The sequence below is a fragment of the Rhizobium sp. ZPR4 genome (assembly GCF_040215725.1).
Taxonomy (GTDB): Bacteria; Pseudomonadota; Alphaproteobacteria; order Rhizobiales; family Rhizobiaceae; genus Rhizobium; species Rhizobium rhizogenes_D.
This window is the reverse complement of sequence record NZ_CP157967.1, coordinates 1,238,350-1,352,823: the sequence shown is the minus strand read 5'-3', so window position 1 is coordinate 1,352,823 and position 114,474 is coordinate 1,238,350. Positions and strand designations below refer to the sequence as shown.

The following is a 114,474-nucleotide window of genomic DNA, read 5'->3' as shown; positions in this document are numbered from 1 at the left end:
GATGCCGTGCTCGGCGGGGCGGGTGACGAGATTTCCGTCGTGATCGACGATCCAGACATTGGTGGCGGCCCCTTCCTTCACCATGCCGTTATGGTCGATATAGATCGCTTCCTGCGCGCCGGCTTCCTTGGCCTGCTGCCGGGCCATCGCGTTTGGAAGCAGGCCGACCGACTTGATATCCACCCGGTCCCAGCGATTGTCGCGGACGGTGATTGCCTTGATGCCGTTGGCATTCTTCTTGGCAATCACGGATTGATCGGTGCTCTTGGCGGTCACGACGATCGAGGACGGCGTGCCATCAGGCGGAAAGACGTGATCGCGCCGGGCGACGCCGCGCGTCACCTGCAGGTAGAACAGGCCGTTACGGACGTGGTTGCGACGCAAGGTCTCGCGAATCACCAGCACCAACGCCTGGCGCGTCATCGGCCAGGCGATCCGCAGCTCACTCAGCGAGCGGTTGAGGCGATCGAGGTGGCGCGTCATGTCGACAATCACGCCATGACGAACCTCGCACACCTCATAGACGCCGTCGGCAAACTGATAGCCGCGATCCTCGATATGCACCATGGCATCGCTGTGCCTGACGTAGCGGCCGTTGACATAAGCTATTCTCGGCATGGAAGCCCCTGATCCGAATTCTGTGATGTTTGAAATGTCGGGCGGCTGATCAGACGCCCAACGACTTCAGCTTGCGATGCAACGCGGAACGCTCCATGCCGACAAATTCCGCCGTGCGCGAGATATTGCCGCCGAAGCGGTTGATCTGGGCGATGAGATAATCGCGCTCGAACATTTCACGCGCTTCGCGCAGCGGCAGCGTCATGATGTGATAGTCGTTCTTCGCGGAGACCTTCGGCAGCATGTCGCCGAGGTCTGTCGGCAGCATTTCGGCCGTGATCGGCGTATCGGCTCCGTCCGAACGCGCGAGAATCATCAGACGCTCGATATTGTTGCGCAGCTGGCGGATGTTGCCAGGCCAGTCATGCGCCTGCAGCACGGCCATGGCGTCATCGCCGATCCGGCGGGGACGAATGCCGGCCTGTTCGGAAATCTGGCGCATCAGCTGGTCGACGAGGAAGGGAATGTCCTCGCGGCGCTCGGCAAGGGCCGGCACGCGTACGGGCACGACGGCGAGACGGTGGTAGAGATCCTCGCGGAAAAGGCTCTCGGCAATGCGGCTTTCCAGATTATACGCGGTAGACGAGATGATACGGACATCGACCTTGACGCGCTTGGAACCGCCGACACGTTCGAACTGCTGGTCGACGAGCACGCGCAGGATCTTGTTCTGCGTCTCGCGCGGCATTTCGCCAACTTCGTCGAGATAGAGGATGCCGCGATGGGCTTCTTCCAGAGCGCCGATCTTGCGCGCCTGCCCCGGCGAACCCTCGGTGCCGAACAAGGCGATTTCCATGCGCTCAGGCGTGATGGTCGCAGCGTTCAGTGCCACGAAGGGACCGTTGGCCCGGGTCGACTTCTTGTGGATCATGCGGGCTACCAGTTCCTTTCCGGAACCGGAGGGGCCGAAGATCATCACACGGCTGTTGGTGGGCGAAACCTTGTCGATCGTCTGGCGCAGCTGCGAAACGGCAACCGACGTGCCGATCAGTTCCACAGCATCACCGGTGCGGCGCTTGAGCTCCGAGACTTCACGCTTCAGCTTGGAATTTTCCAGCGCGCGCTCGGCGATCAGGATCAGACGATCGGCCTTGAACGGCTTCTCGATGAAATCGAAAGCGCCGCGCTTGATAGCAGACACGGCCGTCTCGATGTTGCCGTGACCCGAAATCATGACCACGGGCAACTCCGGATGACGCGCCTTGATCTCGTCAAGCAGCGCAAGGCCGTCGAGCTTGCTACCCTGCATCCAGATATCGAGGAAGATCAGCCGCGGCGCTCGGTCGGAAATCGCGGCCAGCGCGCTGTCGCTATCATACGCGGTGCGGGTTTCGTGACCTTCATCCGAAAGAATTCCCGAAACAATTTCGCGAATGTCTTCCTCGTCGTCCACTACGAGAATGTCAGATGCCATAGACGCTTTCCTTGTCACTTTCTGTCTGGGCGACGGCGGCCTGCTCACGGCGCGGCAGATGCACGCGGATCATGGCTCCCCTGCCCTGGTCGAATTCGGCAGGCGCGTCGTGGAGTTCGATCTGCCCGCCATGGTCTTCAATGATCTTCTTGACGATGGCGAGGCCGAGGCCGGTGCCCTTCTCGCGCATCGTCATGTAGGGTTCTAAAATGCTGTGCCGGTTTTCGACCGGCAGACCGCGGCCGTTGTCGATGACATCGACCGTGAAGCGATCGCGATCCGGGTCCAGAGACGAACGCACCAGGATCTTCGGCTGCTCGGGCGCCTGATCGCTCGGCACGCCCTCGATCGCCTCGACGGCGTTCTTGATGAGATTGCCGAAGGCCTGTCCGAGCATTCGCGCATCGAACATGCCCTCCAGCCGTTCGTCGCCCAGCTCACGCTCGAACTGGACGTGATTGTTGCCCATTTCGCGCAGGAAGACGGCATCGCGCAGAATATCGCGCAGATCGGTCGGCTCCATGGTCGGCTTCGGCATGCGGGCGAAGGAGGAAAACTCGTCGACCATGCGGCCGATATCGCCCACCTGCCGGATGATCGTATCGGTGCACTGGTCGAAGACCGGGCGGTCGGCATCGGCGATATTCTTGCCGAAACGACGGCGGATGCGCTCGGCCGACAGCTGGATCGGCGTCAACGGGTTCTTGATCTCATGCGCGATACGGCGCGCGACATCGGCCCAGGCGGTCGAACGCTGCGCTATGACCAGATCGGTGATGTCGTCGAGGGTAATGACGTAGGATTCGTTGGCGTCGCGCGATTCCTCGCGCGTCACCTGGACGCTGAGCGTGCGCACCGTTCCGCCGCGAACAAGGCTGATCTGCTTGCGGAAATCGCTGCGATGGCGCGTCGTCGCTTCCGTCACGACCTGATCGACCTCTGGTGAGATATCAGACAGATTCTTGCCGATGAGCTCATCACTCTTGAGCGTCAGCAGGTCTTCGGCCGAGGTGTTGACGATGGTGATGCGCCGATCATGCTCGACACCGATCACGGCTGCCGTAACACCCGAGAGCACGGCTTCGATGAAGCGACGGCGATCATCGACCTCATCCTTCGCTTCCAGGATTTCGTCACGCTGGGTGCGGATTTCCGAGATCATCTTGTTGAAGGTACGCGAAAGGCTGCCGACATCGCCATCAGCAGAGCGTACCGGCACCAGCACGTTCATATTGCCCGAGGCGACATTGTCTGCGGCGCTGATGAGAAGACGGATCGGCCGCACGATACGGTCCGCAATCGCGATCGCGGTCCAGATCGCAGCCAGAAGCACGATCAGAGCGAAGCCGATGTAGAGGACGGCGAAGGCGATCTGCAGCGACATGCGCCCCGCTTCCATCGCCTTGTATTCGACGGTGTTGTCTTCCACCATCCGCATGGCGTTCATGACGCGCGGATCGACCGCACGCACGGTATAGAGAAACGAACCTGGAAGCTCGTCCAACTTGATGACAGCGCCGACGAGATTGGTCACACCGGGCGGGATGAGCGTCGGCTGGCCATTGGCCGAGGAATCGAGCGCATCCTTCGGAATGGCTGGCAGCGGGCGTTCGGTCTTGATATCGGCCTGGACGATGGCGGTGCCGTCGCGGCGCACGAGGAAGGCGCCCAGCAGGCCGCGGCCGCGCGCCTGACGGGTCATCAGATCGGCAAACCCGGTGCGGTCGAGGTTGAAGAGAGAGCGATTGCGCTCCAGATCGTTCGCCATCGAGACGGTCTGGCCCTGCAGATAGCTCGCATTCTCCATCAGATAGGCTTGGGCGACGTTCTGCGAGGAGCTGATGATCTGCTGGGTTCGCACGCCAAACCAGCGGTCGAGACCGACATTGAGCGTCAGGCTGGCGACGATGGCGACGAGAATGGCCGGCGTGATCGCGACGATCGAGAAAAGAACGACGATGCGGATATGCAGGCGGGCTGCCGCGCGGCCACGGCTGCGCGCCTTCATCAGCCGCGCCACTTCGCGAGCAATCAGAGCAATCAGCCCCAGCACGAACAGGCCGTTGATGACGACCGAGGTGAAGACGACTGAGGATGTCGGGGCAATCGGCGTCAGCCCGAGAAGCATCAGCAAGGTCGCGATGGCGCACAGAAGAGCGCCGCCGGCCAGGATCAAACCAGGTAGGGCAAAGGAAGCACGACGGTCCGTCACCTTGACAACCGCCTCGTCGCTCGCCGCCGGCGACACCGCGTCCTGCATCATTCCCATCAATCTCCACGCCCGAGCGACGGTCGGCGCCCTGGTCAAATCGCACGGCCACTATTGGGCACGGGTGCGAGCGACAGGCAGAGGCGGGAACTGTCGTCCGGTTTCGCACAGAAGCGAAACCTTTACTTCATGTCACTTTTGCAACAAGTTGAAAAATCAGACAAACTCTCGTTCTGACGAGAGTGGGCCAGATGAATCGCCACCGCAAAAACGACGAATCTGCTGCGTGACCTTTAAGCAACGCATTGTGGCGAAAATGCAACGCATCGGATTGCGTTGTCAAGCCGTACGGGAGCTTCTGTAAACCGAAACACCCAGTTCTCTGATCTTTTTGCGCAGCGTATTGCGATTCAAGCCCAAAAGATCGGCCGCCTTGATCTGATTTCCGCGCGTGGCCGTCAGGGCGGCGAGAATCAGCGGGTATTCCATTTCGGTCAACACGCGGTCATAGAGACCCGGGGGCGGCAGATTTTCGCCGAAACCAGCGAAATAGGTCCGCATGTTCTCTTCCACCGCCTGGGCTATGGTCATCGTGCCGGTGCGGACCGGACCTTTTTCGATCGGGCTGTCGGGCACGTCGGCGCGCAGTTCCGCGTCGATGATCTCCTTGGTGATGACATCCTGCGGATAGAGCGCCATCAGCCGGCGAATGAGGTTTTCCAGCTCGCGGACGTTACCGGGCCAGGGATAGGCCTTCATCAGCTCGAGCGCCTCCTGATCGAAACGCTTGGAACCCAAGCCCTCCTTCTCAGCCTGCTGGATGAAATGGCGCACCAGATCCGGAATATCCTCGGCGCGATCGCGCAGCGGCGGCAAGCGCAACGGCACGACGTTGAGGCGGTAATAGAGATCCTCGCGGAACAAGCCCTGATTGATCGCCTGCTTCAGGTCCTTGTTGGTGGCAGCGACGATGCGGACATCGGTGCGGATCGGCGTGCGGCCGCCGACGGTCGTATATTCGCCCTGCTGCAGCACGCGCAGCAAACGGGTCTGCGCGTCCATCGGCATGTCGCCGATTTCGTCAAGGAACAGCGTGCCGCCCTCGGCTTGTTCGAAACGGCCCGTCGAGCGGGTTTGCGCGCCGGTAAAGGCGCCCTTCTCGTGGCCGAACAGTTCGGATTCGATCAGGTCACGCGGGATGGCGGCCATGTTGATCGCCACGAACGGACCATTGCGGCGCTTGCCGTAATCGTGCAGCGCGCGCGCCACCAGCTCCTTGCCGGTGCCGGATTCGCCGGTAATCATCAGGGTCAGATCGGTCTGCATCAGACGCGCGAGCACGCGGTAGATTTCCTGCATCGCGGCGGATCGGCCGACGAGCGGCATGCCGTCCTGCATGTCGTCGTCGATCTTTGCCGGCTTGCGCTTCGGCTCCGCCAGCGCCCGGCCGACGATCGCGATAAGCTCGGTCAGGTCGAAGGGCTTCGGGAGATAGTCGTAAGCGCCCTTCTCCGATGCCTTGATGGCCGTCATGAAGGTGTTCTGCGCACTCATGACCAGAACGGGCAGATCCGGTCTCGCCTTCTTGATGCGCGGCAGCAGGTCAAATGCGTTTTCGTCGGGCATGACGACGTCGGTTACGACGAGGTCGCCTTCGCCGGCCGAAACCCAACGCCAGAGCGTGGCGGCGTTCGACGTGATGCGGACATCGTAACCCGCGCGGCTCAAAGCTTGATTGAGCACAGTGCGGATGGCCGCATCGTCATCGGCGACAAGGATCGTGGCTGTCATCGAGTAGTCCCTGTAGAGTTCGGAAGGGGGGCATCTTCTGAGGTAATGCCCTTGGAAGCAGGCATCAAAACGCGGAAAGTGGTGCGATGGTTCTGGCTGTCGCATTCGACGATGCCGCCATGGTCGCCGATAATCTTGGCGACCAGCGCAAGGCCGAGGCCTGTTCCGTTCGTCTTCGTGGTTATGAACGGATCGAAGAGATGCGGCACGAGATCGGCCGGCACGCCTGGGCCATTGTCGATGACGCAGAATTCCAGCGGCAGCGAGATCTTTTCGCGCGTCCCGGCAACCGAGAGCCGGATGCCGGGACGATAGGCCGTCGTCAGCATGATCTCGCCATCCTGACGGTCGCCGACCGCTTCGGCGGCATTCTTCACCAGATTGAGGAAGACCTGAACAAGCTGATCCCGGTTCGCAAAAACAGCCGGCAGCGACGGGTCATAATTCTCGGAAATCTTGATGTTGCGGGCAAAGCCAGCCTTGGCGACTGCCTTCACGTGATCAAGCACGGAATGGATGTTGACGGGAACGCGGTCGACCGGCCGCTCGTCGGAGAAAACCTCCATGCGGTCGACCAGCGAGACGATACGGTCGGTCTCGTCGCAGATGAGGCGAGTCAGCGCACGATCATCATCCTCGACAGACTGTTCCAGCAGCTGCGCTGCACCGCGAATGCCCGAGAGTGGGTTCTTGATCTCATGCGCCAGCATCGAGGCAAGGCCTGTGACCGAACGGGCGGCGGCGCGATGCGTCAGTTGCCGGTCGATCTTGTCGGCCATGGAGCGCTCCTGGAACACCACCACGACCGAACCGGGCGTGCTGGAAACCGGCGCGACATAGATGTCCACCAGCTTGTCCTGTCCCAGGCGCGGCGAGCTGAGATCGACACGGTATTCGTTGACGGGCGCCCGGCGTTCGCGCACCTGGTCGATCAGCGCCAGCAAGGGGCTACCGAACGGTATGAAGGTGGAGATCTTGTAGCGCGACAGGTGCGATGCGCTGGCGCCGAAGAAGGCTTCCGCCTCCCAATTGGCGAAAGCGATAAGACCGGCCTCATCGACCATGACGACGGGGTTCTGGATGGCATTGAGAACGGCCATGGCCACGGAGTTGGCCGGGGTGTCACCGGCGCCGGAGCTGGATTTCGAAGTCATGCAGCCTCCTGGACGCAGTGGGCGAGATCGGCATCAGCCTGCAGCGCGGCATGGAAGGATGCAGCCACTTCGCCGCTCTCTCTCGACGTCATGATTTTCGCCTTGTCGGCACCCGTCGTCGCCGGCGCATAGCGATCGAGATACCAGGCGAGATGCTTGCGGGCGTGGCGAATGCCGACAGCCTCGCCATAGAATTCCAGCATCATGCGATAGTGCTCGAGGGCGATTTCGACGATCTCCTGACGGTTTGGCTCGCGATGGCCGGCGATCACGCCCGCATGCCACGGACGGCCCTGGCAACCGCGACCGATCATGACGGCGTCGGCGCCGGAGCGGCGCAGGATTTCCTCAGCGTCCTCAGCCGTTTCGACATCGCCATTGGCGACAAGCGGAATGGAGACGACATCGCGCACGGCGCGGATGGCATCCCAATCCGCCCTGCCCTCATAGAATTGCATGCGGGTGCGGCCGTGGATGGTGACGAGCTGGATGCCGGCCTCCTCGGCACGGCGGGCGATGTCAGGCGCGTTGATGGAATTCTCGTCCCAGCCAAGGCGCATCTTCAAGGTCACAGGAATATTCACTGCGCCGACGGTTGCTTCGATCAATGTCAGCGCATGATCGGGATCGCGCATCAGCGCCGAGCCGGAATAGCCGCCGATCACCTTCTTGGCCGGGCAACCCATGTTGATATCAATGATATCGGCACCATTATCGGCAGCGATCTTTGCCGCCTCGGCCATCCAATGGGCTTCACGCCCGGCAAGCTGCACCATATGCGGCTTTAACCCTGCACTTTTCAAGCGCGCCCAGGACTCGGCCGTATCCTGCACGAGCTCGCGACTGGCGACCATTTCCGTGACGACCAGGCCGGCGCCGTAGCGTAATGCGAGCTGCCGGAAAGGAAGATCGGTCACGCCCGACATCGGTGCAAGGATCACGCGATTTCGGATAGGCACGGAACCGATGGAAAATGGAGCTGCAAGCTTGGGAGAAAGCAAATGATTATCTTTCGGGCACACCATACATCTGCACTATTTTTAGACACGCTTTGAAAGTTTGCCAAGGGGTTTCGAAGAATCCCGATATTTTTTGGGCAGATGCTGGAAAATACTCAGTTGAGGCGATAGACCCTGCTGAAGCAGGATCCCGTTTTGGCGATCTATTTAGCATGTGCTTGTTCAAAGGAAAGCTCTACGCTTTTCAAAGCCATGCCGCAGACCGAGCCTTTCATATTTCGGGGGTTTATGACGCAAATGCATTCAAAGCAACCGCTGTCGGTGGGAATCGTCATCGTTGCCGCCGGGCGTGGCGAAAGGGCGGGCTCTCCCGAAGAAGGTCCCAAGCAGTATCGCCCGATCGGCGGCAGAGCGGTTATTGCGCATACGCTTGAAAGATTCGTGACATGGCCGCAGGCATCCAAGATCGTCGTCGTCATCCATCGCGATGACGAAAAACTGTTGCGGGTGGCGCTGGAGCAGGTTGACGGCCTGCCCGAGGTCGAGATCGCCTTCGGCGGAGCGACGCGCCAGCAATCCGTGCTTGCAGGGCTTCGGCACCTGAAGGCAAGCGGCGTGACGCATGTCATGATCCATGACGCGGTGCGCCCCTTCTTCGACCATGATCTGCTGGATCGTGTCGCCATAGCGCTGGCTGAAGGTGCGCCCGCCGTGTTGCCTGCCATGCCCGTCACCGACACGCTGAAGCGCGGCGACGCAAACGGTCTGGTTGTCGATACCGTATCCCGCACTGGCCTTCACGCCGCGCAGACGCCGCAATCCTTCCGCTTCGCCGATATTCTCGCCGCACATGAGAAAGCCGAAGCCGACGGCAAGATTGATTTCACCGACGATGCGGCGATTGCCGAATGGTGCGGCCTGCCGGTAACATTGGTGACCGGGAGCGCGGACAATGTAAAACTGACGATCAAGAGGGATATTGCCATGGCCGATGAAAAGCTCAGCGCCGCGCTGCTGCCCGACGTGCGCACCGGCAACGGCTATGACGTGCATCAGCTGGAGCCGGGCGATGGCGTTACCCTTTGTGGCGTCTTCATTCCGCACGACCAGAAGCTGAAGGGGCATTCGGACGCCGATGTCGCCCTGCATGCCCTGACGGATGCCCTGCTTGCCACCTGCGGCGCCGGCGATATCGGCGATCACTTCCCGCCCTCCGATCCGCAATGGAAGGGCGCCCCTTCCCGCATCTTCATCGAACACGCGGCAAAGATCGTGCGTGAGCGCGGCGGCACTATCATGAATGCGGATGTCTCCCTGGTCGCCGAAGCCCCGAAAGTCGGGCCGCATCGCGACGTCATGCGCGCCAGGCTATCGGAGTTTCTCGGCATCAGCATCGATCGCTGTTCGGTCAAGGCAACCACAAACGAGAAGATCGGCTTCGTCGGCCGCCGCGAAGGCATCGCAGCCATCGCGACCGCGACCGTCGTTTATCGTGGAGGCAAGACATGACGCATTTCCCGGAGGAGATTCTCGCGCTCGCGCAAAAGATCGTCACCGACTTCACGGCCAGGGGCTGGATGGTCGCGACGGCCGAATCCTGCACCGGCGGGCTGATTGCTGGCGCGCTGACGGAAATTCCCGGCTCCTCCGCCGTCGTCGATCGTGGTTTTGTCACCTACACCAATACGGCCAAGATGGAGATGCTCGGTGTGCAGGAGCAGACGCTGGCACAATTCGGTGCTGTCTCAAGGGAAACGGCGCTGCAGATGGTGCATGGCGCCCTCTTCCGCTCTCGGGCCGATTTCGCCGTGGCGGTAACGGGTATCGCCGGCCCTGGCGGCGGCTCCGCTGAAAAGCCGGTGGGCCTCGTCCACCTCGCCGCCAAGGCGCGCAGCGGCGCGCTTATCCATCATGAAATGCGCTATGGCGATATTGGCCGCGACAAGGTTCGGCTCGCCACCTTGAATACCGCGCTGGAAATGCTCGTCACGCTCGGTCAGTGACCGGGCGAGGCATCAGGCATAGATCTTATTGGCGCGCGTCTCGAAGGCATCCGTGAACATGCGGAAGGCTCGATCGAACATCGATCCCATCAGGGCGCCGAGAATGCGGCTCTTGAACTCGTAATCGATAAAGAAGTCGATGACGCTGCCGCCATTCTCCGACGGCTGAAAACGCCAGCGATTGTCGAGATACTTGAACGGACCGTCGATATATTTCACATCGATGGCGCGCTCGGCCTTGTTCAGCAGCACCTGCGTCGTAAAGGTCTCGCGGATCGCTTTGTAACCGACGGTCATGTCGGCAATCAGCAGGGTCTTGCCGTCACGATCCTTGCGGCTGCGAACCGTGAGCGCGTCGCAAAGCGGCAGGAATTCCGGATAACGCTCCACGTCGGCGACGAGGTCGAACATCTGATCGGGCGAATGCGGAACGGGGCGATGGGTTTCGAACTGAGGCATGAGCCGCAATTAAGCAGGACCGCCAAGAAGATCAAGAAGCTGACGCATTTCGCCGCGGGATTTCAGCTGTAAAACAGGCACATCAGGCCCATGCTGAGCAAGCCCAGCCAGAACTTTCGGCGCAAATTTCTGCTCCCAATCCCAGATGTAGCGTAGAAACTCCCAATCGACGCGTTCGGGGCACCCTGGGGCCATATCGGGGCGCGACCGCCCCAGCCATCGCAGTGCCCTCGACAAAGCGCCCCACATGCAAACCCAACGCGGCATGCGCACCCAAAGCACAAGCTCGGTGCGCGGCAATCTCAGATCAAAGCTGGATGGTCCCGTTCCATCGATCAGCCAGCGATCCTCGGCAACCTTCGCCGCAATAAGCGCGCGTTCCTCTACCTTGTCTCGCTTCACCCAGCCCGGCAGCCAGAAAAACTCCCGGTCCATGGAGACGTAGGGCAAATCCAGAAAAGCAACGATCTTCTGGGCCAATGTCGACTTGCCGCCGCCGGAACAGCCCATGATAAGGATACGATCGACCGCCCTAAGATGGGCCGCGCCCTCAGCTATGCTGCTTAATTCCCGCATGTGTCACCTCCGGCAACCGAATGAGCACAATAATTTGAATGTCTGGCCGCGCCTACGCCGGTTTTGTGAGCAAATCGAGCAATTCGTTCATTTGCCGGCGACTGGTCAATTGGAGGACAGGCACATCAGGCCCATGCTGCGCGAGGCCGGCCAGAACTCTCGGCGCAAACTTCTCCTCAAACGTCCAGATGAACCGCAGGAATTGCCAGTCGACCTTCTCGATGCAGCTTGGCGCCATTTCCGGGCGCGTGCGGCCCATCCATCTGATCCAGCGGGACACCACGCCCCATACGCATAACAGCCGCGGCATCCGCACCCAGATAACGAAATCCGTACGTGGCAGACGCACATCGAATGTCGAAGGGTTGGTGCCATCCAGGATCCATCGCTCTTCCTGAACCTTGGCGACAATGATGGCGCGCTGCTCGTCCTTTGCGCGCTCGACCCAGCCCGGCAGCCACAGGACGTCGCGATCGATCGAGACATAGGCAAGGCCGAAGCGGGTGGCAATCTTCTGCGACAGGGTCGACTTGCCGCCGCCGGAGCAGCCCATGACGAGGATTCGGTTCGCCCTGCGGATATGATCGGCCGCTTCGGCGAGATCGCGCACTTCGTTGCGCAACGACGGCATCACAAGCTGATCCATGACAACCCCTCAGATTTTGCTTCGCAGCCGCGACAGCAATTCCTCGCCATCGCGGTAGGATTTCAGTGTCACGACCGGCACATTGCTGCCGTACCGTGCCAGCATGTCCTGAAACTGCGGCGCCTCGTCACGCTCGAATGTCCAGATGTAACGCAGGAATTTCCAGTCCAGCCGCTCGGGGCATCCCGGCGCCATTTCGGGCCGCGACCGACCCCTGTAACGCAGCCAGCGCGAAATCACGCCGCGTAGCGCCACGTGCCGCGACGGCCGTCGCCATATGACGATATCGGTGCGCGGTAGCCGCAGGGGCAAGGTTCCGGGGCTGTTGCCGTCCATGATCCAGCGCGGTCCGGCGACCGCCTGCTCGATCAGCGCAATGGCTTCCGGACGCGGCCGTGACTTCCAGCCGGGCAACCAGAAGATATCGCGATCCATCGACACGTAGGTCAGGTCGCGCAACGACGCGATCGCCTGTGCGAGGGTGCTCTTGCCGGTGCCGGAACAGCCGATGACAAGAATACGTTCTGCCTTTTGCAGGATAGATGCCGCCTCTTCAGTATCGACGGCGCACGAAAGCGCCAGCGGCGCGATAGTCTGCTCCACGGTCCAGCTCCATGATCGAATCTAAAGCGCCGATACCGGTGACAAACGGCGGGGGTGTTCCCTAGGCCGCGTCGATGACAGATGAATGACAGAACGAAAAAACCGCGGCACACTCGCCGCGGTTCGTTCGAAAGTAGATGCGTCCGGCTGGGCTTATTCGGCGGCCAGCAGTAGCTTCTTTTCGCGGGCAGCACGAAGCCGCTCGAAATCATCGCCGGCGTGATGCGACGAGCGCGTCAGCGGGCTCGAGGCGACCATCAGGAAGCCCTTGGTGTAAGCCACGGTCTCATAGGACTTGAACTCTTCCGGCGTGACGAAGCTCATCACCTGGTGATGCTTGCGTGTCGGCTGCAGATACTGACCGATGGTGAGGAAGTCGACGTCGGCGGTGCGCAGGTCGTCCATCAGCTGCAGCACTTCATTGCGCTCCTCACCGAGGCCGACCATGATGCCCGACTTGGTGAACATGGTCGGGTCCAGTTCCTTGACCCGCTGCAGCAGGCGAACGGAATGGAAGTAGCGCGCGCCGGGGCGAACCTTCAGGTAATTGCCGGGCACGGTTTCCAGATTGTGATTGAAGACGTCGGGCTTTGCGGCGACGACGCGCTCCAGGGCGCCCGGCTTCTTCAGGAAGTCCGGCGTCAGGATCTCGATCGTCGTTGCCGGCGAAGCGGCGCGGATCGCCCAGATGACCTTCTCGAAATGTTCGGCGCCGCCGTCTTCCAGATCGTCGCGGTCGACCGAGGTGATGACGACATGGCTGAGGCCCATCTGCTTGACGGCCTTGGCAACGTTATCCGGCTCGGCCATGTCGAGAGCGTTCGGCTTACCGGTCGCGACGTTGCAGAAGGCACAGGCGCGGGTACAGATCTCGCCCATGATCATGAAGGTCGCGTGCTTCTTGTCCCAGCATTCGCCGATATTCGGGCAACCGGCCTCCTCGCAGACCGTGACGAGCTTGTGCTCCTTCACGATCGAGCGGGTTTCGGCATATCCCTTCGATGTCGGCGCCTTCACACGAATCCAGTCCGGCTTGCGCAAGACTTCCGTATCCGGCCGATGGGCCTTTTCCGGGTGTCGCACGCGCTTGGCGTCCGGGTTGATCGTGTCGAGAATGGTCACCATGAAACGTCTACTTTCCGCCGCTCAGATGCGGCCCTTCATCGCCGAGCGAATTTGGCGAGGAATATCAGAATGCATGCACCGATGAAACCGGTGATGAAAAAGCCAAGCCGGCCGCCGGGTACGCCGACATGCAAGGCTACCATCAACGCTGCAGCCACGACCGAGCCGGCGATGCCGAGGATGATGTTGAGGATGACCCCATAGCGCGCATCCATCAGCTTGCCCGCGAGCCAGCCCGCAAGACCGCCGATGATGATCAGACCCAGCCAACCGATACTTTCCATCAAACCCTCGTTTCAGGCTTATTGCTGAGGTGCTCTAGACGATCACTCTCGCCAACAGCACCACGATAATCGCGCCGACCGTGGCATGGATGATCTCCACGACAAGCGCATTTTGAATACCGAGCGATATCCCGAAATAATGGAACAGGAAACCGCCCACGAAAGCGCCGATCACACCGCTCACCAGGCAACTGATGAGCCCGCCTCCGCCAACGATCAGGCTGGCGAGAAACCCCGCGACCAGCCCGATGAGAAGAAAGACGATCCAACCTTCCGTCGTGATAGACATGTTGATTTCCTTTCCCGTTTTCCACCCCCTGGATAAAGGGCATGGCAGGAAATTATCAAGCGTTCAGCACTCGGCCATAGGCGTCCAGCACGGCTTCCTTCATCGTTTCCGAAACGGTCGGATGCGGGAAGATCGTGTGCATCAGTTCTTCTTCCGTCGTCTCCAGGTTCATGGCGACGACGAAGCCCTGGATGAGTTCGGTCACTTCGGCGCCGACCATGTGCGCACCCAGAAGCTCGCCGGTCTTCTTGTCGAATACGACCTTGCAGAGACCCTGGTCTTCACCGAGCGCGATCGCCTTGCCGTTGGCAACGAAGGAGAAACGGCCGACGCGGATGTCGTGGCCGAGTTCCTTGGCCTTGGCTTCCGTCAGGCCGACAGAGGCAACCTGCGGATGGCAATAGGTGCAGCCCGGCACCTTGCCCTTGTCGGTCGGATGAACATTCGGCTGGCCGGCGATCTTTTCGATGCAGACGACGCCTTCGTGCTCGGCCTTGTGTGCCAGCATCGGCGGGCCGGCGACATCGCCGATCGCGTAGATGCCGGGAACATTGGTCTTGCCGTAGCCGTCGATAACGACGCAACCACGGTCTGTCTTCACGCCAAGCGCCTCGAGGCCGAGGTTTTCGATATTGCCCTGCACGCCGACAGCCGAAATCATGCGATCGGCAACGATCTGCTGAACCTTGCCGTCTTCGGTTTCGACATGGGCGGTGATCGAGTTGGCAGCCTTGTCGACCTTGATGACCTTCGCCTTGGTGAAGATCTTCAGGCCGCGCTTTTCAAGCTGCTTGCGGGCAATACCGGAGATTTCGGCATCTTCGACCGGCATGATGGTCGGCATGACTTCGACGACGGTGACATCGACACCCATCGAGCGATAGAAGCTTGCGAATTCGATGCCGATCGCGCCCGAGCCCATGACGAGCAGCGACTTCGGTAGGAAGTCCGGCTTCAGCGCTTCGAAATAGGTCCAGATCAGCTTGCCATCCGGCTCGATGCCGGGCAGAGCGCGCGGACGGGCGCCGGTCGCGACGATGATGTGCTTGGCGGTGTAGGTGCCCTCGCCCTTGACGTTCTTCGGCACCGGATGCTGCGGTTCGACGATGGGCTTGGTCGACTTGCTGACGACGATTTCGCCCGGCTGAGCGCCAGTCGAAGCCTTGGTGATCTTGGCTTCGCCCCAGATCACGTCGACCTTGTTCTTCTTCATCAGGAAGCCGACGCCTTGGTTGAGGCGGGCGGAGACACCGCGCGAGCGGGCGACCACTGCCTTCACATCCGCGCTTACCTTGCCTTCGAGAACGAGGCCGTAATCCTTCAGATGGTTGGAATGATCGAGAATTTCGGCTGAACGGAGCAGCGCCTTCGTGGGAATGCAGCCCCAGTTGAGGCAGATGCCGCCCAGATGCTCGCGCTCGACGATCGCGGTCTTCAGGCCAAGCTGGCCGGCGCGCACGGCGGCGACATAACCGCCCGGACCGGAGCCGATGATAATGACGTCGTAATTCTCAGCCATGTGTTTCCTGCCTTATTGCTGGCGGCGGGTCAGAGCCGGCGCCTTGAATTTATCAGAGACCGAGCATCATCCGCACGATCGGCTCGAGGCCGCGACCGAGCGCCCGGGTGTTTTCCGCATCGAGATGAACGCCATCGAGCGGCGTGGTGACGGCGACCGTATTGGCATCGAAGAAGCCGCATCCGAGTTCATCCGCCAGATCACCATAGAGCGTCGGCAGCTTGCCCGATTCCTTGACTGCGCCGAGAAAGCTGGCCGCAAAGGCGGCATTGGCCGTCTCGGTGATTGCCGGCGGGGCAACGATGAGGATATCGGGCACCTCGTAGTCGAACCCCCAGGCATGATTGCGCACCAGCTGGACCAAGCGGCTGATACCCTGCAGAGCGGCAAAGGCCGAACCGGCGACAACGGGCTTCATGTCGTTGGTGCCAAGCATGATGATGACGAGATCGAGCGGATTGTGGCTCTGCAGGATCGTCGGCAGGATCCTCGCGCCGTTGCGATCGCAATCGGCGAGGTGATCGTCGAATGCAGTCGTGCGGCCGTTCAGCCCTTCCGGGATGATGCGTACCAGGTTGCCGAGCGCCTTTTGCAGCACGCTCGGCCACCGATCTTCATAGGCATGACGGCCGACCGTTTCGGCACTGTAGCCCCATGTCAGCGAGTCGCCGTAACACAGAACAGTCTTGGTCATTCATGCCTCCGTGTCAGAACAAGGCTCAGACGAGCATCCCCATCGGATTTTCGATGTAGCCCTTGAAGACTGCCAGAAGCTCGGCACCGAGCGCACCGTCGACGGCACGATGGTCGGTCGACAGCGTGACGGTCATCACGTTGGCAATCACCATTTCGCCCTTCTTGACGATGACACGCTGCTCGCCAGCGCCGACGGCCAGGATGGTCGCATGCGGCGGGTTGACGACGGCGGCGAAGTTCTTGACGCCCATCATGCCCATGTTCGACACTGCAGTCGTACCGCCCTGATACTCCTCAGGCTTCAGCTTGCGCTCCTTGGCGCGCTTGCCGTAGTCCTTCATCTCGTTGGAGATGGTCGAGAGCGTCTTTTGCTCGGCGCTGCGGATGATCGGGGTGATGAGACCGCCCGGAATGGAGACGGCAACGCCGACATCGGCATGCTTGTGCTTGACCATGGCGCTGTCGGTCCAGGAGACGTTGGCATCCGGAACGTCGCGCAGCGCCAGCGCCAGGGCCTTGATGACCATGTCGTTGACCGAGAGCTTGTAGGCCGGCACACCATCCTTCGACTTCGGCGCGGAATCGTTGAGCTGCGTGCGGAGAGCCAGCAGCGCGTCGAGTTCGCAATCGACCGAGACGTAGAAGTGCGGGATGGTCTGCTTGGATTCCTGCAGGCGCTTGGCGATGGTCTTGCGCATGCCGTCATGCGGCACGAGCTCGTAGGAGCCCTGCTCGAACAGCTTGAGGACGGCGTCGTCGGACATGCCCTTCGGCGCAGCCGGAGCGGCCGCAGCGATCGGCTGTGCAGCCGGTGCGGCAGCGGGAGCAGCCTTGACGGTGCCGCCGGAAACCGCAGCTTCGATGTCCTTCTTGACCACGCGGCCATGCGGGCCGGTGCCGGAAACCGCCGTCACATCGATACCGGCTTCCTTGGCAAGACGGCGCGCGAGCGGCGAAGCGAAGGTGCGATGACCGTCGTTTGCTGCCGGAGCCGATGCAACGGGTGCAGGTGCAGCCGCAGGAGCCGAAACGCTTGCCGGAGCCGCCGCAGGGGCTGCTTCCGCCTTCGGAGCTTCCTTGGCAGCCGGAGCAGCACCGGCGCCAGCGCCGGAAGCTGCAGCCGCGACATCTTCGCCATCGGCAGCGAGCACGGCGATCAGGGCATTGACCTTCACGCCTTCGGTGCCGGCAGGAACGACGATCTTGGCGACGGTGCCTTCATCGACAGCCTCGACTTCCATCGTTGCCTTGTCAGTCTCGATCTCGGCAATGACATCGCCGGACTTGATCTTGTCGCCTTCCTTGACCAGCCACTTGGCGAGGTTACCCTCTTCCATGGTCGGCGAGAGGGCAGGCATGGTGATGTTGATAGGCATCGATGAGCCCTCCCCTTACTTGTAGCAAACGGCCTTCACCGCATCGACCACTTCAGCGACGCTCGGGAGCGCCAGCTTTTCGAGGTTGGCGGCGTAGGGCATGGGTACGTCCTTGCCAGCGATCGTCAGGATCGGCGCATCGAGATAATCGAAGGCCTGCTGCATGACGCGGGTGGCGATTTCCGTGCCGACGGAGGACTGCGGATAGCCTTCCTCGACGGTGACCAGGCGGCCGGTCTTCTTGACCGACTCGATGATCGTCGGAAGATCCATCGGGCGGATGGTGCGCAGGTCGATGAGTTCGACATCGATGCCCTGGGCTTCCAGCTCGGCGACGGCCTTCGTGGCATAGGTCATGCCGATGCCGAAGGAAACGACCGTGACGTCCTTGCCTGGACGGTGAATACGGGCCTTGCCGATCGGCAGAACGAAATTATCGAGCTTCGGCACATCAAAATGCTGACCGTAGAGGATTTCGTTCTCAAGGAAGATGACCGGGTTCGGATCGCGGATAGCAGCCTTGAGCAAGCCCTTGGCGTCGGCTGCCGTGTAGGGCATGACGACCTTGAGGCCCGGAATGTGGCTGTACCAGGCCGCATAATCCTGACTGTGCTGAGCGCCGACGCGGGCAGCAGCGCCGTTCGGACCGCGGAAGACGATCGGAGCGCCCATCTGGCCGCCGGACATGTAGAGCGTCTTGGCAGCAGAGTTAATGATCTGGTCGATCGCCTGCATGGCGAAGTTGAAGGTCATGAACTCGACGATCGGGCGAAGGCCGGCCATCGCAGCGCCGACGCCGATACCGGCAAAGCCATGCTCGGTAATCGGAGTGTCGATGACACGGCGTGCGCCGAATTCCTGCAGCAGACCCTGGGTTACCTTGTAGGCGCCCTGGTATTCAGCGACTTCTTCACCCATGACGAAGACGTCCGGGTTGGCGCGCATTTCTTCGGCCATGGCATCGCGCAGCGCTTCACGCACCGTCATCGACACCATCTCGGTGCCGGCCGGAACTTCCGGATCGACAGGAGCAGCAGCCTTCGGCTGAGCCGGAACCGGTGCAGCGGCGGCCGGCGCCGGAGCGGCAGCAGGGGCTTCGGTCTTCGCCGGTTCGGCGGCAGGTGTTGCCTTGGCCGACGAGATGGCATCGGCGGATTCACCGTCCTGCAGCAGGATGGCGATCTTGGCGTTGACCTTGACGCCTTCGGTGCCGGCTTCGACCAGCAGCTTGCCGATCGTGCCTTCGTCGACGGCTTCCACTTCCATGGTGGCCTTATCGGTTTCGATTTCGGCAATGACGTCACCGGAGACGACCTTGTCGCCTTCCTTCTTGAGCCATTTCGAAAGGGTACCCTCTTCCATCGTCGGAGAAAGGGCGGGCATGAGAATGTCGATGGGCATAGTGTCCCTCCCCGATTAGAGCAGAATGTCGGTGTAGAGCTCGGATGCATCCGGCTCCGGATCGTTCTGGGCGAAATCGGCGCTGTCTGCGACGATATCGCGGACATCCTTGTCGATATCCTTCAGATCGTCCTCGGTCGCCCAGCCCTTTTCGATAAGGCGGGCACGAACCTGCTCGATCGGGTCATGCTCGGAGCGCATCTTCTGCACTTCGTCCTTGGAACGATACTTCGCCGGGTCGGACATGGAGTGACCGCGATAACGGTAGGTCAGCATTTCCAGGATGATCGGGCCTTTGCCGGAGCGGCAATGCGCAACGGCTTCGTCAGCCGCAGCCTTGACGGCGCGAACGTCCATGCCGTCGACCTGGATGCCGGGAATGCCGAAGGAGGCACCGCGCTTGGAGAAATCAGCCTGCGCAGTGGCGCGAGCGGTCGAGGTGCCCATGGCGTAGCGGTTGTTCTCGATCACGAAAATGACAGGCAGCTTCCAGAGCTGCGCCATGTTGAAGCTTTCGTAGACTTGGCCCTGGTTGGCAGCGCCGTCGCCGAAATAGGCAACACTGACATTGTCATTGCCGCGATACCAGTTGGCAAAGCCAAGACCCGTGCCGAGCGAAACCTGGGCACCAACAATGCCGTGGCCGCCGTAGAAGTTCTTTTCCTTGGAGAACATGTGCATGGAGCCGCCTTTCCCTCGGGAATAGCCGCCCTGACGTCCGGTGAGCTCAGCCATGACGCCGCGCGCGCTCATGCCGGTTGCCAGCATGTGGCCGTGATCTCGGTAGCCGGTAATGACCTGATCGCCATCCTTCAGGGCCAGCTGCATGCCGACGACGACAGCTTCCTGGCCGATGTAAAGGTGACAGAAACCGCCGATGAAGCCCATGCCGTAAAGCTGGCCGGCCTTTTCTTCGAAGCGGCGGATAAGCAGCATCTCACGATAAGCCTTGAGCTCCGCATCACGATCGAAATCTGCGATCGGGCCGCCATTGGTTTCCTTGGCAGGCCTTGATGCTGTCTTACGGCTGGAAACGGTCGCGTTTTTTCGCGGCGCCATACAACCCTCCCTGTGTGAGTAGCCTCGTTTTGTGGTGAGGCGTAACATAGGCAAGATTGTTCGCCACAGCAATGCTATAATTGCATGGCTCATATTCATTGCAAGCCATTGATATGACCCACAAAAATTCGATTAACCGGAATTCGGTTAATTATGGCTATTTGTTGAAAATGACGATCTCGTTCGCCTTTGAGTAGGTCAGCTGATAGCGCGCATATTGATCAAGCATATCCTTGTCCAGAGAGCCGTCGCTCAACAGGGCGACCTCCTTTTCAAGGTGCTCGCGCTTGGCGACGAGATCAGCCAGTTCCTTGGCGCGATCAATGCGGCGCTGCTCGAAAACTTCGGTCGCCTTCAGGCCGTAATCGCCATGAATGCAATGATAGCCGAAGTAGCTCACAAAAGCGATGGTGATGGCGGGAAGGATGAGACGGCCGAACCTTCTCTTCTTATGATACTTTGTCCACATACTCGCTCGAAACGCTCTGGCTTTATGCAATCCCACCTCAAAGCCAATGCCGCTTCGAACAAGATCGCATCAAATCAAACACCTAGAGCTAAATTAACCGGCAGAGATTAACCGTCCGTTGACTCTAACTGCACAGCCCAACAAAAAACCGCGCCCGAAGGCGCGGTTCGATCTAAGCGAATAATCTTGCTGCGGATCCGGATGGATCCGACGGATCAGATATCAGCCGCGGAGGATGGAGCGGCCGGCATACTTTGCCTGCGGGCCGAGCGCTTCCTCGATGCGGATGAGCTGGTTGTACTTGGCGAGACGGTCGGAGCGCGACAGCGAGCCGGTCTTGATCTGGCCGCAGTTGGTGGCGACTGCGAGATCGGCGATCGTGGAATCTTCCGTTTCGCCCGAGCGGTGCGACATGACGGCCGTGTAGTTGGCCTTGTGCGCGGTTTCGACGGCGTCGAGGGTCTCGGTCAGCGAGCCGATCTGGTTGACCTTGACGAGGATCGAGTTGGCAACGCCCATGCGGATACCGTCGCGCAGGCGAGCGGAGTTGGTGACGAACAGATCGTCGCCGACGAGCTGCGTCTTCTTGCCGATCAGGTCGGTCAGCGTCTTCCAGCCTTCCCAGTCGTCTTCAGCCATGCCGTCTTCGATCGAAACGATCGGATACTTGGCGGCGAGTTCGGCGAGGTATTCAGCCATGGCGCCAGATTCCAGCGTGCGGCCTTCGCCTTCGAGAACGTACTTGCCGTCCTTGAAGAATTCCGTCGAGGCGCAATCGAGGCCAAGAGCGATTTCTTCGCCCGGCTTGTAGCCGGCCTTTTCGATGGACTTCATGATGAAGTCGAGGGCTGCCGGAGCGCTGGAAAGGCCCGGCGCAAAGCCGCCTTCATCGCCGACGTTGGTGTTGTGGCCCTGCGATGCCAGTTCCTTCTTGAGGACGTGGAAGATTTCCGAGCCCATGCGAACGGCGTCGCGGATGGATTCGGCGCCAACCGGCAGGATCATGAATTCCTGGAAGTCGATCGGGTTGTCGGCATGGGCGCCACCGTTGATGATGTTCATCATCGGGACCGGCAGCAGGCGGGCATGAGCACCGCCGACATAGCGGTAGAGCGGCAGGTTGGCGCTCTGGGCGGCAGCCTTGGCGACGGCGAGCGAGACGCCGAGGATGGCGTTGGCGCCGAGGCGTGACTTGTTCGGCGTGCCGTCGAGTTCGATCATGATGTTGTCGAGCTGGATCTGGTTTTCAGCATCCATGCCGCCGATCGCGTCGAAGATTTCCGAGTTGACGGCTTCGACGGCCTTCTCGACGCCCTTGCCATGATAGCGCTTGCCGCCATCGCGAAGCTCGACGGCTTCATGCGCGCCGGTCGACGCGCCCGACGGAACCGCCGCGCGGCCCAAGCTGCCATCTTCGAGGTAGACATCGACTTCGACAGTCGGATTGCCACGGCTGTCGAGAATCTCGCGGGCGATAATGTCGGTGATTGCGGTCATGATAGCTTCCTGCTCGCTGGTTTATAAATCGATTTAAATCGTCTTAATCGAAGGCGCGGAAATTACAATGGCGATCCGCGCCGCGATTTGGCACTCCTTCAGGCCCGTAACGCAAATTCATGTCAGCCTGTTGAATGCCGGCTACATTTCAGGCCTTGGCGATTGCGTCGAAGGCCAGCAGCTTCTCCAGAAGCCGCGGCATATCCTTCAGATAGACCATATTCGGGCCATCAGACGGTGCATTATCCGGGTCTTCATGCGTCTCGACGAAAAGGCCGGCAACACCGACGGCGACAGCGGCACGCGCCAGTGTCTCGACAAATCGGCGATCGCCGCCGGTTGAGCCGCCCTGCCCGCCGGGCTGCTGCACCGAATGGGTCGCATCGAAAATCACCGGAGCGCCCATCGCCGCCATGATCGGCAGCGAGCGCATGTCGGAAACGAGCGTGTTGTAGCCGAAGGAGGCGCCGCGCTCGCACAGAAGGATGTTCGGATTGCCGCTTTCATTGAGCTTGGCAAGCACATTCTTCATGTCCCAGGGGGCCAAGAACTGACCCTTCTTGACGTTGACGACACGGCCGGTCTTGGCGGCGGCGACCAGCAGATCGGTCTGGCGCGACAGAAAAGCCGGGATCTGCAGGATATCGACCGTCTTGGAAACGATGGCGCACTGCTCTTCCGTATGGATGTCTGTCAGGACCGGAAAGCCGTATTCCTTTTTGAGGTCAGCAAAGACCTCCAGCGCCTTTTCCAGGCCGATGCCACGCTTGCCCGACAGCGAGGTGCGGTTGGCCTTGTCAAAGGAGGACTTGTAGACAAGGCCGATGCCGAGCTTGCCGCAGAGCTCCTTCAGGACGCCGGCAACCATAAATGCATGGTCGCGGCTCTCCATCTGGCAGGGGCCGGCAATCAGCGAGAGCTTGGAGGTGTTGGAGAACAGGACCTTGGAGGCTCCTTCGCCGACGGTCACTTCGGAATTCGTGCTCATGCTATCTCCTCGAAGGCGAACAGCGCGCCCTGACCGGGCGCCAGTCTTGCCAATATACGATTGTTCTTACGCGTATAGGTGACGCCGTTAGCAGTGAAATGCGACGATGTCACGGAAAGATCGCGCGTTTTAAAAAGGATTGCGCGCGCCCTGAGCCCCGGATCGTCTGTACGGACAGGCAGATCATAGAATGCCTCCATTCCTTCCGGCGTCAAAATCTCCAGATCGGCATTGGCGGCCCTGATCGTCAGGCCAAAGGAATGCTCCACAATGCGCGGGCCACCGATAACCTCCTCGAAGAAGCTGCGATAGACCGCCGGCTTCGGCGCGCAAAGCACTACCCGGGCAATGCCGGTCACGCCGTTCTCGTGCCGCTCAAGCATGCCGCGATCGGCTGGTAGCGGATTGATGCGCTGACAGCAGAATGCGAGAAAATCCGGCGCACGCAGATCAGCGGCAAAGCCAAGACGAAAGCCGGCCATGGTTTCCGTCCCATCCGGCATCTTCATCGGACGGGAGAAATCCAGCATCCGTCCCGCCGAGATTGCCGCCGCTCTGAAGCGCTCATCATCCGCAACGGCATCATCCGTGCCGAACACCACGGCTGAAAAACCATCCTCCCCGACCCGAAAGCGGTAAGCCTGGTCGCGTGCGACGAAAACATTACCATCCACGATGCTCTTCTCGCACTGCTCCGGAGATGCCACGCCCAGAGGCTCGAGATAGGTTTTATCGGCAAGGAAGACGCAGGCATTCTGCGTGCCAAAGGGATGGCGCGCATCTGGGGCCACCGTGAAGCCGAGCTTGCCGAGGCGTTCGCGTGCCAGAGCGATGTTGACGGTCGGCAGCACGAGATGATCCAGTGGATGCGGAGACGAAATCATAGTTCCTCCTGTTTGCCTGCGGCAGCAGATTTGCGCCGATCCCCCGCGCAATTCAAGATGGAAGCGTGAACGCCCGAAGCGCACGACATGGGCGGAATGCAATCTCGCAAAAGTGATTGCTGATTCTCTCCCAAAGCCGGCTTATGCGATGTCACATGGCATTGGTCGACATCTTCGATATTCCCGGCATGTCACAAAACCCTGCGAATGAACGAAACGACATTTTCCATATTTTTCGATAGGTTAGCGCGGATATATCGCTTTGCTGCTCTCAGCCGGTCCATTCGCAAGTCATAATTATTTAATTGACCGGACAAGGCTTTACCGAAATTTAAGTACTTGCGGAACACATATGGAACATATAGTGTCCGTTCTGGATTTGTTTCACCGTTTTTTCTTGATTCTGGGGTTCCAAGACGATGTTGACGCGCAAGCAGCAGGAACTGCTTCTCTTCATTCACGAACGCATGAAGGAATCCGGTGTACCACCATCTTTCGACGAGATGAAGGATGCGCTGGACCTGGCATCCAAATCCGGCATTCATCGCCTGATCACGGCGCTGGAGGAGCGAGGCTTCATCCGCCGGCTGCCGAACCGAGCCAGAGCGCTCGAAGTCATCAAGCTTCCCGATGCCTATAATCCCAGCCTGCAGCCGCGCCGCGGCTTCTCGCCCAGCGTCATCGAGGGCAGCCTCGGCAAGCCACAGCCTGTCGCCCCTCCGGCTCCACAAAAGGTGGCAAATGACGATCACAATGGCTCGGCATCCGTACCGGTGATGGGTCGCATTGCTGCCGGCGTTCCGATCTCGGCCATCCAGAACAATACGCACGATATTACCGTTCCCGCCGATATGCTCGGCTCCGGCGAGCATTATGCGCTGGAGGTTCGAGGGGATTCGATGATCGACGCCGGAATTTTCGACGGTGATACGGTGATCATCCGCAACTCAACGACAGCCAATCCCGGCGATATCGTCGTTGCGCTCGTCGACGATGAAGAGGCTACGTTGAAGCGCTTCCGTCGCAAGGGTGCCTCGATCGCGCTGGAAGCCGCAAACCCCGCCTATGAAACCCGCATCTTCGGGCCAGACCGCGTCAAGGTCCAGGGCAAGCTCGTCGGCCTTATTCGTCGCTATCACTGACCGGTGAATTGTCAACGATTGGTGATGCCTGCGCATTTGGTGCATCGAATTTGCCGGTGCGCCAATCATAAGTTCGGTGTCTGGTCCATGGCCGCTGCGGGTTTTCGAACGCGGCGGAGATAGTGGGTTTATCGGCGGTGAGCGCCATTTCGATGGACCCGGTTTTTCGTAATGTCGCACCGGTTATGAGCATCGCTCCGGAGCGGCAATGGTCTAGCCGTAATCGGATTGGCGTTACGACGATATTCGCCATGTCGCAGGCCGAGGGCAGATAGGCTGCGTTCTCGATCGTGACCAATATTGCGCCGTTTTCGAGGATGGCTGCACACCATGCTCCTTTCTGGCAGGCGAAACTGCCCTGCATGGTGCGATCCAGGGCTTCCTCCATTGCCGTCCGGACTGCCTTCTGTTCTTCACTGTTCAATCGTTTATAACGATCTGCCTTGCTGATCTGTGGCAGTCGGCTATCGGCAGGAAGCATAGTCGGCGGCTGATGCTCCGCCGCAACCAATGCCTTTTGCCATTGTTCGAAAATGAAGGCCTGCGGTCTCTCTCGGTTGGTCGCGAGTATATCATCCTGGCGCAACGCGACCAGGACGCCATCCTCGGAGATCATCAGGTCGGGTTTTGGTACGCCGGAGCCGAATGCTGCCAAGCCCACGGATGAAAGCAACAATAGCAGACCCAGATGGCGAAGCCGCGTCCGCAAGATGCTCATGATCAGGAAGCCGACAATGAACGTCGGCATCAACCAGGCCGGCTGGCGGCCGAAGGTAATGTCGCCTCCCCAACCGGCTACGGTTCTTGCAATCACGATGACGAGTTCCAGTCCCTCTCCGGTGACTTTCCAGAAAGGCCCGTCGAGTCCGAGCGGCATGAGCAACATCGCCGCCATGCCGAAAGGCATGACGATAAAAGAGACGATGGGCATGGCCGCGAGATTGGCGGCAAGGCCATATGTCGCCAATCGGTGAAAATGTTCGATCGAGAAAATGGCCGTCGACGCACCGCCGATGAACGAGGTCGACATCACGCCTCCAAAGAAGCGCGTGACGAATAATAGCGGACTTAACAGACGGATGCGCGATAGAATGCTTTCACGATGCCGCCGCCGCTTCCATAACGAATAGCCCGACACGAGCGCCAGCGTCGCCGCATAGGACATCTGGAAGCTCGGGCCAAGTACCTGAGATGGCGACAGTACAAGAATGATGATCGCTGAAAGTGCGACATTGCGCAGACTGATCGATGGCCGATCGAAAAGCACGGCCACGAGCATGATCGCCATCATGATGAAGGCACGCTCGGCGGACACACCGAAGCCGGAGATGAGGTAATAGGCCGTGACAGTGAGAAGCGCGCCGAAGGCGGCGAATTTCTTGGTCGGCCAAGCCTGCGCGACACCCGGAAACAGGCTGAACAAATAGCGTAGGCCAACGTAGAAAATACCGGCTGACAGCGCCATGTTCAGACCGGAGATTGCGACAATATGGGTCAGACCGGCAATTCTCAGCGCTTCGGTCGTGTCCTTGGAGATTGCGCGTCTCTCATCGGTGACAAGCGCTGCAGCAAAGGCGCCGGTATCTCCCGGCAGGGTTTGCCTGATCCTGTCACCTATGCTGTTGCGCAGGCCGGCAAGCCAAATATCGGCCGTATCCATCAGAGAGTCGGCGGTATTATCACTGGCTGGGGACAATAATTTCGGCGTTCCGTAGGCAAAACCATTCGCACCGATACCATTGAAATAGGAGCTGAAGGCGAAATCATTGAGGCCAAGCAAGGCTGGTCCGGCCGGAGGCGCCAGCCGCGCCCTGCCCTGAATACGGTCACCGAGATCGAATGGCTCCGCTTGCTTGCGCACGAAGATCGTAACCCGTTGCGGTGCGCGGCGAATGGAAGGCTTTTCCGTTGCCCCGACGCGGATGACATAGCGCCAGCGTCCATTGTCATAGGATTCCCGCCGTTCGACCTGACCGGTCACGGTCGTCGTCACGGCCGAATCGAGCATGACAGTGGAAACCCGCCAGCTTTCGCATTGCGCCAGCGCCATGCCCAGACAAAGGAGCATGCCGGCAAAAAGCAGATGGCGAAACAGCCTGCCCGCCTCCCGCATGAGCGCAAACCCGCTGGCGAAGACCAACAGGCCCGCAAGAACGGCCTGTGCAGGCGGATCGCTGCCAGCCTTGAACCAGAAAATTGCGCCAAGGCCCATGTAGATCGGCGCAAGCAGGATCGCGCGACCATAGGCCGCCTCCTCTTCGATCAGTCTCAAGGTGCCAAGCCGAATGCTGTCGAATATCCGCAGCAGCCGCGATGTCAGCCGCGTCTGATCTTGCGTCCGTTCCCGTCGCGGCACTTCGGCGCGGGAGGTAATCGTGGCGACAACTGGGCGAGGCTGCGAGAGCGCAGCAACGTCCCCACCCTTCTTCCGCTGCTCGGATGCCTCCAAATTAGGCACGCGCTACCGCCCCCACGCAAAACTACAGCTTTCGCGCGATTTTTGCCGTCAGCAGGCAGTGAATTCAACCAAAATCGGCGCAAGCATGGCGCAATTGAGCCGGTTTGCCCGCGTAGCATAATTAAAGACGCTTCCGCAGTGCCCAAAAGTTGATACTGCATTGCACAATTCAGCGTTAGGATAACTTGGCATTAGGCTCTGGATCATATAGCTAGTCGGTAGTCGCTTAACCTTTTGGCGCTTTTTATGGCGTCAATCCCGCCAAATCTTGGAGGATCAGCATGACGGAACAAAGCGCGAAACTAACTTGGGGTGAAAAGACGGTGGACCTGCCGGTCAAGACCGGAACCATCGGCCCGAGTGTCATTGATATTGGTGCCCTTTATAAGAACACCTCCACTTTCACTTACGATCCTGGCTTCACCTCCACCGCGTCGTGCGAGTCGAGCATCACCTATATCGATGGCGACGAAGGCGTTCTGCTGCATCGCGGCTATCCGATCGATCAGCTGGCCGAACACGGCGATTTCCTCGAAGTTTGCTACCTCCTTCTTTACGGCGAACTGCCGACGGCGGCACAGAAGAAAGACTTCGATTATCGCGTGACCCACCACACGATGGTTCATGAGCAGATGTCGCGCTTCTTCACCGGCTTCCGCCGCGACGCGCATCCGATGGCCGTCATGTGCGGCTGCGTCGGCGCGCTCTCTGCCTTCTATCACGACTCGACCGACATCACCGATCCGCACCAGCGCATGGTCGCAAGCCTGCGCATGATCGCCAAGATGCCGACGCTTGCCGCCATGGCCTACAAGTACCATATCGGTCAGCCTTTCGTTTATCCGAAGAACGACCTCGACTATGCGTCGAACTTCCTGCGCATGTGCTTTGCCGTTCCTTGCGAAGAATATGTCGTCAATCCGGTGCTCGCACGCGCCATGGACCGCATTTTCATCCTGCATGCCGATCACGAGCAGAATGCCTCGACTTCGACGGTTCGCCTGGCTGGCTCCTCCGGTGCCAATCCGTTTGCCTGTATCGCAGCAGGCATCGCCTGCCTTTGGGGACCGGCTCACGGCGGCGCCAACGAAGCTGCACTGAACATGCTGAACGAAATCGGCACGGTCGACCGCATTCCGGAATTCATCGCCCGCGCCAAGGACAAGAACGATCCGTTCCGCCTGATGGGTTTCGGCCACCGCGTCTACAAGAACTACGATCCGCGCGCCAAGATCATGCAGAAGACGGCGCACGAAGTTCTCGGCGAACTCGGCATCAAGGACGATCCGCTACTCGACATCGCGATCGAGCTCGAGCGCATCGCTTTGACGGACGAGTATTTCATCGAGAAGAAGCTGTATCCGAACGTCGACTTCTACTCCGGCATTACGCTGAAGGCTCTTGGCTTCCCCACGACCATGTTCACCGTTCTGTTCGCTCTTGCCCGCACCGTCGGCTGGATCGCTCAGTGGAACGAAATGATCGAGGATCCGCATCAGCGCATCGGCCGTCCGCGCCAGCTCTATACCGGCGCTCCGCTGCGCGAATATGTGCCTGTTTCCAAGCGCTAAGCTTCGGTAATGAAATAAAAAAACCGGTCAGAGATGACCGGTTTTTTTATGGGCTAGAACGTCCAGAACAATCTGCGCCGCCTTGTCGCCGGGCGGCTCCTCGGTCTGCATTCGCTCCCAGACGAGATCGTAGCCTGCCAGCATCGCGGCGCGCTCCGGCGTCTCGCTCGACAGGCGCTCCATATAGCGAGCCAACATGCCCGGTCGCAGAACATCGTTGATGAGCTCGGGCAGAACGGCGTAGTCGGCAATCAGGTTCGGCAGGGCTGCCGTCCATATCTTGATACGCGACAGCACGAACTTCGCGAGCCACTCCGTCTTGTAGGTCGAGACCACGGGAACACCGGCAAGCCCCAGCTCCAGGATTACGGTGCCAGAGGCCGCCATGGCAGCATCCGCCTGCGCGAAGGCAGTCCATTTGGCATCCTGGCCGACAAAGATATCCGGCTTGACCTGCCAATTAGCCGTCAAAGAACGAACCAACGCCTCCTGCCGCGGCACGGTCGGCAGCGAAAAACGAACATCATTATTTCGCCGGCTAAATTCTTCGGTAGCCCGCTCAAAAACCGGAAGCAACTGCCGGATCTCCGATGCGCGCGATCCGGGCAAAAGCAGGATCGTCTTCCGTGCGCCAGGGCCGCCGAGACCGCGCAAGGCACGCTGGCGGCGGGTCTCCAGAAGATTAGCGTCAACCGTCAGACGATGACCGACATAGGTGGTTGCCGGACCACCCAGGCGCTCCATGGCAGCAGGCTCAAAGGGCAAGACGGCCAGCACATGATCGACATAGGCGAGCATCTGCTGTGCGCGATATTCCTTCCACGCCCAGACGCTGGGGCAGACGTAATTGATAACAGGCAGATCCGGCAGCGCCTTGCGCACCCGCTTGGCAACGCGATGCGTGAAATCGGGGCTGTCGATGATCAAAAGCACGTCGGGCTTTGCAGCGATGATCGCCTCGGCCGTCTGGCGAATACGAGCCAGCAGCTTCGGTAGCCGCTTGATGACCTGGATGAAGCCCATAATCGAAAGTTCGGAATAGTCGAAAAGCGAATGCAGGCCTTGCGCCTCCAGCGCCTCGCCGCCGACGCCCACCAGTTCGACCGGGCCATCGTAGCGTCGCTTCAAGGCCGCGACCAGATCGCCGCCCAGCAGATCGCCCGAGACCTCTCCGGCAACGACAGCAAGCTTCAAAGGCGCGCCGCTCACATGAAGCCCTCCGCGCTCAGGCCTCGATCAATGCCGCAGACGAAAATGCCGGCCTCATCGGCAGCGGCGATCACCGCTTGCCGATCGAGGATCAGCGCTCTGCCGGCTTCGACGGCGACACCAGCAAGCCCTGCCTTCTTGGCATTTAGTACCGTGGAGACGCCGATCGACGGCAAATCGGCCCGGACATCCTGCTGCGGCTTGCAGAGTTTGACGAGCACGCCGCGCCGGCGGGTGGAAATGCGTCCAGCCGCGCGCAGTTCGGCAACCCGCTCGATCATCTTGTCCGTGCCCTCGGCGCCTTCGAGCGCCACGACGCGGCCGCCGACGCTGACCGCACCCTGCCCCACATCCAGAAGTCCCAGCGCATCCGCAGCCTTAGCACCCTGCGCAATATCGCGCAGATCTTCGTCCACTGGTGCGATTTTTCCCAAAGGACCTGTCGTCGCCAACAGATCCGGCGCAATCTCATGTGCGCCGACGACGCGAACGCCACCGGCTTCGATCAGGCGAATAACCATCTGCAGGACGGCATTGTCGCCGCCCGAAAGAAGAGTGCGGATGGTCGAGGGCAATTCCCTGATGACGCGCCAAGTCGGATGCACCTGACGCCAGGAAGGGCGCCGCGCCACGCCGCCCGACATGACGACGCGGTCGATGCCATGTCGGCGGAACATCGCTTCGAGACCGGCAAAATTGCCAACGCCAAGATTGGCATGATCGAAGGCGGACCAATCTCGGTCCGCCTCATCCGTCAACGCGATAATAACGGGGTTTTCACCAGCCTGCCGGGCGGCGTCAGCAACATAAACCGGCAAAAGGCCGCTGCCTGCGATGATCGCCAGCCTGCCCTTGCCGTTTTGGCCGGCCGAAACCACTTCAGGCCTTGCCGCGATTGGGCGACGACAGTGCGCGATCGCTATCGGCAGCGATGAAATCGAGAATTTCCATCGCTTCCTTGCAGTCGGCATATTCATCGCGGATGGCGGCTGCATTATCGCGAACCGAACCTTCGGTCTCGAAGATGCTCTTGTAAGCGCGGCGAACGCGATGAATGACAGCGCGGTCGATGCCCGCGCGCGTCATGCCGACGATATTCAGCCCGGAAAGCACGCCCGGATTGCCGTTCAGCATGCCATAGGGAATAACATCATAGCTCGCAGCCGTGAGACCACCGATAAAAGCCTGTCGACCAATGCGGGTAAACTGATGTACCGCGCAACCGCCGCCAAGAATGGCGCGATCCTCGATGGTGACATGTCCAGCCAGCATGACGTTGTTCGACATGATGACGTTGTTGCCGACGCGGCAGTCGTGAGCGACATGCGAGTTGGCAAGAAACAGGTTGTTGTTGCCAACGATCGTCTTGCCACCGTAATCGGCCGTGCCGGTGTTGATCGTCACGCCCTCGCGGATCGTGCAGTTCTCGCCGATATCAAGCGTCGTTTCCTCGCCGTGATGATGAACGCTCTGCGGATCACCGCCAACAACGGCCATCGGAAAGATCTTGGTTCCCTTGCCGATCGTCGTACGACCCGTCACGACGGCATTGTTGAGCAACTGAATATCGTCATGCAGCACAACTTTGGGACCGACATAGCAGAACGGACCGACAACAACATTCTCGCCGACGACCGCGCCGTCTTCGATAACCGCCAGCTTATGAATGCGGGCGCTCTTTGCGATGCTGCTCATGCCTGTTCCTGGTCCTTCCGTACGATCATCGCACCGATATCGGCCTCGGCGACCAAAGAACCGTCGACCTTGGCATCGCAATGGAATTTCCAGATGGTGCCGCGCTGCTTCTGCTTGACGACATGGAATTCGACGCGGTCGCCCGGAACGACCGGCTTGCGGAAGCGGGCATTATCGATCGTCATGAAGTAGACGAGGTTGCCGCCGATGCCGTCCTTGCGGGCGCAGATCGCGCCGGCGGTCTGCGCCATGCCTTCAATGAGCAGCACGCCCGGCATAATCGGAGAACTCGGAAAATGGCCAGTGAATTGCGGCTCGTTGGCCGTCACGTTCTTGATGCCGATCGCGGAATTATCGCTATCGATCTCGATGATCCGATCGACCATGAGCATGGGATAGCGATGCGGCAAAAGCTTCATAATTTCCAGAATGTCAGCCGACGACAACGACGCCTTGGCTTCTTCAGTCATGCTCCGCACTCCCGTCTTTCTTGTCTCTGGCTCCTGACCGCTTTGCGATCTCCGCCGATTCCCTTAGAAAATCCCAAAGCGGCCGCGCCGGAAGACCCGCATAGCGCTCGCCGGCCGGGATGCTGTTCATCACGCCGCTCTTGGCACCGATCTGCGCGCCGTCGCCGATGTGGATATGCCCATTGAGGCCCGCCTGACCACCGATCTGCACACCATCGCCGATCACCGTACTGCCGGCAATGCCGACCTGACTGACGATGGCACAGTGGCGACCGATGCGGACGTTATGTCCGATCTGGACCTGATTGTCGATCTTCGTGCCTTCGCCGATCACGGTATCATCCATGGTGCCGCGATCGATCGTCGTATTGGCGCCGATCTCGACATTGTCCTGGATGATGACGCGGCCGATCTGCACGATCTTGACCATACCGCGCGGCCCAGGCGCATAACCAAAACCGTCCTGCCCAATGCGCGTGCCATTGTGGATGATGACGCCATTGCCGAGATAGGCACAGAGCACGCTCGCACCGCCGCCGATGCTGCAATTGCGCCCGATCTTGACGCCCGGTCCGATAAGGGCGTTGGGGCCGATATAGGTCCCCTCGCCGATCTCCGCGCCCGGGCCGATGATCGCACCCGGCTCGACGCCGATATCGGCCTCCAGCTTCGCAGTCGCGTCGATCGTCGCAGCAGGGGAAATTACACGCGGATTCACGGTGAACGTAACCGGGCGCATGGCTTGCGGATGCAGCAACGCACCGGCAATGGCGAAATCCGTATGCGGCTTCTTCGACAGAAGTACCGGGATATGATCGGGAACGAAAGATTTCAGCGCCGGTAGGCAAATGATGGCTGAAGCCTTGCAGGTCTCCAGCTCAGCTCGATTCTTTCGGGAAAGGATATAACAAACATCACCTTCGCCCGCCCGATAGACGGGAGCGATAGATCTGATGACGACCTCCGAAGAAGTCGCATCAGCCAATTCCGCCCCAAGATGCTCAGCCAATTGTTTCAAGCTGACGCCACCATGGGGCGGGAAAAAACCAGTATGTTCCATAAGCACAGCTCCAGAACGGTGTTCAAGCCCGCAGTTCTGGACTGCCGATATCAGAACTGGTTGGCGATGCCAAACCGGAAATTCTCAACCTTGTCGTAGTCTTCCTTGAGAACCGGCACAGCATAGTCAACGCGGATGACACCGAACGGCGACGACCAGATCAGACCAGCACCGAGCGATGCACGGATCGAGTTGTCATTGTGAAGCGTATCGCCGAAGAGATTCGCCTTGTTGCCGTAGAGCGTGCCTGCGTCAGCGAAGGCTGCAATACGCAAGCCGATATCCTGGGGAACACCCGGCATCGGCATGCTGGCTTCAGCCGAAGCGGTGAAGTAGGTCGTACCACCGAGCGGATCGCCATGCGACGAACGCGGACCGATACCGGCATTTTCGAAGCCGCGGATTTCACGGCCGCCGAGCGTGAACTGATCAAAGACGTTCAGCTTGCCATTCGTCGGCATCACGTAGCCGGCACCCACCGTCAGCGAGCCGATGATATCGGCTTCGTCGCTGATCATCTGATAGTAACGAGCCTTGCCGCTCAACTTGTAGAAGTCAGAGTCGCCGCCGAGACCCGCAAATTCATGCGTGAACTTGGCGATGAGGCCTTCGCGCGGAAGATTCTGATCGTCCAGCGTGTTGTAGGTGAAGGTCTGCGAGACCGTCGACTGTACCCACGGACCGTTCTCGACGAGGTTGAGATACGGAGCCGAAAGATTGTTTTGCCAATCGTTCGTGCCATCGTAGGTCAGGCGCTTGTAGTTGTAGCGCAGGGTCGTCGCCAGATTCTCGGTGATCGGCGCGGTGACGCGCAGCGAGAAGCCTTCTTCCGAATAATCGTAGTAATCGTCGCTCGACGTCTGGTTCTTGAAGATATCGAAACCGGCAGCCAGACGATAACCGAGGAAATAAGGCTCGGTGAACGAGATGTTGTAGGTACGATTACCTTCCGTACCGGCACCTGCGGCGAGGCGAATGTACTGACCGCGGCCGAGGAAGTTCTTTTCTTCGACCGAAGCTTCCAGAAGCAGGCCGCCATTGTTGCCGACAGCGTAGCCGGCACCGATACCGAAGGAGCCGGTCGGCTGATCTTCGACATTGACGATGACGATGACGCGGTCCGGAGCGCTGCCCTGAGCCGTCGAGATATCGACCTTGGTGAAGTAGCCGAGCGCATCAAGGCGACGCTTGGCGCGCGTGATCATTTCCTGATTGAAGGCATCGCCTTCGTTAAGGTCGAACTCGCGGCGGATGACGTAATCGCGCGTGCGGGTGTTGCCGCGGATTTCGATGCGCTCGACATAGGCGCGCTCGCCCTGGTCGACGAGATATTCGATACCGATGGTGTGACCGGACAGATCGCGGTTACCACGCGGCGTGATGCGGGCGAATGGATAGCCAGCAGCCGCGACGCGCTTGGAAATGTTCTCGATCGAAGTCTGGATATCCTTGGCGCTGTAAACATCGCCCTTGTGGGTGATGACAAGGCCCTTCAGCTCGTCGGCATTGATGCCTTCGACGGTCGAGATGACGTTGATGTCGCCGTAGGTATAACGCGGACCTTCATCGACGTTGAAATTCAGCGTGTATTCGTTGTTCTGCTCGTTCAGCGTCGCATCGGCGCTGACGACGCGGAAATCGGCATAACCATGGTTGTAGTAGAACTGACGCAGCTGATCCTGATCGCCCTGCAGGCGCTCGGGGCTGTAAACGTCCTTACGCGTCAGGAACGACAGGAAGTTGCTCTTCTTCGTGCTGATGACCGAAGCAAGGCGACCGCTGCCATAGGCCTGGTTGCCGGAGAAATTGATCTTGTCGATCTTGGTGCGATCACCTTCGTTGATGACGAAGGCCACGTTCAGGCGGCCCGGCGCGACCTCGGCGGTCTGCGTCGTTACCTGCACATCGTTACGACCAATGGATGCATAGGCATCCTTGATGGTCTTGACGTCAGCCTGGACGGTCGCTTCGTTATACGGGCCTGCCGCATGGGTCTGGACGATCCCCTGCAGCTTGTCATCCTTGATCTTTCGGTTGCCGTTGAAGACCACGGCGTTGATGAGCTTGTTTTCGCTGACCGATACGACCAGCGTGCCGCCCGAAACGGTGATGTGGACATCCGAGAAATATCCGGTGGCATAAAGCTGCTTCACCGAAGCGTCGATGTCACTGGGGGAGAAGCTCTTACCGGGCTTAATGGTGATATTATCCCGGACAGCCGTCTCACCGACACGCCCAGCCCCGCGAACGTCAACCCGCTGAATAACAGCTGCTTCCGCGACTGAAACAGAGGCAAGGGTGATCACACCAGCGCCCGACGCAACAACACCTGCAGACAGCGCTACCGCCGACACTGCGTTCAAAAATTTTGAACCAGCCTTCATTTCACTTCTTACCTTTTTTCAATCGTCCCCAGCCCCGAGCGAACCCGATTCCGGCCACGTGTGTCGTTTTACCCGCTTTTGACATACAAGCAAGGGAGCACGTTAATTTCTGTTTACTTCATTTCAAAGCGTGGCCCATTCGCCACTACGGCTTTGAAACATCGTAAATAAATCGTAATTTTCCTCTCGTCGCCCCACTAGCCTATTCTGGAACTAATATCGTTCCAGGTCGCAAACACCATGAGCGAGAGCACCATCGCAAATCCAATCCGGAAAGCGATATCCTGCGCTCGTGCACCCAGAGGTTTTCCCCTTACAGCTTCAATCGCATAGAACATCAGATGCCCGCCATCAAGTACCGGGACCGGCATCAAATTTAATAACCCTATTGAAACAGAAAGTATGGCGGCGAATTGGAGCACCGCAGAAAAACCCAGGGTTGCCATTTGTCCGGAGAGTTGCGCAACCCGGATAGGCCCGCCAAGCTGATCGGCCTTCATGTATCCGCCGATGACGTTGCCGATATATTCGAAGGTGCCGGAAACGATGCTGCCGGTCTGCTTCACACCTTCGGTAAGCGCCTGCAGCGGCCCATAAGCCTCGTAACGCAGCCTGATAGGCTTCTGCCCATCGCTGATGCCGATCGTGGCAATCTCCGTTCTGGCGCCGAAGATATCGGTCTCTTCCGACTTTTTCGGTGTCACTGTCACGTCGCGTGTCTGGCCGTTGCGTTCGACCGACAGCGCCATGGGCTTGTCGGCGTGAGCTGCCGCATAACGCTGTACTTCGCCGATGGAGCTGATCTCTCGTCCATCCACAGAAAGAATGCGATCACCAAGTTCCAAGCCGGCCGTCTGAGCCGGGCTGTCGGAACCGATCGATGCAATCAGGGGATCGATCGGCGCGATGCCGATGCTGCCGACATCTTTCTTGTTGCCGGATGCATCCGTATCCACCAATGTCGCCGTCACGATCGGCAAATCGCGGATCGCGCCATTGCGCTGTATGGTCAGCACGATGCTCTTGCCGGGGCGCTCGGCGATATAGCGGCCGATATCGTAATAGGTGGCGGCGTTGTTGCCATCGACGGCAATCAGGCGATCTCCCGCCTGCACGCCGGCCTTTGCTGCCGGTCCAGCCGGCTCTATCGCGGTCACGACGGGATCGACGAGTGCGATACCGATGCGGCCCATCTCCATCTTGTTGCCGAACTGATCCGTGTCCTCGACGAGTTTCGGAACGATCCGGAAATCGCGATTCTGACCGTCGCGGTCGACAGTCAGCACAATCGTGCGGCCCGGACGCAGCCCGACATAGCGCTGCACTTCATCGAACGTCGTCACCTTGTTGCCGTCGACTGCGATCAGGCGGTCGCCCGGTTCGATGCCGGCTTCCGCGGCCGCGCCGTCGCGCGTCACCATGGCCACGACGGGATCGGCAACCGTGCGGCCGTAAACGCTGAAAAGGACTGCGAAGATCGCAATAGCGAGGAGGAAATTGGCGATCGGTCCCGCTGCAACGGTTGCAGCCCGCTTCCAAAGCTTGGCTCCGGCGAAGGATTGGGCGCGCTCCTCCTCCGTCATGGCCGAGAGCTGATCCACGTCGGTCTTGCTGGAGGCATCCTCGTCGCCGAAGAATCGTACATAACCGCCGAGCGGAATGAGGGAGAGCTTCCAGCGCGTGCCGTGTCTGTCGGTAAATCCGGCAATCTCCGGCCCGAAGCCGATCGAAAAGGCCATGATGCGGATGCCGGACCAGCGACCGACCAGATAGTGGCCCATCTCGTGCACAAAAACGAGCAACGACAACACAAAGACAAATGTGATGACATTGTTCGTCAAGAAACCGATGAAGCCAGCCGCGCTACCCATGCAACGATCCTGTTCGTGTTAATTCAGACCCCGAGCAGAACGCCGCCCAATGAAAAGGTCTCGCCGCTCATTGTCAGCGATATTACGATAGCCAACAAAAACGCTGCAAAACAAGCAAAAATTAGTCCATCGACCCGATCCATGACGCCGCCATGCCCGGGAATCAGATGGCTGGAGTCTTTCACGCCAAACTTGCGCTTGACGAACGACTCGAACAGATCGCCGATCTGACTGCAGACGGAAAGCACCAGGGCAAGGAGAGGAATCCACAGATCTTCGGCTGAAAAGAAGCTCCAGACCACCGCCGTTCCCGCGATGACGGCCGCGATAGCACCGCCGATGGCGCCCGACCAGGTCTTGCCCGGCGATATGCTCGGCGCGAGCTTCGGCCCGCCGATAGCCCGGCCGACGAAATAGGCAAAGATGTCGGTCGCCCATACCGTGGCAAAAATGAACAACATCAGCACGAAGCCACGAAAATCGTCATCGCGGATCTCGGCAAGGGCAATCGCCGTCAATCCGGAATAGAATATGCCGCCCGGTAGCCACCAGCTCTTGCCACGCACGGCGACCATGATCGCCGTGACGGCAACGAAGGCGGCCAGAACCTCGATGGAATAGACGGATTCGCTTAATGCCGTCGCACCCGCGATCAATACGAGCCCAAGCCAGCCGAGCGCGTTTCCCTGGGGATCACGGCCGTGCAGATCCGATATCGTCGACCATTCATAATAGACGAGCAGGCCGATCACGGCCGCCAGCAGCCGAAAACCCGAGCCGCCATACCAAGTAGCGGCAAGAACGATGACGGCGAGAATGAAGCCGGAGATGATACGCAGCCTGAGTTCGCGACTCATCAAGACCCCACGGCCGCCGCCTGCTTGGCGGAAAGCCCGCCAAAGCGCCGGTCGCGCGCAGCATATTTCTCCAGTGCGGCAAAGAAGAGATCGCGGCTGAAATCGGGCCAATAGTCCGGCACGAACATGAATTCGGAATAGGCGGCCTGCCAGAGCAGGAAATTCGAGAGCCGCTCTTCGCCGCTCGTGCGGATAATGAGATCCGGATCAGGAATGCCGGCAGTGTCCAGACGGGTATCGACCAGCTCCGGAGTGATATCCTGCGGGCGCAGCCGCCCCGCCTCGACATCCTTTGCAAGGCCGGCAAAGGCACGCGTGATTTCATCGCGCGAACCATAATTGAAGGCAATGACCAGCGTCAGGGCCGTATTGTTCCGGGTGGTCTCCTCCGCCTCGATCAGCAAGGGCAGGATATCGCCGCGCAGACCAGTGCGATCGCCGATGACGCGGATGCGCACGTTCTGGCGATGAAGTTCTGCAAGGTCCCGACGGATGAAAGCCTTGAGGAGGCCGAGGAGATCGCTCACCTCCGCCTCGGGACGGCGCCAGTTCTCCGAGGAGAAAGCGAAAAGAGTGAGATATTTTATGCCGATATCGCCGGCTGCCCGCACCGTCTCGCGAACCGCCTCCACGCCCTTGCGATGGCCCATGGTGCGCGGAAGGCCGCGCGCATTGGCCCAGCGACCGTTGCCATCCATGATGATGGCAACGTGTTCAGGTACGACAGAGAACGTAGGAGCTGACATAGGGGTCCGGTTTCGTTCGGCGGAAAGATGCTCTGGCCTCATAATCTAGGGCGCAGTCGCCGCTTTCAATATTGCGAAAATCGAAAGCGCGACACTCCCCAGCGTACGATCAGACCTGCATGATTTCCTTTTCTTTGTCGGCTAGCAAGCGGTCGACTTCCGAAATCGTCTCATCCGTCATCTTCTGCACACGTTCGGAGAGCGAGCGGCTCTCGTCCTGACCGATTACGCCGTCCTTTTCGGCCTTTTTGAGGCCGTCCATACCGTCGCGGCGGACATGGCGAATCGCCACCTTCGCCTTTTCGGCATATTCATGGGCAACCTTCACCAGCGAGCGGCGGCGCTCTTCATTGAGCTCCGGCAGCGGAATGCGCAGGTTCTGACCATCGACGATCGGATTGAGGCCGAGATTGGATTCGCGGATCGAGCGCTCGACGGCGCCAACCATCGACTTGTCCCATACGGACACGGTCAGCATACGCGGCTCCGGTACGGTGATATTGGCAACCTGGTTCAGCGGCATGCGCGAACCATAGGCTTCGATGGTGACCGGATCCAGAATGTTGGCGGATGCGCGCCCGGTGCGCAGTGAGGCAATGTCGCTCTTGAATGCCGCAATGGCACCATCCATACGGCGCTTCAGTTCCTTGAGATCGCTGGCTTCACTCATGTCTATGCTCCCCTGTAATGAGGCGACACCGGGCTGACCCGGCGTCACAGGAATGTCAATTGTCTGATACGATGGTCTTGCGGCCGCCGCCGGTCAAGATTTCCGCGAAGCCGCCCTTCTCGTGAATGGAGAAGACGACGATCGGAATTGAATTTTCGCGTGCAAGCGCCACGGCAGCCACGTCCATGACGGCCAGCCCCTTCTCGAGCACCTGACTATGGGTCAGATGGTCGAAGCGCTCGGCATCGGGGAACTTCTTCGGGTCGGCGGAATAGATGCCGTCGACCTGGGTGCCCTTGAAGATCGCCTCGGCACCCATCTCGGCGGCGCGCAGCGCGGCCGCAGAATCGGTGGTGAAGAACGGATTGCCGGTGCCGCCGGCAAAGATCACCACGCGACCGAGCGAGAGGTGATAGAGCGTGGCGCGCTGCGAGAAGCTTTCGCAGATTTCCGGCATGGAGATGGCCGAGAGTACGACGGTGTCGATATCGAGCTTGCGCAGCGAGGTCGCCAGCGCCAGCGCGTTGATAATCGTGCCGAGCATGCCCATATGGTCGCCGGTCACGCGGTCGCCACCCTTGGAGGCCACCGCAACGCCGCGGAAGATGTTACCGCCACCGACCACGACGCCGACTTCGACACCCATGGCGCGCGCTTCCGCGATATCGCCGGCAATCCGGTCGGCGACGGTGACGTCGATGCCGAATCCCTGGCTGCCCATCAGAGCTTCACCGGAGGCCTTGAGCAACACGCGCTTGTAGATCGGCTGGGACATCGTAGCTCCTTGAAGTGATCATCGGGGGAATGATTGTGAAAGCCGGATACACGAAGGGCACCGCGTTGTCACGCGATGCCCATACGTTTTCCCTGATATGGTTTCACCAAACCAGGATATGTCTCTTTTCGGCGATCAGCCCTTAGCGACGGCCGCGACTTCGGCAGCGAAGTCGGTTTCTTCCTTCTCGACGCCTTCGCCGAGCAGCAGGCGGGCCATGCCGGTGATTTCGATCGGGGCGCCGGCGGTCTTTTCAGCTTCCTTGATGGCAGCAGCAACCGTCAGGTCCGGGTTGATGACGAAAGCCTGCGAGAGAAGAGCGACTTCCTCGAAGAACTTGCGCATGCGGCCTTCGACCATCTTTTCGATGATGGCTTCCGGCTTGCCGGATTCGCGGGACTGCTCGATGAAGACGTTGCGTTCGCGCTCGGCGACTGCGGCATCAACTTCTTCGGCGCGGATAGCGAGCGGGTTGGTAGCAGCAATGTGCATGGCAACCTGGCGGCCGATCGACGTCAGCACGGCCTTGTCACCGACCGACTTCAGGGCAACCAGAACGCCGAGCTTGCCGATGCCGTCGCCGGCAGCGTTGTGGATGTAGGTCGCCACGACGCCGTGCTCGACTTCCAGCTTGGCGGCACGACGAAGCGTCATGTTTTCGCCGATGGTTGCGATCGCGTCCTTGATGGTGTCGGCGACCGGCTTGCCGGATGCGGGATAGGTCGCGGCAGAAATGGCTTCGACCGTGCCGTCGGTGGACAGCGCAACTTCGGCAACGCCGCGAGCGAGGTCCTGGAAGGCATCGTTGCGGGCAACGAAGTCGGTTTCGGAGTTGAGCTCGACGACAACGGCCTTGTGACCGGCGCCGGCAATGGCGATCAGGCCTTCAGCGGCGGTGCGGCCAGACTTCTTGTCGGCCTTGGAGATGCCCTTGGCGCGCAGCCAGTCGATCGCGGCTTCGATATCGCCGTTCGTTTCGGTCAGCGCCTTCTTGCAGTCCATCATGCCTGCGCCAGACTTTTCGCGCAGTTCTTTCACCAGTGCAGCCGTAATCTCGGTCATAAGCTTCCTCTTGTCGGTTCATACGGTGCGGCAAACGGCGTTGAGCCGAAGCGGCACCGATTTGAGGGACGAAATGTACCCGTAAGTATGACAGCGTTATGAAGCAGCGTCATACTGTGGAATTCTGTTTGGAACATGCCTGGATTTTCCGCCCAGGCAACACGTTACCTAAAATGCGATAAGGCCGCTCGAACTTCTTGAAGTCGCAAACGGCCTTATCCCGGATGTCAATGCGCTTGAGCGGGCAGTCTACTGCCCGCCTCGCGGCGCGATCAGGCTTCGGTGCCGTCCGCCAGGGTCGGCTCGACCGGAGCTTCTTCAGAAGCGCCGAGGTCACGGCCCGATGCGCTCTGCTGGCGAGCGATGCCATCGATGGCAGCGCGCGAGATCAGGTCGCAATAAAGAGCGATGGCGCGCGAAGCGTCGTCGTTGCCCGGGATCGGGTAGTCGATCAGGTCCGGGTCGCAGTTCGAGTCGATGATGGCGACAACCGGGATGCCAAGGCGCTTGGCTTCGTCGATCGCGATCTTTTCCTTGTTGGTGTCGATGATGAACATCAGGTCCGGCGTGCCGCCCATGTCCTTGATACCGCCGAGGGCCTTGTCGAGCTTTTCGCGCTCGCGCTCAAGGTTCAGACGCTCCTTCTTGGTGAAGCCCTGGGCTTCGCCGGAGAGGATTTCGTCGAGCTTGCGCAGACGCTGGATCGAGTTGGAGATCGTCTTCCAGTTGGTCATCATGCCGCCGAGCCAGCGGGCGTTGACGTAGTACTGGGCCGAGCGCTTGGCGCTGTCGGCGATCAGTTCGGACGCCTGACGCTTGGTGCCGACGAACAGAACGCGGCCGCCACGGGCAACGGTGTCGCTGACAACCTGCAGAGCGCGGCTCAGCATCGGAACCGTCTGGGCGAGGTCGATGATGTGGATGTTGTTACGATCGCCGAAAATGTACGGCTTCATCTTCGGGTTCCAGCGATGCGTCTGGTGGCCGAAGTGAACACCTGCTTCGAGAAGCTGGCGCATAGAAAAATCGGGCAATGCCATGCCTTTGTATCCTTTTCCGGTTGAACCTCCGCAAGGCGAACAGCATCCTCTTCGAGAATGCCACCGGGCGGAACAATCCGGATTTCTCCCGGACAATCCCATGCCTTACGTGTGGAATGCGGGTGCCCATACCTTCGATTCGCTTGGAATGCAAGGCTTTTGGACCAAAAATAAGCGTGCCCTGCCCTCAGCTGGCCAATTTATCGAGCAGAGCCAGCATGACATTGGCGTCCGGCATGGGCAATACGGCATCGATTTCGGCCGGCAGCAGGCCGGCAATCGCGCTGTCTGCATCACCGGTCGCAGTGCCGAGCGGGCCGCGGAAGCCGTGTTTGGTCCAGGCGAGCTCCTGCAATCGCGGACTGATGAGAGCCTCGATCATGCGATCGACCTGTTCGTCGATGGCGATCAGCGGATGCGCAGAATAGACGGTCGGGTGCGGATAGAGCACAACGGGCTTGGCGCTGTTGCTCGCCTGAACCCTCTTCCAGCGCTGAGGATCGGCGATGATCCACTCCACCAGCTGATTCTCGTAGCCGACGATCATCGGTTCACCACCGATGCCACCAGCGAGATACTGTTCGAACAGCTTGCCCGACGACGACGACTTGAAACCCATGTTGCGGAAGATGGCCTGCGCCCTGTCGCCGAACAGCGCGAGACCGTCAGCGCTCGCCACATTACCACTCAGGAGGCTCAGCACCAGACCGGAGAACATGAAGCCGGAGTTGGAGCGGTTCGGATCCGTCGACACGATCCTGGCCTGACCATAGAGCGAATTGACGCCGAGCTTCGACCAGTTCGTGCCGGCGAGCACAGCATCCAGCAGCGCCTTGAGATCAAGCTGGTGCTGCCCTTCCGGCGTCGTGGTGACGAGCCCCGCCTTGGTCAATCCATCCACCACGGGCTGCCAGGAATAGACGACGACGGGCGTGTTGAGGATAACGCGGTCATTGCGGATCTTGAGGCCGTTCTGCCGGGCGATATCGACCATGATCGACGAGGAGGGCCAGAGGAAGGCCGGGTTTTGCGACAGAAGCGCCTGCTCGCGCACCATCTCCACGGAGCCCGCGACACGGCTGTTGATTTCGAGCCCATGGCTGTGCAGCGCCGAGATCACGTCCGGATCGGCGAGGAATGCTTCCTTTTCACCGCCGATGAAGCCGAAGAGCTTGGTGCTGTTGCCGAGCAGCCCCTGCAGCTCCGGCCGGTCCTTGACGGCGAAATAGCCTCCGGTCCCTGCGACACCGGCGGCAAGAAGCCCTACTCCAAAAGCGCGGCGGGAAATGGCCATCAGCGTCCTATGTCCTCTTTGAGCGAGGCCTGTATCAGGCGCAGCTCCGTATCAAGCGTATCGAGCCTGTCTTCAACCAGGCTGTCGGAATAATGTACGAAAGCGTCTTCCAGCTTGGTCAGAACGAGGCCGACCTCCTGCAGGCGTGCGGCATCCGGCTGGCGCTTCGCCTCGATGACGGCAAATCCCTCCGCTACCTCCGCCGCGCGCGGCAAATAATAGCTGAGGAACCGCCGGACGGTGCCGGCGCTTTCCGGATTGGCCTCGACCTTGGCGAAGACGTCGGCGGCAATTTCCGCCAGATGCCGCACCCGTTTTGCCACATCCTTGCTGCCAATCTGTTTTGCCGATGCTTCGAGCCTCTCGGCTGCAGGTGCCGCCGTGCTCAACAGATCGCGAGCAAACTCCATACGTCCCCTGCCGATCGCCTTGGCATCCAGCCCCTCGAACATGCGTTTCGGCGCGAGGACGAAGATCAGACCGACAAAAACGAAAAGACCGATGATCGCTGCGATCCATATCGGCATGCCGGCGAAGAAGCTGAGCACGGGAACAACGATCGCGGCAGCGAGCCCCGCCACGATCCAATTCCAGTCATTGCCGAACCAATTGCGCATTATCGTCCTAGAGCAATTCCGGCAAAAGTGCGAAGCTGCTTTGCGTCCGGAATTGCGTGAAAACAAAGAGATAGGGCATTTCCGTTCCTCCGTTTAAACAGAAATACCCTAGTTGTAGCCGCGCACCGCCCGGAATGCGCTGACCAGATCGCCACGGCCGTCGAAGACGCGCGCTGAGGTCTCTTGCGCGAGGGCGTCGAGCTGCCGCTTGTCCGCATCGCCGAAAGTGATACCGAACACGGGCACATGCGGGCTCACAGATGCCCAGCGGCTCATGAAATAGCCGTTGGCATCGTCGGATTTCCCATCGGTCATGATGACGATCGCTGGCAGGTAGGACGACAGCTCTTGCGTCGACTTCATCCAGTCGAGCGCCTTGCTCGCACAGGCATACATATCGGTACCGCCGCCCGCATGCTGACGCGAGACCCTTTCCACTAAAGTCTTCTGCTGATCGGGCCTTCCCGTCGCCTCGATGGTGGTGCGCACAGTGGCGTCGAAGGGAATGACCATGATGCGATCGGCGGGCGTCCATTGTGCCAGAACCTTGCCGGTCTCGTCGGGGTTGAACAGGAACTGCATGGCAGCCTGCAGCTGCTCCTCGCCCTTACCCGCCATCGAGCCCGAAAAATCGAGGCAGAGAGCCGTCAGCGAAGGCTTGCGCAATGCGACCTGATAGAGATCCAGCGCTTGACGGATCATGGCCGGCTCCGGCATGCGGATGGCCGTCACGATCCGGGTCGGATCGAAATTCCATGTCGGGTCCGGCTTCGCGGCGATATCGGAGAGCGGGATGCGGCGGCCCGTATCGGCGATCCGCTTCTGCACCGGGGCGGAGCGCAAATAGTCGACGAGCTGATTGAAGAAAGTCTCGACCTCCTGCCCTCGCCCATGATCGACAAAGCCGATCGGCGAATCGGCAACGACGACGCCATCGGCCGGGTAGATGGCATAAAGCGGCTCCTTGCCCATGCCGGTAAGCTTGTCGTTGGTTTCCTTCAGGATCGCTTCGTAATTCCACATGGCGTCGTAAAGTACGCCCTTGCCGGCAGACTCCGTATAGAGATCCGCAAGCCAGCCCGACGAGCCCGAGGAACGCTCGACACCGCCAAGCAACGCGCGAACTGCGCTCTGGACATCGGGCTTGTCGAGATCGCCCGGCTCGATAACGGGCTTGTTGCCGAGCGCACTCGACAGCATGGCAAGATAAGCGCTGGCGCCGGAGTTGGATTGCGTGGCCGAGGTCATGAGGAACTTCAGCGAGCCGCTCTTCACCGCCGCCAATATGTCTTTCATATAGACCGGCTTGCCGACCCAGCCGAGCGCCTCGGCCTTGGATTTGCGCACACCGAGAACGACAGGCATCTGCGCGACCGATGTCAGCGACTTCACCCGGCGCTTGGTATCGAACATGTCGACCCAGACACCCGACGCCGGCCAGACGGCATCCTGCTCGACACCCTGCTCGCTCTGGAGTGCCAGGCCGATATCCAGCGTGCCCTCGTATGAGAAGCTGCAGGTCGTCTTCTTCTCCTTGCAGAACTCTTCGACGATCAGTTGCAGCACGGTGTTTTCCGAGCCGGAAATGATCGAGAACTTCGAGACCTGCCCGCCGACATTGCAGCCGCTCAACAGGAGCGCGGCCGCCAGGGTCAGCGCGGTAGCAAAAGTGCGGATTGCCATGGATTCACCGCGCCTCGATCATCGCCTTTTTGAGCTCAATGGTCATTTTCTGCATCCGCTGTTCGGCCTCGGCCCGCTTGGCGCGGCCGTCCTCCTGCACCTTCAGGACGCCACCGATCGTGTCGATCAGGTCGCGATTGGCGGCGGCGAGCGTGTCGATATCCACGATACCGCGCTGCGATTGCTGTTCTATGGCGATCGCCTGATCCTTCATCATTTTCGATGCCTGGCGGATCATGTCATTGGTGGCGTCGGTGACGGTCTTCTGCAGTTCGAGGGCCGACTTCTGCTGGGTGAGGCCGAGCAGAATCACCATCTTCTGCTTCCAGGCCGGCACAGTCAGCGCCGACGTCGCCTGCAGATTTTCGATCAGCGTTTCATCGCCCGACTGGACGATGCGGATCTGCGGCAATTGCTGGATACCAAGCTGGCGGGCCTGTTGCAGGTAGAAAACCCGCTTTTCCAGCCGGTCGAGTGCCTGAAGGCTGTCCTGATAGACCTGCGCCTCCAGCATGCCGCCACCGGGATTGGCCGAAGCCGCATCAGCGGCACTTTTCAGCCGGGGAAGTTCGTTCGCGCGAAAACGCTCGGCGAAATCCTTGCCAGCTTGGACATAGGCATCGAGCTGTACGATCGATTGCTTGGTCTCTTCATGCAGGTCGTCCAGAAGGGCGATGTCCCGGCGCAAAACATCCTTGTGACGGTCAAGCTCTAGCCCGATGCGGTCGATCTGGCCGGCCACGTCCTCGAACTGCTCCTTGAAACGCTCCAGCTTGGCCCGGAACGAGGAAAACATCCGCGACAGGAAACCTTCGTCCTTCAGCGAGGCCGGATCGAGCTTCTTCGATTTGACGATGATATCGGTCAACAGCTTGCCGACTTCGCCGAGATCGCGGTTGCGCACCTCGCGCAGGATACGGTCAGAATAGTCGGAAACGGCCTGCTGGGCACGGTCGCCATAAACGGAAATGCCGGCGCGGTCGGTCAGATCGATGCTGTCACCGATGCGGGCGATCTCAGCCGGATCGGCGACGGCGACCGGCAGAGTGTTGTTGGAACCGGTGGAGATATCGGTATTGCTCATAGGTCGTGCTTTCTCGTCCATAGACGCGGAGCCGACCGCAAAAATTGCCAATCGCCCCCAAGACGATGCCCCCGCGCGCCCCACTACAATTCCTGATCGGCGCAGAGAGAAGCTACACTTACCTCTGCGTGCCGATCATTTCACACAATAGTGAAACTTGGATCACAGTTTTATGACAAGGATTTCGCATCGAGGGAGCGCTACGAGAAAGCTATTGGCACGCCTTGTTGTCGAGAACCTCGAGCTTGGTGAGCTTGCCGGTCAGCACGAAGTCGCCATAGTCCATGGTGAGGTCGCGCGTAATTCCGTTCTCATAGAGCTTGAAAGACATGCGATAGACCGGCATGGCGTCGCCCGTGGACTTTTCATTGAAATAAGCCACGGTCACCGGCCAGAAAGGCGTCTTGGAGAAGGCGCCAGCCTTGTCGGCATCGGGATCATCCGTTGCTGGCGTCTGTTCCTTGCCGACGACAGTGGTCGCGATCAGCGGCTTGTCGCCGTCATCGGAACCGTCAAAGACCTGTGCCTCGAAGAAGTTCTTGCCGAGCTTCGCATTGTGGATGATGTCGAGCATATGCTCCGTCGGGAAGCGGCTCTCGATGATCTGGACCTGTTTGTTGTGCGGCTGCGTGAGATCGACCTTGATACCCTTCTGGTCGTCGCTTGCGGCGCCGCGCACATCCTTGTCGAGCTGATTGTCGGTAAAGGACTTGGTCTCGAAACGGAACAGGCGCTTGCCGAGATCCTCGAAGGTCGTCGTCTGCTGGTCGCTGACGCGGGTGGAATCGCCAGTGTCGATCTTCGTTACGAAGCGGAAATTGGTGGTGAATCCGGTACAATCGGAGCCTTCGAACTCATAGACCATGCGGCCGACCATGCCGGAAATTCCGGACCGATCGGAAGCATCCTTCAGTTCGAGATCATAGACGGCGCGATGCGCGATCAGTCCGCTCGGGCCGGCCGCATAGGCTGCCGAAGTACCCAGTGACAGAATGCTCAGGCCCGAAACGATGGAAGCAGCAAGACTCGAGCGGAACATTCATTATCTCCTGTTGGACTCGCACGCGATGTTATAAGAACGCTTTCGGCTGAAACGAGGCTGCCGATCCTAAGTGACGGAATTTAGTCTTGATGCCGGATTTTTGAAGTTTTTACAACAAAACGGGAGATGAAAATGTCCGACGCTATCGAGGGCCGCCTGAAGGAACTCGGCATCGCTCTGCCGCAAGCTGCAGCACCAGCTGCCAACTACGTTCCCTATGTCATCAGCGGCAATCTCCTCTATCTCTCCGGCCAGCTACCGATGGAAAATGGCAAGATCGGCGTGACAGGTCATCTCGGGAAGGATGTGGACGTTGCCGGCGGACAACGCGCAGCCGAACTCTGCGCCATCAACATTCTCGCCCAGGCGAAGGCTGCTCTTGGCGGCGATCTCGGCCGCATCAGGCGCCTGATCAAGCTGAACGGCTTCGTCGCCTCGACCCCTGATTTCGTCGAGCAGCACCTTGTCATCAACGGCGCTTCGAATCTTCTGGCAAACGTACTCGGCGAAGCCGGCAAGCATGCCCGTGCCGCCGTCGGCATGGCAGCCCTACCGCTCAATGCCGCCGTTGAAATCGATGCCATTCTGGAAATCGCCTGATGAGCAAGCTTGCCTGGTTGACCGAGCGTCCCGTCGCTCACCGCGGCTATCATGACATGAACAAGCAAGTCTGGGAGAACACGCTCTCGGCCTTCAGCCGCGCCATCGAGGCGGGCTTTGCCATCGAATGCGACCTGCACTATGCCTCGGACGGCGTTCCGGTCGTCTTCCATGACGACGATCTGCAGCGCGTCTGCAACCTGCCCGGCGAAGTGCGCGAGCGCACCTCGGCCGAACTCGGCATGCTTTCGATCGGCGGCACCAAGGACAAGATCCCGACGCTGAAGCAGCTCCTGCAGCTTTGCGACGGCAAGGTGCCGCTGGTGCTGGAGCTGAAGGGACGCGAGGGCGACGACGAGGGCTTTGCCGAATCCGTTCTTGAAGTACTCGAAGACTACAAGGGACATGTGGCCCTGATGAGCTTCGACCATTGGCTGCTCAAGGACCTCAAAAGCCTGGAAGCGCCCTACCCTGTGGGATTGACGGCCGAAGGAAACAAGCCTGAGACGTTTTTTCAGCATGACGAAGCCATGCATCTTGGGCTAGACTTCATTTCATACTTCTACGGCCACCTGCCGAACCCCTTTGTCACGGCGCAGCGCCAGCGCGGCATTCCGGTCATCACCTGGACCGTGCGCGACGAAGCGGCCCGCAAACATACATTTGCCAATGCAGATCAGATGACCTTCGAAGGTTTTGACCCGCGCATAGTCTCGTAAATCGGGATCGACTGAAGGAGAGGCTTTGCGCAAACCCAAATTATCGCTGCGCCTGTGGCGCGTCCCATCGAACGCATGGCGCAGCGGTGAGAGCCCTCCCTTCCTTCTTAGCGCAAGAGTTTGATGACAGACGAATTATCCATTCGAGTCGAACGATCCTTCAAGAATATCGCCCCGGAGAGCTGGTCCAAGCTGGCCGGAGCGTCCAGAACCGGCAGCGTGCTGCCGTACAATCCCTTTGTCTCGCACGCCTTCCTCTCATCGCTGGAGGAGTCCGGCTCCGCGACCGACAAGACCGGCTGGCTCGGCAATCACCTGCTGCTGGAAACCGATAGCGGTCAATTGCTCGGCGCCGTCGTGGGCTACCTGAAGAGCCATAGCCAGGGCGAATATGTCTTCGACCATGGCTGGGCCGACGCCTTCGAACGGGCCGGCGGCCGCTATTATCCGAAGCTGCAATGCTCCATTCCCTTCACGCCCGCCACCGGGCCGCGGCTGCTTGTTGCCGAGGGACAGGACCGCAGCGTACTGCAGCCGGCGTTGGCCGAAAGCCTCAAGGAAGTCACCCGGCAGCTCGGTGTTTCCTCGGCGCACATTACATTCCTGCCGGAAAACGAAGCCTCCGTCTTCGACGGCGATGGTTATCTGCATCGCACCGATCAGCAGTTTCACTTCATCAACGAAGGCTACCCCAATCACGACGCCTTCCTTGAGACGCTGGCCTCCCGTAAGCGCAAGGCCTTGAAGAAAGAACGGCGCGCGGCAGTCGAGCATGGCATTACCATCGACTGGCTGACCGGCAGCGATCTCACCGAAAACATCTGGGACCAGTTCTTCGCCTTCTACATGGATACTGGCAGCCGCAAATGGGGCCGCCCCTATCTCACCCGGAAATTCTATTCGTTGATCGGCGAGCGGATGCCAGAGGATATTTTGCTCGTCATGGCCAAGCGCGAGGGCCGCTACATCGCCGGCGCCATCAATTTCATCGGCGGCGAGACACTGTACGGCCGGCACTGGGGCTGCATCGAAGATCATCCCTTCCTGCATTTCGAGGTCTGCTATCATCAGGCGATCGATTTCGCGCTGAATAAAGGATTGAAGCGGGTAGAAGCCGGCGCGCAGGGTGAGCACAAGCTGGCGCGCGGCTATCTTCCGGTCATCACCCATTCGGCGCACTATATCGGCCATCAGGGCCTGCGGCGTGCCGTTGCCGATTACTTGAAACATGAGCGGGAACAGGTGGAGGAGATGAGCGAAATCCTCTCCGAACACAGCCCCTTCCGCAAAGGCGAGCGGCAGGATATCTAGGGTTTTTCCGCTTTTCTTCGAATCGCGAAAACGCTCTATCTTTTTGTTTTTACGCAATTCCGGACGGAAAACCGCTATACACTTTTCCTGGAATTGCTCCAGCTGTTCTGGACAACCGCAAACGCAAGACGAGGAGACACTGGATGACCAGCCCCGCCTATGACGACAACAATATCTTCGCGAAGATCCTGAAGGGCGAGATCCCGTCGTACCGCGTCTACGAGGATGAGCACACCGTTGCCTTCATGGATGTGATGCCGCAGTCGCCGGGCCATACGCTGGTGCTGCCGAAATCCCCCTCTCGCAACATTCTCGACGCCGACCCGGCTGCATTACAGCACGCGATCACCGTGGTTCAGAAGATCGCCGTTGCGGTTCAGGAAGCCTTCGAAGCTGACGGCGTCTATATCGCCCAGTTCAACGAGCCGTCTGCCGGCCAGACCGTCTTCCATCTGCATTTTCATGTCATTCCACGCCTGGAGGGTGTCGCGCTTAAGCCGCATTCCGGCAAGATGGAGGATGGCGCGGTGCTGGCGGAAAACGCCAGGAAGATCATCGAAGCGCTGGCCTGAGCGGGAGGCGCCTCATGATTCGCCATACCGTCGCCTTCCGCCTGAAGCACGAAGCCGGCTCGGCTGAAGAAGCCAGCTTCCTCAAGGACGCCCTTGTTCTGGAGAAGATACCGAGCGTCCGGAACTTCGAGCAGCTTCGGCAGACCAGTCCGAAGAACGACTTTACCTTCGGCTTCTCGATGGAGTTCGATGACCAGTCAGGTTACGACGCCTATAACGTCCACCCTGATCATGTCGCTTTCGTCAGGGATCGCTGGGCACCTGAAGTCGAGGCGTTTCTCGAAATCGACTATACGAACCTCTAGCGTAACATTAACACATTCAAATAAGCATATAAAAGGCTGCATTGTTTCCAATGCAGCCTTTTATTTTTCTTAGGTCACCAGAGGGCGATTACTTGCGCGGAACCTTCGGAACCGCGCCGCCGCCCTTGCGTGGCGACTTGCCTTCGGACTCGTCGCTGTCGCTCGACGTCGAGGCCTTGGCCGAGCGGCGGCTGTCGGCTGCCGTTGCAGCCTTGCCGACGCGGCTTCTGGCCTTGACGGTGGTGTCGCCGTCATCCTCTTCCACCTCGACATGCTGTTCACCGACTTCGGCCTCCGGCTTCGGCCGGATCGGAGCAGTGTCAGCAGTCGCATCGAGCAGGATGCCGGTCGAGCCGTCTTCCTTCTTGCCGACCGTAACGGTGACGACGCCACCCTTCTTCAGTTTGCCGAAGAGGATTTCGTTCGCCAGCGGCTTCTTGATGTTTTCCTGGATGACACGCGCCAGCGGACGGGCACCCATCTTGTCGTCGTAGCCCTTCTCGGACAGCCAGGCGATGGCGTCCTCGTGCAGGTCGAAGGTCACGTTGCGTTCGGAAAGCTGCGCTTCCAGCTGCATGATGAACTTCTGCACCACCTTGTGAATGACCGTCGTCGGCAGCGGCGCGAAGGGAATGACCGCATCCAGACGGTTGCGGAATTCCGGGGTGAATAGGCGGTTGAGAGCCTCTTCATCCTCGCCCGTACGCTTGGACGAACCGAAGCCAATAGCGGCCTTGGCCATTTCCGAAGCGCCCGCATTGGTCGTCATGATCAGGATGACGTTGCGGAAGTCGATCTTCTTGCCGTTGTGGTCGGTCAGCGCGCCGTGGTCCATGACCTGCAGCAGGATATTGAAGATATCCGGATGCGCCTTCTCGATTTCGTCGAGCAGAACCACGCTGTGCGGATGCTGATCGACGCCATCGGTCAGGAGGCCGCCCTGGTCGAAGCCGACATAGCCGGGAGGTGCACCGAGCAGACGGGAAACCGTATGACGCTCCATGTATTCCGACATGTCGAAGCGCAGCAGTTCGACGCCGAGCGACGAGGCAAGCTGCTTGGCGACTTCCGTCTTGCCGACGCCCGTGGGGCCGGAGAAGACGTAGCAGCCGATCGGCTTGTTCGGCTCGCGCAGGCCCGCACGAGCGAGCTTGATCGAGGTCGACAGCGCTTCGATTGCCGTATCCTGGCCGTAGACGACCGAACGCAGTTCCTGTTCGAGGTTGGCGAGAACCATCTCGTCATCCTTGGAAACCGTCTTCGGCGGAATGCGGGCCATGGTCGCAATCGTCGCTTCGATCTCCTTTTCGGTGATCAGCTTGCGGCGCTTGGACGGCGGCAGCAGCATCTGAGCGGCACCCGTCTCATCGATCACGTCGATCGCCTTATCCGGCAGCTTGCGGTCGGAAATATAGCGGGCCGACAGCTCGACAGCCGTCTTGATGGCGTCGTTCGAATAGCGCAGGTGGTGATACTCTTCGAAATAGGGCTTGAGGCCCTTCATGATTTCGATGGCATCCTCGATGCTCGGCTCGTTGACGTCGATCTTCTGGAAGCGACGGACGAGAGCCCGGTCCTTTTCGAAGAACTGACGGTATTCCTTATAGGTGGTCGAACCGATGCAACGGATCGCACCCGAGGAAAGAGCCGGCTTCAGCAGGTTCGACGCATCCATCGCGCCGCCGGAGGTGGCGCCCGCACCGATGACGGTGTGGATCTCGTCGATGAACAGCACGGCGCCCGGATACTCTTCGAGTTCCTTGACGACCTGCTTCAGGCGTTCTTCGAAATCGCCGCGATAACGGGTGCCGGCGAGCAGCGTACCCATATCGAGCGAAAAGATCGTGGCATCGGCCAGAGCTTCCGGAACCTTGCCTTCGACGATACGCTTGGCAAGACCTTCGGCAATTGCCGTCTTGCCCACGCCGGGGTCTCCGACATAGAGCGGGTTGTTCTTCGAGCGGCGGCACAGCACCTGGATGGTGCGGTTGACCTCGGAGTTGCGGCCGATCAACGGATCGATCTTGCCGTTCTTGGCCTTCTCATTGAGGTTGACGCAATAAGCCTTCAGCGCGTCCTGCTGCTTCTTGCCATTCCCTTCCTCCTGCTCGCCGCGGGAGGTCGGCTTGCTTTCGGATTCGCTTTCTTCGGCGCCGCGCGGCGTGCGGGTCTGGGAGGAGCCCGGGCGCTTGCCGATGCCGTGCGAGATGTAGTTGACCGCGTCGTAGCGGGTCATTTCCTGCTCCTGCAGGAAGAAGGCAGCATGGCTTTCCCGTTCCGCGAAAATCGCGACGAGGACATTGGCGCCCGTCACTTCCTCGCGGCCGGAAGATTGTACGTGGATCACGGCGCGCTGGATGACGCGCTGGAAGCCGGAGGTCGGCTTCGAGTCCTCGTCATAGCCCGTGACCAGGTTGGAGAGTTCATTATCGACGTATTCAGTCAGAGTCTTACGGAGCGCGTCGAGATCAACATTGCACGCGCCCATGACAGCTGCGGCATCGGCGTCGTCTACCAGCGCCAAAAGCAGATGTTCCAGCGTGGCATACTCGTGATGCCGCTCGTTCGCGTAGGTCAGTGCCTGATGCAGCGCCTTCTCAAGACTAGGCGAAAATGTTGGCACGTTCAGATCCTCACTTCTTTTCCATAACACATTGCAGCGGATGCTGGTGCTGCCGGGCAAAGTCCATCACCTGGCTCACCTTCGTTTCGGCTACTTCATATGTATATATCCCGCACTCGCCCACGCCATGGTTGTGGACATGAAGCATGATACGGGTGGCACCTTCGAGATCCTTTTGGAAGAAACGCTCCAGGATATGGATCACGAAGTCCATGGGCGTGTAGTCGTCATTCAGAAGCAGCACGCGGTACAGGTTCGGTTTTTTCGTCTTGGGCTTGGTACGTGTGATGACCGAGGTCCCACGGTTTCCGTTGTCCCCGTTCCTTTCGCTGTTGTTTTGCATCCGGATCGGCTCAGCGATCATTTCATTCATTCCTCAAATCATCCGGCAGAAGCTATCGCATTCCGACTTGGCACTGGGTTGGTTTCTTCACTTGGTCGGGCCGGATATCCGAACCTCTAACTTAGTTCATATTGGCGTGATTTTAAGCCCCCTGCTGGACACTGCAATCACAATTCGCTGACAAAACGGGCTGCGGTCAAAAAAGTCGCTGCATATCGTCTCGTCCGGTTCGACGTGCCAAAATGCAAAAGACCGGCCACGCATCGCGTAGCCGGTCTTTCCGGAAATTTTGCCTTTCGGCGAAAGTTTAAGCGGCGGTCGCCGTTGCTGCTGCCTTGCTGGCAGCCTTCGTCGCAGCCGCTACGGGCGCTTCGTAAGGCTTGTAGGCATTCTTGGCGAGATCGGCATACATTTCGCCGAGCTTGGTGGCTTCAGCGACGAAGTTTTCGTAGGAGGACTTCACATAGCTGCTCTGCAGTTCGAAGGCAGCTTCGAAGCTCTTGACACCGGCGAGCGTTTCGAAGTGTGCAACGCCATCCTGGAAAGACTTCTTGGAGTATTCAGCGGTTTCGGCAGCAATCGCCTGAAAGCCCTTGGTGACATCGGAATAGCTCTTCAGCGCCGTGTCCATGGCTTCCTTGCCCTTCTTGTTTGCTTCATCGAAATTGAACATGCTTCTCCGTCCCTTGTTGGCCGGCCGGCGGCCGGTTTACAGGGACAAAGGTTAAATGCGATGCACAATTAGTCAAGTAGTCTTGTGCGTCGCAATATCTCCCTTTGGTTGCATTTCGAGTGACGGCGCGATGTCAGCGCCGATGAGTGCGGCGCATCATTTTGTTTTTCCTAATATATATCATTGCGCCTGCAACCACAGGCTTTGATTAAAATATTGGCATTTAGGTCAAAGAAGCCGCTATAGATCAGAACGGCAGCGGAATGATCAAATTGGCAAATGCCAAAGAAAAAGGCCGTATTTCAATGAAATACGGCCCAAATATTCGATCACTATACGAGACCGATATAATCAGAGATCGACGTCCAGAATGGCCATCGAGAAATTATAGGAGCGGTCGCCATCTTCATCGTCGATATAGACGACACCCAGAAATTCTTCGCCGAGATAAACTTCAGCCGAATCGTTCTTTCGCGGGCGGGCCTTCACCACGACCTGCGGGTTGAACGTGCGCTTGAAATAGGCGTCGAGTTTCTTGATTTCTTCAGGCTTCACAATGCTTCTCCGTGAGGATCTCGGTTGGCCGCTTCTTGCATAGGAAAAGCGGCGGTGTAAAGACCGGAACCGCGCATAGCTCCCCAGCGACAGCGCAAGCTTCCGAAAGTCAGTCTGGATTTTCCTAGATTCCCGCGCCCATGATCTGATCCACAACCAATTGTTCAGCCAAGAGCTGGTCCATCGAGCGAGACGGTTCCGAACACCCTGCTTCTCCGACCACCTTGGCCGGCACCCCTGCAACGGTCGTCTTGGCGGGCACTTCCTTCAGCACCACCGAGCCGGCGGCGATGCGCGAGCAATGGCCGATCTGGATATTGCCGAGGATCTTGGCCCCCGCACCGATCAAGACGCCGTGCGCGATCTTCGGATGGCGGTCGCTGCCTTCCTTGCCGGTGCCGCCAAGCGTGACGCCATGCAGGATCGAGACGTTATCGCCGATCACGGCCGTTTCGCCCACCACAAGGCCGGTCGCGTGATCGAGGAAGATGCCCTTGCCGATACGCGCCGCCGGATTGATGTCGGTCTGGAAGACGCTGGAGGATCGGCTCTGCAGATAAAGCGCGAAATCGCGGCGGCCGCGATTATAGAGCCAGTGCGCGAGGCGGTGCGTCTGCAGCGCATGGAAGCCCTTGAAATAGAGCACGGGCTCCAGGAACCTCAGGCAGGCTGGATCGCGATCGTAGACGGCCTGGATATCGACACGAAGGATCGATCCCCATTCCGGCCAGTCGGCCAGCATTTCCTCGAAGGTCTGCCGCAGGAGGATGGCCTGCAGGTCCGGATGGTCGAGGCGCTCGCAGATGCGATAGATAACGCATTCCTCCAGCGAGCGATGGTTGATGATCGTCGAATAGAGGAAAGCGGCAAGAAGTGGGTCCTGCGCGGCAGCGGCGCGTGCTTCCTCGCGCATGCTGTCCCAGATCGGGTCCATGACCTTCACTGCGCCCAAGCCTTCTACCTGGCGAATATCCGTTGCTGCGACCATTGGCGGTCTCCCGATTTTCTGTCAGGGGTGCATTATATAGAATAAATGCCACACAAGACAAATGGGTTGGTCGCGCATGAATTTCGAGCATGATTTTGCCGGCGGTCTCATTCGCGCGACGTGCAGCGACGCCATAGGCACGATCGCGATCAGCAACCCCGACAGAAAGAACGCCGTGACCGCCGCAATGTGGCGTGCGATCCCGCAGGCAGTGCGCATTCTGACCGATGAAGCACATGCGCATGTGATCGTTCTGCGCGGCGCCGGCGCGGATTTTTCGGCTGGCGCCGACATCAGCGAATTCGCCGTCGTGCGCAAGAATTCGGAGACGGCAGTCGCCTATGAGGCGCTGAACAGCCAGGCTTTCGAGGCAATTCGCCATTGCCGCGTGCCGACGATCGCCGCGATCCGCGGCATCTGCTATGGCGGCGGTTTTGGGCTTGCTGCCGCCTGTGATCTGCGCATCGCCGAAAGAGGCGCACGGTTTTCCGTACCCGCCGTTCGCCTCGGTATCGCCTATCCCGCCGACGCCGTGCAGGATATCGTCAATGCGCTCGGGCCGCAGATGGCCAAGGTCACCCTGTTTACCGGCGCTCCCATGTCGAGCGAGAAGATGGTTGTGGCCGGCTTTCTTCTGGAGGAAATCGAGGCTGATGCGTTCGATCAGGAAGTATCCGCCCTCGCCCATGCGATTGCCGCCAATGCACCTATTGCGCTGCATGCCTCGAAGCTCGCGATCCGCGCCGTCATCGAGCAGGATGGTGACTTGCTGCGCGAAGCGGAAGTGATCGGCGCCGAGACTTTCGACAGCGCCGATTATGCGGAGGGTCGCGCCGCCTTTGCCGAACGGCGAAAGCCCCACTTCACCGGTAAGTGACTTGAAACCTAGCGCCTGTCGAGACGCTGATAAAACTCCAGAACCGCCGCCTTGAAGATCTTATCGCCGACGGCGAGCATGTGGTCGCGGTTCGGAATATCGATGACTTCGGCATTCTGCATCAGTGCCGCCAAATCCTGCCCGGAACCGGCAATATCGTCCTTGGTGCCGACGGCGATCAGCGTCGGCACTTCGATCTTCGCCACATCTTCCCGCGAAGCCAGATCGCGCGAGCCCTGGATACAGGCGGCCAGCGCCTGCCGGTCGCTTTTCGTCTGCTCGGCAAAAGCGCGGAACATGCGCCCGCGCGCATGGGTGACATCATCGAGCGAAGGTGCGACCAGCGCATCCGCAATCGGGTCCCAATCGCCGACGCCTTCGACCATGCCGATACCGAGGCCGCCCAGCACCAGCGAGCGGACGCGATCAGGATGCGCGATCGCCATGAAGGTCGAAACGCGCGCACCCATGGAATAGCCCATGACATGGGTCTCGGATATGCCCAGATGATCGAGGAGGGCCACAGCATCCGCTGCCATGATCCATGGATGGTAGACATCCGCATCGTAAAGCTTGTCGCTCATGCCATGGCCGCGATTGTCGATGGCAATCACCCGATAGCCCGCTTCGCCAAGTGTCTTCAGCCAACCGGGATTGACCCAATTGGCAATCGCCGTGGAGGCAAAGCCGTGGATCAACAGCACCGGCGGCCCGTTGGGATCGCCTTCATCGAAAAAGGCGAGCTTCAATCCGTCTCTGACAAAATGGGACATCGGGGGAGCGTTCAAATTCATGGCTTCGTCTTTGCAAACTGGGTCCTGTTGGCGCCGGACCATATTTTATCGGCGATATCAAATGAACCCTACGCTTGCGAAAATCTCTGCATCAAGCCGGACTTTCGCACTACACAATCGGGAAGAAGGATTATAAAGAGGGGCTACCAAGTCTGGCGCAACATTCATGCCGCTCACGGCAAGACGCATTCGGAGATCATCATGGCCGGCCACAATATTCCCCATTTCCAGAACGACGGCGGACATCGCGTCATCGAAATCGGCGTGAAGGAATTCATGTGCACCGGCGCCTCGGTCCCGTACGACCATCCGCACATCTTCATCGATATCGGTGACGAGAGCGAAAAGGTCTGCTCCTATTGCTCGACGCTGTACCGCTACAATCCGTCGCTGAAGGCGGATCAGACCAACCCGGCCGGCTGCGTCTTCCACTTCAAGGCGGCGTGACGCCTTAGAGTCCGATCGGACATAAAAAAATGCCGATCAAAGCAGCCGCAATCATCGGCGCCGGAATAGCCGGATTGACGGCGGCACTGGCGCTCGCGAGACACGGCATTGCCTCCGACATTTTCGAACAGGCAGAGGTGCTGACCGAAGTCGGCGCCGGCCTGCAGATTTCGCCGAATGCTTCCCGCATCCTCGATACGCTTGGCGTGCTCTATGCGCTGAGATCGGTCTGGCTGGAGCCAGAGGAAGTCCGGCTCGTATCCGGCTCGTCGCTGCGGCCTGTCGCATCCGTTCCCTGTGGAAAATTTGCCAGAGAGCGATGGGGTGCACCCTATGGCGCGGCGCATCGCGCCACCCTGCAAAAGGCGCTCCTCAATGCGATGACGGCCAATGCCTTATGCACGCTGCATCTCGGCCGGCACGTCGATATCAACAACAAACAGGCACTGGAAGAGATCGCCGGAAGGGAATTCGATCTCGTCATCGGGGCCGACGGCGTATGGTCGAAGGCGCATGCAATGGTGCCTGGCGCGCCCTCGCCGCTCTTCTCCGGGAATATTGCATGGCGCTTCTCCATTCCGGAGGCGGCGGCCCCGGCCCTGCTGGACAAGGCGAGCGTCACAGCGTTCCTCGGACCCTCCAGCCATCTCGTCTGCTACCCCATCCGGGAAAATGCCGCCTTCAATATCGTCGCCATCGTCTCCGGCAGCAGTGCCAGCCGCAATTGGGGGGCGACCGGCAGCAAGGCGCAGCGCGAGCAGATGCTACGGGGTTTTTCCGGCTGGAACACGGCGATCCTGCAAATGCTCGAAGCCCAGGAGCAGGCGAGCTTTTGGCCACTCTACGAGATGAAGGACGGCCGGTGGCATAATGGCAGCGATACGATCCTGATCGGCGATGCCGCGCATGCGATGATGCCCTTTGCGGCTCAGGGCGCGGCCATGGCGATCGAGGACGCTTTCGAGCTTGCCGGCATGCTTTCGGGACGCTCGCCGGCCGAAGCATTCGAACTCTATGAGAAGCATCGGGCGCCGCGTATCGCGCGCCTAAGACAGCGCGCCGCCTTCAATCAATTCGCCTATCACGCCCGCGGTCCCATCCGCCTGGCGCGGGATCTCGTCCTCTCGCTGCGTCCGCCGCAAAGCCTCGCGGCGGACATGGACTGGATCTACGGCTATAGCGCCGTCGGCTGATCAGGCGTCCCCCATAGCGCCGTGCGTCACATGTGACGCACGGCGCTATAACACTTTAAACCTGCTGCATAATTTTATCCTTAAATCGATCCCGATTTAAGGAATTATGCGGTAGCCGCCGCAAAGCCCTTTTCGATATCCGCCTTGAGATCGGCGACGTCTTCCAGGCCGATCTGCAGGCGGATCACCGGCCCCTCCGTCGGGATCTTGGTCACGCGCCGGTCGTTGAGGTTGACCTGCAATGCCAGGCTTTCGAAGCCCCCCCAGGAATAGCCGAGACCAAAGATACGCAAGGCATCCAGGAAGGCATGCGCCTTCACCTTGAACTTGTGCGGATCGTCGACGGCGAGAACGAAGGAGAAGATGCCGCTTGCACCCTTGAAGTCGCGCTTCCAAAGCTCGTGACCCGGGAAGCTCGGCAGGGCCGGATGCAGCACGCGTGCGACCTCCTCCCTGCCCTCAAGCCATTGGGCGATCGCCAGCGCGCTCTCCTGATGCCGCTCCAGGCGCACGCCCATGGTACGCAGACCGCGCAGCACCTGATAAGCGTCATCGGGCGCGCCACAGATGCCGAGCTGGCCATGCGCGTCAATCAACTGCTTCCAATGCGCTTCATTGGCCGAAACGGTCCCCATCAGAATATCGGAGTGACCGGCCGGATATTTCGTCACGGCATGGATGGAAACATCGACACCGTGATCGAGCGGCTTGAAATAGAGCGGCGTCGCCCAGGTATTATCCATGGTCACGACGCAGCCGTGGCGGTGAGCCGCAGCCGAGATCGCCGGAATATCCTGCATTTCGAAGGTGTTGGAGCCTGGCGCTTCGGTATGGACCAGCCTGGTATTCGGCTTGATCATCTGCTCGATGCCGACGCCGACCAACGGATCATAATACTCGACCTCGATGCCGAGGCGCTTCAGCATGGTGTCGCAGAAGAATCGCGTGGGACCATAGACCGAATCGACGATCAGCGCGTGATCACCGGCTGACAAATAAGCAAGAAACGGCACGGTGACAGCCGCAAGCCCAGACGGCACGATGACCGTTCCAGCAGACCCTTCCAGCGCATCCATCGCCTCGCACAGCGCATCCGTGGTGGGAGTTCCGCGCGTGCCATAGGTGTATTTCTGGTCATGCGTCTCCATTACACGCGCATTGGGAAACAGCACCGTCGAGGCATGGACGACCGGCGGATTGACGAAGCCGTGGAAGTCGAATGGCGAATTGCCGATGTGGGACAAACGCGTGTTGATACCAGCGTTCTGCAGGAATGTGTCTTTGTCTTTCATGTCCGAATATGCCTTTGGCGCTGCGGGAAACTGGATTTGTGGCGACCAAGCCTCCCCCGGTCAACCCCGACCGTTCCAATAGGGCCATATTATTCGAAGGCTAAAACAACGAAAATCGCAGCAGAAACCGCATTTTCGCGCAGATTTTTGGCAAAACGCCGCTCATTTTGACGCCAAATGCCCATTTTTCGGCAGCGCGCGGCGAAAATGCCGAATAAATCCGCAATAATTGGGGCGATCTCTTGACCGCTACACCATTTGCGACTGTGATAGCGCCACTCGCACCGGGAAAGGGAAGGAACACGGTTCTCCAGGAACCTGCTTCGGAGGCGATACACTTTAACTATAAAACAAATAGACAAAGGTAGGGAAAATGAAAAAGTTTGCTCTCTCCGCATTCCTCGGAGTCGCAGCATTGGCTTACACCGCGTCGGGCGCTTCCGCCTCGACGCTGAGCGACGTTAAGGCCAAGGGCTTCGTTCAATGCGGCGTGAATACGGCCCTTCTCGGCTTCGCGCAGCCGGACGCATCCGGTAACTGGGCCGGCTTCGACATCGACTTCTGCAAGGCTGTCGCTTCCGCCGTATTCGGCGACCCGACCAAGGTGAAATACACGCCTCTCAGCGCTAAGGACCGCTTCACCGCGCTGCAGTCCGGCGAAATCGATGTGCTTTCCCGTAACACCACCTGGACCATCAACCGCGACACCGCGCTCGGTCTCAAATTCCGTCCCGTCACCTATTATGACGGCCAGGGCTTCATGGTCCGCAAGGAACTGAACGTGAAGTCGGCGCTCGAACTGTCGGGTGCCGCCATCTGCGTCCAGTCCGGCACGACGACCGAGCTGAACCTCGCAGACTATTTCAAGACCAACAACCTGCAGTACAATCCGGTGGTCTTCGACAAGCTCGAAGAAGTCAACACGGCCTATGATTCCGGCCGTTGCGACGTGTACACCACCGACCAGTCGGGTCTCTACGCTCTGCGCCTGACCTTGAAGAACCCGGACGACAACGTCGTTCTGCCTGAAATCATCTCCAAGGAGCCGCTCGGCCCGGCCGTTCGCCAGGGTGATGACCAGTGGTTCAATATCGTCAGCTGGACGGCCTATGCGATGGTCAATGCCGAAGAATTCGGCATCACGCAGAAGAACGTCGACGAGATGAAGGGTTCGGCTAACCCGGACATCAAGCGCTTCCTCGGCGCCGAGCAGGGCTCCACTATCGGCACCGACCTCGGCCTGACCAATGACTGGGCCTACAACATCATCAAGGGCGTCGGTAACTACGGCGAAGTCTTCGACCGCAACATCGGCGCAGGCAGCCCGCTGAAAATCGCTCGCGGCCTCAATGCCCTGTGGAACAAGGGCGGCATCCAGTACGCGCCTCCGGTCCGATAAGTCGCAAACGACCAGACTTCCAGAGAAAGGCGGCAATCCGCCTTTCTCCCCTCAAGAAAACAAGCCTGAAACAGGCACATTGGGGAAAAACTCTATATGGCAATTACAGTAAACTCGCCTGAAGGCGAGCGCTCGGCCTTATCGGCGGCGTTGTACGACCCCAAAGTTCGGGGTGCCTTCTACCAGGCGCTTACTATCATCATTCTCGCGGGACTCTGCTGGTTTATCGTCACAAACACCATCGATAACCTGCGCGCATTGAACCGCTCGTTCGGCTTTGGTTTTCTCGAAGGACGTGCCGGCTTCAACCTGGGACAAGCGCTGATTCCCTATTCCAGCGATTCGACCAACGCCACCGCCCTTCTCGTCGGCGTGCTCAACACACTTCTGATTTCGGTGGTGGGCATTGTTGCGGCGACGGTTGTTGGCTTCGTCATCGGCATCGGCAGACTTTCGCATAATTGGCTGATTGCGAAGCTCTCCCAGGCCTATGTCGAAATCTTCCGCAACATCCCGCCCCTGCTCGTCATCTTCTTCTGGTACAGCGGTGTTCTGGTGTTGCTGCCGCAGGCGCGCGATGCCGTGCATCTACCATTCTCCAGCTATCTCAGCAATCGCGGCCTCGCCTTCCCCAGCCCGATCTTCGGTGCGGGCATGTGGGCAGTCGGCATTGCTCTTCTGGTCGCCATAGTCGCCGTATTTTTCGTGGCGCGCTGGGCGCACAAACGTCAGGCGGCAACCGGCCAGCAGTTCCATACGATCTGGGTGTCGATCGGTATCCTGATCGGCCTGCCGCTGCTGGTCTTCCTGGTGACCGGCATGCCGCTTTCGTTTGACTACCCCATTGCCGGCAAATTCAACCTGACCGGCGGCACGGTCATAGGGCCGGAATTCCTCGCACTGCTGCTTGCCCTCTCCCTTTATACCGCATCCTACATTGCCGAGATCGTCCGCGCCGGCATTCGTGGCGTGCCAAAGGGTCAATCGGAAGCAGCGGGTGCACTTGGTCTGCGGGCATCGGCCATCAACCGGCTGATCGTCATACCCCAGGCAATGCGCATCATCATTCCGCCGCTGACCAGCCAGTATCTCAATCTGATCAAGAACTCATCTCTCGCCATCGCCATCGGTTATGCCGATCTCGTCGCCGTCGGCGGCGTGATCCTCAATCAATCCGGCCGAGCCGTCGAAGTCGTCATCATCTGGATGATCATCTATCTCGCCCTGAGCATCGTCACGTCGCTGTTCATGAACTGGTTCAACGCCAAGATGGCCCAGGTGGAGAGATAAGATGTCGAGCGTTGATCAACACTTCGTCAGCAAGACACTGCTGGTGGCGCAGCCAGCACCTGCCAGCGAAAGGGGCGTGTGGCATTGGTTGAAAAAGAACCTGTTTGCAACGCCGAAGGACATTGTCCTGACCGTGCTTGCCGTCACCTTCCTGGCCTGGACGATCCCGCACCTGGTCGACTGGCTGTTTATAAATGCGGTCTGGAGCGGAACCGACCGCACCTTCTGCGCCACCACGGTTCAAGGCGGAACGCAGCCGGATGGCTGGAACGCCGCCTGCTGGGCCTTCGTCCGCGCGAAATTCGCCATCTTCATGTTCGGCCTTTATCCGCCGGACGAGCGCTGGCGACCAATACTCGTCTGCATCCTGATGATCGTCAGCTTCGTCCCGTTGCTGATACCGTCCGTTCCCAGGAAGGGATTGAACGCTATCCTCGCGTTCTTCGTGCTGCCGGTTGTTTCGTTCTTCCTGCTCCACGGGGGCTTCGGCCTTGAGACCGTCGAAACGGAAAGATGGGGCGGCCTACTCGTGACGCTGGTGATCGCTTTCGTTGCGATCGCAGTCTCCTTCCCGTTCGGCATCGTGCTTGCACTCGGCCGCCGCTCCAAGATGCCCGTTGTCCGCATGCTCTGTGTGTCGTTCATCGAAATCATCCGCGGCGTGCCGTTGATCACGGTGCTGTTCATGGCCAGCTACATGCTGCCGCTCTTCATGCCGCAGGGCTGGACCGTCGATAAGCTGCTGCGCGCCGTCGTCGGCGTTGCGATCTTTACCTCGGCCTATATGGCCGAAGTCATTCGTGGCGGCCTGCAGGCAATACCGAAGGGTCAATTCGAAGGCGCCGACTCGCTCGGCCTCGGCTACTGGCAGAAGATGCGGCTGATCATTCTGCCGCAGGCGATCAAGCTGGTCATTCCCGGCATCGTCAATACCTATATCGGCATGTTCAAGGACACGTCGCTCGTGGCGATCATCGGCATGTTCGACCTGCTCGGCATCGTCCGCCAGAACTTCTCGGATGCCACCTGGGCAAGCGCGGTGACGCCGGTGACGGGTCTTGTATTCGCTGGATTCGTTTTTTGGCTGTTCTGCTTTGGCATGTCGCGCTATTCAGGGTTCGTGGAACGCCATCTCGACACCGGCCACAAGCGATAAAATTGAGGGAAATACAAAATGGCTGAAGCCCAATCGAAAAAAATGACTGTCTCCGAGACCGAGGTCGCGGTCGACATGATCAACATGAACAAGTGGTATGGCGACTTCCATGTGCTGCGCGATATCAATCTGAAGGTCATGCGTGGCGAGCGCATCGTCATCGCCGGCCCCTCCGGCTCGGGCAAATCGACGATGATCCGCTGCATCAACCGTCTGGAAGAGCACCAGAAGGGCCAGATCATCGTTGACGGCGTCGAGTTGACGAACGACCTCAAGAAGATCGACGAAGTGCGCCGCGAAGTCGGCATGGTGTTCCAGCACTTCAATCTCTTCCCGCACCTGACCATTCTGGAAAACTGCACGCTGGCACCGATCTGGGTGCGCAAGATGCCGAAGAAGCAGGCGGAAGAAATCGCCATGCACTTCCTCACCCGCGTCAAGATCCCCGAGCAGGCGAAGAAATATCCCGGCCAGCTTTCCGGCGGTCAGCAGCAGCGCGTGGCGATCGCCCGCTCGCTTTGCATGAACCCGAAGATCATGCTGTTCGACGAGCCGACCTCCGCACTCGACCCGGAAATGATCAAGGAAGTGCTCGACACCATGGTCGGCCTTGCCGAAGAAGGCATGACCATGCTGTGCGTGACCCACGAAATGGGCTTTGCCCGCCAGGTCGCCAACCGCGTCATCTTCATGGACCAGGGGCAGATTGTCGAACAGAATTCGCCGAAGGAATTCTTCGACAACCCGCAGCATGAGCGCACAAAGCTCTTCCTTAGCCAGATCCTGCACTGATACTGATACGGAATGGATCGAATGAACAGAACCCGCCGCTGCATCGCAGCCGGCGGGTTTTTCACAGGTCTTCCGTTATCGACTGGCGGATCGAGAGCGGTCAACGCAACGGCAGAGCGTAGGTCTGCTTGACGATCTGGCTCGGTACATCGGTCTTGACGTTCTGAATGCCATTGACCTTCGTCAGATGCGTGGACTGGAACTGCCTGTAGTCGTCGAGATCGGAAACAGCGACGCGCAGCAACGCATCGCTCTCGCCCAGCATGATGTAGCATTCCATCACCTCGGGCAGCTTCTTCATGGCGGCGATGAAGCGATCGATCGTCTCGGCGTCCTGGGCCACCAGCCAGACGCGAGCAAACATCGAGAGCGGCAGGCCCGCCTTGACCGGATTTACCACGGCCACGTAGCGATCGATGATGCCTGCGTCCTCGAGAAGCTTGACGCGCCGCAAGCAAGGCGACGGCGAGAGCCCCACTTCCTTTGCAAGCTCCACGTTCTGTATCCGCCCATCGCGCTGCAGCGCACGCAGGATACGCCTGTCGATCTCATCCAGCCGCATTGGCATCCTCTACCGATAATCTTCTGATCTTGAATTCAGATGCCAATAATCTGGCAGAAATTGGCATCTTCGCAAGCCGGTTGCGCCGGTAGATCGCTAGGCTTCCATTCATGGAAAACACCAATCTTCTTCTCTTTGCAGCCACCGTGCTGCCACTCATCTGCACCCCAGGCCCGGATATGCTGTTCGTGGTGTCGCAGGCAGTCTCGGGAGGCCCTGTCGCGGGCTTGCGTTCGACGGCGGGCATCTGCGTCGGTTACATCGTGCATTCGGCGCTGGCAGCCCTGGGCGTTGCCGCCATCATAGCGGCCTCGCCTCTCCTGTTTGCGGCGCTGCGATGGCTGGGCATCGCCTATCTCAGCTATCTTGCCTTCCGGCTCATCGCATCTTCCATGAAAAACGGCGGCGCTACGCCGCTATCATCAAGTGCTGGGAGCAGCAGGTTTCGCCGCGGCTTTCTGACGGCCGTTCTCAACCCCAAGGGCATGATGATCTATTTTGCCATCCTGCCGCAGTTCATGAGCCACGATGAGAGCATCATGCTGCAGGCCTGCCTTCTCTCCATTGTCTTCATCAGCCTATGCGGGATCGTCTATGCCCTGCTCAGCGTCGCTATCGCGGCGATTGGCCCCCGCGGAAATTTCAGCGATCGCCGGCGGAGATGGATCGAAGGCATTGCCGGCGGCCTGCTGCTTGTTGCAGCCGGCCGACTGGCAACGTGAACAAGCCATATAGCGCTTCGCGCAGAACGCGATATAGTTTCCGCTGCCGCGAATAATGCGGGATTCACGAGACGTCGGGGGAAGCGGGCCGTGAAAAAAAGCGACAGAATCATCGGCGGACTCGCTCTCTTGAGCGTCGCCATCATCGTCATCAAGCTGGCCGGAGCAATGTATGGCTACGATCTCATCCAGATGGCGGTCGATGCGACAAGGCCAAAAGCTGCCGGCGGCTGGCCGACAATGGCGAACTGAGCGCGAAACAGAGCTGATGACGCTTGGATAGCGACACGCAAAACCATATCGGGAAAATGGCGACCCCTGCAGGATTCGAACCTGCGACCACATGCTTAGAAGGCAAGTGCTCTATCCAGCTGAGCTAAGGGGCCGTAAGGCCTGGCCGCACCTTGCGCGCGGCGGGCAACACATGCCTGAAACTGCCACCCAATTCAATGGGCTGCGTTCAATAAGTGTTTGGCTTCAGTGAGTCCAGGGCTGGATGCGGTTGAAGCGGAAGTTGTCGGAATAGGACACAGTCTGCCGGATCGGATCCTTCGGCGGGATGACGCGGTAGTCGATGCCTTCGCGCTTGGCGTAGTCTTCCGCTTGTTCCTGCGTATCGAAGGTCAGTTTGAGCTGCTGGCGCATATCGCCCGACGATGTATAGCCCATGATCGGATCGATCTTGCGCGGCGTTTCCTGGTCGAACTCGAGAACCCAGATATTGGTCTTGGCCTTGCCGGACTGCATGGCGGTCTTTGCCGGACGATAGATCTTGGCAGGCATTGCTGCAGCGCCTCCGAATAAAGCGGGAATGATCCGCCTTTGTGCTTCATTTGTCTTGCGCTCGGCCTTTGCAGATCGAGCGCATCTCGGTTTTGATTAGCCGCGAATCCCTTTGTTTTCAAGCGAAAAGGCAGCCAGCGCCAAGACGAATTCAACGACATCAATGAAGGGGTTTAAATGGTCGGAGTGGAGAGATTCGAACTCCCGACCCTCTGGTCCCAAACCAGATGCGCTACCAGACTGCGCTACACTCCGTACCGTGTGCATGATCGCCAAAACGCGATCATGACTTCAGTTCCGCACCGTCGAGCACTCGAGCCTGCGGAACGAGTGGGGAGATACACGGTTCATCTGCCCGCTGCAACAGGTAAAATCTCGTCGGGCAAATCTTCCCCGATGAAAATCTATTTGCCGAGCTTTGCCGCAATGGTGGCGCTCGTCACCTTGTCGCCGACGGCAAGGCCGAGTTTCTTGACCACTCCACCATTCAGCTCGATGACATAGGCAACCGGCCCGTTGGAGCTGATGATCGCTTCGGAATAGGGCACGGCATTTTCCTGGATGTGGGTGATGACACCCTTTTGATCCAGAAAGAGCATGTCGAGCGGCAACTTGGTGTTCTTCATCCACATCATGACAGGCCGCGGCGTGCCAAAGTCAAACAGCATGCCATGGTCGGCCGGCATCTTGTCGCGGTACATCAGGCCGAATTCGAGCTGTGGCGGCGTCAAGGCCAGTTCCACGGTGAATTTATGCGTCTGGCCTTTGGGCGATGCGATCGAAAGCGGTTCCGAATCGAAAGCCATCGACTGCTGCCCCGCGGTCTGTGCCGCGAAAGACGATGGAGCGATGGCCCCAACGAGAAAAAGCGCCAAAATGGCGCTTTTCAAAATTCCGAGAAATCCGGTTTTATTCATATCAGTGCGGCCGCGTAACCGGGCTTGGTGCATCCGGATGGATTTCCGCGGCCATCAGGCCCTTTTCACCGGGTCCGAAGCGGACGAGAACCACCTGCCCCGGCCGTAGCTCAGCAAGACCAAAGCGACGCAGCGTTTCCATATGCACGAATATATCCTCCGTGCCCTCACCGCGCGTCAGGAAGCCGAAGCCCTTGGTGCGGTTGAACCACTTGACCAGCGCGCGCTCCAGACCGCTCGTCGCCGTCACCTGCACATGCGTGCGCACCGGCGGCATCTGCGAGGGATGCACGGCAGTCGATTGATCCATGGAGAGGATCTTGAAGGCCTGATAACCGCGCTCCCGACGCTGGATCAGCGCAACGATGCGGGTCCCTTCGAGAATCGTCTGATAACCGTCACGGCGCAGACACGTCACATGCAGCAAGACATCCTGCATGCCGTTATCCGGCACGATGAAACCGAACCCCTTGGCAACGTCGAACCACTTGACGACGCCTGAGATTTCGATGAGCTCGACGGTATCGCCGGACATCTCCTCGAAGTCTTCAACTCCCTTCGATGAAATTCTGTCACCCATCCTAGCCAGCCCTCGATTACGCGTCACACTGTTACGGTTAACTGATTCCCTGATATCAAGATTAACATCTTGGTAACGGAAAAGCGCAAGTCCTAGTTTTCGTTTATTCCCACCCTAAGATTATTGCTCCAAGACTTGCGCGAAGCTGGTGCCCCGATCGAAGATCCGCCCAGCTCAACATTAAGAGAGGAAATAGAATGCGTTATCTCCATACGATGGTCCGCGTCACCGATCTCGACGCCTCGTTGCATTTTTATAGCACCCTGTTCGGGCTTACCGAAACCCGCCGCTACGAAAACGAGAAAGACCGCTATACGCTCGTTTTCCTTGCAGCCAGCGATGATGCCGAATCATCCCGCAGCAACGGCGCCCCCAGCCTGGAACTGACCTACAACTGGGACCCGGAAGAATATAGCGGAGGGCGCAATTTCGGCCATCTCGCTTACGAGGTCGACGATATCTACGCGACCTGCCAGAAGCTGATGGACAACGGCATCACGATCAACCGCCCGCCGCGCGATGGTCACATGGCTTTCGTGCGTTCTCCGGACGGCATTTCCATCGAAATCCTGCAGAAGGGGGCCAATCTTCCCTCGGCTGAGCCCTGGGCTTCCATGGCCAACACCGGCTCCTGGTAGGAGCCAAGCTTTCGCGAGGCTTACGGCATGCGCGGAGCCATCCGTTTCGCGCTTGCCGCCTATGCCCATCCTCCGGCATGCTTGGACGACTCGAAGCATCATGCATCGGATATCGCGCGGCCATCGTTCCCAGTCGGCGCGTGCGGTATCGTCGTCCCTCGCAGGAGGCCGTTCCGATGCAAGCCTTTTGCAGGGAACGTCCTATGTGCGATCAACAGATTTTATACGGCAGGAAGAAGCTAGCAAGCACAATTGCCGTTCTTGCCTCATTTGTGATGATTGCCGGCTGCGCGACCACGGCCAAAAAGCCGACCGAAACATCCGACGTTGCGCCAGCGGCGCAGCTGACAACGGCCGAAGCGCTTGCAGCCGACATGAACAACAAGGCCGACGCCCGGCGACGCAAGGGCGATATGGGCTATCGCGATCCCCTGGTGCACAGCGTCAACGGCACGCGCCAGCAGGTCGTCGCCCAACAGAACCAGGCGTTCTATCCGGCACCGGCAACAGCCCAGACTGCGGACGGGCAGACCGGCATCGGCGGCCTGGTCACGCAGCCGACTGGCGTCAATGCGAACAGAAGCAGCATTTTCTCCGCCCCGCCGCCGATTGCCGTCAACCCGGACGGCACACTTGCGAAGAATCAGCCTGACGGCAGCCAGGCGATCACGCCGATGATGCGTAGCGTCTATAGCACGCCGCCAGCGGCAATGCAGGCCGTGGCACCGCAAACCATGGACACCGCCAGCGTTCCGAATGGCCGCACTTCGGCGGACATGCTGCCACCGCCGGTCATCCGCCACTCGGCCTCGCCGGCTGCGGCTTCGCCACAGCCGATCGCGCAGGTGACATCATCGGGAGTTGCCGCGACACCGAACCCGAATGTGCGCGAGCTGAACGGCAGGCAGGCGGCAGCGCTGGCGCAATTCATCGCCGCAAAGAACCAGCCCCAGAATGGCAAGCTGCTGGTGCAGCCCGTGCCTGGCGCCAATGGTCAGTAGAAAAGCCCGCGTTTCCAGGGATTCTTCAATGTCGCCGGCAAGAGCCTGTTAAGTCTCACTTATTCGCGGTCGGCGGCAGTTTCACCCATCTGTCATTTTTTCCACAAAAAAGCAAAATTGCCGCTTGCAGGAATGAAATCACCCCGCTATAAGCGCGCCACACAACAGCTGCACGCGCCCTTCGTCTATCGGTTAGGACGACAGATTTTCATTCTGTAAAGAGGGGTTCGACTCCCCTAGGGCGTGCCACTGTTGTTCTTCTCTCCATAGACGATTCATTTAAGCTACCGCTTGCGGACGCAATAGGCTATTCCTATCTACGCGGCAGAGCATGCGCCCTTCGTCTATCGGTTAGGACGACAGATTCTCATTCTGTAAAGAGGGGTTCGACTCCCCTAGGGCGTGCCAACTCCGTGGCTCGACGTTTTCCACAACGCCTCGAAAAATCTTCGCCTAATCATCGATTTTTCTGGGATTTTTCTCGTTTTTCCGCTTGCGGGAACAAAAGGTGCTGACTATAAGGGCGCCACAGCACGCGCCCTTCGTCTATCGGTTAGGACGACAGATTTTCATTCTGTAAAGAGGGGTTCGACTCCCCTAGGGCGTGCCACTGTACTTTCCCCTTAAATTGATGATTTTGCTTCGCAAAGCGACATTTTGCCGATGCGATATCGGGCGTGATTTGCCTTACGGAGCCTTTGCCGCGTCGGTCACGCGAAGCTGCACGCGCCGACTTCCCTGCCAGTGATCGGCACCGAGCGTGCCGGCCACATGGATTTGCGCGCCACGTGACGACATCAGCAGCTCGCCCAGCGGCGTTTCCGCTGCGCGGAAGGCAATGCCGTCCACACGGCCGCCGTCCATCGCCTCCAGCGTTATCTTGATGTGCGACTGGCCGACGAGGCGGGAATCGCGCAGCCTGTGGCTCGGAAGTGCAAAGACCGGCTGCGGATGCCCCGAACCATAGGGGCCGGCCGTCTCGAGCCTGTCGATCAGCTCCACGGTCGCGCCGCTTGCGCCGAGCGCGCCATCGATCTTCAGCGTTTCATTGGCAACCAGCCCGGCGACCTGCTTTTCCGCCTTCTCGGTGAAGAAGGCGCGCAGCTTGCCGAGATTGCTCCGTTCCACCGTCAGGCCTGCCGCCATGGCGTGTCCGCCGCCCTTGACCAGCAGACCGGCATCCACAGCCGCACGCACCATGCGCCCCATATCGAAGCCATTGATGGAGCGGCCGGAGCCGGTGCCCTTTCCCGTCGGATCGAAGGCGATGGCGAAGGCCGGTCTGCGGAACTTGTCCTTGAGGCGCGACGCGATCAGCCCGACGATACCCGGATGCCAGCTCTCGCGCGCCGTGACGATGACCGACGCGCCATCGCCGTTGCCATATTCTGCCAGCGCTTCAGCCTCGGCCTCCTGCAGCATGGCGGCTTCCATGGCCTGCCTCTCGCGATTGAGCTCGTCGAGCTTCGCAGCGATCGTTTCCGCCTCGCCGGTATCGTCCAGCGTCAGCAGGCGGGCGCCGAGCGCTGCATCGCCAATGCGGCCACCGGCATTGATGCGCGGACCGATGAGGAAACCGAAATGATAGGGCGAGACAGGGCCGTTCAGACCAGCCTTGCGAAACAGCGCTGCGAGCCCGAGATTGCCCTGATGGCGGGCGGCAATCAGCCCCTTGACGACATAGGCGCGGTTCAAGCCCTTCAGCGGCACGACATCGCAGACGGTCGCCAGCGCGACGATATCGAGCCAGGCGAGCAGGTCGATGGACCGCACACGGGAATCACCCGCCTCGCGCAACAGCCGCAAGGCGGCGACCAGAACCATGAAGACGACGCCGGCAGCGCAAAGATGCCCCTGCCCCGACAGATCATCCTCACGGTTCGGATTGACCAGCGCATGGCATGGCGGCAGCTCATGCGCCACCTGATGGTGATCGATCACGACGACATCGATGCCCCGCGCCTTTGCCACCTCGAGCGATTCGAAGCTGGTGGAGCCACAATCGACCGTGACGATCAGTGTGGCGCCATTGTCGATGAGCTGGCCGATGGCGGTCGGGTTGGGGCCGTAGCCTTCAAAGATGCGATCGGGAATATAGATGCTGGCCGGAACGCCGAAATGCGTCAGAAAGCGATAGAGCAGCGCCGAGGAGGCCGCGCCGTCGACATCGTAGTCGCCGAAGATCGCGACCGTCTCGCCCTTCTTGATCGCGTGCAGCAGCCGCCGTGCGGCCTTTTCGCAATCGGTCAGCAGATGCGGGTCCGGCATCAGGCCACGGATGGTCGGATCGAGGAAGGCCATGGCTTCGTCTTGTCCGACGCCGCGACCGGCAAGTACGCGGGCGATCAGTTCCGGCAGGCCATGCGTCTGCGCAATCGCGAGCGCCCTGTTCTGACCAGCCTGATCTAGCCGGGATACCCAGCGATTGCCCGATACCGAGCGCTCGACACCCAGAAATGCCCGCTGAACTGGATCGACCGGTTGCTCCACCATCTCTCCTGGAATTTGAGGGCGGCGTCCTTGCGAAATACGCCGCCGCTATCAGCTTAGAGCGGTTCAGCTTTTCACGAAATCTCTGAACCGCCCTATCTCTTTATTTTCTCGCAATTCCGGACGGAAAACCGCTGTGCACTTTTCCTGGAATTGCTCTACTCTTTCGGCCGCTCGATACGGATGACCTGCGGTTCGCCAACGAGATAGCCCTCGTTCTTGATTGCCGCAACCGCCTTGCGCACCGAATCCTCTGTTGTCGCATGGGTGACGAGGATGATTGTCTGGTGATCGGACGGTGCCAGGTGCTGCTTCGAGCGCTGGACGATCGATTCGAGCGAAATCTGGTTTTCCGCCATGCGGGTCGCCACACTCGCAAAGACGCCGGTGCGATCGAGAACGGTCAGGCGGATGAAATAGCCGCCTTCATGGCTCTGCATCTGCGCCTTGCGATAGGGCTCCAGCGCCTTGGCGGGATGTCCGAGCACCGGCACGCGCTGTTCGCCCGGACGGCTCTTGGCGATATCGGCGATGTCGCCGAGCACGGACGATGCCGTCGCGTTGCCGCCGGCGCCGGGGCCGACCATCAGCAATTCGCCGAGGATATCGGATTCGATCGCCACGGCATTGGTGACGCCATCGACCTGAGCGATGACCGAATCGAGCGGCACCATGGTCGGATGCACGCGCTGTTCGATGCCGCTTTCGGTGCGCTGGGCGACACCGAGCAGCTTGATGCGGTAGCCGAGATCGGCGGCAGCACGGATATCCTCGATGGAGACGTTGGTTATGCCCTCGAGGTAGATGTCATCGGCCGCAATTCGGTTGCCGAAGGCGAGCGTCGTCAGAATGGCGAGCTTATGGGCCGTGTCGTTGCCCTCGATATCGAAAGCCGGATCGGCTTCGGCATAGCCGAGACGCTGGGCTTCCTTGAGGCAATCGGCAAAGGACAGGCCTTCCTTCTCCATCCGGGTCAGGATGTAGTTGCAGGTGCCGTTCATGATGCCATAGACGCGGGAAATGGTGTTGCCGGTCAGGGATTCGCGCAGCGCCTTGATGACCGGAATGCCACCGGCGACAGCCGCTTCGAAGTTGAGCAGGACGCCCTTTTCTTCTGCGATCTGCGCGAGCTCGACGCCGTGATAGGCAAGCAGCGCCTTGTTGGCGGTGACGACATGAAGGCCCCGCGCCAGAGCGGCCCGAACGGCGGCATTGGCAGCACCCTCGGAACCGCCGATCAGCTCGACGAAAACGTCGATATCCGCCTTCTGGGCCAGATCGACCGGACCGCCGAACCATTCGATGCCTGTCAGATCGATGCCGCGATCCCGCGTGCGATCGCGGGCTGTTACAGCGACGATCTTGACGGGACGACCGCAGGTAACGGCAAGCTCGTTGGCGCGACTCTGGATGATGCGGACGAGCGAGGCACCAACGGTGCCCAAGCCCGCAATGCCGATTTTGAGGGCATCTGCCATGGAAAATTCCTGATCAGTATCTTGGGACGGCAGCCGCGGAAACGGCTGCCGCGCGACATTACGAACGATGAGCGTTCAGTGAAATGACATTGTGCATCGTTTCGTCCGCAGTCGACAGGAAGCGCTTGAGATTGCGCGCGGCCTGACGGATGCGATGCTCATTTTCGACGAGCGCGATACGGACATAATCATCGCCCATTTCGCCAAAGCCGATGCCCGGCGCAACCGCGATATCGGCCTTTTCGACGAGGAGCTTGGAAAACTCCAGCGAGCCGAGATGACGGAATTTTTCCGGGATCTTTGCCCAGGCAAACATGGTCGCGGCCGGCGGCGGGACATCAAAGCCGGCCTTGCCGAAGCTGTCGACCAGAACGTCGCGGCGGCGCTTGTAGATGTTGCGCACTTCCGCGATGTCGGAGCCGTCGCCGTTGAGCGCGTGGGTCGCCGCCACCTGGATCGGCGTGAAGGCGCCGTAATCAAGGTAGGACTTTACGCGCGTCAGCGCCGCGATCAGCCGCTCGTTGCCGACGGCGAAGCCCATGCGCCAGCCGGGCATGGAAAAGGTCTTCGACATCGAGGTGAACTCGACAGTCACATCCATGGCGCCCGGAACTTCCAGCACCGACGGCGGCGGCGCGTCGTCGAAGTAGATTTCCGAATAGGCCAGATCCGAAAGCACGATGATGTCGTGCTTCTTGGCGAAGGCAATAACTTCCTTGTAGAAATCGAGCGTCGCCACATAAGCCGTCGGGTTGGACGGATAGTTCAGGATCAGCGCCAGCGGCTTCGGGATCGAGTGGCGCACGGCCCGTTCCAGCGGCGGGAAGAAGCTGTCGTCCGGCTCGACCGGTATCGAGCGGATCACACCGCCGGCCATCAGGAAGCCGAAAGCGTGGATCGGATAGGTCGGATTCGGGCAGAGGATGACATCGCCCGGCGCGGTGATTGCCTGCGCCATGTTGGCGAAGCCTTCCTTGGAGCCGAGGGTGGCGACCACCTGCGTATCCGGATTGAGCTTCACGCCGAAGCGGCGGGCATAATAAGCAGCCTGCGCGCGGCGAAGGCCGGGAATGCCCTTGGAGGAGGAATAGCGATGCGTGCGCGGGTCCTGAACCACCTCGCACAGCTTGTCGACAATCGCCTTGGGGGTGGGAAGATCTGGATTGCCCATGCCGAGGTCGATAATGTCCGCCCCGCCCGCTCGCGCGCTCGCTTTCAAACGATTGACCTGTTCGAAAACGTAGGGCGGCAAACGCCGGACTTTATGAAACTCTTCCATTTCTTTCCCCATGGGACAGCGGCCCTCAAAACCGCGCTGAAGTTCGTTGAACTACCGGCCAGCCGCGATACGAACTTGGAAATCGCGGCGCCGCAACCATGCTTTCTCGAAAGATAAGGTGAATCTTGGGCGCTTATGCACGCAAAGTGCAATTCGCCGGTCAGATACATCCAAATTCGGCCTATCCGAACGCTTTGCGTCCAAATTGCCTGAAACGCAAGGCTAATTCTGCGTTTGCGCCGGTTGGGCGCTGCCCTCTTTCTGAATTTCCTGCAGCGTATCCTGGCCATGTTCGGCGGCAAGCTTGCGCATCTCGGCGACGCGCTTCTGGTACTCGGCCTCCGAGATCGTGCCCGCCTTGCGCTGAGATCCCAGCGCCGTCAGCTGCTTGACGAGGTCGCCGGCCTGCTGATCGTTGATCTGCACATTTGCGGCCGTCGGTGGCGCGTTGAAGGAAGGGTAGCCGTCTTTGTAATATTGCTGCGTGCTGGTTTCTTCGACCGCACTGCCCTTGGCGGGCTTAACGATCACCGCCTGGGGCGGCTGCTTGCGCTTGGCATAAGCAGCCTTTTCCTCGGGCGTCGAGCAGCCCACGAGCGTCAATGCGAGAATTCCGCACATTGCACCGCAGAGTACGGAATACCGGTTCAGTCTTGCCACCATGCCGCCGCCCATAATTGTCTTCCTGCGCTATTCCTTGCTGTGGGTTGCGACTGTTAAATTTGTCGCAGCAGCAAAGCAAGAGCAGGGTTGCGTTTCATTCGACTTGTATTCCTTTTCCCGCAAGATGTACAAATGGAAAACAAGACACGAGCTGCCGCCGGGAGGATGATGCGTGACCGACAGCAAGCGGGACAATAATGAAGGTAATGGCGGCTTTCCCGGCTTTGATCCAAAGTCAGTCGAGCCTTACATCGTCAGGGATCCCGAAGCGATGGCCGTCAACTTTGCCCGTGCGCTCGAGAATCTCGGCAAGGCAGCCTCCGCTTGGCTCGCTCCCCGCGAACGTGGCGAGAAGGTCGACACGGTTGCCGATCCCTTCACCGACATGGTCAAGACGCTGTCCAAGGTCGGCGAATACTGGCTTTCCGACCCACGCCGGACGCTGGAAGCACAGACACATCTCCTGTCGGGATATTTCGGCCTGTGGACAAAAACCATGCAACGCCTCAGCGGCGATTCGTCCACCGAGGTCGAATCCGAACCGGTCAAGGACAGGCGCTTTGCCGATGAGGACTGGCAGAAGAATCCCTTCTTCGATTTCCTGAAGCAGACCTATCTTCTGACGTCGAACTGGGCGGAAAAACTGGTCGGCGATGCGGAAGGGCTGGACGAGCACACGCGTCACAAGGCTGCGTTCTACACGAAGCAGATCACCGCCGCCTTCTCGCCGACCAATTTCGTCGCGACGAACCCGCAGGTCTACCGCGAAACCATCGCCTCCAATGCCGAGAACCTGGTGCGCGGCATGAAGATGCTGGCGGAGGATATCAGCCTCGGTCACGGCGAGCTACGTCTTCGTCAGACCGACATGACCAAATTTGCCGTCGGCCGCGACATGGCGCTGACGCCGGGCAAGGTGATCGCCCAAAGCGATGTCTGCCAGGTGATCCAGTACGAGCCGGCGACAGACAAGGTGTTGAAGCGGCCGCTGCTGATCTGCCCGCCCTGGATCAACAAATTCTACATTCTCGATCTGAACCCGCAGAAATCCTTCATCAAATGGTGCGTGGAGCAGGGTCACACGGTCTTCGTCATCTCCTGGGTGAACCCGGACCATCGCCACGCGACGAAGGACTGGACCTCCTATGCCCGCGAAGGCATCGATTTCGCCCTGGAGGCGGTCGAAAAGGCAACGGGTGAGCAGGAGGTCAATGCTGTCGGATATTGCGTTGGCGGCACGCTGCTCGCGGCCACGCTCGCACTCCATGCCAAGGAAAAGAACAAGCGCATCCGCACGGTGACCTTCCTGACGACGCAGGTCGATTTCACCTTTGCCGGCGACCTGAAGGTTTTCGTCGACGAGGAGCAGATCGCAGCACTGGAAGAGCAGATGAATGTGCTCGGCTATCTCGAAGGCTCGAAGATGGCGACGGCCTTCAACATGCTGCGCGCTTCCGAATTGATCTGGCCCTATTTCGTCAACAGCTATCTGAAGGGACAGGAACCCCTGCCCTTCGATCTTCTGTTCTGGAACGCCGATTCCACGCGCATGGCGGCCGCCAACCACTCTTTCTACCTGCGCAACTGTTACCTCAACAATGCGCTGAGCCAGGGCAAGATGGTGCTCGACGGCAAGACGCTGTCGCTGAAGGACGTGCGCATTCCGGTCTATAATCTCGCGACGCGCGAGGATCATATCGCGCCGGCCAAGTCCGTCTTCGTCGGCAGCCAGTATTTCGGTGGGCCTGTGGAATTCGTCGTGACGGGCTCGGGCCATATCGCCGGCGTCGTCAACCCGCCGGACAAGCGCAAATACCAGTTCTGGACCGGCGGCCCCTTAAGCGGCGACTATGAGAAGTGGCTGGCCGAGGCCAATGAAACGCCTGGCTCCTGGTGGCCGCATTGGCACGCCTGGATTCTTTCGCAGGATCACCGCATGACGGCAGCACGCCAACCCGGCGGCAAGGCTCTCAACGCGCTGGAAGAGGCACCCGGCAGCTTCGTCATGGAACGGGCATAGCGACCGCTCGATCATGCAATTTACCTCGTCTCTCGTCCCTGCCCGCCTGATTTCGCGCTACAAACGCTTCCTTTTCGATGCCGAGCTCGAGGACGGGACGCTCATCACCGGCTCCTGCCCGAATACCGGCTCGATGCTTGGCCTCACGACACCTGGCTCGCGCATATGGCTCTCCGAACATGAGGGCGCGAAGCGAAAATACCGTCATGTCTTCGAACTGATCGAAGCCGACGGCACCACGGTCGGCGTCAATACCGCCATGCCAAACCGCATCGCGGCGGAAGCGATTGCGCTTGGGCAAGTCTCCGATCTCGGCGATTACACGGCGGTAAAACGCGAGCAGAATTACGGCCGCAACTCGCGCATCGACCTGCTCTTGACCGACCCCTTGCGGACAACCACCTATGTCGAGGTGAAAAACGTCCATTTCATGCGGCAGCCGGGCCTTGCGGAATTTCCCGATACGGCGACGGCGCGCGGCGCCAAGCATCTGGAAGAACTCGGCGATATGGCCGAAGCCGGTTACCGCGCCGTGATGTTGTTCGTGATCCAGCGCAATGATTGTGATCGCTTCCGGATCTGTGGTGACCTCGATCCGGTCTACGCCCGGGCCTATGATCGTGCTTTGGCGCGTGGCGTCGAAGTCTATGCGCTGAAATGCAGGGTTTCCCCGACGGAAATCGCGCCTGCCGGGTTGATCCCGATAGACGAACCCGGCATAGCTGCATTAGAACAGTTTAAGATCTCTACCGAAGGCTAACCATGGTGAACTACATCGAAGCGGCAACGGCGCCGGCGAAAAATACGGGCGCTATCCGCATCTACGGGCAGGATGCCTTTGCAGGAATGCGCAAGGCCTGCCAGCTGACGGCCCGCTGCCTCGATGAACTTGCCGCGATCGTCGAGCCCGGTGTTCCAACCGATGTCATCGACCGCTTCGTTTTCGAGTTCGGCATGGATCACGGCGCCTATCCGGCGACGCTGAACTATCGCGGCTACATGAAATCCTCCTGCACGTCGATCAACCATGTCGTCTGCCACGGCATTCCCAATGACAAGCCGCTGCGCGAAGGCGATATCGTCAATATCGACGTGACCTATGTGCTCGATGGCTGGCACGGCGATTCCAGCCGCATGTATCCTGTCGGCGAAATCAAGCGCTCGGCCGAACGGCTGCTGGAAGTCACCTACGAATCCCTGATGCGCGGCATCGCCGCCGTGCGCCCTGGCGCACGCACCGGCGCCATCGGCGAGGCGATCCAGACCTATGCCGAAGGCGAGCGCTGCTCGGTCGTGCGCGATTTCTGCGGTCATGGCGTCGGCAGCCTGTTCCATGACTCGCCGAATATCCTGCATTACGGCCGCGTCAATGACGGCCCAGAACTGCGTGAAGGCATGATCTTCACCATCGAGCCGATGATCAATCTCGGCAAGCCGCATGTGAAGGTGCTCGGCGACGGCTGGACGGCCGTCACTCGCGACCGTTCGCTCTCGGCACAGTACGAGCACACCGTCGGCATCACAGCGACGGGTTGCGAAATCTTCACCCTGTCGCCCGGCGGCCTCGATCGCCCTGGCCTGCCTCCCCTGCAGGGATAATTCATGGCGAAACGTCCCGCTTCTTCCAAAGGACATGGTGACATGCCCCTCGATAGAGGCGGGAAGACGGAGGCGTTGGAAGATGCGCCGCTGCTCGACGAGCGGCTATTCTTCGCCCAACAGGCTGCGAAGCCGGTCTCACAAGCAACCAAATCCGGCTCAACAGCCAAATCCACGCCAACGAATGTTGAAGCCCATTATCATGGCCACCGCGAACGGCTGCGCAATCGCTATCGTGACGGTGGCGATGCGGCATTGGCGGACTATGAAATTCTCGAACTGCTGCTTTTTCGGCTGATCCCGCGACGCGACACGAAGCCGATCGCCAAGGCATTGCTTGCCCGGTTCGGCACGCTCGGCGGCGTGTTCGGTGCGCCGATCAACCTGCTAACGGAAGTCAGCGGCGTCGGCGACGCCGTTGCTCTCGACCTGAAGCTGGTCGCGAGCGTCGGACAACGCATGCTGAAGAGCGAATTGACGGGCAAGCCGGTGCTCTCCTCCTGGAAGGCGCTGATCGATTATTGTCACGCCGCCATGGCGCACGAGGCACGCGAGCAGTTCCGGCTGCTGTTTCTCGACAAGCGCAACGCTCTGATCGCCGACGAGGTCCAGGGTTTCGGCACGGTCGATCACACGCCTGTCTATCCGCGCGAAGTCGTCAAACGCGCCCTCGAACTTTCCGCCTCGGCAGTGATTTTGGTCCACAACCATCCGTCGGGAGACCCGACGCCATCTCGCGCCGATATCGACATGACCAAGACCATCATCGATACCGCCAAGCCCCTGGGCATCACCGTTCACGATCATGTCATCATTGGAAAAAACGGTCATGTCAGCTTTCGTGCATTGCGGCTGATTTAAAATTGTCGCACATACGATAATCTAATACTTCAATTTTATATTATATATTTTTGATTTTATATAATTATTCTCAGTTTCCACCCCATGCAGTTACGGCGAAATATCCCAAAATCGTCATCGAGATCTGTGCTTTCATTTTTCAGCTCAGCGTCAGGATGATCTGGCAGAAGGATCATCGCATCCTCCAGCGGGTCTGCCGGCGGAAGCTGTTGTTTGATTTGGCCTATCCGCTTGCATGCGTGAGCCCTCTGGAGATTGAATGCCGAAAATGTCGTCCTTGCTTGCCAATCGCCTCCTTCGTATCGGTCGCGTCGCGCTTGTTGCAGGAGGCGCCTTTGTGGCGGTCGCCGGTGGCTTCTATGCTCACATGCTCTGGACGACGAACTTCCATCCGGTCATTGCCGGCGAGCTTTACCGCTCCTCGCAGCCCTCGGCCACCAATATCGCCGAGTTTCAGAAGCAATACGGCATCAAGACCATTATCAACCTGCGTGGCGACAATAGCGGGCACCATTGGTACGACAACGAAGTTGCCAAGGCAAAAGAGCTCAACATCGACCATATCGATTTCCATATGTCTTCCGGCCGCGAGCTGACCCAGGCGCAAGCCGCACAGCTCGTCGAAATCATGCGCGACGCGCCGAAGCCGATTCTCATTCATTGCCAGGCCGGCGCCGACAGAACCGGCCTTGCCTCGGCGCTTTACCTTGCCGCCATTGCCAAGGCGAACGAGGCAACCGCAGAAGGCCAGATGTCGATCATCTATGGTCACCTGCCGTTCTCGTTCACCCGTGCCTATGCCATGGATCGGACTTTTCAGAAGCTGGAACCCTGGCTCGGCTTTTCCGCCTCCTGATCTCCGGCCTTTCCTGTTAGATAATCTGTAACATTGAGCAGCTACCGGTTGACGGAGCATGTTGCGTTGCGACATTGATTCCCTATTCCAGTTATCCGAGGCTTCCCGATGGACCAATTCGATCTCCTAGTCGTGGGTAGCGGCCCTGCCGGCCGCAGAGGCGCTATCCAGGCCGCCAAACTCGGCAAGAAGGTGCTTGTCGTCGAACAAGGCAAGCGCGTCGGCGGCGTCTCGGTCCATACCGGCACCATTCCCTCCAAGACGCTGCGCGAAACCGCGCTCAACCTTTCCGGCTGGCGCGAACGCGGATTCTACGGCCGCGCCTACCGCGTCAAACAGGAAATCAGCGCGGAAGACCTGCGCCGCCGCCTGCTGATCACGCTCGACCATGAGGTCGAGGTGCTTGAGCATCAGTTCGCCCGCAATCGCGTCCAGCACATACGAGGCAAGGCGAGCTTCATCGATCCGCAGACGATGCAAATCGTCAAGGATGACGGCGAGGTCGTCACCGTATCCGCCACCAGCATCCTGCTAGCAGTTGGCACCAAGCCCTTCCGGCCGGATTACATGCCCTTCGACGGCAAGACGGTTCTCGACAGCGACGAACTGCTCGATATCGAGCAGCTGCCCCGCTCCATGGTGGTTATCGGCGCCGGCGTCATCGGTATCGAATATGCGACTATTTTCAGCGCGCTTGATACGCAGGTCACCCTGATCGATCCGAAGTCGACCATGCTCGATTTCATCGACAAGGAAATCGTCGAGGATTTCACCTATCAGCTGCGCGATCGCAACATGAAGCTGCTGCTCGGACAGAAGGCCGAGAAGGTGGAGCGGCAGAACGGTAAGGTTGAGCTGACACTCGACAATGGCCGCCGCCTGACCACCGACATGGTTCTCTTCGCTGCCGGCCGCATGGGTGCCACCGATACGCTCAACCTTGCTGCAGCCGGCCTAGAAGCCGATGCCCGTGGCCGCCTGAGCGTCAATCCGGAAACCTTCGCCACCAAGGTTCCGCATATCTTCGCTGCCGGCGATGTCGTGGGCTTCCCGAGCCTTGCCTCCACCTCCATGGAACAGGGTCGCATCGCCGCCCGCGTTGCCGTCGGCGCCATCGCCAAGGAGCCTCCGAAATACTTCCCCTACGGCATCTATGCCGTACCGGAAATCTCCACCTGCGGCCTTTCCGAAGAAGAGGTCAAGGAGCGGCATATCCCCTATGAATGCGGTATTGCGCGCTTCCGCGAGACCTCGCGCGGCCACATTATGGGCCTCGACACCGGCCTCCTGAAGATGATCTTTTCGCTGAAGACCCGCCGCCTGCTCGGCGTCCACATCGTCGGCGAAGGTGCCACCGAACTCGTACACATCGGCCAGGCCGTGCTGAACCTCAAGGGCACCGTCGAATATTTCGTCGAAAACACCTTCAACTATCCGACGCTCGCCGAAGCCTACAAGATCGCCGGCCTCGATGCCTGGAACCGCATGGGCGATATCAAGTCGGAACTTTGAGCGCCCATGAAGCTCGCGTTAAGCTCCATGTAAAGCTTCGATCAAGGGTAGGACTTCGACAAAAGTATCGATGCGGTATTTCGGGGATGGCAGCGCATCCGGCCAGGACGTGCCGGCGCTATAAAATACGCCTCTCATTCCCGCTGATTCCGCACCCCTGACATCCGCCTCCGGATTGTCGCCGACAAAAATACAGCGTGCCGGGGCTACGTCCAGACGTTCGGCCGCAAGCTGAAAAATTCGCGGATCCGGCTTCCGTAGACCGACATCCTCCGAAATGACAACAAGATCGACGACATTCCCAAGTCCGGTGATCTCAATCTTTGCGGATTGAACGTCGGTATGGCCATTGCTGATGATGGCTGTCTTCAAACCACGCGCCTGCAGCGCAATCAGCATTTCAAGAGCGCCAATCGACGGTCTTGCGAAATAGGGATATCGCGTTTGAAAATCGGAAAGCAAAAGAGCTCCGGACTCACGGTTCATGCCGAAAGTCGCCGCCAATCGCGGGTAAAGTTTTTGTTTGTCGACGAGACCTTCCTTCTCCAAAGCTAGGAACGTTGCCTCGAAAGCCTGAAATGTTATGCCCTTCAGTTGATCTTCCAGTCGCCTGAATTGATCTGGCAGGAACGCCATCAGGGCGGCTCGCCGATCGATGAGGGTTTCATCCAGGTCAAACATCGCCGCTTCAATCAAGTTCGGCCTCCTTCGTCATCTTATCGTGCCGCGTTTCCAGAGAGAGCCTGTGACACTGGGAAGAAGTGTCGATCGCAACCGATAGCGCTTTAGCGCTACAGGCGCAGTGTCCGGAACTGTATGGGCTTTATCAAGCCGGAACTCCTGACGAGACAATATTGACCACGCAGGCAGGGCTCACTACTCTGTCGGCATGATGAGCATTCTCAACATCGCTTCGGTCTTCTTCATAAGCCGCTGATCCCTAGGCTTTCAGCCAATTGAAGACGAGACCGCCTTAACGGCCGTGAGGCCGTGGGTGGGTCTTTGCCGAAACAGCCGTGATGCCCGCACAGGAAAGGGCGAAAACGGCGCGATGATCGAGAGAGATTTCATGCCATCTGAAAAACAGTATCCGGCTACGCTTTCCGACGCACAGCTGAACGATTTCATTGAACAAGGTTTTATACGCATCAACGATGCGTTTTCACAGGAACAGGCTGCCGAAGCCCGTGCCATCATGTGGCGCGATATCCCGTGCAGCGAGCACGACACTGCCAGCTGGAGATTTCCAGTCGTCCGGCTGCCAGGCTATGGCGGCGAGCCATTCCGCACCATCGCCAATATGCCCATTTTGCACACCGCTTTCGATCAACTGGTCGGGCGGGGGCGGTGGACTCCAAGAGATGGGCTTGGCACCTTCCCGGTGCGGTTCCCGCATCCGGACGATCCCGGTGACGCCGGCTGGCACGTCGATCTCAGCTTTCCTGGGGACGATTGTGACCCGAATGAGCAAAGCGACTTCTCTGCCTGGCGGGTGAATGTCACTTCGCGGGGGCGCGCGCTGCTTACGCTGTTCCTGTTTTCCGATGTCGGTGAAGACGACGCGCCGACCCGCATCCGTGTCGGCTCCCATATGGATATGGCGCGCTATCTTGAGCCCGCCGGAGAGCAAGGGCGTTCTCGCATGATGCTTGAGCATATGGGAGCAGACCGACCTCAGGCATTGGCAACCGGAAAAGCGGGCACGGTCTACATCTGCCATCCCTTCCTCATCCACGCCGCGCAGAAGCATCGAGGCGCCACACCGCGCTTCATGGCGCAGCCTTCGATCGGCCTTGCCGAACCTTATCGATTGGAACGAGCTGATGGGGCCTATAGTCCGGTCGAGATCGCCATCCGCCACGCGCTGGATAAGGAATAGTCCGTCCAGCCGCTAGTCTCTAACCCCTCAGCCTTCCCCTTGTCTGCGGGGGAAGGCGTTTACTGTACCGCATAAAAAAAGCCCTGCCACGAGCGGCAGGGCTTAATTTCAGTCCGGAAGAAAAGCCGATTATTCGGCGCTGTCTTCAGCAGCCTTCTTCTTCGGAGCGGCCTTCTTCTTCGGAGCAGCAGCTTCTTCGCCTTCGGCGGCAGCTTCGGTTGCTTCAGCCTTGGCAGCAGCCTTCTTCTTCGGAGCAGCCTTCTTGGCAGCCGGCTTGCCTTCTTCTTCCTCGTCGTCGGCCAGCAGCGCTTCCTTGGAAACGGTCTTGTCCGTGACGTCGACTTCGGTCAGCAGGTGATCGATGACCTTTTCTTCGAAGATCGGCGCGCGCAGGTTGGCGGAGGCGCCGGGCGTGTTGCGGAAGAATTCCAGGATTTCCTTTTCCTGGCCCGGGAACTGCTGAAGCTGGGCATAGAGTGCACGCTGCAGCTCGTCTTCGGTCACTTCCACGCCGGCCTTTTCGCCGATTTCGGAGAGAACGAGGCCGAGGCGAACACGGCGCTCGGCAAGCTTGCGATATTCTTCGCGAGCCTTCTCTTCGGTGGTGTCTTCGTCTTCGAAGGTCTTGCCGGATTCGCTGAGGTCGGTCTCGATCTGGCGCCAGATGCTGGCGAACTCAGCGTCGACCAGCTTCTGCGGGGTGTCAAACTGATACATTTCGTCAAGCTGGTCGAGGATCTGACGCTTGACCTTCTGGCGGGTGACCGAGCCGTACTGGCTTTCGATCTGGCCACGAACGATCTCCTTCAGGCGGTCGGCCGATTCGAGGCCGAGCTTGGAAGCGAGTTCGTCATTGATTTCGACTTCGCCGGGCGCTGCGACTTCCTTGACGTTGATGTCGAAGGTAGCTTCCTTGCCAGCGAGGTTCTTGGCCGGATAGTCGGCCGGGAAGGTTACGGTGATGACCTTCTCATCGCCAGCCTTGACGCCGACGAGCTGCTCTTCAAAGCCCGGGATGAAGCGGTTGGAACCGAGAACGAGCTGCGAGTCTTCGTCCTTACCGCCGTCGAAGGCAACGCCGTCAACCTTGCCGAGGTAATCGATGGTCACGCGGTCGCCGTTGGCAGCCTTGCCCTTCTTGGTTTCGTAGCTACGAGCGCTTTCAGCGATCTTGAGGATCTGCTCGGTCACTTCGTCTTCGCCGATTTCAGCGACTTCGCGCGTGACCTTGATGCCCTTGACGGACTTCAGCTCGATCGCCGGGATGACTTCGTAAGACAGCGTGAATTCGAAGTCGGCCTGAGCGGAGAGGATCTTTTCTGCCTCGTCCTGGTCTTCCGTCATGGCGATTTCCGGCTGGGTTGCCGACTTTTCGCCGCGCTCGGTCAGGATCGCCGGCGGCTGGTCGCGAACGATCTCGTTGACCAGATCGGCCATGATCGACTTGCCGTAGACCTTCTTAAGGTGCGAGACCGGAACCTTGCCCGGACGGAAGCCGTTGATGCGGACCTTGTCCTTGACCTCGGCCAGGCGCTCGTTCATGCGCACTTCCATGTCCTTGGCCGGGATGACCACCTTGATTTCGCGCTTCAGCCCTTCAGCGAGCGTTTCGATAACCTGCATTGTCCTACCTTCATTCATGGCGGCCGTGCCCAGACAGCCGTTCGTTTCGATGAGCACGACGCCGGAAAATCCCGAGCGTGGCTTGGATGCAATTCTCTTTCACCTTGCAAGAGCGCCGCGCATTCGAACGAACGCGCAAAAGGCAGCTCTATCCCGTCACGAGCCAAAACATCTTGTCCCCTTCCTCATCGAAAGCGGGATGCTTTGGGCAAGATGGCGCGTCCTGCGGCATATCGGAAGACAGGCTTGGTCAGCCTCCCCCCGTCCACAAGACAGTGTTGGTGCGGGTAGAGAGACTTGAACTCCCACGCCTTGCGGCACCAGAACCTAAATCTGGCGTGTCTACCAATTTCACCATACCCGCGTTCCCAAAACCGCATGGCGAATGCCTGCCCATGGGGCCTTCCGGAGCGCGGCGTCTCTATATCACCCGTTTCAAACCACGCAAAGGAAAAATGACGGTTCCGCGACGACGCTAAAGCTTATCGTGGCTCTTCGCGCCGATATCGTCAGTAAAGCGGTTCCTCGTAGACGGATTTGCCATCGAGAAGCAGGCTTCTGATATGGGCAACGCCATCGGAAGACACCCGCGCCGCAATGGCGACGCGATTGTCGTTGCGGGCGATCTCGATATCGTGCCCCTGCCCCTCGGGCACATAGTAGCGCTCGATGCCATAAGTCACTCCAACAATCACCTGCTGGGGATCGGTGGCATCGCCATAGAAAACATAATCGACAGGCAGACTTTTGAGCACGACCGTATCGGGTTTCGGCTCAAGCTTTCCGAAGGATGATTCGACGATCCCCCAGTAGCCATCGCCCTGCTTCTTCAGGCGAACGGACAATATCGCGGCACTTTGGCTCATTTTCGGCGGCCCCTCGACCATCGTCGAGAACGGAACCCGTGAGATGTCGTAGTTCAAGGTCACGTAGTCGCCGCGCAGAAGATCGCGTGGATCGACCGGCGCGGTCTTCAAGAGAATCTCGACGCCGCTTCGCAGGCCCCAGGCCCGCTCGCCAACCATGTAGCCCAGCACGGCGGTCTGCAGAGCCGCAACGACGATGGCGGCGATCCAGACCCGGCGGGCATTCCCGTTTGCAACCACGCTCCCGTCAGCCAAATCAGTCATGCCCCTGTCCCCTGCCCGCGATTATCGGAAAAACGCCGCTCGAGCTGGATGACCAGCCAGGCGGCAATCGCCACAAGCAATCCGGCGACGAGAAAGAACCCCGCCGTGCCGATGATCGAGCCGATCGTCTCGCTGGCGAGATAGAGAATCTCGCAGGAAAAGACGAAATAGGCGAGATAGCGCACCGCGCCATTGTCGCGACCGCTAAGCGCGATGGCAATCACCGAGCTCGCCAGTGTCGCCGCCGCCACGATGACGAGCGGCATTTTATCTTCGATCCAGACATTATTCTCAAAGGAACCGTTGCTGATTTCGGCATGGACCAGAAAGAAGCCGATCGATGCGACAAGAAAGGCATAGAAGGCTGGTGCTGCGCCGGCTGTGCGCGCAAAAGGCATCAGCGGCGAAGCGGGAATGCTGACAACGAGAAAAGCCGCCATGCCGAGAGCGGCAAACAGGATCGCGGTATTAAGCTCCTCGTGGCGGCCAAACAGCCATGTCAACCAGCCGACGAGCATGAGGTAGGCCAGATGCCGCGCCGCCGGCGCGTCGGCATAGCGAACGAGCACAATCAGGACCACGGCCATCAAAGGCGGAATCCAGGGCATCAGGCCATACCATTCGTCGAGATGTCCCCAGAGGTAGACGCCGCAAAATGCCCAGGCGAGGAAGCCGGCAAGCCCGACCTGCGCCGAGGACCGAAACGACGCCGCGACGATGCAGGCAGCAATGAACCAGACGATCATCATTCTGAGCTCGTCGCCGGACAGATTGTACATCTGGCCGACCAGCGCCATCGCGCCGCCGAAACTCAAGGTGCCGAGGATCAAAAGCCCGGCTGCAAGAATGGAACGCCCACGCGCCAGCAAATAGGCGGCTGCGAGATAGAAGCCCCATATCATCGCGACAAGCCCCAGCAGACGGGCAATTCTCGGAAGGGCCTCCCAGTTTGCCGAAATGAACAGCAATATGGCGAGACCGAAAAGCGCGGCGGCGATAATGGTCAATACCCGGCCAGCGCTGAAACTTGTCTGGCGACCGTCATACTCGCTGAGGATGGCTTTCGCCGTTCCCGCGTCGACCAGACCCTTGTCGGTCCAGATTTTCAGATCCCGCTCCAGCCTGCCTCTGTACATGCCCGGCTCCCCTCGCTGCGATTCTGCTCGCGACAGAGTTAGCACAAATCGCCGCACAATCGATGCGAGCCACGCAGTTCCGGTAGAAGCTTCGGCTACGGGAATATGTGCCATATTAATACGGAATTAACGGACCATAGAGTATCCTTAGGACCGGTAAAGAGATACCGATAAAAGATATGCGCAGAGCTCATGCCTCCCATGAAATTATTGCGCTGCACAAATTCGAAAAGTCATACTATTTATTGGACAACAAACACGGCGGTGGCGCGCCGGGCCGATGCAGATCGGACTAAGCCTGGGGATGGATATCCCGACACGATATTCGGAGCCGCATACTCCTCCTCCCAATGCGCTCCGATCGATTGACGACACTCCTCCTCCCAAGTCGTCAATCACTATAAGTGACGCCCACCGCATCCTCCTCCCGCGGTGGGCGTTATTTTTTGCCCACTTAAATCGGTTTATGTTGCCTGGACATATGCGCGACCAGCCAATTGGCAAATGTCGGCGTAGACGACTGGTGGGATCGTTTTCCACCGACCGAAGGCAGCTTGCGATAGCATTCGACCCCTTCCAAAACAGCAAGGCTGGCGAAAAGGTGGCCAAAAGCCGGCAGTCATCGGTAACTGCCCTGGAACGCTGGGCTCATACGCGGAATCGACTTCCTGCGGCAAACACCCTTTGGCCGCGCTATGCACACAAAGCAGCCGCCATCTTAGGCAAAACGCCTATAAGGCTTGCATCTTATGCATAGGTGACATGAAGCTTTCGCTCTTTTAGTTTTCGCGGCGCAGCATATATTTAAATCCATTAGATCGACGACGGAACCAATTGTGGAACTGCTCGATCCTGAGATCCTCGAAAGGGACTACAATGAACCTGACCCGCTCTTTCAACAACTGGCGCAAGTATCGTCAGACCGTTAACGAACTCGGCCGCATGAGCTCGCGTGAACTGCACGACCTCGGCATCGACCGCGCCGACATCCATCGCGTTGCTCGCGAAGCCACCGGCCGTTAATCGCCGGATAGGCCTCGCCTTTCAGCGAAAGCCTTCTCAACGCCCGTTGCGGACCTCCGCGGCGGGCGTTCTTTTTTGCCTATCGACTGAGCAAGCGCAGCATAACCGAATCTGCCGCGAGCTATTCCTTATCTGCAGAGCACACAAATTTTGAGCATTGGTGTCTTTTTAAGCGTCATATTGCACAAATGCATAGCAGGGACCTTTTCTTTGCACTGCACAAATCACGTCCTCGCGCCTATATAGAGTGCAAGCGCTGAGGCGGTAATCGTACCGCTCGCAAACAAGATACCGAGGACAAGATCATGAACCCGCTTCGCATTGCAAAGAACTGGATCAGCTACCGCCGCACTCTGAACGAACTTGGCAACCTTTCCAGCCAGACCCTTTCGGACATCGGCGTCAGCCGCTACGAAATCCGCAACATCGCTGCTCGTTCTTTCCGTTAATCGGAACGGACTGAGTAGACTGTCTCAAGACGGCGCCTTTCGGCGCCGTTTTTGATTCCGGCGATTGAAATGCCGCTGGGACCCCAAGCGCAGCCCACTTTTGCGCGACATGCTTTAGCAAAGCATTGGATCGCCGGCTTGCCCGTGATAATGACGCGCGCATGACACAGATCCCTTCCCACTCTCCCATTCACGTCATCGGCGGCGGGCTTGCCGGCTCGGAAGCCGCCTGGCAGATCGCCAATGCCGGTGTACCCGTCATCCTGCATGAAATGCGCGGCGTGCGCGGCACCGAGGCGCACAAGACGGACGATCTTGCCGAGCTGGTATGCTCCAACTCGTTCCGCTCCGACGATGCGACCAGCAATGCCGTCGGCGTCATCCATGCGGAAATGCGCATGGCGGGCTCGCTGATCATGGCATGCGCGGACAAGCATCAGGTGCCGGCCGGCGGCGCGCTCGCCGTCGACCGCGATGGCTTTTCTGCCGCGGTGACGCAGGCCGTGCATGGCCACCCGCTGATCACAGTCGTCCGTGAGGAAATCCAGGGCCTGCCGCCGAAGGAATGGGATCAGGCGATCATCGCCACCGGCCCGCTGACGGCACCCGGGCTTGCCAGCGCCATCCAGGCGGAAACGGGCGCGGATGCGCTCGCCTTCTTCGATGCCATCGCGCCGATCGTCTATCGCGAGAGCATCGACATGGACATCTGCTGGTATCAGTCGCGCTACGACAAGGTCGGCCCCGGCGGCACGGGCAAGGATTATATCAACTGCCCAATGGACGAGGCCCAATACAATACCTTCGTCGATGCCCTGATCGCCGGCGACGCCGTCGGCTTCAAGGAATGGGAAGGAACGCCCTATTTCGACGGCTGTCTGCCGATCGAGGTCATGGCCGAGCGCGGACGCGAGACGCTGCGCCACGGGCCAATGAAGCCGATGGGCCTCACCAATGCCCATAACCCTACGGTCAAGGCCTATGCCGTCGTGCAGCTGCGCCAGGACAATGCGCTCGGCACGCTCTACAACATGGTCGGTTTCCAGACGAAGCTGAAGTATGGGGCGCAGGCGGAAATCTTCCGGCTCATTCCCGGCCTCGAGAATGCGGAATTCGCCCGCCTCGGCGGGCTGCATCGCAACACCTACATCAACTCCCCGACCCTGCTCGATCGCTCGCTGGTCTTGAAGTCCCGGCCGGGCCTGCGCTTTGCCGGCCAGATCACCGGCTGCGAGGGCTATGTCGAGAGCGCCAGCATCGGGCTGCTCGCCGGTCGTTTCGCGGCTGCGGAGCGCAAGGGCGAAACACCTTTGCTGCCCCCGCCCACCACGGCGCTCGGTTCACTGCTGAACCACATCACCGGCGGCCATATCGTTTCGGACGAGGAGCCGGGCAAGCGCTCTTTCCAGCCGATGAACATCAATTTCGGGCTTTTCCCGGAGCTGGAGCCGGGGGCGATCGTCAAGCCGGAGGGCGTGAAGCGCTTTCGCGGCAAGGACAAGACCATCATGAAGCGCCAACTCATCGCCAAGCGTGCGCTTGCCGACTGCGCCACATGGCTTGGCGTGCAGGCGCCCGCATTTGCGGAAAGCGCCTGACCATCGGGCTTCGGGATTTCAGGTCGTTGCCGGCGGCGCGTGGTGCTCGAGCTTCGCGTCCTCGCCGGCGACATAATTGCCGAGCAGCCAGAGCGAGACTTCCGCGGCTTCCGTGGGCGTCTTGAACTCGAACGTGCCGTTGTGGTGCGGCACATCGAGAAAATCGACCGTCAAGCCGCGACCGGTTCCCGAGATCTTGGCATGCGCTCGGCCGGGCTCGATGAGGTGGACGCTGAAGTGATTGCGCACATTGCGCATGAACCCAGCCTTGTCGTCATGCAGGCGCACGAATACCGCCTGCCCATCTGCGGTCGCCTGCAACTGACGGATCGCTTCGGTCGGAAAGGCGCGGCCGAATTCCAGAATCGCAAGGCCGGTATCGTGCAGGCCGTCTTCCTTGTTCTGCGATGCCATTCGTGTCGCGTAGTAAGCAACGAAGATGACGATCGCAAACAGTATGCACCAGACGACAATACCCACAGCAGATCCCCCTGAAATGCAAATCAAGTGCCCGCCATCTCCATAAACGACGAGACTTGTGCGAGCTTGGTGTATTTTAGAGTTTCTTTGTGATCGACGCTATCGCCATGCGCAATTGCCGGCGCCATTGCGGGAGTGCCAGGGGTTGATCGAAGATGCCGGCACCGAGCTTCTGCGCCTTCTTCAAGACAGGCTCTGCCAAGGTAGCCGGCAAATAGGCGGGGAACACGGCCGGCGGTATGGCGCCCGCAGCCCTTGCCTTGGCCAGATGCTCGCGACCAAGACCAGCAAAGGCTTCGATCGCCGCCGAAATACGCGGTTTGTCTTCGCCAGCAAGAAAACTGTCGTGATCGAGCCCGGTGGCCGCCAGAATCTCCAGCGGAAGGTAGAGCTGGCCGCGATGGCGATTGAGCGGCATCAGGAGCAACAGGCCGGCGATTGCCTGTGCTACGCCGGCATGGCCGGCTGCATCGGCGGAGCGCTTCGCCTCGTCGGCGGACAAGACCAGGCTTGCAAGCTGAATGAGGGCTGACGCAGTCTCGCCGGCATAGCCTTCCAGGCTGCTGCGGCTTTCCATCGGGTCATCGTAAAGATCGAAGATGCGGGCATCGATCATGTCGATCAGTGTCTGGCGCGGCAAGCGATACTCTTCGATTGCGGTCAGAAGCTCGGAAGCGAGCGGATTGGCTTCGCTCGATCCGTGAGACTGTCCCTCGAGGAGATCGCGCCAATATTGCATGCGTACTTCGCCGGGCAGCGGCTCATGCACGAGATCGCGCACGCGGGCCAGTTCGGCATTGAAGGCATAGAGCGCCGCAAGTGCGGGACGTTTCTCCTCCGGCGCCAGCAGGCATGCGAGGTAGCGATCGCGATCGGTGTCGCGAAGCGTGGCAAGGCAGATGTCCCGGTTGCTACGGGGCGTAGCTGATGTCGTCATACTCTTCGATCCGAAGGTCAGACGGCGATCAGCGCCGCAGCCACGGCACGCGATTCGGAGAGCATGATATTGAAGGTGCGCACGGCGGCCCCGGTGCTCATCGGGTCGGAGGAAATCTGCTTGGCGCGCAAAGCAGCCTTGAGCTCGGCCGGCAGTGGACGCAGCTCCGTGCCGGTGCCGACGAGCAGCACTTCGATCTCTGCGGCCTCATCGAGAACCTTCTGGAAGCGATCCGGCGTCAGCGCATCACCCTGCAGCATGTCCCAGCCATAGATTCCGGAAGGCAGGCAGAGCAGAGAGCCGCGATGTGACATGTCGGCAAAGCGGAAGCCGCCATTGCCGTAAGCGTCGATCGGTGCGCGCCCGGGAAAATGCGCGTTACGGATTTCTATACCTTTTGCCACTGTATCACACCGCTGGTTTGCCTGACTGGATATTGCCGGCCGCGGGTCCATTGCTTTCGCCGCCGGTCTGGAACTTGTCCGGACGCAGCTTGAACAGGATCAGCACAGGCGCCGCAATATAAATCGACGAAAAAGTGCCGATAGCGACGCCGAAAAGCAGAACGAAGGTGAAGGCACGTATCACCTCGCCGCCGAAAATGTAGAGCGCGAGCAGCGCCAGAAGCGTTGTCGCCGATGTCAAAATGGTACGAGATAGTGTCTGATTGATGGAGGCGTCGATCAGAATCGGCAGCGGCATCTGCGAGTAGCGCTTGAGGTTCTCGCGCATTCGGTCATAGACAACCACCGTATCGTTCAGCGAGTAGCCGACAATGGTGAGGATCGCGGCGATGCCGGTCATATTGAATTCCATGCCTGATAGCACGAAGAGACCAAGTGTCAGGATGACGTCGTGCAGCGTCGCGATGATCGCGCCGACCGCAAACTGCCATTCGAACCGCAGCCATATATAGACGAGAATTGCTGCCAGCGCCGCCAGGACGGCAAGTGAGGCGGTGGTGGTGATTTCGCCCGACACGGACGGACCAACCACTTCGACGCGGGAAAAATTGTAATCCCTGCCCAGTTCGTCCTGAACGAGCGAGACGGCGGATTGTTCGGCGTTTTCACCGCCCTCCTGCGCATGGACGCGAACCACCGCACCAAGACGATCTGCGAGCCGTTCGACACGCACGTCGCCCGGGATGACGGCATCAAGACGCGTTTGAATGTCGACTGGATCGGCTACGCCCTGCTTGGCGCGGACTTCTATGATCGACCCACCGGCAAAATCGATGCCGAGATGCATCCCGACCGTCGCAAAGGCAATGAGTGTGATGACGGACAGGGCGGCCGATACCGTGAATGTATAACGTCGGATGCCCATAAAGCGGATATTGGCATTGTCGAAAATGCCGCTGCGCACGCCGACAAGCAAAGTGCGCGGCTTGCGGCGCGAAATCCACATATTCACCAGCGACCGTGTGACGAAGCAGGAAGTGAAGAACGTCGAGATGACGCCGACCATCAGCGTGGCGGCAAAGCCGCGCACGGCGCCGGTGCTCGCATAGAAAAGAATGGCCGCAACGATCAGAACTGTCAGATTGGCGTCAGCGACGGTCGCTGCCGCGCGGTTGAAGCCATGACGCAGCGCATCGACGAGAAGATGGGTCTTCTTTTCCTCCTCACGCACGCGCTCGTAGATCAGCACCAGCGCATCCAGGCCGATGCCGATGATGAGGACGATGGCAGCGACGCCGGGCAAGGTCAGCGTTATGCCGAGCAGGCCCATGAGTGCTGCTACCATGACCATGTTGATGACGAGCGAGATGGTCGCGATGATGCCGAGCAGGCGATAGAAGCCGATCATCAACGCGGCGACAAAGACCGCCGCGGCAATGCAGGCAATCAGGCCATAACGCGCCGTCTCACCGCCGAGACCCGGCTGAATGGTGCGCTCCTCGACTGTCGTCAGCGTCGCGGGCAGCGGCCCGCTCTTGACCATGATGGCGAGATCCTGTGCCCCCTGGGCGGTGAAATCTCCTGGAACATCGATCTCGCCTGTTGCGATAACCGTCTTCAGAGAAGCGGCGGAGATGACCTGATCGTCAAGCACGACGACGATGATCTTGCCGAGATTGCTCGCGGTTGCCTGCGCGAAGCGATGCGTTGCCTCCGGGGTCAACTTGACCGAGACGGCACCCTCGCCCTTTTGATTGTCAACGCTCGCGATGGCATCGGAAAAATCGACGTTCGAGAGCAGCGGCTGCCGCTGCACGAGATAGCCGACGGGCGGATCGTCTTCGGAAAACAGCACATCGGACCCGGCAGGAGGCTGCTTGTCCATGGCGTCCTGCACCGACATCGACTGATCGATAAGGCGGAAACTGAGTTTGGCCGGCTGGCCGAGAAGGTTTTTCAACCGCTGCGCGTCAGCAAGATCAGGCACCTGAACGACGATACGGTCAGATCCCTGCCGGCGGATCAAAGGTTCCCCGACGTCGAGTTGCGCGATACGGGCGTGGATGACCTTTATTGCGCGGGCGATCGCCGACGACACATGGCTGTTGATGTCGGCATCGGTGATATCGAGCGTCAGCGCGCCGTTGTCCCCTTGGGACAGAGCGACGGACGGCTTGTCCGGCCCCGCAGTCAGCGGCCGCAATGCCGTCAGGGCTGTCTGGACCTGTGCGGGATCGCTGACGCGAAGCTGGATCTTCCGGCCGGTGCCGGTGAGGCCCGAATAGGCGACATTGACGGTGCGCAACCGGGTCGCGATATCGCCGACGATGCTTTCCAGGCGATCTTTTTCGACATCACCCCGCTCGATCTTCAGCAGCAGATGCGATCCACCGCGAAGATCGAGGCCAAGCTCGATCTTTCGATGCGCCCACCATGCAGGAAAGGATGAAAGCGCGCGCTCGCCAAGCAGGTTGGGAGCGGCCAGAAGCACGCTCAAGAGAACGACGAACCAGATTAGGGCGGTCTTCCACCAGGAGACGTGCAACATCGCTCTCTCGAATTAGGACTTCCTTACTGCGCCCTACCTTCGACAGAAAATGCAAAGGGCGCAGTAACACCTTGAATTTGTGCACAGTCCTTCAAGAAAGTCGATGCCGAATTTCGAAGATGCGCAGCGGCGCCGGGCGCCGCCTCCAGTAAAGTGCCTTACGCGGCGTCTGCCTTGACGGGCTCACCCTTGACGCGAACCTCGGAAATGGCGCTGCGGACGACGCGGATGCGCACGCCTTCGGCGATCTCGACTTCCAGTTCCTTTTCGTCGATGACCTTGGTGACCTTGCCGACGATGCCGCTGGTGACAATCTGATCGCCGCGACGAATGTTCTTCAGGATCTCGTCACGCTTCTTTGCCTGCGCACGCTGCGGGCGGATGAGAAGGAAATACCAAACGACCATCAGCGGCACAAACAGGATGATCATTTCAAAGCCGGAACCGCCGAAGGCACTCGCAGCCGAATCTGTTGCGCTCTGCGCATATGCGTTGGTGATAAACATCGAGAACTCCCTTGAACTCCTAGCGGGAACAAGGCCCCGCGTCAGGTGGCCGGAATATAGTTACGCGCATGGCGATTGCAACAAAAACAGCCGCAAACCGTACCGTTTTCCCGGTCTGTTAGCCTTTCAGCCCCCAAAGGAGCATGATACCCGGCAAGACAGCGCGCGCATTTTACGACTTTCTTGTTCAATATTCAGGAGGAAACGGTGACTGAAGACCAAAACGCCCTGATCCTTGCCGAAGTCCGTCGCCTTGCCGATGCTGTCGAACGTCTGGCCGGACCGGCCCCGGCGGTCAATGACTGGAATGCCGCCGACTGCTTCGTCTGGGCCCCTGCCCGACTTCATTTGCAACCCGTCCCGCGGCCGAACCGTGTGGCGCTGACCCTCATCCGTGGCGTCGATCACGTGCGCGACATTCTGCACGAGAACACGCTGCGTTTCGCGGAAGGCTTTGCCGCCAACAACGTGCTGCTCTGGGGCGCACGCGGCATGGGTAAATCCTCGCTGGTCAAGGCGGTGCACGAAGACGTGCGCCGGGCGACCGGCGTTTCGCTGAAACTGATTGAGGTGCATCGCGAGGATATTTCCTCGCTGCCGGTGCTGCTGGATATCCTGAAGGCAACACCGCATCGCATCATCATCTTCTGCGACGACCTCTCCTTCGACCATGACGATACTGCCTATAAGTCGTTGAAAGCGGCACTGGACGGCGGCGTCGAGGGCCGGCCAGACAATGTGCTGTTTTACGCCACATCCAACCGTCGGCACCTGCTGCCGCGCCACATGATGGAAAACGAGCAGTCGACGGCAATCAACCCGTCGGAAGCCGTCGAAGAGAAGGTTTCGCTCTCCGATCGCTTCGGCCTCTGGCTCGGTTTCCACAAGTGCAGCCAGGAAGACTATCTGCAGATGATCGATGCCTATGCCGATCACTTCAAGCTTGGCCTCGATCGCGCGCGAATGCACCACGAGGCCCTGGAATGGGCGACGACGCGCGGCGCTCGCTCCGGCCGTGTCGCCTGGCAATATATCCAGGATCTTGGCGGCCGGCTGCGCATCACACTCGACCGCGACTGATCTTCAAGACCAAGCCATAAACGACAAAAAGCCCGGCGTTGACCGGGCTTTTTGCAGAGTCCTTGAGACGCACTACCTATTCAAGGAACGTCATTGGGTTGACCGGAGCCGAATTCTTGCGGACTTCGAAGTGCAGCTGCGGCTGGCTGACATTGCCGCTCATGCCCGATGTTGCCAGCGTCTGACCGCGCTGGACCTTCTGGCCGCGGGTCACGCTGAGCGCATCGGCGTGGCCGTAGACCGTGACCGTGCCGTCGTCGTGGCGGACGAGGACCGTGTTGCCGAGTTCCTTCAGGCCGTTGCCGGCATAGATGACCACACCGTTTTCGGCAGCCTTGATCGGCGTACCCTCGGGAACGGAAATGTCGATACCGTCGTTACGGCTGCCATTGACGTTGGAGCCATAGCCGGCGACGACAGCGCCGCGGACCGGCCAGCGATACTTGCCGATACCGGTTGCCTCAGGCGCATCCGCCTGCGCATCGGACTTGGCAGCATCGTTGATGGACTGGCTCGGCGAGGCGGAGGCAACTTCCTTCGGCTTGGCAGCGGCGTCGGGTGCCGCATCGGCATGGGCAACAACCTTGGGCGCCTGCTTGGCAATCGGATCGGCAGCAGCCTGCTTCGGCTCGACGGGGAGCGCGCCCGGCTTAACCGACGCCTTCTGCGGCTCAATCGAAGCGGTCTTGACCGGATCCGCCGAAGCAACCCCACCATGCGGCAATGCCAGCGCCTGCCCGATGCGAATGCTATCGCCGGCTTGCATGTTGTTCGCGCGCTTCAGTTCGGCGACGGAGACGCCGCTTTCCTTGGCAATTCTCGCCAGCGAATCGCCCGGCTTGACGACATAGGTACCCTTTGGCGTCGGGCCTTTGCCATTGCCTGCGGCAAGCTTGTTGGGATCGGCAAGGCCAGCCTGGGACTTGCCGCGCATCTGGTTGCCGGACGGCAGCGCGAGCGCTTCCTGCTGCGGCGCCTTGGCCGGGCCGGGCATCTTGCCGCCCTTGGAAAGGTCCGTCGCCTCAGAGGCCATCTTGGCCGGACCTGAGACACCTGCGCCATTCATCGTCGGGATGACGATCTGCTGGCCTGGTTGCGCGCCGGCGCCATTGCGCAGGCCGTTCGCGCGCAGGATTTCCTTTTCCGGAACGCCGTAGCGGCGCGAAAGAAGCGCGATATTCTCACCCTGATGCAGCGTCACGCTCGGCGCATTGACCGTAGTCCAGCCGGGCGACATCTGCGGCGCGGCAGCGGCCTTGATCGTGCCCGTCGACATGGTGTCGGGAGCAAGTGCCGGTGCGGCGCGGGAGCCGTTGTTGTTGCGCGATGCTGGGAACGGTTGCGCCATCGCCTCCGATTCCGCCTGCTGCACCCGACGAGGACTGCCGGCGCTGGCGGAAGCGCTCGGAGCAGCAAGATCGGTGCGCTGTATTGCGACAGGCGCGGTCGATGCCCGTGCGCTGGAATAAGATGGATTATAGCGAGCCGGAGAGTTCGGATATGGTTGCGACACCGGTGCACTCTGCTGCGAATAATCCTGCTGGCCGTAACCGCCCGCCTGAGCAACATCGGCGCGCGGCACCGGATCACCATTCGGACCATTGAGGCCGCGGCGATTGATCGACCCCGTCGTCACATTGTCCGTTTTATTGAAGAGCCCGCTGAAACGGGTCGTGTCTGAACTACAAGCTGTTGCAGTGCTCGCCAGGAGGATGGCCACCAGGACTTTCCCTGCCGATTTACCGTAGTTTGAAGAAAGACTGAAACCCATGACTCGACCCACTTAAGACGCAACCGATTATGGGTCGATTAAAGCGCGTTAATCTTACCATGCGGTTAAAGCACTGGTGCGGCATGTGTTTTTTTGAGGAATTGCTAACCATAGAAAATGAAACGGCTCAAAGCGCCTGTTTCACGGGCATCCGCCCGAACTCAGCCTCAAAGATAGGAGGCGAGAAGAGGCACGATGGGCTGGTAGGGAACGTCGAATAATTCTTCGCGCTCGAATCGACTGCCGGTCTTTGTCAAGCGAACCAGGCGGCAAGTACGGTCATCGACGATAAGCGGGGCTATCATCGAGCCGCCGGACACCAGCTGCTCGGCATAGAACCGCGGCATCGTCGTGAAGGCCGCGGTGACCAGGATACGGTCGAAGGTGCCCTCGCCCGGCAGACCGGCGCTGCCATCGGCCTGGCGGATGATGACATTGCGCAGGCCGAGCGCATCCATGCGCTGCTGAGCCGAAGTCGTCAGCGTCTTATAGCGATCGACGGTCAATACGCGCTCGACGATTCGTCCCATGACCGCGGCGGTAAAGCCGCTGCCCGTCCCAATTTCGAGAACGCGATGACCGGGCTTGATCTTCAATCCGTGGAGAATACGCACGACGAGATCAATGCCCTCCATGAAGGCGCCGCAATCAATCGGAATCGTCCGGCTGGAATAGGCATCATCGCCAAATTGCGCCGGCACGAAAGGCAGGCGCGGCGTCTGCTCGACCGCCGTCATCAGATCGATGTCCAATATGCCTTCCGCCCGCAACCGCAGAACCACGGCCGCAAAGCCTTCCTTTTCCACCAAACGAGGTGTCAATCCGCTACTCCATACCGAGCGCCCGCGCCACGCGGTCTTGCGCCGAATAATCCGTCAAATCGAGTTTCAAAGGCGTTACCGAAATACGATTTTGTTTCAACGCCTGAATATCAGTCCCCGGACGGAAGATACCACTCCGCTCGCCGAAGCGAAGCCAATAGTAAGGGAAGCCGCGGCCGTCGGCCCGCTCCTCGACCTGCACATTGAAGGCAAGATTGCCCTGTGCGGTCACTTCCGCTCCGTCGACTTCGTCGGGACGGCAATTCGGAAAATTCAGATTGAGGAAGGTACCGTCAGGCAGATCGACATTCATCAGCTTGTTAAGCAAGGCCGGGGCATGGGTCTCCGCCACCTCCCAGGGAACGACCCGCGCACCGTTGTCATAGACATAGGCCTGGCTCAGCGCGAAGGAGCGTACGCCCTGCAGCGTGCCTTCGATGGCGCCGGCGATGGTTCCGGAATAGGTGACGTCGTCGGCGACGTTCGAGCCGGAATTGACGCCGGAAAGCACGAGATCGGGCTTGATATCCAGCACCTTGCGGATCGCCATGATGACGCAATCGGTCGGCGTTCCCCTGAGTGCATAATGCTTGTCCGAGACTTTGCGCATGCGCAACGGCTCGGACAAGCTTAATGAGTGAGCAAGGCCGCTCTGATCCGTCTCCGGCGCGACGACCCAGACGTCATCAGACAGGGTACGGGCGATACGCTCCAATGCCGCCAGACCTTCAGCGTGAATGCCGTCATCATTGGTCAGAAGAATACGCATCGCCCCACCGCTCGATTATGCTGCTTTTTCGATCCTTTTCAGACCACCCATATATGGCAGGAGTACGTCCGGGACAGTGACCGAGCCATCGGCATTGAGATAATTCTCAAGCACCGCGATCAGGCAGCGGCCGACCGCCGTGCCGGAACCGTTCAGCGTGTGGACGAATTTCGTGCTCTTGTCGTCCTTGCCGCGATAGCGGGCATTCATGCGCCGGGCCTGGAAATCACCGCAGACCGAGCAGGAAGAGATTTCGCGATAGGTATCCTGCCCCGGCAGCCAGACTTCCAGGTCATAGGTCTTGCGCGCGCCAAAACCCATATCGCCTGTCGACAGCGTCATGACCCGATAATGCAGGCCGAGACGCTTCAGCACTTCCTCGGCGCAGGCGGTCATCCGTTCGTGCTCGGCAATGGAGCTCTCAGAGTCGGTAATCGATACCAGCTCGCACTTCCAGAACTGATGCTGACGCAGCATGCCGCGGGTATCGCGGCCGGCAGAGCCGGCCTCCGAGCGGAAGGACGGCGTCAGGGCCGTGAAACGCAGCGGCAGCTTCTCGTGATCGAGGATTTCGCCGGAGACGAGATTGGTCAGCGAAACCTCCGCCGTCGGGATCAGCCAGCGACCATCCGTGGTCCTGAACGAATCCTCGGCAAATTTCGGCAGCTGGCCAGTTCCGAACATTGCCTCGTCACGCACCATCAGCGGCGCGCTGACTTCAGTGTAACCGTGCTCGCCGGTATGCAGATCGAGCATGAACTGGCCAAGCGCCCGTTCGAGGCGAGCAAGCTGCGCAGTCAGCACTGTGAAGCGCGAACCAGAAAGCTTCGTAGCGCGCTCGAAATCCATATAGCCGAGCTCTTCGCCGATCTCGTAGTGTTCCTTCGGCTGATGGTTCCAGGTCGGCTTGGCGCCCCAGACGTGCTTGACGACATTGTCATGCTCGTCCTTGCCGACGGGCACGTCCTCGAGCGGGATGTTCGGAATACGCGACAGCGCATCGTTGAGCTCGGCCGTCAGCGCGCGTTCCTGCTCTTCCGCAGCTGGAAGAGAGACTTTGATGTCTGCGACTTCAGCCTTCAGCTTGTCGGCAAGTTCGCTGTTCTTCTGCGCCATCGCCGCGCCGATCTCCTTCGAGGCGGCATTGCGGCGGGACTGCATATCCTGGACGGACTGAATGACGGAGCGGCGCTTCTCGTCGAGCGCGATGAGGCTTTGCGACTGAGGCTCCGCACCGCGCTTGGCAAGCGCTGCATCGAAAGCCTCGGCATTCTCACGAATCCATCTGATATCAAGCATCTTCGTTCCAGGTCGTTTGACATGAGTATAACTCCGACCGAGGTCTCGGTCGGAGGTCGAAACGGCAATAGCTGGGAAACGAGGCTAAGCCTTCCGCGCCTAGACGTCGTCCGTCTTGGTGATCTCGGAAGCCCCGCCACTCTCTTCAAGCGCTTGCCGCTTACGCTGGCGTTCCACGAGTCGCGCCGCGTAGATGGAAATCTCGTAGAGAAGGATCGTCGGCAGTGCAAGGCCGATCTGGGACATCGGATCCGGCGGCGTCAGCACAGCGGCGACGATGAAGGCGAAAACGATGGCAAACTTGCGCTTTTCCGCCAGCCAGGACGAGGTCAGCAGGCCAACGCGCGCAAGCAGCGTCGTAATGACAGGCAGCTGGAAAACCAGGCCGAAAGAGAAGACCAGCGTCATGATAAGGCTCAGATATTCCGAGACCTTCGGCATCAGCTGGATACCGACCTGACCATCGCCACCCGTCTGCTGCATCTTCAGGAAGAACCACATCACCATGGGCGTGAAGAAAAAGTAGACGAGCGCAGCACCCATCAAAAACAAAACGGGGGACGCAATCAGAAACGGAAGGAAAGCGTTGCGCTCGTTCTTGTAGAGGCCTGGCGCCACGAACTTATAGATCTGCGCGGCGATGATCGGGAAGGAGATCACCAAGGCGCCGAACATGGCGACCTTGACCTGCGTAAAGAAGAATTCCTGCGGCGCCGTATAGATCAACTCGGCCTTTGCGAGATCGAGATGAGCCCATTCGACGGCCCATTTGTATGGATAGACCAGATAATTGAAAAGATGCTTCGCTACTGCGAAACATGCAATGAAGGCGACGAAGAACGACACGAGCGACCAGATCAGCCGCGTGCGCAATTCCATGAGGTGTTCGATAAGCGGCTGCGGCTTATCGTCGATGTCACCCGTCATGCCTGGTCCTTCTTCTTGGGCGTTTTAGGCGTCGCCTTGCTGGCTGTAGCGGTCGGGCGCTTCCTGGGAGCTGGAGGCGTCTTTTCTACGGCTGCAGCGGTCGCGACCTTGCGCGGGGCACGCTTTGGTTTTTCCGTCACGACGGGCGTCTGGACGGCGGCGGCTGCAACGTCGTCAAGCTTGGTGACGGCCTTCGGACGCGGTTTGCGCACGGCCTTAAGCTTCTCGACAGTTTCACTCGCAGCGGCTACCGGCTGTGGAGCGACCGCTGCCACTGCCTCGGGAGCAGCCGCCGGCGACGGACTGCTCGAAGCGGCAGGCGTCGTCGACGTGGCAGCTAGTGCTTCCGGCAGGCCGGACGAAACGCCCGGAACAGGTTCAGACGGCAATGGCGTTGCTGCAGGTGCTGCTTTGTCCGGCGTTGCGGCACGCTGCAGATCCGCCTTTATCTCGTTGCCCATATCACGCAGCGGGTTCATGGCTTCCCGCAGCGAGTTGACTGGATTGAGCTTCTGCGCATCGGCGATCGTCTGGCGCACGTCGTCCAGATCCGCCTCGCGCATGGCTTCGTCGAACTGGGCACGAAATTCGCCAGCGACCTTCCTGGCTCGCGCCGTCATCTTACCGATCGTCCGCAAGGTCGACGGTAATTCCTTGGGACCGATTACGACCAAGGCCACGACGGCGATAATCACGAGCTCGGACCAGCCTATATCGAACATGCAAAGGCTCCTGGGCCAACGGCAAGCCTTTCAGCTTGGCGCCTGCCCGACATGATTACTTCGTTTCGTCAGCCTTGTGCTCGACCGTACGGGACGTCGTCGACGTGGACGTCGACGTATCTTCGTCGTCGTTCATGCCCTTCTTGAAGCTCTTGATGCCCTTGGCGACATCACCCATCAGCTCCGGGATCTTTCCACGGCCGAACAACAACAGCGCGATGGCCAGGACGATCAGCCAGTGCCATATGCTTAGAGAACCCATTGCTTTAACTCCCAATTACAGTGTCTTTCCGATGTAAGACGTTTGTGGATGTTTTTCAAACACCAAAATGTACTGCATCCACGCATATCGGGATGACGAACGCCCATGCGGGCGACCAAACGTCTCCAAGCCAAGAGGATGATGTGTATATTCGCATCCGCTGATGGCGAAAGAGAGACCTGACGCGCCGTTTTGCGAAAATCTGCAGATGCGATTGCGGTCGCCTTTCGGGGACCGAGCAATGCCCTAATCCCCTGAGCTTGCGCCGCTCGGCGGCAGGATGCCGAGCTCTTCCAGATCCATTTGGGTGATCGGATCTTCGTCCTCGGTCAGTTCGTCATTCATCAAGGGCGACGGGATGTTGAAATTGGCCGGAATCCGGCCTGACAATAACCCCGCCCCCTTCAACTCTTCGAGACCGGGCAGATCGCGCAGTTCTTCCAAGCCGAAATGATCGAGGAAATCGCGTGTCGTACCGAGAGTTACGGGTCGCCCCGGTGTGCGGCGGCGGCCGCGGAAGCGGACCCAGCCGGACTCCATCAGGACATCGAGTGTGCCCTTGGAGGTCTGCACGCCCCTGATATCCTCGATCTCGGCGCGCGTCACAGGCTGGTGGTAGGCGATGATGGCCAGCACCTCCAGCGCCGCGCGCGACAACTTGCGCACCTCGCTCTCGTCGCGCCGGATCACGAAGGAAAGATCCGCAGCCGTGCGGAAAGCCCAGGCGCCATCCACCTGCACGAGATTGACGCCGCGCATGGCGTAATCGGCCTTCAGCTTCTGCATGACGGCGGGAATATCGACTCCGCGCGCAACGCGCTCGGCAATGAAAGCCTCGGAGACCGGCTGTGCCGAGGCGAAAACCAGCGCTTCGGCGATGCGCTCGGCCTCGCTCAGCCGACGATCATCGAGATCGGATGTTTCCGCCTCGTACTCCAAATGCTGATGTTCGCCGTCCGATTCGCTCACGCTCTTCCCTGCCCTATTCCGCTGCTTCCAGCGACGAATGCTTCGTCCCGCGCCGCATATAGAGCGGCTGAAACGCGCCCTCCTGGCGAATTTCCAGCTGCCCTTCGCGCACCAGCTCAAGCGAGGCGGCAAAGGCGCTGGCCATCGCCGTCACCCGCTCGCTGGCCGTCGTCATGTAGCTCAGCAGATAATGTTCCAGCGCCGTCCAATCGGTGATCTCACCAATCATACGGTCGAGAATGACTCGGGCATCGGCCAGCGACCAGACACGGCGCTTCTCGATCGTCACCTGAGTCACGGCCTGGCGCTGACGCAGGCTGGCATAGGCCGTCAGGAGATCATAAAGGCTGGCGTCGAAGGCGGACTGGCGGCGATCGGGAATATGTTCCGGCGCGCCGCGCGCGAAGATATCACGGCCGAGGCGATTGCGGTTTACCAGATCGGTGGCCGCATCGCGCATGGCTTCGAGACGCTTGAGGCGGAACGCGAGCGTAGCCGCCATCTCCTCGCCCGTCGGCCCGTCTTCCTTGCTCTGCTGCGGGATCAGCAGCTTGGATTTGAGATAGGCGAGCCATGCGGCCATGACGAGATAATCGGCAGCAAGCTCGATGCGGATGCGCCGGGCGCTGTCGATGAACTGGAGATATTGTTCGGCGAGCGCCAGAACCGAGATACGGGACAGATCGACCTTCTGAGTGCGCGCCAGATGCAGCAGCAGATCGAGCGGTCCTTCAAAGCCGGCAAGGTCGACAACCAGCGCCGGCTCATGCGAGCCGCGCTGCGTCTCGCCTTCCTGCCAGAGCTTGTCCATCGGCGTTGTCGCCTGCTGAAGCTTGTCCGTGCTGCCGCTCACCTTGTCACCCGTCCGTTCCTCGAAGTCCGGTTTTACGCCACCGCGAACATCGCGTCGAATTCCGCCCGAATAGAGGCCTCATCGGCGCCGTCATTCCTGCCGAAAGCCGCTTCGACCGCCTTGGCTCTTGCAAGCGCCGCACCCGCCAACGCCGGAACACTACGGACCACCTGCTGCATTTCGTCCATGACGCCATTGCAATGCAGCACGATATCGCATCCGCCCGCAATAATATTTGCTGCACGCTCGCCAATCGTGCCTTTCAGCGCGTTCATCGAAGTGTCGTCCGACAAAAGCAGGCCCTGGAAGCCGATATGGCCGCGGATGATCTCCTCAATCACCTTTCGCGACGTCGTCGCCGGGTTCTCCGGATCGATATCGGTAAAGACGACATGGCAGGTCATCGCCATCAGTTCGTCCTTGAGCGCCACGAAGGGAGCGAAATCATGTGCCTCCAACTCCGCGCGCGGAACCGAGACGACAGGTAACTCGTGATGCGAATCGGCAAAGCCACGGCCATGGCCGGGCATATGCTTCATCACGGGCAGCATGCCGCCGGCCTTCAGCCCTTCCGCCGCCGCGCGTCCCATCTCCGTCACCGTCACCGGATCGGAGCCATAGGCGCGGTTGCCGATGACGTTGCTCGATCCTTCCACAGGAACGTCCAATACGGGCAGGCAGTCGATATTGATGCCGAACTTCAGCAAATCGAAGGCATGAAGCCGCGACATCAGCCACGCCGCGCGCAAGCCGCGCGCACGATCCTGCCGATAGATATCGCCGAGTGCCTGTCCGGAAGGGTAGTGCTGCAGGATCGGTGGTCGAATGCGTTGCACCCTGCCGCCTTCCTGATCGATAAATACAGGAGCGTTACGTCCGACGCTGTCACGCAGCGACGCCACGAGATCGGCGATCTGCGCCGGCTCGGAAATATTGCGTCCGAACAGGATAAAGCCCCAAGGCTGCTCCCCCTTATAGAAGGATCGTTCTTCGGGCGTGATGGTGTGGCCGCTACAGCCAAGGATCATGGATTTCGATTCGGTCATATCCGAATCATAAAGCCTGCGCTGGGAAATGCGAGTGACGTCAAGCGGGGATACACAGGAACAGCGTACCACAAACGAAAAACGGCGAGCCTATGCCCGCCGTTTTCCGAAGTTTCGTACCTGATCCTTACTTCGAGATCAGGCAGGTGCCGCCGGCGGCGCGATAGCGCGTGCAGATGGCCGCGGCCTCATCCTTCGAGCCGGCGACGACACGGACACGATAGTAGGTGCCCTTGCCGGCGATATCGGCCTTGCGGATCTCCAGCGGATGATTGCCGATGACGCTGGCGAACTTGACCTTGAGGTTGGCCTGCGACTTTTGCGCGTCGGCTTCGGTCGGCAGGGATGCGATCTGGACGCCGTAAGCGCCGCCGCTTGCAGTGGAAGGCGGGGCAGCTGCCGCTGGGCTAGCCGATGCGACCTGCTTCGGCTGAGCCTTGGGCTGAGCTTGAGCTTGGGCTTCCTGGGCCGGAGCAGCCGCATTGGCCTTGGCGGCGGGCTCGGGACGTGCCGTCGGAACCGGGTTCGTCTTGACGACGCGGATCGGCGTGCTTTCGGCGCTGGCAGCATCGGCATTATCCGACTGGGTTGCTGCCGGGGTATTTGCCTGAGACGGGCGCGAATTGGTCGATGCGACCTGATTGTTCGCCGGCTTGGCGGCAGTGGTCGTCGTATCGGCAACCGGCTCATCGCGCGGCACCAGGGAGCCATCAGGCTTGACAATCATCGTGCGCACCTTGCGCGGGGAAACGGACGGCACCTGATCGTCGTTGCTGGCGGCGACATTGGCGTTTCCACCATTCTGGTTCGGCAGCAGGCGCGGATCTTCGGTTTCACCGACCGGCGTCGACGTGACCTGATCGCCGTCGCTGTCGTCAGGCGATACTGCTTCGGGGATCAGCGTCTTCTGGACGACATCAACCGGCTGCTCGTTGGAGGAGACAAGCTCCTTCTGCTTCGGCGCAGCGGTGCTATCGCCGGCAACGCGGTCGTAGACGGCCTTGTCCTGATTCGGAACGACGGTGCCGCCCGGATTTTCCGGCGCGACCTTCACCGGATCGCTGTCGGCTGCAATCACACGCGGCTCTCCGGAGAAGCTGGAGATCGGCGCGCCGTGGCGGACCCAGCTATAGGCGCCGTAGGCACCGACGCCGAGGACCACAATAGCTGCGGCAGTCGTAACCATGCCGCGCAAGGAGCGAACCGGGCGTCGGCTACCCGCGGCCGGGTTCAGCGTCATCCTGGCGACATTCTCGACCGGGTTGGAGGCTTCGCGATAGCTGCGGCGGAAATCCTCTTCGAGCGCACGCTCGAACTCGTCGAACTCCTCGATCGGCTGCTTTGCGACCGGAGCAGCAGGCTGGGCGGCCGCATTCTTCGACCAGGAAGCGGCGACAGCGGCACCACCCAGCGCGGCGGCAACAGCCGGCTTGATCGGCTCTGGCGCTGCTTCCTTGGCCGGAGCACCAAGCAGGCTCGCCATTTCCGAATCCAGATCGAAATCAAATTCCGGCGGAACCGCAATCGGCTCTTCCGGCTCGATCGCCGGCAGGTGCGGAACATGCGAACCCTCGAAGGTTTCGACACGATCCTCCGTCTCGGAGATTTCCGTGGGGTCGAACGGCAGAGGCTGATCGGCCTCGAATACCGGTGCTGCCCTCGTCGCGGCAGGCGCAACATTTGCAGCCGGCGTAACCGACGCCGGTGCAGGCCCCATCGGCTGCGGCACCGCAGCGGTAATCATCGGGGCAGCAGGGGCAGGCGCAACGGGTGTTGCACGGGAAAGGATCGGCTCTGCAACGGGAGCGGCCGGAGGCGGCTGACGTGCAGCAGGAGATTTGTCGGCTTCGGCGAAATCGAGACCGGCAAGCTCCATTTCGATATCGGCCAGATCGAACTCGAAGTCCTGGCCGGCGAATGGATCTTCCGCACCAAAGGTGATCGGCTTCGGCTCTTCATGCCGGGCGACAGCCGCCGGCGCAACCGGCAACTCTGCGAGCTCGGAGAAGGAAGCACCGAAATTGCCGAAATCCGGCTCGTCCTTCGCGGCGGGCGCGTCGGTTCTCGATGGAACCGGGTAGCGATTGACGTCGGCCAGCAGGGCGTCGATCTCGGCGGAAAGTGCAGCCGGATCAGCCTTGGCAACCTTGGGCGGCTCAGGCGCCTGGAAGACTGTCGGAGCAGGCTGAGGTGCGACAGGTTGAGCTATCGCCTCGGGAGCATGCGGAGGTTCAACAGGAGCAAACGCCTCAAAATCAAGGGCACCATCGAACAGCACTTCATCAGAAGCGGCTTTCGGCGCCGGCTGGGCAACAGCAGGCGCTGCAGCCGGCGTGAACTGCTCACGCGAGGCAGCGGGCGTTGCCAGGGTAAAGTTGGCAAGCGGCAGCCGTATGGTAGCGGCAGCGGATTGCGGCGTCGGCTTCAGCACCGGAGCAGCCAGCTGCGGCTCGACAGGTGCGGCCCTCGGCGCCGGCTGCAAAACCGGCGCGATCGACATTTCCAGCTCGTCGATCAGATCGCGAGCGCCGATCGTCGGCTTGACCGGAGCCACAGGCTGCGGCGCAGGCTCTTCGAACTTCGGCTCTTCAAACTTAGGCTCGGCCCGCACAGGCTCGGCGGGATGCGCAGCCTCGTCATGGCTCGGCGGCGACACCTGTTCCGCGGGAGCGGTGATGTCATTTGCCGGACTCATTCGCGGCGTATCGTAGCGTTCGAATTCGCGAAGAAGCTCGTCTTCCAGATTGAAGGCCGGCTCCTGCCGCTGAGCCGCAGGAGTTGCCTGAGCAGCGGGGCGCGGCTCGAAACCCACGATACGAGCAAGTTCTGCGAGCGGATCATCATCCGCAAAGAACTCGTCGTTTCCGCTTGCGCGATACGCCAACTGTTTTTCTGCCATCACCCGTTCCACTCGCAAACACTACAGTTAATGCCAGCGCAATGTGGGTAAATGGTGACGTTTATCGCATTTCGTCCGGTGCTGCGGTCCCGGTTATACCAAGACCCGACTTCAAAACCGACGCGACAGCGTACACCAGCCCAAGTCTGGCAATGCTCAATTCTCGGTTCTTATCGTTAACAAAACGTAATTCCGGTAAATCTTTACCTTTATTCCAGTGTCCATGGAAGGAACTGGCCAAATCGTAAAGATAAAAAGCGATGCGATGCGGCTCTTGAGACTGTGCTGCAGCTTCGATGATTCGCGGGAATTCCGCAATCTTTGCAACCAGCTGCAATTCGGCCGGATCGGAGATCGCGCCAAGCACAGCCTTCGACAGATCGAGCGAGGCGATATCGAGATCCGGGAAGGCTTCCTTAGCCTGACGGAAGACCGACATGCAGCGGGCATGCGCATACTGCACGTAAAAGACCGGGTTGTCCTTCGACTGCTCGGTGACCTTGGCGAAATCGAAGTCCAAAGGCTCGGAATTCTTCCGGTAAAGCATCATGAAGCGCACCGAATCGCGGCCGACTTCATCGACGACTTCGCGCAAGGTGACGAAATCACCCGAGCGCTTCGACATCTTCACCGGTTCGCCATTTCGATACAGCTTGACGAGCTGGCACAGGAGCACGGTCAGCTTCGCCGCTCCGTCCGAAACGCCACGCGCGACCGCCTCGAGCCGCTTGACGTAGCCGCCATGGTCGGCACCGAGAATGTAGATCATCTCGTTGAAACCGCGGTCGAACTTGTTCTTGAAGTAAGCAACGTCGGCGGCGAAATAAGTATAGGAACCGTCGGACTTGATCAGCGGGCGATCGATATCGTCACCCACTTCCGTCGAACGGAAAAGCGTCTGCTCGCGATCCTCCCAGTCTTCCGGCAGCTGTCCCTTCGGTGGCGGCAGCGCGCCCTTGTAGACATAGCCCTTGAAGGTCAGATCATTGATCGCGGTGCGGATCAGCGCCGCGCCGTTGGCATGCAGGGTACGCTCGGAGAAGAACACGTCGTGATGAACGTTGAGCGCCTCCAGATCTTCCTTGATCATCGCCATCATCGCGTCGATAGCCCGATCCTTGATGATCGGAAGCCACTGATCTTCCGGCATGCCGCGCAGCTTGGTGCCGAACTCCTTGGCGAGTGCTTCGCCGACGGGAACGAGATAGTCACCGGGATAGAGGCCTGGCGGTATCTCGCCGACCTGTTCGCCCAGCGCTTCGCGGTAACGGATGAAGACCGAGCGCGCCAGCACGTCGATCTGCGAGCCAGCGTCGTTGATGTAATATTCCTTGGTAACCTCGTAGCCGGAGAAGGCCAGCAGGTTCGCCAGCGCATCGCCGACGACGGCGCCGCGGCAATGGCCGACATGCATCGGCCCGGTCGGGTTGGCCGAGACATACTCGACGTTGACCTTCTGCCCCTCACCAAGCTTGGAGCGGCCAAACTTCTCGCCCTCGGAAATCATCGTCGACAGCAGGCGCTGCCAGTAGCCGACCGAAAGACGGATATTGATGAAACCAGGGCCGGCAACCGAAACTTCGGCGACGTCGGCATCTTCCTTCAACTTCGCGACGATGATTTCGGCAAGCGCGCGCGGATTGGTGCCCAGCGGCTTGGACAGTACCATGGCCGCATTGGTGGCGACATCGCCATGGCTGGCATCTCGCGGCGGCTCCACTCCCACACGTCCGAAGTCGACTTCCGATCGCTTTTCTCTTACAATATCAATTTGTTCGAGAGCGTTCTTAATTCTTACTTCGAAGTCGGTGAAAAGGTTCATGATATCGTCCATGCATTAGCTTCGGCGAGCCGCTATCAGCCCGACGCCGCCGCTGCCTACCGCAAATCGGGAGTCTGGTCAAACAGGCGCTTGTGGGCACTGATGGCATAGGTGTCCGTCATGCCGGCCAGATAGTCGCCGACATGCCTCGCTTTGGGAGCGATTGCGAGCCCGGCGATATGATCCACCCAATAGTGGCTCTGCATCTCCTTGGGATTTTCCATATAGGCATGGAAGAGGTCCGTGACGATCTTTGCGGCACCGGCACGGATGCGCATGATGTCGGGGTGACGGTAGATGCGCCTGAACAGCATCTGTTTGATCAGCTTGTCGGTCTCGGCCATTTCAGGCGAGAATGTCGCGACGATGCGGCCAGCTCCACGGATATCGGCGACGTTGCCCGGCTTGATTTCGGCGAGCGCCTGCTGCGAAACGGCGATGACATCCTCCACCATGCGGGTAATCTGCCGGCGCATGATCTCGTGCGTGAAGCGGCTCGCCTCCAGATGCGGGTAGCGCGCCCTCACCTCGGCCATCAAACCCGCGAGGAAGGGCACCTCCTCCAGCATGTCGAACGTCAGATAGCCGGAGCGCAGACCATCGTCGATATCGTGCGTGTTGTAGGCGATATCATCGGCGATCGCCGCGACCTGGGCCTCCAGGCTGGCATAGGAAGCGATTTCGAGATCGTGGATCTCGCAATAATCGAGGATCGGCTGTGGCACAGGCCCGCGAATGCCCTTGCCGTCCGGCGTCATCAGCGGGCCATTATGCTTGACCAGACCTTCCAGCGTCTCCCAGGTCAGATTGAGGCCATCGAAATCGGCATAGCGACGCTCGAGCTTCGTGACGATGCGCAAGGATTGGGCGTTGTGGTCGAAG

109 protein-coding genes and 6 tRNA genes (2 of these 115 cut by a window edge) are annotated in these 114,474 nt (G+C 59.6%); 34 read left to right on the top strand and 81 right to left on the bottom strand.

Annotated features, from left to right (window positions below; genetic code table 11):
* The 6 genes from ABOK31_RS06675 to dusB form a co-directional block, all read right to left on the bottom strand.
* Positions 1-618, bottom strand: the 5' portion of a protein-coding gene (locus tag ABOK31_RS06675) for a D-amino-acid transaminase (protein ID WP_349958218.1). Its footprint begins 246 nt before the window's first position; only the first 618 of its 864 coding nucleotides appear in the window; it begins with the start codon at positions 616-618; its stop codon lies off the left edge, out of view.
* A 49-nt stretch (positions 619-667) separates the two neighbouring features.
* A complete protein-coding gene (locus tag ABOK31_RS06670; protein ID WP_174174746.1) occupies positions 668-2,032 on the bottom strand; it encodes a sigma-54 dependent transcriptional regulator in 1,365 nt (454 codons plus the stop codon).
* Positions 2,022-4,295, bottom strand: a complete 2,274-nt coding sequence (locus ABOK31_RS06665; protein ID WP_349958217.1) for a PAS domain-containing sensor histidine kinase — start codon at positions 4,293-4,295, stop codon at positions 2,022-2,024. Before ABOK31_RS06665 ends, ABOK31_RS06670 begins: the two co-directional genes overlap by 11 nt.
* A 285-nt stretch (positions 4,296-4,580) precedes the next feature.
* Positions 4,581-6,032 (bottom strand): nitrogen regulation protein NR(I), encoded by a 1,452-nt coding sequence (ntrC, locus tag ABOK31_RS06660; RefSeq protein ID WP_174174743.1) that lies wholly within the window; start codon positions 6,030-6,032, stop codon positions 4,581-4,583.
* On the bottom strand, positions 6,029-7,186 hold the full coding sequence (locus tag ABOK31_RS06655; RefSeq protein WP_174174741.1) for a nitrogen regulation protein NR(II): 1,158 nt from the start codon (positions 7,184-7,186) through the stop codon (positions 6,029-6,031). The genes ntrC and ABOK31_RS06655 overlap by 4 nt, the downstream gene beginning before the upstream one ends.
* Positions 7,183-8,211 (bottom strand): tRNA dihydrouridine synthase DusB, encoded by a 1,029-nt coding sequence (gene dusB, locus ABOK31_RS06650; RefSeq protein ID WP_349958216.1) that lies wholly within the window; start codon positions 8,209-8,211, stop codon positions 7,183-7,185. The genes ABOK31_RS06655 and dusB overlap by 4 nt, the downstream gene beginning before the upstream one ends.
* Positions 8,212-8,433: 222 nt before the next feature.
* On the opposite strand from dusB, the gene ABOK31_RS06645 reads away from it, so the two are divergent.
* The gene (locus ABOK31_RS06645) at positions 8,434-9,654 is read left to right on the top strand and encodes a bifunctional 2-C-methyl-D-erythritol 4-phosphate cytidylyltransferase/2-C-methyl-D-erythritol 2,4-cyclodiphosphate synthase (protein WP_349958215.1); all 1,221 of its coding nucleotides are present in this window, start codon (positions 8,434-8,436) and stop codon (positions 9,652-9,654) included.
* Positions 9,651-10,148 (top strand): CinA family protein, encoded by a 498-nt coding sequence (locus tag ABOK31_RS06640; RefSeq protein WP_349958214.1) that lies wholly within the window; start codon positions 9,651-9,653, stop codon positions 10,146-10,148. Before ABOK31_RS06645 ends, ABOK31_RS06640 begins: the two co-directional genes overlap by 4 nt.
* 12 nt (positions 10,149-10,160) lie before the next feature.
* Here ABOK31_RS06640 and ABOK31_RS06635 read toward each other — a convergent pair whose 3' ends face one another.
* The 16 genes from ABOK31_RS06635 to ABOK31_RS06560 form a co-directional block, all read right to left on the bottom strand.
* On the bottom strand, positions 10,161-10,607 hold the full coding sequence (locus tag ABOK31_RS06635) for a type II toxin-antitoxin system RatA family toxin (protein ID WP_349958213.1): 447 nt from the start codon (positions 10,605-10,607) through the stop codon (positions 10,161-10,163).
* A gap of 9 nt (positions 10,608-10,616) precedes the next feature.
* The gene (locus ABOK31_RS06630) at positions 10,617-11,183 is read right to left on the bottom strand and encodes an AAA family ATPase (RefSeq protein WP_349958212.1); all 567 of its coding nucleotides are present in this window, start codon (positions 11,181-11,183) and stop codon (positions 10,617-10,619) included.
* 52 nt (positions 11,184-11,235) lie between these two features.
* On the bottom strand, positions 11,236-11,829 hold the full coding sequence (locus tag ABOK31_RS06625) for an AAA family ATPase (RefSeq protein ID WP_349958211.1): 594 nt from the start codon (positions 11,827-11,829) through the stop codon (positions 11,236-11,238).
* Between the two features lie 9 nt (positions 11,830-11,838).
* Positions 11,839-12,432 carry an AAA family ATPase gene (locus tag ABOK31_RS06620; protein ID WP_349958210.1) on the bottom strand — a complete coding sequence of 198 codons (594 nt, stop codon included), beginning with the start codon at positions 12,430-12,432 and terminating at the stop codon, positions 11,839-11,841.
* A gap of 153 nt (positions 12,433-12,585) precedes the next feature.
* Positions 12,586-13,557 (bottom strand): lipoyl synthase, encoded by a 972-nt coding sequence (gene lipA / locus ABOK31_RS06615; RefSeq protein WP_349958209.1) that lies wholly within the window; start codon positions 13,555-13,557, stop codon positions 12,586-12,588.
* 35 nt (positions 13,558-13,592) lie between these two features.
* A complete protein-coding gene (locus ABOK31_RS06610; RefSeq protein ID WP_174174727.1) occupies positions 13,593-13,841 on the bottom strand; it encodes a GlsB/YeaQ/YmgE family stress response membrane protein in 249 nt (82 codons plus the stop codon).
* A 34-nt stretch (positions 13,842-13,875) separates the two neighbouring features.
* Complete coding sequence (locus ABOK31_RS06605) at positions 13,876-14,130, bottom strand: GlsB/YeaQ/YmgE family stress response membrane protein (RefSeq protein ID WP_349958208.1); 255 nt, start codon at positions 14,128-14,130, stop codon at positions 13,876-13,878.
* Between the two features lie 55 nt (positions 14,131-14,185).
* A complete protein-coding gene (gene lpdA, locus ABOK31_RS06600; RefSeq protein ID WP_349958207.1) occupies positions 14,186-15,649 on the bottom strand; it encodes a dihydrolipoyl dehydrogenase in 1,464 nt (487 codons plus the stop codon).
* 52 nt (positions 15,650-15,701) lie between these two features.
* Complete coding sequence (locus ABOK31_RS06595; RefSeq protein WP_349958206.1) at positions 15,702-16,343, bottom strand: SGNH/GDSL hydrolase family protein; 642 nt, start codon at positions 16,341-16,343, stop codon at positions 15,702-15,704.
* A 25-nt stretch (positions 16,344-16,368) separates the two neighbouring features.
* Positions 16,369-17,721 carry a pyruvate dehydrogenase complex dihydrolipoamide acetyltransferase gene (locus tag ABOK31_RS06590; protein ID WP_349958205.1) on the bottom strand — a complete coding sequence of 451 codons (1,353 nt, stop codon included), beginning with the start codon at positions 17,719-17,721 and terminating at the stop codon, positions 16,369-16,371.
* 15 nt (positions 17,722-17,736) lie between these two features.
* A complete protein-coding gene (locus ABOK31_RS06585) occupies positions 17,737-19,122 on the bottom strand; it encodes a pyruvate dehydrogenase complex E1 component subunit beta (protein WP_349958204.1) in 1,386 nt (461 codons plus the stop codon).
* A gap of 15 nt (positions 19,123-19,137) precedes the next feature.
* Positions 19,138-20,181, bottom strand: coding sequence for a pyruvate dehydrogenase (acetyl-transferring) E1 component subunit alpha (pdhA, locus tag ABOK31_RS06580; protein ID WP_092715521.1), 1,044 nt, complete (start codon positions 20,179-20,181; stop codon positions 19,138-19,140).
* 157 nt (positions 20,182-20,338) lie between these two features.
* Entirely contained in the window at positions 20,339-20,650 is a 312-nt protein-coding gene (locus ABOK31_RS06575; protein WP_047633302.1) for a septum formation initiator family protein, read from the bottom strand.
* Between the two features lie 222 nt (positions 20,651-20,872).
* Complete coding sequence (gene eno, locus ABOK31_RS06570) at positions 20,873-22,147, bottom strand: phosphopyruvate hydratase (RefSeq protein WP_174174720.1); 1,275 nt, start codon at positions 22,145-22,147, stop codon at positions 20,873-20,875.
* Between the two features lie 148 nt (positions 22,148-22,295).
* Positions 22,296-23,135 (bottom strand): 3-deoxy-8-phosphooctulonate synthase, encoded by an 840-nt coding sequence (gene kdsA, locus ABOK31_RS06565; protein WP_174174718.1) that lies wholly within the window; start codon positions 23,133-23,135, stop codon positions 22,296-22,298.
* Positions 23,132-24,019 carry a VOC family protein gene (locus tag ABOK31_RS06560; RefSeq protein ID WP_349958203.1) on the bottom strand — a complete coding sequence of 296 codons (888 nt, stop codon included), beginning with the start codon at positions 24,017-24,019 and terminating at the stop codon, positions 23,132-23,134. The genes kdsA and ABOK31_RS06560 overlap by 4 nt, the downstream gene beginning before the upstream one ends.
* A 419-nt stretch (positions 24,020-24,438) precedes the next feature.
* Here ABOK31_RS06560 and lexA point away from each other — a divergent pair, with 419 nt between their 5' ends.
* Positions 24,439-25,161 (top strand): transcriptional repressor LexA, encoded by a 723-nt coding sequence (gene lexA, locus ABOK31_RS06555; RefSeq protein WP_349958202.1) that lies wholly within the window; start codon positions 24,439-24,441, stop codon positions 25,159-25,161.
* On the opposite strand, the gene ABOK31_RS06550 is transcribed toward lexA, so the two are convergent.
* Positions 25,142-27,619: a ComEC/Rec2 family competence protein gene (locus ABOK31_RS06550; RefSeq protein WP_349958201.1), complete on the bottom strand. Its 2,478-nt coding sequence runs from the start codon at positions 27,617-27,619 to the stop codon at positions 25,142-25,144. The genes lexA and ABOK31_RS06550 overlap by 20 nt on opposite strands.
* 281 nt (positions 27,620-27,900) lie before the next feature.
* On the opposite strand from ABOK31_RS06550, the gene gltA reads away from it, so the two are divergent.
* Positions 27,901-29,190: a citrate synthase gene (gene gltA, locus ABOK31_RS06545; protein ID WP_015339806.1), complete on the top strand. Its 1,290-nt coding sequence runs from the start codon at positions 27,901-27,903 to the stop codon at positions 29,188-29,190.
* A 27-nt stretch (positions 29,191-29,217) separates the two neighbouring features.
* Here gltA and lpxB read toward each other — a convergent pair whose 3' ends face one another.
* The 18 genes from lpxB to ABOK31_RS06455 all read right to left on the bottom strand — a co-directional run bounded on the left by lpxB (position 29,218) and on the right by ABOK31_RS06455 (position 48,746).
* Positions 29,218-30,399: a lipid-A-disaccharide synthase gene (gene lpxB / locus ABOK31_RS06540; RefSeq protein WP_174174713.1), complete on the bottom strand. Its 1,182-nt coding sequence runs from the start codon at positions 30,397-30,399 to the stop codon at positions 29,218-29,220.
* Positions 30,396-31,277 carry an LpxI family protein gene (locus ABOK31_RS06535; RefSeq protein WP_349958200.1) on the bottom strand — a complete coding sequence of 294 codons (882 nt, stop codon included), beginning with the start codon at positions 31,275-31,277 and terminating at the stop codon, positions 30,396-30,398. Before ABOK31_RS06535 ends, lpxB begins: the two co-directional genes overlap by 4 nt.
* A gap of 1 nt (position 31,278) precedes the next feature.
* Entirely contained in the window at positions 31,279-32,094 is an 816-nt protein-coding gene (lpxA, locus tag ABOK31_RS06530; RefSeq protein ID WP_174174709.1) for an acyl-ACP--UDP-N-acetylglucosamine O-acyltransferase, read from the bottom strand.
* The gene (fabZ, locus tag ABOK31_RS06525) at positions 32,091-32,564 is read right to left on the bottom strand and encodes a 3-hydroxyacyl-ACP dehydratase FabZ (protein ID WP_092715537.1); all 474 of its coding nucleotides are present in this window, start codon (positions 32,562-32,564) and stop codon (positions 32,091-32,093) included. The genes lpxA and fabZ overlap by 4 nt, the downstream gene beginning before the upstream one ends.
* Positions 32,557-33,624: a UDP-3-O-(3-hydroxymyristoyl)glucosamine N-acyltransferase gene (gene lpxD, locus ABOK31_RS06520; RefSeq protein WP_349958199.1), complete on the bottom strand. Its 1,068-nt coding sequence runs from the start codon at positions 33,622-33,624 to the stop codon at positions 32,557-32,559. The genes fabZ and lpxD overlap by 8 nt, the downstream gene beginning before the upstream one ends.
* A 50-nt stretch (positions 33,625-33,674) precedes the next feature.
* The gene (gene bamA / locus ABOK31_RS06515) at positions 33,675-36,008 is read right to left on the bottom strand and encodes an outer membrane protein assembly factor BamA (protein ID WP_349958198.1); all 2,334 of its coding nucleotides are present in this window, start codon (positions 36,006-36,008) and stop codon (positions 33,675-33,677) included.
* A gap of 197 nt (positions 36,009-36,205) precedes the next feature.
* On the bottom strand, positions 36,206-37,879 hold the full coding sequence (gene rseP, locus ABOK31_RS06510) for an RIP metalloprotease RseP (RefSeq protein ID WP_349958197.1): 1,674 nt from the start codon (positions 37,877-37,879) through the stop codon (positions 36,206-36,208).
* A gap of 23 nt (positions 37,880-37,902) precedes the next feature.
* Complete coding sequence (locus ABOK31_RS06505) at positions 37,903-38,736, bottom strand: phosphatidate cytidylyltransferase (protein ID WP_349958196.1); 834 nt, start codon at positions 38,734-38,736, stop codon at positions 37,903-37,905.
* A complete protein-coding gene (locus ABOK31_RS06500; RefSeq protein WP_174174700.1) occupies positions 38,736-39,482 on the bottom strand; it encodes an isoprenyl transferase in 747 nt (248 codons plus the stop codon). Before ABOK31_RS06500 ends, ABOK31_RS06505 begins: the two co-directional genes overlap by 1 nt.
* Positions 39,483-39,591: 109 nt before the next feature.
* Positions 39,592-40,152, bottom strand: a complete 561-nt coding sequence (frr, locus tag ABOK31_RS06495) for a ribosome recycling factor (protein ID WP_174174697.1) — start codon at positions 40,150-40,152, stop codon at positions 39,592-39,594.
* A gap of 55 nt (positions 40,153-40,207) precedes the next feature.
* Entirely contained in the window at positions 40,208-40,927 is a 720-nt protein-coding gene (gene pyrH, locus ABOK31_RS06490) for a UMP kinase (RefSeq protein ID WP_174174695.1), read from the bottom strand.
* A gap of 135 nt (positions 40,928-41,062) precedes the next feature.
* On the bottom strand, positions 41,063-41,989 hold the full coding sequence (gene tsf / locus ABOK31_RS06485; RefSeq protein WP_174174693.1) for a translation elongation factor Ts: 927 nt from the start codon (positions 41,987-41,989) through the stop codon (positions 41,063-41,065).
* Positions 41,990-42,261: 272 nt separating this feature from the next.
* The gene (gene rpsB, locus ABOK31_RS06480; RefSeq protein ID WP_047633284.1) at positions 42,262-43,029 is read right to left on the bottom strand and encodes a 30S ribosomal protein S2; all 768 of its coding nucleotides are present in this window, start codon (positions 43,027-43,029) and stop codon (positions 42,262-42,264) included.
* 187 nt (positions 43,030-43,216) lie between these two features.
* Entirely contained in the window at positions 43,217-44,323 is a 1,107-nt protein-coding gene (locus tag ABOK31_RS06475) for a hypothetical protein (RefSeq protein WP_349958195.1), read from the bottom strand.
* Positions 44,323-44,940 carry a 5-bromo-4-chloroindolyl phosphate hydrolysis family protein gene (locus ABOK31_RS06470; protein WP_174174689.1) on the bottom strand — a complete coding sequence of 206 codons (618 nt, stop codon included), beginning with the start codon at positions 44,938-44,940 and terminating at the stop codon, positions 44,323-44,325. The genes ABOK31_RS06475 and ABOK31_RS06470 overlap by 1 nt, the downstream gene beginning before the upstream one ends.
* A 108-nt stretch (positions 44,941-45,048) precedes the next feature.
* A complete protein-coding gene (locus tag ABOK31_RS06465) occupies positions 45,049-46,623 on the bottom strand; it encodes a VWA domain-containing protein (RefSeq protein ID WP_349958194.1) in 1,575 nt (524 codons plus the stop codon).
* Between the two features lie 4 nt (positions 46,624-46,627).
* The gene (locus ABOK31_RS06460) at positions 46,628-47,707 is read right to left on the bottom strand and encodes a toxic anion resistance protein (protein WP_349958193.1); all 1,080 of its coding nucleotides are present in this window, start codon (positions 47,705-47,707) and stop codon (positions 46,628-46,630) included.
* 211 nt (positions 47,708-47,918) lie between these two features.
* Positions 47,919-48,746, bottom strand: a complete 828-nt coding sequence (locus tag ABOK31_RS06455; protein WP_174174684.1) for a cell envelope integrity EipB family protein — start codon at positions 48,744-48,746, stop codon at positions 47,919-47,921.
* Between the two features lie 135 nt (positions 48,747-48,881).
* On the opposite strand from ABOK31_RS06455, the gene ABOK31_RS06450 reads away from it, so the two are divergent.
* The 5 genes from ABOK31_RS06450 (at position 48,882) to ABOK31_RS06430 (ending at position 52,256) form a co-directional block, all read left to right on the top strand.
* Positions 48,882-49,349 carry a RidA family protein gene (locus ABOK31_RS06450; protein WP_174174682.1) on the top strand — a complete coding sequence of 156 codons (468 nt, stop codon included), beginning with the start codon at positions 48,882-48,884 and terminating at the stop codon, positions 49,347-49,349.
* The gene (locus ABOK31_RS06445) at positions 49,349-50,068 is read left to right on the top strand and encodes a glycerophosphodiester phosphodiesterase (RefSeq protein ID WP_349958192.1); all 720 of its coding nucleotides are present in this window, start codon (positions 49,349-49,351) and stop codon (positions 50,066-50,068) included. Before ABOK31_RS06450 ends, ABOK31_RS06445 begins: the two co-directional genes overlap by 1 nt.
* Before the next feature lie 123 nt (positions 50,069-50,191).
* Positions 50,192-51,379: a GNAT family N-acetyltransferase gene (locus ABOK31_RS06440; protein ID WP_349958191.1), complete on the top strand. Its 1,188-nt coding sequence runs from the start codon at positions 50,192-50,194 to the stop codon at positions 51,377-51,379.
* Positions 51,380-51,522: 143 nt separating this feature from the next.
* Positions 51,523-51,951 carry an HIT family protein gene (locus ABOK31_RS06435; protein WP_174174676.1) on the top strand — a complete coding sequence of 143 codons (429 nt, stop codon included), beginning with the start codon at positions 51,523-51,525 and terminating at the stop codon, positions 51,949-51,951.
* 14 nt (positions 51,952-51,965) lie between these two features.
* Complete coding sequence (locus ABOK31_RS06430) at positions 51,966-52,256, top strand: Dabb family protein (protein ID WP_349958190.1); 291 nt, start codon at positions 51,966-51,968, stop codon at positions 52,254-52,256.
* Positions 52,257-52,344: 88 nt separating this feature from the next.
* Here ABOK31_RS06430 and clpA read toward each other — a convergent pair whose 3' ends face one another.
* From clpA to cysE, 5 genes are all read right to left on the bottom strand, one after another.
* A complete protein-coding gene (clpA, locus tag ABOK31_RS06425) occupies positions 52,345-54,879 on the bottom strand; it encodes an ATP-dependent Clp protease ATP-binding subunit ClpA (protein ID WP_174174672.1) in 2,535 nt (844 codons plus the stop codon).
* A gap of 10 nt (positions 54,880-54,889) precedes the next feature.
* On the bottom strand, positions 54,890-55,243 hold the full coding sequence (gene clpS, locus ABOK31_RS06420; protein ID WP_041677877.1) for an ATP-dependent Clp protease adapter ClpS: 354 nt from the start codon (positions 55,241-55,243) through the stop codon (positions 54,890-54,892).
* A 286-nt stretch (positions 55,244-55,529) separates the two neighbouring features.
* The gene (locus tag ABOK31_RS06415; RefSeq protein WP_174174670.1) at positions 55,530-55,895 is read right to left on the bottom strand and encodes a phasin family protein; all 366 of its coding nucleotides are present in this window, start codon (positions 55,893-55,895) and stop codon (positions 55,530-55,532) included.
* Between the two features lie 351 nt (positions 55,896-56,246).
* Positions 56,247-56,450: a DUF3126 family protein gene (locus tag ABOK31_RS06410; protein ID WP_015339784.1), complete on the bottom strand. Its 204-nt coding sequence runs from the start codon at positions 56,448-56,450 to the stop codon at positions 56,247-56,249.
* Positions 56,451-56,574: 124 nt separating this feature from the next.
* Positions 56,575-57,438, bottom strand: coding sequence for a serine O-acetyltransferase (cysE, locus tag ABOK31_RS06405; RefSeq protein ID WP_075852494.1), 864 nt, complete (start codon positions 57,436-57,438; stop codon positions 56,575-56,577).
* Between the two features lie 76 nt (positions 57,439-57,514).
* Between cysE and ABOK31_RS06400 the strand changes: the two genes are divergently transcribed.
* Positions 57,515-58,315: an enoyl-CoA hydratase-related protein gene (locus ABOK31_RS06400; RefSeq protein ID WP_174174668.1), complete on the top strand. Its 801-nt coding sequence runs from the start codon at positions 57,515-57,517 to the stop codon at positions 58,313-58,315.
* An 8-nt stretch (positions 58,316-58,323) separates the two neighbouring features.
* Here ABOK31_RS06400 and ABOK31_RS06395 read toward each other — a convergent pair whose 3' ends face one another.
* The gene (locus ABOK31_RS06395) at positions 58,324-59,109 is read right to left on the bottom strand and encodes an alpha/beta hydrolase (protein WP_174174666.1); all 786 of its coding nucleotides are present in this window, start codon (positions 59,107-59,109) and stop codon (positions 58,324-58,326) included.
* 201 nt (positions 59,110-59,310) lie between these two features.
* Between ABOK31_RS06395 and ABOK31_RS06390 the strand changes: the two genes are divergently transcribed.
* Entirely contained in the window at positions 59,311-59,556 is a 246-nt protein-coding gene (locus ABOK31_RS06390; RefSeq protein ID WP_047633459.1) for a zinc-finger domain-containing protein, read from the top strand.
* 29 nt (positions 59,557-59,585) lie between these two features.
* Positions 59,586-60,749: an FAD-dependent monooxygenase gene (locus ABOK31_RS06385; protein WP_349958189.1), complete on the top strand. Its 1,164-nt coding sequence runs from the start codon at positions 59,586-59,588 to the stop codon at positions 60,747-60,749.
* A 104-nt stretch (positions 60,750-60,853) separates the two neighbouring features.
* On the opposite strand, the gene ABOK31_RS06380 is transcribed toward ABOK31_RS06385, so the two are convergent.
* Positions 60,854-62,041 (bottom strand): cystathionine beta-lyase, encoded by a 1,188-nt coding sequence (locus ABOK31_RS06380; protein ID WP_349958188.1) that lies wholly within the window; start codon positions 62,039-62,041, stop codon positions 60,854-60,856.
* A 373-nt stretch (positions 62,042-62,414) separates the two neighbouring features.
* Between ABOK31_RS06380 and ABOK31_RS06375 the strand changes: the two genes are divergently transcribed.
* From ABOK31_RS06375 to ABOK31_RS06360, 4 genes are all read left to right on the top strand, one after another.
* Positions 62,415-63,440 (top strand): amino acid ABC transporter substrate-binding protein, encoded by a 1,026-nt coding sequence (locus tag ABOK31_RS06375; RefSeq protein WP_349958187.1) that lies wholly within the window; start codon positions 62,415-62,417, stop codon positions 63,438-63,440.
* A 96-nt stretch (positions 63,441-63,536) separates the two neighbouring features.
* Positions 63,537-64,730 carry an amino acid ABC transporter permease gene (locus tag ABOK31_RS06370; RefSeq protein WP_349958186.1) on the top strand — a complete coding sequence of 398 codons (1,194 nt, stop codon included), beginning with the start codon at positions 63,537-63,539 and terminating at the stop codon, positions 64,728-64,730.
* A gap of 1 nt (position 64,731) precedes the next feature.
* Positions 64,732-65,886, top strand: a complete 1,155-nt coding sequence (locus tag ABOK31_RS06365) for an amino acid ABC transporter permease (protein ID WP_174174657.1) — start codon at positions 64,732-64,734, stop codon at positions 65,884-65,886.
* An 18-nt stretch (positions 65,887-65,904) separates the two neighbouring features.
* Positions 65,905-66,678, top strand: a complete 774-nt coding sequence (locus tag ABOK31_RS06360; RefSeq protein ID WP_015339774.1) for an amino acid ABC transporter ATP-binding protein — start codon at positions 65,905-65,907, stop codon at positions 66,676-66,678.
* A 100-nt stretch (positions 66,679-66,778) separates the two neighbouring features.
* Here the strand turns inward: ABOK31_RS06360 and ABOK31_RS06355 are convergent, their stop codons facing one another.
* Complete coding sequence (locus ABOK31_RS06355; protein ID WP_349958185.1) at positions 66,779-67,246, bottom strand: Lrp/AsnC family transcriptional regulator; 468 nt, start codon at positions 67,244-67,246, stop codon at positions 66,779-66,781.
* A 104-nt stretch (positions 67,247-67,350) separates the two neighbouring features.
* On the opposite strand from ABOK31_RS06355, the gene ABOK31_RS06350 reads away from it, so the two are divergent.
* Both ABOK31_RS06350 and ABOK31_RS06345 read left to right on the top strand, forming a co-directional pair.
* Positions 67,351-67,962 (top strand): LysE family translocator, encoded by a 612-nt coding sequence (locus ABOK31_RS06350; protein WP_349958184.1) that lies wholly within the window; start codon positions 67,351-67,353, stop codon positions 67,960-67,962.
* A gap of 90 nt (positions 67,963-68,052) precedes the next feature.
* The gene (locus tag ABOK31_RS06345) at positions 68,053-68,214 is read left to right on the top strand and encodes a hypothetical protein (protein WP_349958183.1); all 162 of its coding nucleotides are present in this window, start codon (positions 68,053-68,055) and stop codon (positions 68,212-68,214) included.
* A 57-nt stretch (positions 68,215-68,271) separates the two neighbouring features.
* On the opposite strand, the gene ABOK31_RS06340 is transcribed toward ABOK31_RS06345, so the two are convergent.
* The 5 genes from ABOK31_RS06340 to ABOK31_RS06320 all read right to left on the bottom strand — a co-directional run bounded on the left by ABOK31_RS06340 (position 68,272) and on the right by ABOK31_RS06320 (position 70,242).
* Positions 68,272-68,348 (bottom strand) — tRNA-Arg (locus ABOK31_RS06340).
* A 91-nt stretch (positions 68,349-68,439) separates the two neighbouring features.
* Positions 68,440-68,745 (bottom strand): ETC complex I subunit, encoded by a 306-nt coding sequence (locus ABOK31_RS06335; protein ID WP_174174650.1) that lies wholly within the window; start codon positions 68,743-68,745, stop codon positions 68,440-68,442.
* Positions 68,746-68,923: 178 nt separating this feature from the next.
* A tRNA-Pro gene (locus ABOK31_RS06330) sits at positions 68,924-69,000 on the bottom strand.
* A 149-nt stretch (positions 69,001-69,149) separates the two neighbouring features.
* The gene (locus ABOK31_RS06325) at positions 69,150-69,662 is read right to left on the bottom strand and encodes a DUF192 domain-containing protein (RefSeq protein WP_349958182.1); all 513 of its coding nucleotides are present in this window, start codon (positions 69,660-69,662) and stop codon (positions 69,150-69,152) included.
* 1 nt (position 69,663) lies between these two features.
* Positions 69,664-70,242 carry a cold-shock protein gene (locus tag ABOK31_RS06320; RefSeq protein ID WP_047634624.1) on the bottom strand — a complete coding sequence of 193 codons (579 nt, stop codon included), beginning with the start codon at positions 70,240-70,242 and terminating at the stop codon, positions 69,664-69,666.
* 197 nt (positions 70,243-70,439) lie between these two features.
* On the opposite strand from ABOK31_RS06320, the gene ABOK31_RS06315 reads away from it, so the two are divergent.
* From ABOK31_RS06315 to ABOK31_RS06295, 5 genes are all read left to right on the top strand, one after another.
* Complete coding sequence (locus ABOK31_RS06315) at positions 70,440-70,880, top strand: VOC family protein (protein WP_349958181.1); 441 nt, start codon at positions 70,440-70,442, stop codon at positions 70,878-70,880.
* A 203-nt stretch (positions 70,881-71,083) separates the two neighbouring features.
* Positions 71,084-71,881 (top strand): hypothetical protein, encoded by a 798-nt coding sequence (locus ABOK31_RS06310; RefSeq protein WP_349958180.1) that lies wholly within the window; start codon positions 71,084-71,086, stop codon positions 71,879-71,881.
* 174 nt (positions 71,882-72,055) lie between these two features.
* Positions 72,056-72,130: transfer RNA gene (locus tag ABOK31_RS06305), tRNA-Glu, on the top strand.
* Positions 72,131-72,214: 84 nt separating this feature from the next.
* Positions 72,215-72,289, top strand: a tRNA-Glu gene (locus tag ABOK31_RS06300).
* A gap of 127 nt (positions 72,290-72,416) precedes the next feature.
* Positions 72,417-72,491 (top strand) — tRNA-Glu (locus ABOK31_RS06295).
* A gap of 77 nt (positions 72,492-72,568) precedes the next feature.
* Here the strand turns inward: ABOK31_RS06295 and recJ are convergent.
* From recJ to ABOK31_RS06275, 4 genes are all read right to left on the bottom strand, one after another.
* Entirely contained in the window at positions 72,569-74,371 is a 1,803-nt protein-coding gene (gene recJ / locus ABOK31_RS06290; protein ID WP_349958879.1) for a single-stranded-DNA-specific exonuclease RecJ, read from the bottom strand.
* A gap of 158 nt (positions 74,372-74,529) precedes the next feature.
* Positions 74,530-75,849 carry a homoserine dehydrogenase gene (locus ABOK31_RS06285; RefSeq protein ID WP_174174644.1) on the bottom strand — a complete coding sequence of 440 codons (1,320 nt, stop codon included), beginning with the start codon at positions 75,847-75,849 and terminating at the stop codon, positions 74,530-74,532.
* Positions 75,850-75,907: 58 nt separating this feature from the next.
* Complete coding sequence (locus tag ABOK31_RS06280) at positions 75,908-77,128, bottom strand: LL-diaminopimelate aminotransferase (protein WP_174174642.1); 1,221 nt, start codon at positions 77,126-77,128, stop codon at positions 75,908-75,910.
* A 222-nt stretch (positions 77,129-77,350) separates the two neighbouring features.
* On the bottom strand, positions 77,351-77,803 hold the full coding sequence (locus ABOK31_RS06275) for a hypothetical protein (protein ID WP_349958179.1): 453 nt from the start codon (positions 77,801-77,803) through the stop codon (positions 77,351-77,353).
* Positions 77,804-77,963: 160 nt separating this feature from the next.
* Here ABOK31_RS06275 and phaC point away from each other — a divergent pair, with 160 nt between their 5' ends.
* The 6 genes from phaC to sthA all read left to right on the top strand — a co-directional run bounded on the left by phaC (position 77,964) and on the right by sthA (position 84,639).
* Positions 77,964-79,811: a class I poly(R)-hydroxyalkanoic acid synthase gene (gene phaC / locus ABOK31_RS06270; RefSeq protein WP_349958178.1), complete on the top strand. Its 1,848-nt coding sequence runs from the start codon at positions 77,964-77,966 to the stop codon at positions 79,809-79,811.
* 13 nt (positions 79,812-79,824) lie between these two features.
* Complete coding sequence (gene sfsA, locus ABOK31_RS06265; RefSeq protein ID WP_349958177.1) at positions 79,825-80,571, top strand: DNA/RNA nuclease SfsA; 747 nt, start codon at positions 79,825-79,827, stop codon at positions 80,569-80,571.
* 2 nt (positions 80,572-80,573) lie between these two features.
* Positions 80,574-81,410, top strand: coding sequence for a type I methionyl aminopeptidase (gene map / locus ABOK31_RS06260; protein WP_349958176.1), 837 nt, complete (start codon positions 80,574-80,576; stop codon positions 81,408-81,410).
* A gap of 42 nt (positions 81,411-81,452) precedes the next feature.
* Positions 81,453-82,271, top strand: a complete 819-nt coding sequence (gene radC, locus ABOK31_RS06255) for a DNA repair protein RadC (RefSeq protein WP_349958175.1) — start codon at positions 81,453-81,455, stop codon at positions 82,269-82,271.
* Positions 82,272-82,530: 259 nt separating this feature from the next.
* A complete protein-coding gene (locus ABOK31_RS06250; RefSeq protein ID WP_174174630.1) occupies positions 82,531-83,127 on the top strand; it encodes a dual specificity protein phosphatase family protein in 597 nt (198 codons plus the stop codon).
* 108 nt (positions 83,128-83,235) lie between these two features.
* Positions 83,236-84,639: a Si-specific NAD(P)(+) transhydrogenase gene (gene sthA, locus ABOK31_RS06245; protein WP_174174628.1), complete on the top strand. Its 1,404-nt coding sequence runs from the start codon at positions 83,236-83,238 to the stop codon at positions 84,637-84,639.
* A gap of 18 nt (positions 84,640-84,657) precedes the next feature.
* Here sthA and ABOK31_RS06240 read toward each other — a convergent pair whose 3' ends face one another.
* The gene (locus ABOK31_RS06240; protein WP_349958174.1) at positions 84,658-85,335 is read right to left on the bottom strand and encodes an HAD family hydrolase; all 678 of its coding nucleotides are present in this window, start codon (positions 85,333-85,335) and stop codon (positions 84,658-84,660) included.
* Between the two features lie 373 nt (positions 85,336-85,708).
* Here ABOK31_RS06240 and ABOK31_RS06235 point away from each other — a divergent pair, with 373 nt between their 5' ends.
* A complete protein-coding gene (locus ABOK31_RS06235) occupies positions 85,709-86,518 on the top strand; it encodes a phytanoyl-CoA dioxygenase (RefSeq protein WP_349958877.1) in 810 nt (269 codons plus the stop codon).
* Positions 86,519-86,647: 129 nt separating this feature from the next.
* Here ABOK31_RS06235 and tig read toward each other — a convergent pair whose 3' ends face one another.
* The 4 genes from tig to ABOK31_RS06215 form a co-directional block, all read right to left on the bottom strand.
* A complete protein-coding gene (tig, locus tag ABOK31_RS06230) occupies positions 86,648-88,141 on the bottom strand; it encodes a trigger factor (protein WP_349958173.1) in 1,494 nt (497 codons plus the stop codon).
* A gap of 279 nt (positions 88,142-88,420) precedes the next feature.
* Positions 88,421-88,505 (bottom strand) — tRNA-Leu (locus tag ABOK31_RS06225).
* Positions 88,506-88,650: 145 nt separating this feature from the next.
* The gene (locus ABOK31_RS06220; protein WP_349958172.1) at positions 88,651-89,271 is read right to left on the bottom strand and encodes a GDYXXLXY domain-containing protein; all 621 of its coding nucleotides are present in this window, start codon (positions 89,269-89,271) and stop codon (positions 88,651-88,653) included.
* The gene (locus tag ABOK31_RS06215) at positions 89,268-90,407 is read right to left on the bottom strand and encodes a DUF2157 domain-containing protein (RefSeq protein ID WP_349958171.1); all 1,140 of its coding nucleotides are present in this window, start codon (positions 90,405-90,407) and stop codon (positions 89,268-89,270) included. The genes ABOK31_RS06220 and ABOK31_RS06215 overlap by 4 nt, the downstream gene beginning before the upstream one ends.
* Positions 90,408-91,283: 876 nt before the next feature.
* Between ABOK31_RS06215 and ABOK31_RS06210 the strand changes: the two genes are divergently transcribed.
* The 3 genes from ABOK31_RS06210 (at position 91,284) to trmFO (ending at position 93,477) form a co-directional block, all read left to right on the top strand.
* Positions 91,284-91,430 (top strand): DUF1127 domain-containing protein, encoded by a 147-nt coding sequence (locus ABOK31_RS06210; RefSeq protein WP_015339702.1) that lies wholly within the window; start codon positions 91,284-91,286, stop codon positions 91,428-91,430.
* 305 nt (positions 91,431-91,735) lie between these two features.
* Positions 91,736-91,879 (top strand): DUF1127 domain-containing protein, encoded by a 144-nt coding sequence (locus ABOK31_RS06205; protein WP_015339701.1) that lies wholly within the window; start codon positions 91,736-91,738, stop codon positions 91,877-91,879.
* 161 nt (positions 91,880-92,040) lie between these two features.
* Positions 92,041-93,477 (top strand): methylenetetrahydrofolate--tRNA-(uracil(54)-C(5))-methyltransferase (FADH(2)-oxidizing) TrmFO, encoded by a 1,437-nt coding sequence (gene trmFO, locus ABOK31_RS06200; protein ID WP_349958170.1) that lies wholly within the window; start codon positions 92,041-92,043, stop codon positions 93,475-93,477.
* A gap of 18 nt (positions 93,478-93,495) precedes the next feature.
* On the opposite strand, the gene ABOK31_RS06195 is transcribed toward trmFO, so the two are convergent.
* From ABOK31_RS06195 to yajC, 5 genes are all read right to left on the bottom strand, one after another.
* Positions 93,496-93,957, bottom strand: a complete 462-nt coding sequence (locus ABOK31_RS06195; protein WP_174174613.1) for a hypothetical protein — start codon at positions 93,955-93,957, stop codon at positions 93,496-93,498.
* Positions 93,958-94,033: 76 nt separating this feature from the next.
* Complete coding sequence (locus tag ABOK31_RS06190; RefSeq protein WP_349958169.1) at positions 94,034-94,894, bottom strand: phytoene/squalene synthase family protein; 861 nt, start codon at positions 94,892-94,894, stop codon at positions 94,034-94,036.
* Between the two features lie 17 nt (positions 94,895-94,911).
* Positions 94,912-95,298 carry an Mth938-like domain-containing protein gene (locus ABOK31_RS06185; protein ID WP_075852462.1) on the bottom strand — a complete coding sequence of 129 codons (387 nt, stop codon included), beginning with the start codon at positions 95,296-95,298 and terminating at the stop codon, positions 94,912-94,914.
* Positions 95,299-95,302: 4 nt separating this feature from the next.
* Positions 95,303-97,846: a protein translocase subunit SecDF gene (gene secDF, locus ABOK31_RS06180; protein ID WP_349958168.1), complete on the bottom strand. Its 2,544-nt coding sequence runs from the start codon at positions 97,844-97,846 to the stop codon at positions 95,303-95,305.
* A gap of 158 nt (positions 97,847-98,004) precedes the next feature.
* Entirely contained in the window at positions 98,005-98,352 is a 348-nt protein-coding gene (gene yajC, locus ABOK31_RS06175; protein ID WP_047634659.1) for a preprotein translocase subunit YajC, read from the bottom strand.
* 207 nt (positions 98,353-98,559) lie between these two features.
* On the opposite strand from yajC, the gene ABOK31_RS06170 reads away from it, so the two are divergent.
* Positions 98,560-99,432: a DUF815 domain-containing protein gene (locus tag ABOK31_RS06170; protein WP_174174607.1), complete on the top strand. Its 873-nt coding sequence runs from the start codon at positions 98,560-98,562 to the stop codon at positions 99,430-99,432.
* A gap of 76 nt (positions 99,433-99,508) precedes the next feature.
* Here the strand turns inward: ABOK31_RS06170 and ABOK31_RS06165 are convergent, their stop codons facing one another.
* The 13 genes from ABOK31_RS06165 to ABOK31_RS06105 all read right to left on the bottom strand — a co-directional run.
* Positions 99,509-101,203: a LysM peptidoglycan-binding domain-containing M23 family metallopeptidase gene (locus ABOK31_RS06165; protein WP_349958167.1), complete on the bottom strand. Its 1,695-nt coding sequence runs from the start codon at positions 101,201-101,203 to the stop codon at positions 99,509-99,511.
* A 167-nt stretch (positions 101,204-101,370) separates the two neighbouring features.
* Complete coding sequence (locus tag ABOK31_RS06160; RefSeq protein WP_174174603.1) at positions 101,371-102,024, bottom strand: protein-L-isoaspartate(D-aspartate) O-methyltransferase; 654 nt, start codon at positions 102,022-102,024, stop codon at positions 101,371-101,373.
* A gap of 4 nt (positions 102,025-102,028) precedes the next feature.
* Positions 102,029-102,793 (bottom strand): 5'/3'-nucleotidase SurE, encoded by a 765-nt coding sequence (gene surE / locus ABOK31_RS06155; RefSeq protein WP_174174601.1) that lies wholly within the window; start codon positions 102,791-102,793, stop codon positions 102,029-102,031.
* Between the two features lie 15 nt (positions 102,794-102,808).
* Positions 102,809-104,092, bottom strand: coding sequence for a serine--tRNA ligase (gene serS, locus ABOK31_RS06150; RefSeq protein ID WP_349958166.1), 1,284 nt, complete (start codon positions 104,090-104,092; stop codon positions 102,809-102,811).
* Positions 104,093-104,191: 99 nt separating this feature from the next.
* Positions 104,192-105,019, bottom strand: coding sequence for a twin-arginine translocase subunit TatC (tatC, locus tag ABOK31_RS06145; protein ID WP_174174597.1), 828 nt, complete (start codon positions 105,017-105,019; stop codon positions 104,192-104,194).
* On the bottom strand, positions 105,016-105,741 hold the full coding sequence (tatB, locus tag ABOK31_RS06140) for a Sec-independent protein translocase protein TatB (protein WP_349958165.1): 726 nt from the start codon (positions 105,739-105,741) through the stop codon (positions 105,016-105,018). The genes tatC and tatB overlap by 4 nt, the downstream gene beginning before the upstream one ends.
* Positions 105,742-105,796: 55 nt before the next feature.
* Positions 105,797-106,003: a twin-arginine translocase TatA/TatE family subunit gene (locus ABOK31_RS06135; RefSeq protein WP_349958164.1), complete on the bottom strand. Its 207-nt coding sequence runs from the start codon at positions 106,001-106,003 to the stop codon at positions 105,797-105,799.
* Positions 106,004-106,249: 246 nt separating this feature from the next.
* Positions 106,250-106,942 carry an SMC-Scp complex subunit ScpB gene (scpB, locus tag ABOK31_RS06130; protein ID WP_349958875.1) on the bottom strand — a complete coding sequence of 231 codons (693 nt, stop codon included), beginning with the start codon at positions 106,940-106,942 and terminating at the stop codon, positions 106,250-106,252.
* A gap of 43 nt (positions 106,943-106,985) precedes the next feature.
* Positions 106,986-107,783: a ScpA family protein gene (locus tag ABOK31_RS06125; RefSeq protein ID WP_349958873.1), complete on the bottom strand. Its 798-nt coding sequence runs from the start codon at positions 107,781-107,783 to the stop codon at positions 106,986-106,988.
* Positions 107,784-107,857: 74 nt separating this feature from the next.
* Positions 107,858-108,871 (bottom strand): beta-N-acetylhexosaminidase, encoded by a 1,014-nt coding sequence (gene nagZ, locus ABOK31_RS06120; RefSeq protein WP_349958163.1) that lies wholly within the window; start codon positions 108,869-108,871, stop codon positions 107,858-107,860.
* Between the two features lie 127 nt (positions 108,872-108,998).
* On the bottom strand, positions 108,999-111,770 hold the full coding sequence (locus ABOK31_RS06115) for an SPOR domain-containing protein (RefSeq protein ID WP_349958162.1): 2,772 nt from the start codon (positions 111,768-111,770) through the stop codon (positions 108,999-109,001).
* A gap of 61 nt (positions 111,771-111,831) precedes the next feature.
* On the bottom strand, positions 111,832-113,592 hold the full coding sequence (gene argS / locus ABOK31_RS06110) for an arginine--tRNA ligase (RefSeq protein ID WP_174174584.1): 1,761 nt from the start codon (positions 113,590-113,592) through the stop codon (positions 111,832-111,834).
* Between the two features lie 56 nt (positions 113,593-113,648).
* Positions 113,649-114,474 carry the 3' portion of a deoxyguanosinetriphosphate triphosphohydrolase gene (locus ABOK31_RS06105; RefSeq protein ID WP_174174583.1) on the bottom strand. 392 nt of this gene lie beyond the right edge of the window, so the window shows 826 of its 1,218 coding nt (coding positions 393-1,218); its start codon lies off the right edge, out of view — the gene reads right to left on this strand; its stop codon occupies positions 113,649-113,651.

Coding starts and splice junctions, on each gene's coding strand:
- ABOK31_RS06670 (WP_174174746.1), bottom strand. CDS start 2,032: ATGGCATCTGACATTCTCGTAGTGGACGACGAGGAAGACATTCGCGAA.
- ABOK31_RS06665 (WP_349958217.1), bottom strand. CDS start 4,295: ATGATGCAGGACGCGGTGTCGCCGGCGGCGAGCGACGAGGCGGTTGTC.
- ntrC (WP_174174743.1), bottom strand. CDS start 6,032: ATGACAGCCACGATCCTTGTCGCCGATGACGATGCGGCCATCCGCACT.
- ABOK31_RS06655 (WP_174174741.1), bottom strand. CDS start 7,186: ATGACTTCGAAATCCAGCTCCGGCGCCGGTGACACCCCGGCCAACTCC.
- dusB (WP_349958216.1), bottom strand. CDS start 8,211: ATGGTGTGCCCGAAAGATAATCATTTGCTTTCTCCCAAGCTTGCAGCT.
- ABOK31_RS06645 (WP_349958215.1), top strand. CDS start 8,434: ATGACGCAAATGCATTCAAAGCAACCGCTGTCGGTGGGAATCGTCATC.
- ABOK31_RS06640 (WP_349958214.1), top strand. CDS start 9,651: ATGACGCATTTCCCGGAGGAGATTCTCGCGCTCGCGCAAAAGATCGTC.
- ABOK31_RS06635 (WP_349958213.1), bottom strand. CDS start 10,607: ATGCCTCAGTTCGAAACCCATCGCCCCGTTCCGCATTCGCCCGATCAG.
- ABOK31_RS06630 (WP_349958212.1), bottom strand. CDS start 11,183: ATGCGGGAATTAAGCAGCATAGCTGAGGGCGCGGCCCATCTTAGGGCG.
- ABOK31_RS06625 (WP_349958211.1), bottom strand. CDS start 11,829: ATGGATCAGCTTGTGATGCCGTCGTTGCGCAACGAAGTGCGCGATCTC.
- lipA (WP_349958209.1), bottom strand. CDS start 13,557: ATGGTGACCATTCTCGACACGATCAACCCGGACGCCAAGCGCGTGCGA.
- ABOK31_RS06610 (WP_174174727.1), bottom strand. CDS start 13,841: ATGGAAAGTATCGGTTGGCTGGGTCTGATCATCATCGGCGGTCTTGCG.
- ABOK31_RS06605 (WP_349958208.1), bottom strand. CDS start 14,130: ATGTCTATCACGACGGAAGGTTGGATCGTCTTTCTTCTCATCGGGCTG.
- lpdA (WP_349958207.1), bottom strand. CDS start 15,649: ATGGCTGAGAATTACGACGTCATTATCATCGGCTCCGGTCCGGGCGGT.
- ABOK31_RS06595 (WP_349958206.1), bottom strand. CDS start 16,343: ATGACCAAGACTGTTCTGTGTTACGGCGACTCGCTGACATGGGGCTAC.
- ABOK31_RS06590 (WP_349958205.1), bottom strand. CDS start 17,721: ATGCCTATCAACATCACCATGCCTGCCCTCTCGCCGACCATGGAAGAG.
- ABOK31_RS06585 (WP_349958204.1), bottom strand. CDS start 19,122: ATGCCCATCGACATTCTCATGCCCGCCCTTTCTCCGACGATGGAAGAG.
- pdhA (WP_092715521.1), bottom strand. CDS start 20,181: ATGGCGCCGCGAAAAAACGCGACCGTTTCCAGCCGTAAGACAGCATCA.
- ABOK31_RS06575 (WP_047633302.1), bottom strand. CDS start 20,650: ATGTGGACAAAGTATCATAAGAAGAGAAGGTTCGGCCGTCTCATCCTT.
- eno (WP_174174720.1), bottom strand. CDS start 22,147: ATGACCGCAATCACCGACATTATCGCCCGCGAGATTCTCGACAGCCGT.
- kdsA (WP_174174718.1), bottom strand. CDS start 23,135: ATGAGCACGAATTCCGAAGTGACCGTCGGCGAAGGAGCCTCCAAGGTC.
- ABOK31_RS06560 (WP_349958203.1), bottom strand. CDS start 24,019: ATGATTTCGTCTCCGCATCCACTGGATCATCTCGTGCTGCCGACCGTC.
- lexA (WP_349958202.1), top strand. CDS start 24,439: ATGTTGACGCGCAAGCAGCAGGAACTGCTTCTCTTCATTCACGAACGC.
- gltA (WP_015339806.1), top strand. CDS start 27,901: ATGACGGAACAAAGCGCGAAACTAACTTGGGGTGAAAAGACGGTGGAC.
- lpxA (WP_174174709.1), bottom strand. CDS start 32,094: ATGAGCAGCATCGCAAAGAGCGCCCGCATTCATAAGCTGGCGGTTATC.
- fabZ (WP_092715537.1), bottom strand. CDS start 32,564: ATGACTGAAGAAGCCAAGGCGTCGTTGTCGTCGGCTGACATTCTGGAA.
- lpxD (WP_349958199.1), bottom strand. CDS start 33,624: ATGGAACATACTGGTTTTTTCCCGCCCCATGGTGGCGTCAGCTTGAAA.
- bamA (WP_349958198.1), bottom strand. CDS start 36,008: ATGAAGGCTGGTTCAAAATTTTTGAACGCAGTGTCGGCGGTAGCGCTG.
- rseP (WP_349958197.1), bottom strand. CDS start 37,879: ATGGGTAGCGCGGCTGGCTTCATCGGTTTCTTGACGAACAATGTCATC.
- ABOK31_RS06505 (WP_349958196.1), bottom strand. CDS start 38,736: ATGAGTCGCGAACTCAGGCTGCGTATCATCTCCGGCTTCATTCTCGCC.
- ABOK31_RS06500 (WP_174174700.1), bottom strand. CDS start 39,482: ATGTCAGCTCCTACGTTCTCTGTCGTACCTGAACACGTTGCCATCATC.
- frr (WP_174174697.1), bottom strand. CDS start 40,152: ATGAGTGAAGCCAGCGATCTCAAGGAACTGAAGCGCCGTATGGATGGT.
- pyrH (WP_174174695.1), bottom strand. CDS start 40,927: ATGTCCCAGCCGATCTACAAGCGCGTGTTGCTCAAGGCCTCCGGTGAA.
- tsf (WP_174174693.1), bottom strand. CDS start 41,989: ATGACCGAGATTACGGCTGCACTGGTGAAAGAACTGCGCGAAAAGTCT.
- rpsB (WP_047633284.1), bottom strand. CDS start 43,029: ATGGCATTGCCCGATTTTTCTATGCGCCAGCTTCTCGAAGCAGGTGTT.
- ABOK31_RS06475 (WP_349958195.1), bottom strand. CDS start 44,323: ATGGCCATTTCCCGCCGCGCTTTTGGAGTAGGGCTTCTTGCCGCCGGT.
- ABOK31_RS06470 (WP_174174689.1), bottom strand. CDS start 44,940: ATGCGCAATTGGTTCGGCAATGACTGGAATTGGATCGTGGCGGGGCTC.
- ABOK31_RS06465 (WP_349958194.1), bottom strand. CDS start 46,623: ATGGCAATCCGCACTTTTGCTACCGCGCTGACCCTGGCGGCCGCGCTC.
- ABOK31_RS06460 (WP_349958193.1), bottom strand. CDS start 47,707: ATGAGCAATACCGATATCTCCACCGGTTCCAACAACACTCTGCCGGTC.
- ABOK31_RS06455 (WP_174174684.1), bottom strand. CDS start 48,746: ATGTTCCGCTCGAGTCTTGCTGCTTCCATCGTTTCGGGCCTGAGCATT.
- ABOK31_RS06450 (WP_174174682.1), top strand. CDS start 48,882: ATGTCCGACGCTATCGAGGGCCGCCTGAAGGAACTCGGCATCGCTCTG.
- ABOK31_RS06445 (WP_349958192.1), top strand. CDS start 49,349: ATGAGCAAGCTTGCCTGGTTGACCGAGCGTCCCGTCGCTCACCGCGGC.
- ABOK31_RS06440 (WP_349958191.1), top strand. CDS start 50,192: ATGACAGACGAATTATCCATTCGAGTCGAACGATCCTTCAAGAATATC.
- ABOK31_RS06435 (WP_174174676.1), top strand. CDS start 51,523: ATGACCAGCCCCGCCTATGACGACAACAATATCTTCGCGAAGATCCTG.
- ABOK31_RS06430 (WP_349958190.1), top strand. CDS start 51,966: ATGATTCGCCATACCGTCGCCTTCCGCCTGAAGCACGAAGCCGGCTCG.
- clpS (WP_041677877.1), bottom strand. CDS start 55,243: ATGATCGCTGAGCCGATCCGGATGCAAAACAACAGCGAAAGGAACGGG.
- ABOK31_RS06415 (WP_174174670.1), bottom strand. CDS start 55,895: ATGTTCAATTTCGATGAAGCAAACAAGAAGGGCAAGGAAGCCATGGAC.
- cysE (WP_075852494.1), bottom strand. CDS start 57,438: ATGGTCGCAGCAACGGATATTCGCCAGGTAGAAGGCTTGGGCGCAGTG.
- ABOK31_RS06400 (WP_174174668.1), top strand. CDS start 57,515: ATGAATTTCGAGCATGATTTTGCCGGCGGTCTCATTCGCGCGACGTGC.
- ABOK31_RS06395 (WP_174174666.1), bottom strand. CDS start 59,109: ATGAATTTGAACGCTCCCCCGATGTCCCATTTTGTCAGAGACGGATTG.
- ABOK31_RS06390 (WP_047633459.1), top strand. CDS start 59,311: ATGGCCGGCCACAATATTCCCCATTTCCAGAACGACGGCGGACATCGC.
- ABOK31_RS06385 (WP_349958189.1), top strand. CDS start 59,586: ATGCCGATCAAAGCAGCCGCAATCATCGGCGCCGGAATAGCCGGATTG.
- ABOK31_RS06380 (WP_349958188.1), bottom strand. CDS start 62,041: ATGAAAGACAAAGACACATTCCTGCAGAACGCTGGTATCAACACGCGT.
- ABOK31_RS06375 (WP_349958187.1), top strand. CDS start 62,415: ATGAAAAAGTTTGCTCTCTCCGCATTCCTCGGAGTCGCAGCATTGGCT.
- ABOK31_RS06370 (WP_349958186.1), top strand. CDS start 63,537: ATGGCAATTACAGTAAACTCGCCTGAAGGCGAGCGCTCGGCCTTATCG.
- ABOK31_RS06365 (WP_174174657.1), top strand. CDS start 64,732: ATGTCGAGCGTTGATCAACACTTCGTCAGCAAGACACTGCTGGTGGCG.
- ABOK31_RS06360 (WP_015339774.1), top strand. CDS start 65,905: ATGGCTGAAGCCCAATCGAAAAAAATGACTGTCTCCGAGACCGAGGTC.
- ABOK31_RS06355 (WP_349958185.1), bottom strand. CDS start 67,246: ATGCCAATGCGGCTGGATGAGATCGACAGGCGTATCCTGCGTGCGCTG.
- ABOK31_RS06350 (WP_349958184.1), top strand. CDS start 67,351: ATGGAAAACACCAATCTTCTTCTCTTTGCAGCCACCGTGCTGCCACTC.
- ABOK31_RS06335 (WP_174174650.1), bottom strand. CDS start 68,745: ATGCCTGCCAAGATCTATCGTCCGGCAAAGACCGCCATGCAGTCCGGC.
- ABOK31_RS06325 (WP_349958182.1), bottom strand. CDS start 69,662: ATGAATAAAACCGGATTTCTCGGAATTTTGAAAAGCGCCATTTTGGCG.
- ABOK31_RS06320 (WP_047634624.1), bottom strand. CDS start 70,242: ATGGGTGACAGAATTTCATCGAAGGGAGTTGAAGACTTCGAGGAGATG.
- ABOK31_RS06315 (WP_349958181.1), top strand. CDS start 70,440: ATGCGTTATCTCCATACGATGGTCCGCGTCACCGATCTCGACGCCTCG.
- ABOK31_RS06310 (WP_349958180.1), top strand. CDS start 71,084: ATGTGCGATCAACAGATTTTATACGGCAGGAAGAAGCTAGCAAGCACA.
- ABOK31_RS06285 (WP_174174644.1), bottom strand. CDS start 75,849: ATGGCAGATGCCCTCAAAATCGGCATTGCGGGCTTGGGCACCGTTGGT.
- ABOK31_RS06280 (WP_174174642.1), bottom strand. CDS start 77,128: ATGGAAGAGTTTCATAAAGTCCGGCGTTTGCCGCCCTACGTTTTCGAA.
- ABOK31_RS06275 (WP_349958179.1), bottom strand. CDS start 77,803: ATGGGCGGCGGCATGGTGGCAAGACTGAACCGGTATTCCGTACTCTGC.
- sfsA (WP_349958177.1), top strand. CDS start 79,825: ATGCAATTTACCTCGTCTCTCGTCCCTGCCCGCCTGATTTCGCGCTAC.
- map (WP_349958176.1), top strand. CDS start 80,574: ATGGTGAACTACATCGAAGCGGCAACGGCGCCGGCGAAAAATACGGGC.
- radC (WP_349958175.1), top strand. CDS start 81,453: ATGCCCCTCGATAGAGGCGGGAAGACGGAGGCGTTGGAAGATGCGCCG.
- ABOK31_RS06250 (WP_174174630.1), top strand. CDS start 82,531: ATGCCGAAAATGTCGTCCTTGCTTGCCAATCGCCTCCTTCGTATCGGT.
- sthA (WP_174174628.1), top strand. CDS start 83,236: ATGGACCAATTCGATCTCCTAGTCGTGGGTAGCGGCCCTGCCGGCCGC.
- ABOK31_RS06235 (WP_349958877.1), top strand. CDS start 85,709: ATGCCATCTGAAAAACAGTATCCGGCTACGCTTTCCGACGCACAGCTG.
- tig (WP_349958173.1), bottom strand. CDS start 88,141: ATGCAGGTTATCGAAACGCTCGCTGAAGGGCTGAAGCGCGAAATCAAG.
- ABOK31_RS06220 (WP_349958172.1), bottom strand. CDS start 89,271: ATGACTGATTTGGCTGACGGGAGCGTGGTTGCAAACGGGAATGCCCGC.
- ABOK31_RS06215 (WP_349958171.1), bottom strand. CDS start 90,407: ATGTACAGAGGCAGGCTGGAGCGGGATCTGAAAATCTGGACCGACAAG.
- ABOK31_RS06210 (WP_015339702.1), top strand. CDS start 91,284: ATGAACCTGACCCGCTCTTTCAACAACTGGCGCAAGTATCGTCAGACC.
- ABOK31_RS06205 (WP_015339701.1), top strand. CDS start 91,736: ATGAACCCGCTTCGCATTGCAAAGAACTGGATCAGCTACCGCCGCACT.
- trmFO (WP_349958170.1), top strand. CDS start 92,041: ATGACACAGATCCCTTCCCACTCTCCCATTCACGTCATCGGCGGCGGG.
- ABOK31_RS06190 (WP_349958169.1), bottom strand. CDS start 94,894: ATGACGACATCAGCTACGCCCCGTAGCAACCGGGACATCTGCCTTGCC.
- secDF (WP_349958168.1), bottom strand. CDS start 97,846: ATGTTGCACGTCTCCTGGTGGAAGACCGCCCTAATCTGGTTCGTCGTT.
- yajC (WP_047634659.1), bottom strand. CDS start 98,352: ATGTTTATCACCAACGCATATGCGCAGAGCGCAACAGATTCGGCTGCG.
- ABOK31_RS06165 (WP_349958167.1), bottom strand. CDS start 101,203: ATGGGTTTCAGTCTTTCTTCAAACTACGGTAAATCGGCAGGGAAAGTC.
- surE (WP_174174601.1), bottom strand. CDS start 102,793: ATGCGTATTCTTCTGACCAATGATGACGGCATTCACGCTGAAGGTCTG.
- serS (WP_349958166.1), bottom strand. CDS start 104,092: ATGCTTGATATCAGATGGATTCGTGAGAATGCCGAGGCTTTCGATGCA.
- tatC (WP_174174597.1), bottom strand. CDS start 105,019: ATGACGGGTGACATCGACGATAAGCCGCAGCCGCTTATCGAACACCTC.
- tatB (WP_349958165.1), bottom strand. CDS start 105,741: ATGTTCGATATAGGCTGGTCCGAGCTCGTGATTATCGCCGTCGTGGCC.
- ABOK31_RS06135 (WP_349958164.1), bottom strand. CDS start 106,003: ATGGGTTCTCTAAGCATATGGCACTGGCTGATCGTCCTGGCCATCGCG.
- ABOK31_RS06125 (WP_349958873.1), bottom strand. CDS start 107,783: ATGGACAAGCTCTGGCAGGAAGGCGAGACGCAGCGCGGCTCGCATGAG.
- nagZ (WP_349958163.1), bottom strand. CDS start 108,871: ATGACCGAATCGAAATCCATGATCCTTGGCTGTAGCGGCCACACCATC.
- ABOK31_RS06115 (WP_349958162.1), bottom strand. CDS start 111,770: ATGGCAGAAAAACAGTTGGCGTATCGCGCAAGCGGAAACGACGAGTTC.
- argS (WP_174174584.1), bottom strand. CDS start 113,592: ATGAACCTTTTCACCGACTTCGAAGTAAGAATTAAGAACGCTCTCGAA.